The sequence below is a fragment of the Bradyrhizobium sp. AUGA SZCCT0283 genome (assembly GCF_018130385.1).
Taxonomy (GTDB): domain Bacteria; phylum Pseudomonadota; class Alphaproteobacteria; order Rhizobiales; family Xanthobacteraceae; genus Bradyrhizobium.
Window position 1 is genome coordinate 1 of record NZ_JAFCLU010000025.1, and the last position, 102,652, is coordinate 102,652.

At 63.5% G+C, this 102,652-nt stretch carries 88 protein-coding genes and 4 pseudogenes; 35 read left to right on the forward strand and 57 right to left on the reverse strand.

What is annotated here, in order from left to right; all coding sequences use genetic code 11:
- Positions 1–110: 110 nt before the first annotated feature.
- Positions 111–524: a flagellar assembly protein FliX gene (locus JQ624_RS27925; protein WP_212422124.1), complete on the reverse strand. Its 414-nt coding sequence runs from the start codon at positions 522–524 to the stop codon at positions 111–113.
- 266 nt (positions 525–790) lie between these two features.
- Here JQ624_RS27925 and JQ624_RS27930 point away from each other — a divergent pair, with 266 nt between their 5' ends.
- The 4 genes from JQ624_RS27930 (at position 791) to JQ624_RS27945 (ending at position 3,317) form a co-directional block, all read left to right on the forward strand.
- Positions 791–1,915: a flagellar basal body P-ring protein FlgI gene (locus tag JQ624_RS27930; RefSeq protein ID WP_212422125.1), complete on the forward strand. Its 1,125-nt coding sequence runs from the start codon at positions 791–793 to the stop codon at positions 1,913–1,915.
- Positions 1,915–2,241: a flagellar assembly peptidoglycan hydrolase FlgJ gene (gene flgJ / locus JQ624_RS27935; RefSeq protein WP_212422126.1), complete on the forward strand. Its 327-nt coding sequence runs from the start codon at positions 1,915–1,917 to the stop codon at positions 2,239–2,241. The genes JQ624_RS27930 and flgJ overlap by 1 nt, the downstream gene beginning before the upstream one ends.
- Before the next feature lie 19 nt (positions 2,242–2,260).
- Positions 2,261–2,752 carry a hypothetical protein gene (locus JQ624_RS27940; RefSeq protein WP_212422127.1) on the forward strand — a complete coding sequence of 164 codons (492 nt, stop codon included), beginning with the start codon at positions 2,261–2,263 and terminating at the stop codon, positions 2,750–2,752.
- Positions 2,753–2,951: 199 nt separating this feature from the next.
- Complete coding sequence (locus JQ624_RS27945; RefSeq protein ID WP_212422128.1) at positions 2,952–3,317, forward strand: hypothetical protein; 366 nt, start codon at positions 2,952–2,954, stop codon at positions 3,315–3,317.
- Between the two features lie 11 nt (positions 3,318–3,328).
- Here JQ624_RS27945 and flaF (JQ624_RS27950) read toward each other — a convergent pair whose 3' ends face one another.
- From flaF (JQ624_RS27950) to JQ624_RS28000, 11 genes are all read right to left on the reverse strand, one after another.
- Positions 3,329–3,694, reverse strand: coding sequence for a flagellar biosynthesis regulator FlaF (gene flaF / locus JQ624_RS27950; protein WP_212422129.1), 366 nt, complete (start codon positions 3,692–3,694; stop codon positions 3,329–3,331).
- Positions 3,695–3,901: 207 nt separating this feature from the next.
- Positions 3,902–4,267, reverse strand: coding sequence for a hypothetical protein (locus tag JQ624_RS27955; protein ID WP_212422130.1), 366 nt, complete (start codon positions 4,265–4,267; stop codon positions 3,902–3,904).
- Positions 4,268–4,300: 33 nt separating this feature from the next.
- Positions 4,301–4,669, reverse strand: coding sequence for a flagellar biosynthesis regulator FlaF (flaF, locus tag JQ624_RS27960; protein WP_212422131.1), 369 nt, complete (start codon positions 4,667–4,669; stop codon positions 4,301–4,303).
- Between the two features lie 3 nt (positions 4,670–4,672).
- The gene (gene flbT / locus JQ624_RS27965; protein WP_212422132.1) at positions 4,673–5,050 is read right to left on the reverse strand and encodes a flagellar biosynthesis repressor FlbT; all 378 of its coding nucleotides are present in this window, start codon (positions 5,048–5,050) and stop codon (positions 4,673–4,675) included.
- 230 nt (positions 5,051–5,280) lie between these two features.
- Positions 5,281–6,540: a flagellin gene (locus JQ624_RS27970; protein WP_212422133.1), complete on the reverse strand. Its 1,260-nt coding sequence runs from the start codon at positions 6,538–6,540 to the stop codon at positions 5,281–5,283.
- 281 nt (positions 6,541–6,821) lie between these two features.
- The gene (locus JQ624_RS27975) at positions 6,822–8,072 is read right to left on the reverse strand and encodes a flagellin (protein WP_212422134.1); all 1,251 of its coding nucleotides are present in this window, start codon (positions 8,070–8,072) and stop codon (positions 6,822–6,824) included.
- 632 nt (positions 8,073–8,704) lie between these two features.
- Complete coding sequence (locus tag JQ624_RS27980; RefSeq protein ID WP_212422135.1) at positions 8,705–10,192, reverse strand: flagellar biosynthesis protein FlgL; 1,488 nt, start codon at positions 10,190–10,192, stop codon at positions 8,705–8,707.
- Positions 10,193–10,231: 39 nt separating this feature from the next.
- Complete coding sequence (flgK, locus tag JQ624_RS27985; protein ID WP_212422136.1) at positions 10,232–12,088, reverse strand: flagellar hook-associated protein FlgK; 1,857 nt, start codon at positions 12,086–12,088, stop codon at positions 10,232–10,234.
- 53 nt (positions 12,089–12,141) lie between these two features.
- The gene (locus JQ624_RS27990; RefSeq protein WP_212422137.1) at positions 12,142–13,947 is read right to left on the reverse strand and encodes a flagellar hook protein FlgE; all 1,806 of its coding nucleotides are present in this window, start codon (positions 13,945–13,947) and stop codon (positions 12,142–12,144) included.
- Between the two features lie 186 nt (positions 13,948–14,133).
- Positions 14,134–14,634 carry a peptide-methionine (R)-S-oxide reductase MsrB gene (gene msrB / locus JQ624_RS27995; RefSeq protein ID WP_212422138.1) on the reverse strand — a complete coding sequence of 167 codons (501 nt, stop codon included), beginning with the start codon at positions 14,632–14,634 and terminating at the stop codon, positions 14,134–14,136.
- Between the two features lie 64 nt (positions 14,635–14,698).
- Positions 14,699–16,186, reverse strand: a complete 1,488-nt coding sequence (locus tag JQ624_RS28000) for an FAD-binding oxidoreductase (protein WP_212422139.1) — start codon at positions 16,184–16,186, stop codon at positions 14,699–14,701.
- A gap of 94 nt (positions 16,187–16,280) precedes the next feature.
- Between JQ624_RS28000 and JQ624_RS28005 the strand changes: the two genes are divergently transcribed.
- A complete protein-coding gene (locus JQ624_RS28005; protein WP_212422140.1) occupies positions 16,281–16,835 on the forward strand; it encodes a histidine phosphatase family protein in 555 nt (184 codons plus the stop codon).
- Between the two features lie 159 nt (positions 16,836–16,994).
- A complete protein-coding gene (locus JQ624_RS28010; protein ID WP_212422141.1) occupies positions 16,995–17,420 on the forward strand; it encodes a universal stress protein in 426 nt (141 codons plus the stop codon).
- 37 nt (positions 17,421–17,457) lie between these two features.
- Here JQ624_RS28010 and JQ624_RS28015 read toward each other — a convergent pair whose 3' ends face one another.
- Positions 17,458–17,694, reverse strand: coding sequence for a DUF1127 domain-containing protein (locus JQ624_RS28015; protein WP_212422142.1), 237 nt, complete (start codon positions 17,692–17,694; stop codon positions 17,458–17,460).
- A 179-nt stretch (positions 17,695–17,873) separates the two neighbouring features.
- Here JQ624_RS28015 and JQ624_RS28020 point away from each other — a divergent pair, with 179 nt between their 5' ends.
- Entirely contained in the window at positions 17,874–19,214 is a 1,341-nt protein-coding gene (locus tag JQ624_RS28020; RefSeq protein ID WP_212422143.1) for a PLP-dependent aminotransferase family protein, read from the forward strand.
- A 2-nt stretch (positions 19,215–19,216) separates the two neighbouring features.
- Here JQ624_RS28020 and JQ624_RS28025 read toward each other — a convergent pair.
- Both JQ624_RS28025 and JQ624_RS28030 read right to left on the reverse strand, forming a co-directional pair.
- A pseudogene (locus JQ624_RS28025) lies at positions 19,217–19,824 on the reverse strand (YdcF family protein).
- Between the two features lie 94 nt (positions 19,825–19,918).
- Positions 19,919–20,524 carry a hypothetical protein gene (locus tag JQ624_RS28030; RefSeq protein WP_212422144.1) on the reverse strand — a complete coding sequence of 202 codons (606 nt, stop codon included), beginning with the start codon at positions 20,522–20,524 and terminating at the stop codon, positions 19,919–19,921.
- Positions 20,525–20,594: 70 nt separating this feature from the next.
- On the opposite strand from JQ624_RS28030, the gene JQ624_RS28035 reads away from it, so the two are divergent.
- Positions 20,595–21,029: a hypothetical protein gene (locus JQ624_RS28035; RefSeq protein WP_025588929.1), complete on the forward strand. Its 435-nt coding sequence runs from the start codon at positions 20,595–20,597 to the stop codon at positions 21,027–21,029.
- 257 nt (positions 21,030–21,286) lie between these two features.
- Here JQ624_RS28035 and JQ624_RS28045 read toward each other — a convergent pair whose 3' ends face one another.
- Entirely contained in the window at positions 21,287–21,793 is a 507-nt protein-coding gene (locus JQ624_RS28045) for a ferritin-like domain-containing protein (RefSeq protein ID WP_212422146.1), read from the reverse strand.
- Positions 21,794–22,176: 383 nt separating this feature from the next.
- Here JQ624_RS28045 and JQ624_RS28050 point away from each other — a divergent pair, with 383 nt between their 5' ends.
- Positions 22,177–23,232 carry a YbhN family protein gene (locus JQ624_RS28050; RefSeq protein WP_212422147.1) on the forward strand — a complete coding sequence of 352 codons (1,056 nt, stop codon included), beginning with the start codon at positions 22,177–22,179 and terminating at the stop codon, positions 23,230–23,232.
- Positions 23,233–23,329: 97 nt separating this feature from the next.
- Positions 23,330–25,318, forward strand: coding sequence for a hypothetical protein (locus JQ624_RS28055; protein WP_212422148.1), 1,989 nt, complete (start codon positions 23,330–23,332; stop codon positions 25,316–25,318).
- A gap of 143 nt (positions 25,319–25,461) precedes the next feature.
- Here JQ624_RS28055 and JQ624_RS28060 read toward each other — a convergent pair whose 3' ends face one another.
- Complete coding sequence (locus JQ624_RS28060; RefSeq protein WP_212422206.1) at positions 25,462–26,070, reverse strand: DUF2147 domain-containing protein; 609 nt, start codon at positions 26,068–26,070, stop codon at positions 25,462–25,464.
- Between the two features lie 125 nt (positions 26,071–26,195).
- Positions 26,196–27,224, reverse strand: coding sequence for an NAD(P)/FAD-dependent oxidoreductase (locus JQ624_RS28065; protein ID WP_212422149.1), 1,029 nt, complete (start codon positions 27,222–27,224; stop codon positions 26,196–26,198).
- Between the two features lie 159 nt (positions 27,225–27,383).
- On the opposite strand from JQ624_RS28065, the gene JQ624_RS28070 reads away from it, so the two are divergent.
- Both JQ624_RS28070 and JQ624_RS28075 read left to right on the forward strand, forming a co-directional pair.
- A complete protein-coding gene (locus JQ624_RS28070) occupies positions 27,384–27,839 on the forward strand; it encodes a thioesterase family protein (protein ID WP_212422150.1) in 456 nt (151 codons plus the stop codon).
- A complete protein-coding gene (locus JQ624_RS28075; protein ID WP_212422151.1) occupies positions 27,836–28,945 on the forward strand; it encodes a S9 family peptidase in 1,110 nt (369 codons plus the stop codon). Before JQ624_RS28070 ends, JQ624_RS28075 begins: the two co-directional genes overlap by 4 nt.
- Before the next feature lie 15 nt (positions 28,946–28,960).
- Here JQ624_RS28075 and JQ624_RS28080 read toward each other — a convergent pair whose 3' ends face one another.
- Positions 28,961–29,281: a 2Fe-2S iron-sulfur cluster-binding protein gene (locus JQ624_RS28080; protein WP_212422152.1), complete on the reverse strand. Its 321-nt coding sequence runs from the start codon at positions 29,279–29,281 to the stop codon at positions 28,961–28,963.
- A 139-nt stretch (positions 29,282–29,420) separates the two neighbouring features.
- Positions 29,421–29,798: an Hpt domain-containing protein gene (locus JQ624_RS28085; RefSeq protein WP_212422153.1), complete on the reverse strand. Its 378-nt coding sequence runs from the start codon at positions 29,796–29,798 to the stop codon at positions 29,421–29,423.
- A gap of 391 nt (positions 29,799–30,189) precedes the next feature.
- On the opposite strand from JQ624_RS28085, the gene JQ624_RS28090 reads away from it, so the two are divergent.
- On the forward strand, positions 30,190–35,430 hold the full coding sequence (locus JQ624_RS28090; protein ID WP_212422154.1) for a negative regulator of septation ring formation: 5,241 nt from the start codon (positions 30,190–30,192) through the stop codon (positions 35,428–35,430).
- 110 nt (positions 35,431–35,540) lie between these two features.
- On the opposite strand, the gene JQ624_RS28095 is transcribed toward JQ624_RS28090, so the two are convergent.
- The 4 genes from JQ624_RS28095 to JQ624_RS28110 all read right to left on the reverse strand — a co-directional run bounded on the left by JQ624_RS28095 (position 35,541) and on the right by JQ624_RS28110 (position 39,124).
- The gene (locus JQ624_RS28095) at positions 35,541–36,125 is read right to left on the reverse strand and encodes a HEAT repeat domain-containing protein (RefSeq protein WP_212422155.1); all 585 of its coding nucleotides are present in this window, start codon (positions 36,123–36,125) and stop codon (positions 35,541–35,543) included.
- A 71-nt stretch (positions 36,126–36,196) separates the two neighbouring features.
- A complete protein-coding gene (locus JQ624_RS28100) occupies positions 36,197–37,102 on the reverse strand; it encodes an MlaD family protein (protein WP_212422156.1) in 906 nt (301 codons plus the stop codon).
- Positions 37,103–37,217: 115 nt separating this feature from the next.
- Positions 37,218–37,988 carry an ABC transporter ATP-binding protein gene (locus JQ624_RS28105; protein WP_212422157.1) on the reverse strand — a complete coding sequence of 257 codons (771 nt, stop codon included), beginning with the start codon at positions 37,986–37,988 and terminating at the stop codon, positions 37,218–37,220.
- Positions 37,989–37,990: 2 nt separating this feature from the next.
- Positions 37,991–39,124, reverse strand: coding sequence for an MlaE family lipid ABC transporter permease subunit (locus tag JQ624_RS28110; protein WP_212422207.1), 1,134 nt, complete (start codon positions 39,122–39,124; stop codon positions 37,991–37,993).
- Positions 39,125–39,262: 138 nt separating this feature from the next.
- Here JQ624_RS28110 and dgcA point away from each other — a divergent pair, with 138 nt between their 5' ends.
- Positions 39,263–40,258 carry an N-acetyl-D-Glu racemase DgcA gene (gene dgcA, locus JQ624_RS28115; protein WP_212422158.1) on the forward strand — a complete coding sequence of 332 codons (996 nt, stop codon included), beginning with the start codon at positions 39,263–39,265 and terminating at the stop codon, positions 40,256–40,258.
- Here dgcA and JQ624_RS28120 read toward each other — a convergent pair.
- Positions 40,228–41,427 (reverse strand): MFS transporter, encoded by a 1,200-nt coding sequence (locus tag JQ624_RS28120; RefSeq protein WP_212422159.1) that lies wholly within the window; start codon positions 41,425–41,427, stop codon positions 40,228–40,230. The genes dgcA and JQ624_RS28120 overlap by 31 nt on opposite strands.
- Before the next feature lie 76 nt (positions 41,428–41,503).
- On the opposite strand from JQ624_RS28120, the gene JQ624_RS28125 reads away from it, so the two are divergent.
- Both JQ624_RS28125 and JQ624_RS28130 read left to right on the forward strand, forming a co-directional pair.
- Positions 41,504–42,757: a hypothetical protein gene (locus JQ624_RS28125; RefSeq protein ID WP_212422160.1), complete on the forward strand. Its 1,254-nt coding sequence runs from the start codon at positions 41,504–41,506 to the stop codon at positions 42,755–42,757.
- A gap of 140 nt (positions 42,758–42,897) precedes the next feature.
- The gene (locus tag JQ624_RS28130) at positions 42,898–43,836 is read left to right on the forward strand and encodes a diacylglycerol kinase family protein (protein WP_212422161.1); all 939 of its coding nucleotides are present in this window, start codon (positions 42,898–42,900) and stop codon (positions 43,834–43,836) included.
- A 28-nt stretch (positions 43,837–43,864) separates the two neighbouring features.
- Here JQ624_RS28130 and JQ624_RS28135 read toward each other — a convergent pair.
- The 4 genes and pseudogenes from JQ624_RS28135 to glsA all read right to left on the reverse strand — a co-directional run bounded on the left by JQ624_RS28135 (position 43,865) and on the right by glsA (position 49,096).
- Positions 43,865–45,276, reverse strand: a pseudogene (locus JQ624_RS28135) (amidohydrolase family protein).
- Positions 45,277–45,405: 129 nt separating this feature from the next.
- Positions 45,406–45,978 (reverse strand): HdeD family acid-resistance protein, encoded by a 573-nt coding sequence (locus tag JQ624_RS28140; RefSeq protein WP_212422162.1) that lies wholly within the window; start codon positions 45,976–45,978, stop codon positions 45,406–45,408.
- Between the two features lie 393 nt (positions 45,979–46,371).
- The gene (locus JQ624_RS28145) at positions 46,372–48,024 is read right to left on the reverse strand and encodes an MFS transporter (RefSeq protein WP_249130135.1); all 1,653 of its coding nucleotides are present in this window, start codon (positions 48,022–48,024) and stop codon (positions 46,372–46,374) included.
- Between the two features lie 73 nt (positions 48,025–48,097).
- The gene (gene glsA, locus JQ624_RS28150) at positions 48,098–49,096 is read right to left on the reverse strand and encodes a glutaminase A (RefSeq protein WP_212422163.1); all 999 of its coding nucleotides are present in this window, start codon (positions 49,094–49,096) and stop codon (positions 48,098–48,100) included.
- Between the two features lie 534 nt (positions 49,097–49,630).
- Here glsA and JQ624_RS28155 point away from each other — a divergent pair.
- The 4 genes from JQ624_RS28155 to JQ624_RS28170 all read left to right on the forward strand — a co-directional run bounded on the left by JQ624_RS28155 (position 49,631) and on the right by JQ624_RS28170 (position 54,973).
- A complete protein-coding gene (locus tag JQ624_RS28155; RefSeq protein WP_212422164.1) occupies positions 49,631–50,152 on the forward strand; it encodes a DUF1269 domain-containing protein in 522 nt (173 codons plus the stop codon).
- Positions 50,153–50,242: 90 nt separating this feature from the next.
- Positions 50,243–51,805 carry an AbgT family transporter gene (locus tag JQ624_RS28160; protein ID WP_212422165.1) on the forward strand — a complete coding sequence of 521 codons (1,563 nt, stop codon included), beginning with the start codon at positions 50,243–50,245 and terminating at the stop codon, positions 51,803–51,805.
- Between the two features lie 38 nt (positions 51,806–51,843).
- Entirely contained in the window at positions 51,844–53,622 is a 1,779-nt protein-coding gene (locus tag JQ624_RS28165) for a metallophosphoesterase (RefSeq protein WP_249130136.1), read from the forward strand.
- A 220-nt stretch (positions 53,623–53,842) separates the two neighbouring features.
- A complete protein-coding gene (locus tag JQ624_RS28170) occupies positions 53,843–54,973 on the forward strand; it encodes an OpgC domain-containing protein (protein WP_212422166.1) in 1,131 nt (376 codons plus the stop codon).
- A 211-nt stretch (positions 54,974–55,184) separates the two neighbouring features.
- Here the strand turns inward: JQ624_RS28170 and JQ624_RS28175 are convergent, their stop codons facing one another.
- Entirely contained in the window at positions 55,185–56,219 is a 1,035-nt protein-coding gene (locus JQ624_RS28175) for an AI-2E family transporter (protein WP_212422167.1), read from the reverse strand.
- 172 nt (positions 56,220–56,391) lie between these two features.
- On the opposite strand from JQ624_RS28175, the gene JQ624_RS28180 reads away from it, so the two are divergent.
- Positions 56,392–57,966, forward strand: coding sequence for a caspase family protein (locus JQ624_RS28180; protein ID WP_212422168.1), 1,575 nt, complete (start codon positions 56,392–56,394; stop codon positions 57,964–57,966).
- A gap of 65 nt (positions 57,967–58,031) precedes the next feature.
- Here JQ624_RS28180 and JQ624_RS28185 read toward each other — a convergent pair whose 3' ends face one another.
- The 5 genes from JQ624_RS28185 to thiD all read right to left on the reverse strand — a co-directional run bounded on the left by JQ624_RS28185 (position 58,032) and on the right by thiD (position 63,511).
- Complete coding sequence (locus JQ624_RS28185) at positions 58,032–59,258, reverse strand: hypothetical protein (protein ID WP_212422169.1); 1,227 nt, start codon at positions 59,256–59,258, stop codon at positions 58,032–58,034.
- A 176-nt stretch (positions 59,259–59,434) separates the two neighbouring features.
- On the reverse strand, positions 59,435–60,424 hold the full coding sequence (locus tag JQ624_RS28190; protein ID WP_212422170.1) for a threonine/serine dehydratase: 990 nt from the start codon (positions 60,422–60,424) through the stop codon (positions 59,435–59,437).
- A gap of 153 nt (positions 60,425–60,577) precedes the next feature.
- Positions 60,578–61,636, reverse strand: a complete 1,059-nt coding sequence (locus tag JQ624_RS28195; protein ID WP_212422171.1) for a glycosyltransferase family 1 protein — start codon at positions 61,634–61,636, stop codon at positions 60,578–60,580.
- Entirely contained in the window at positions 61,633–62,445 is an 813-nt protein-coding gene (locus JQ624_RS28200; RefSeq protein ID WP_212422172.1) for a UDP-2,3-diacylglucosamine diphosphatase, read from the reverse strand. Before JQ624_RS28200 ends, JQ624_RS28195 begins: the two co-directional genes overlap by 4 nt.
- A 265-nt stretch (positions 62,446–62,710) precedes the next feature.
- Positions 62,711–63,511, reverse strand: coding sequence for a bifunctional hydroxymethylpyrimidine kinase/phosphomethylpyrimidine kinase (gene thiD, locus JQ624_RS28205; protein WP_212422173.1), 801 nt, complete (start codon positions 63,509–63,511; stop codon positions 62,711–62,713).
- A 132-nt stretch (positions 63,512–63,643) separates the two neighbouring features.
- Here thiD and JQ624_RS28210 point away from each other — a divergent pair, with 132 nt between their 5' ends.
- Positions 63,644–63,889: an Lrp/AsnC ligand binding domain-containing protein gene (locus JQ624_RS28210; RefSeq protein WP_029583462.1), complete on the forward strand. Its 246-nt coding sequence runs from the start codon at positions 63,644–63,646 to the stop codon at positions 63,887–63,889.
- Between the two features lie 110 nt (positions 63,890–63,999).
- Positions 64,000–65,037: an Ldh family oxidoreductase gene (locus JQ624_RS28215; RefSeq protein ID WP_283816970.1), complete on the forward strand. Its 1,038-nt coding sequence runs from the start codon at positions 64,000–64,002 to the stop codon at positions 65,035–65,037.
- A 100-nt stretch (positions 65,038–65,137) separates the two neighbouring features.
- On the opposite strand, the gene JQ624_RS28220 is transcribed toward JQ624_RS28215, so the two are convergent.
- Together JQ624_RS28220 and JQ624_RS28225 are read right to left on the reverse strand one after the other, a co-directional pair.
- Entirely contained in the window at positions 65,138–65,500 is a 363-nt protein-coding gene (locus JQ624_RS28220; protein ID WP_212422174.1) for a DUF6665 family protein, read from the reverse strand.
- A gap of 107 nt (positions 65,501–65,607) precedes the next feature.
- Positions 65,608–66,801 carry a LanC-like protein gene (locus JQ624_RS28225; protein ID WP_212422175.1) on the reverse strand — a complete coding sequence of 398 codons (1,194 nt, stop codon included), beginning with the start codon at positions 66,799–66,801 and terminating at the stop codon, positions 65,608–65,610.
- Positions 66,802–66,975: 174 nt separating this feature from the next.
- Between JQ624_RS28225 and JQ624_RS28230 the strand changes: the two are divergent.
- Together JQ624_RS28230 and JQ624_RS28235 are read left to right on the forward strand one after the other, a co-directional pair.
- Positions 66,976–67,632 (forward strand): annotated as a pseudogene (locus JQ624_RS28230) (ABC transporter substrate-binding protein); the annotation flags it as partial.
- 216 nt (positions 67,633–67,848) lie between these two features.
- Complete coding sequence (locus JQ624_RS28235; protein ID WP_212422176.1) at positions 67,849–68,649, forward strand: J domain-containing protein; 801 nt, start codon at positions 67,849–67,851, stop codon at positions 68,647–68,649.
- A gap of 24 nt (positions 68,650–68,673) precedes the next feature.
- Here the strand turns inward: JQ624_RS28235 and JQ624_RS28240 are convergent, their stop codons facing one another.
- Entirely contained in the window at positions 68,674–69,606 is a 933-nt protein-coding gene (locus tag JQ624_RS28240; protein ID WP_212422177.1) for a cytochrome c, read from the reverse strand.
- A 166-nt stretch (positions 69,607–69,772) separates the two neighbouring features.
- Between JQ624_RS28240 and JQ624_RS28245 the strand changes: the two genes are divergently transcribed.
- On the forward strand, positions 69,773–70,189 hold the full coding sequence (locus tag JQ624_RS28245; RefSeq protein ID WP_212422178.1) for a CHRD domain-containing protein: 417 nt from the start codon (positions 69,773–69,775) through the stop codon (positions 70,187–70,189).
- 73 nt (positions 70,190–70,262) lie between these two features.
- Here JQ624_RS28245 and JQ624_RS28250 read toward each other — a convergent pair whose 3' ends face one another.
- From JQ624_RS28250 to JQ624_RS28290, 9 genes are all read right to left on the reverse strand, one after another.
- The gene (locus tag JQ624_RS28250) at positions 70,263–70,712 is read right to left on the reverse strand and encodes a cytochrome c (RefSeq protein WP_212422179.1); all 450 of its coding nucleotides are present in this window, start codon (positions 70,710–70,712) and stop codon (positions 70,263–70,265) included.
- A gap of 222 nt (positions 70,713–70,934) precedes the next feature.
- Positions 70,935–71,381 carry a cytochrome c gene (locus JQ624_RS28255; RefSeq protein WP_212422180.1) on the reverse strand — a complete coding sequence of 149 codons (447 nt, stop codon included), beginning with the start codon at positions 71,379–71,381 and terminating at the stop codon, positions 70,935–70,937.
- 107 nt (positions 71,382–71,488) lie between these two features.
- A complete protein-coding gene (locus tag JQ624_RS28260) occupies positions 71,489–73,798 on the reverse strand; it encodes a xanthine dehydrogenase family protein molybdopterin-binding subunit (protein WP_212422181.1) in 2,310 nt (769 codons plus the stop codon).
- A gap of 296 nt (positions 73,799–74,094) precedes the next feature.
- Entirely contained in the window at positions 74,095–74,961 is an 867-nt protein-coding gene (locus JQ624_RS28265) for an outer membrane protein (RefSeq protein WP_212422182.1), read from the reverse strand.
- Positions 74,962–75,133: 172 nt separating this feature from the next.
- The gene (murJ, locus tag JQ624_RS28270; protein ID WP_212422183.1) at positions 75,134–76,669 is read right to left on the reverse strand and encodes a murein biosynthesis integral membrane protein MurJ; all 1,536 of its coding nucleotides are present in this window, start codon (positions 76,667–76,669) and stop codon (positions 75,134–75,136) included.
- A 116-nt stretch (positions 76,670–76,785) separates the two neighbouring features.
- Entirely contained in the window at positions 76,786–77,937 is a 1,152-nt protein-coding gene (locus JQ624_RS28275) for a DegT/DnrJ/EryC1/StrS aminotransferase family protein (RefSeq protein WP_212422184.1), read from the reverse strand.
- A gap of 29 nt (positions 77,938–77,966) precedes the next feature.
- Complete coding sequence (locus tag JQ624_RS28280) at positions 77,967–78,983, reverse strand: Gfo/Idh/MocA family protein (RefSeq protein ID WP_212422185.1); 1,017 nt, start codon at positions 78,981–78,983, stop codon at positions 77,967–77,969.
- Positions 78,984–79,134: 151 nt separating this feature from the next.
- Positions 79,135–80,547 (reverse strand): mannose-1-phosphate guanylyltransferase/mannose-6-phosphate isomerase, encoded by a 1,413-nt coding sequence (locus JQ624_RS28285; protein ID WP_212422186.1) that lies wholly within the window; start codon positions 80,545–80,547, stop codon positions 79,135–79,137.
- A gap of 7 nt (positions 80,548–80,554) precedes the next feature.
- Positions 80,555–81,544 carry an NAD-dependent epimerase gene (locus JQ624_RS28290; RefSeq protein ID WP_212422187.1) on the reverse strand — a complete coding sequence of 330 codons (990 nt, stop codon included), beginning with the start codon at positions 81,542–81,544 and terminating at the stop codon, positions 80,555–80,557.
- A 178-nt stretch (positions 81,545–81,722) separates the two neighbouring features.
- Here JQ624_RS28290 and JQ624_RS28295 point away from each other — a divergent pair, with 178 nt between their 5' ends.
- Both JQ624_RS28295 and JQ624_RS28300 read left to right on the forward strand, forming a co-directional pair.
- On the forward strand, positions 81,723–82,682 hold the full coding sequence (locus JQ624_RS28295) for a lysylphosphatidylglycerol synthase transmembrane domain-containing protein (protein ID WP_212422188.1): 960 nt from the start codon (positions 81,723–81,725) through the stop codon (positions 82,680–82,682).
- A 28-nt stretch (positions 82,683–82,710) separates the two neighbouring features.
- Complete coding sequence (locus tag JQ624_RS28300; RefSeq protein ID WP_212422189.1) at positions 82,711–83,733, forward strand: glycosyltransferase family 4 protein; 1,023 nt, start codon at positions 82,711–82,713, stop codon at positions 83,731–83,733.
- On the opposite strand, the gene JQ624_RS28305 is transcribed toward JQ624_RS28300, so the two are convergent.
- From JQ624_RS28305 to rfaD, 6 genes are all read right to left on the reverse strand, one after another.
- Positions 83,730–84,932 carry a glycosyltransferase family 4 protein gene (locus tag JQ624_RS28305; RefSeq protein WP_212422190.1) on the reverse strand — a complete coding sequence of 401 codons (1,203 nt, stop codon included), beginning with the start codon at positions 84,930–84,932 and terminating at the stop codon, positions 83,730–83,732. The two genes, JQ624_RS28300 and JQ624_RS28305, sit on opposite strands and share 4 nt — an antisense overlap.
- Positions 84,933–84,979: 47 nt before the next feature.
- Complete coding sequence (locus JQ624_RS28310) at positions 84,980–86,896, reverse strand: SDR family NAD(P)-dependent oxidoreductase (protein WP_212422191.1); 1,917 nt, start codon at positions 86,894–86,896, stop codon at positions 84,980–84,982.
- Between the two features lie 88 nt (positions 86,897–86,984).
- Positions 86,985–88,271, reverse strand: a complete 1,287-nt coding sequence (locus JQ624_RS28315) for an O-antigen ligase family protein (protein ID WP_212422212.1) — start codon at positions 88,269–88,271, stop codon at positions 86,985–86,987.
- A 26-nt stretch (positions 88,272–88,297) separates the two neighbouring features.
- Positions 88,298–89,587 carry an O-antigen ligase family protein gene (locus JQ624_RS28320; RefSeq protein WP_212422192.1) on the reverse strand — a complete coding sequence of 430 codons (1,290 nt, stop codon included), beginning with the start codon at positions 89,585–89,587 and terminating at the stop codon, positions 88,298–88,300.
- Positions 89,584–91,056 carry a D-glycero-beta-D-manno-heptose-7-phosphate kinase gene (gene rfaE1 / locus JQ624_RS28325; protein ID WP_212422193.1) on the reverse strand — a complete coding sequence of 491 codons (1,473 nt, stop codon included), beginning with the start codon at positions 91,054–91,056 and terminating at the stop codon, positions 89,584–89,586. The genes JQ624_RS28320 and rfaE1 overlap by 4 nt, the downstream gene beginning before the upstream one ends.
- 18 nt (positions 91,057–91,074) lie before the next feature.
- Positions 91,075–92,052, reverse strand: coding sequence for an ADP-glyceromanno-heptose 6-epimerase (gene rfaD / locus JQ624_RS28330; RefSeq protein ID WP_212422194.1), 978 nt, complete (start codon positions 92,050–92,052; stop codon positions 91,075–91,077).
- A 259-nt stretch (positions 92,053–92,311) separates the two neighbouring features.
- Between rfaD and waaF the strand changes: the two genes are divergently transcribed.
- Positions 92,312–93,376: a lipopolysaccharide heptosyltransferase II gene (gene waaF / locus JQ624_RS28335; RefSeq protein ID WP_212422195.1), complete on the forward strand. Its 1,065-nt coding sequence runs from the start codon at positions 92,312–92,314 to the stop codon at positions 93,374–93,376.
- An 88-nt stretch (positions 93,377–93,464) separates the two neighbouring features.
- Here waaF and JQ624_RS28340 read toward each other — a convergent pair whose 3' ends face one another.
- Positions 93,465–94,508, reverse strand: a complete 1,044-nt coding sequence (locus JQ624_RS28340; RefSeq protein WP_212422196.1) for a glycosyltransferase family 4 protein — start codon at positions 94,506–94,508, stop codon at positions 93,465–93,467.
- A gap of 183 nt (positions 94,509–94,691) precedes the next feature.
- Between JQ624_RS28340 and galE the strand changes: the two genes are divergently transcribed.
- The 3 genes from galE (at position 94,692) to JQ624_RS28355 (ending at position 98,376) form a co-directional block, all read left to right on the forward strand.
- The gene (gene galE / locus JQ624_RS28345; protein WP_212422197.1) at positions 94,692–95,705 is read left to right on the forward strand and encodes a UDP-glucose 4-epimerase GalE; all 1,014 of its coding nucleotides are present in this window, start codon (positions 94,692–94,694) and stop codon (positions 95,703–95,705) included.
- Positions 95,706–95,808: 103 nt separating this feature from the next.
- A complete protein-coding gene (locus JQ624_RS28350; RefSeq protein ID WP_212422198.1) occupies positions 95,809–97,629 on the forward strand; it encodes an ABC transporter ATP-binding protein in 1,821 nt (606 codons plus the stop codon).
- 45 nt (positions 97,630–97,674) lie between these two features.
- On the forward strand, positions 97,675–98,376 hold the full coding sequence (locus JQ624_RS28355; protein WP_212422199.1) for a fumarylacetoacetate hydrolase family protein: 702 nt from the start codon (positions 97,675–97,677) through the stop codon (positions 98,374–98,376).
- Positions 98,377–98,563: 187 nt separating this feature from the next.
- Here the strand turns inward: JQ624_RS28355 and JQ624_RS28360 are convergent, their stop codons facing one another.
- Together JQ624_RS28360 and JQ624_RS38795 are read right to left on the reverse strand one after the other, a co-directional pair.
- Positions 98,564–98,965 (reverse strand): hypothetical protein, encoded by a 402-nt coding sequence (locus tag JQ624_RS28360; RefSeq protein ID WP_212422200.1) that lies wholly within the window; start codon positions 98,963–98,965, stop codon positions 98,564–98,566.
- Positions 98,966–99,179: 214 nt separating this feature from the next.
- A pseudogene (locus tag JQ624_RS38795) lies at positions 99,180–99,336 on the reverse strand (LysR family transcriptional regulator); the annotation flags it as partial.
- 52 nt (positions 99,337–99,388) lie between these two features.
- Here JQ624_RS38795 and JQ624_RS28370 point away from each other — a divergent pair.
- The 3 genes from JQ624_RS28370 (at position 99,389) to JQ624_RS28380 (ending at position 100,790) form a co-directional block, all read left to right on the forward strand.
- On the forward strand, positions 99,389–99,676 hold the full coding sequence (locus JQ624_RS28370; RefSeq protein ID WP_212422202.1) for a hypothetical protein: 288 nt from the start codon (positions 99,389–99,391) through the stop codon (positions 99,674–99,676).
- A gap of 250 nt (positions 99,677–99,926) precedes the next feature.
- Positions 99,927–100,241 carry an EthD family reductase gene (locus JQ624_RS28375; protein ID WP_212422203.1) on the forward strand — a complete coding sequence of 105 codons (315 nt, stop codon included), beginning with the start codon at positions 99,927–99,929 and terminating at the stop codon, positions 100,239–100,241.
- Between the two features lie 147 nt (positions 100,242–100,388).
- Positions 100,389–100,790 (forward strand): ACT domain-containing protein, encoded by a 402-nt coding sequence (locus JQ624_RS28380; RefSeq protein WP_212422204.1) that lies wholly within the window; start codon positions 100,389–100,391, stop codon positions 100,788–100,790.
- A 115-nt stretch (positions 100,791–100,905) separates the two neighbouring features.
- On the opposite strand, the gene JQ624_RS28385 is transcribed toward JQ624_RS28380, so the two are convergent.
- Positions 100,906–101,835, reverse strand: a complete 930-nt coding sequence (locus JQ624_RS28385) for an aspartyl/asparaginyl beta-hydroxylase domain-containing protein (RefSeq protein ID WP_212422205.1) — start codon at positions 101,833–101,835, stop codon at positions 100,906–100,908.
- Positions 101,836–102,652 lie beyond the last annotated feature (817 nt).

Sequence of the window (102,652 nt, forward strand, 5' to 3'; positions counted from 1 at the left end):
CCGAATCTTGTCCGTATCCATTCATCGCAACCTCCTTGGCTGAAGTGTTGCGACGACCGGTTGAATCCGCCCTGGGTTGCCCGGTCAAGCCGGGCAACGACATACAGAAGCTAGAACCGGCCGGCCTTTGCCAGCTCGACTTCAACCCGCAGCTCGATCTCGGACAATACCGCGTCGAGGCCTGGATCGCCGGAGGAGGACTTCAGATTGGCCGCGGCATCGCGCAGCCGGTTCATCGTGGAAGCATCGAGATTGCCGGAGAGCAGTCCGAGCTTGAGCTCGTCGAGCACGTCGAGCGCGCCCCTGCCCCGTGCTACCGAACGCTTGCGGCGCTCGGTCGGATCCTCGACGCCCTGCAGCGCGAGCAGCGCATCGATGTTGCCGGCGGCCCTGGGTGCAGCAGCCGAGCGCGGCTCCTCGGGAGTCGACGGCGCTTCCGGCAGCGAGAAGCCGGTCGAACTGGTTCGCCGCGTGTTGTTCGCGGGCGCTCCAAGCGTGGTGCCGTTCGGTCCGTAGATGCGCATCGTGGTGATCTCGGCGTGAGAATAGCGCGACCTTCGCCTCCTTATGGTTAATGATGCGTAAATGGCTCGGCAAAATCTGCCGACGTGCGGCAGTTTCGCCCATCGTGGTGAAGCCGCCGTGGCATCATGCCTCCGGCGAACATTCAGCAATATCAAGCCATTGCCTCAGAAGCGCGACATGGCATGACCCTCGCATAGTTAATGCCGGACCGCCGTCATGGGAGTGGCGCCAGCGGTCCGGTGGAAGACCTCGAGGGGAGCACAGGATGCCCGGCATCCGTTCGGCAAGACTGATTTGGGTAGCCTGCGCCGCGCTGCTGGCGCTGGCGCTATCGCCCTCGTCCGGGGGCGCGACCTCGCGGATCAAGGATCTCGCCAACATCGAAGGCGTTCGGCAGAACCAGTTGATCGGCTATGGCCTCGTGGTCGGCCTCAACGGCACCGGCGACACGCTGAACAACATCCCCTTCACCAAGCAATCGCTGCAGGCGATGCTCGAGCGCATGGGCGTCAACATCCGCGGCGCCACCATCCGCACCGGCAACGTCGCCGCCGTCATGGTCACCGGCAACCTGCCGGCGTTCGGCACCCAGGGCACGCGAATGGACGTCACGGTGTCCGCGCTCGGCGACGCCAAGAACCTGCAGGGCGGCACCCTGCTCGTCACCCCCCTGCTCGGCGCCGACGGCAACGTCTATGCGGTCGCCCAGGGTTCGCTCGCGATCTCCGGCTTCCAGGCCGAAGGCGAGGCCGCCAAGATCACCCGCGGCGTGCCGACCGTCGGCCGTATCGCCAACGGCGCCATCATCGAGCGCGAGATCGAGTTCGCGCTCAATCGCCTGCCCAATGTCCGGCTGGCGCTGCGCAACGCCGACTTCACCACCGCCAAGCGCATCGCGGCGGCCGTCAACGATTTCCTCGGCGTCAAGACCGCCGAGCCGATCGATCCCTCCACGGTGCAGCTGGCGATCCCCGCCGAATTCAAGGGCAACGTCGTCGCCTTCCTGACCGAGATCGAGCAATTGCAGGTCGAGCCGGATCTCGCCGCCAAGATCGTCATCGACGAACGCTCCGGCATCATCGTGATGGGCCGCGACGTCCGCGTCGCCACCGTGGCGGTGGCGCAAGGCAACCTCACCGTGACGATTTCCGAAAGCCCGCAAGTCAGCCAGCCCAATCCGCTGTCGCGCGGCCGCACCGTGGTGACGCCGCGGACGGGGGTCAGCGTCAGCGAGGACGGCAAGAAATTCGCGGTCGTCAAGGACGGCGTCTCGCTGCAGCAGCTCGTCGACGGCCTCAACGGGCTTGGCATCGGCCCGCGCGACCTGATCGGCATCCTGCAGGCGATCAAGGCCGCCGGCGCGATTCAGGCCGACATCGAGGTGATGTGATGAATGGAATCGACAAGGCCTCGCTGATCAACGGCCGCAAGGATCTGCAGCTCGCCGACGCGTTGACCAAGGTTTCGCCTGAGGCGCAGAAGAAGACGCGCGCCAAGGCCCAGGAGTTCGAGGCGATGTTCCTCAATTCGATGTTTTCGCAGATGACCACCGGCGTCAAAGGCGAAGGGCCGTTCGGCGACACGACCGGCACCGGCGTCTGGCGCTCGATGCTGACGGACGAATATTCGAAATCCTTCGCCAAGTCCGGCGGCATCGGCATTTCAAACGACGTCTTCCGCACCTTGATCCTGCAGCAAGCCAACCGCGCCGCCTGATCCAAAAGGAAAACCCGACATGAATCAGCGTCCTCAGGCCAGCCCCGCGCCGGCACCAGCAAGAGCGATCTCCACGCCGGCCGAGGCGCGCAAGCTCGCGGAAGATCTGATGGACGTGATGAGCGGCCTGCTCGGGATCATCGAACGCGAGACCGAACTGGTTCGCGCCGGCGATGTGCGCGAGGCGATGCGGCTGGAAGATCAGAAGGGCGAGCTGTCGCGACGCTACATGGTCGCGGTCGAGAATCTGAAGAATGCGCAAAAATATCTGGCGCAGGTATCGCCGGAATTGCTGACCACGCTGCGCCGCCATCACGACACCTTCCGCGCGATGCTGCAGATCAACCTCACCGTCCTTGCGACCGCGCACGCGGTGTCCGAAGGCATCGTGCGCGGCGTCAACGCCGAGATCCAGCGCAAGAATATTCCGAACACCTATACCGCTTCGGGACAACGCGCCATGCCGGGACCGCGCAACATCACCCCGCTCACGGTCAGCCGCTCGCTGTAACCTCTAAAGCGCGGATGACCTCGACGCCAAACCGCTTGCACCCTGGCGGGTCATGCGGTCGTTACATTTTTCGCTAAATTGCCGCGCCGGCGTCAGCGCGGGGTTTAGCGTATTCCCTAACATCCCATTGAGAGGTGTGGAGCTATATTGCGATCCGAGAGGGGTTGGGATTTGACTCGAGGGAAGCCAGGAGGCTGCCATGAGTACGGATTTCAGCATCAAGCCGGTGGGGGCCCCGGTTGCAATGCCGATCGCACCGCCCGTGAGCGAAGCGGTGCATAAGGCGGTCACGACAGAACTGCCGGCGGCGCAAACCGTCACGGCGGCGGATGCGAGCGCACGTGCGCGGTCGGAGTCAGATGCGGTCAATGTTTCCAGATCGCGTCAGGTGGTTTTCGATCGCGCCGCAGCCTCGATCGTCTATCAGGTCGTCGATGTCAGGACCAGCGTGGTGGTGCAGCAGTTTCCCGATGAAGCGGTGCTGCGCCGTCGCGCCTATTTCCACGCCCTCGACCTGACCAAGGGCGCGCCCACGCGTGCTCTCGCCACCGACCGCAAGGCTTGACGCGCGAACCGTCAGGCCTTGCCTGACAGGCCCGCGGCGAGGTTGCAATTGATGTCGATCAGAGACTTCAGTTTCGCCGGATCCGGATTCAGCTGCATGTCGATCGTCTGCTTCATCACGAACACGCCGATATTGGCGATGTTCTGACGGATTTCCAGCGGCTGCGGATTGTCGTTGGTCTCCACCGCGCTCATGAAGATCGACCACAGCCGGCGATTGAAGAGCAGCGCATGGTGCATGTTCTTGTCGGGGCCCGCCCAGCTGGCCTGGACATCCAGAAGCTGTCTCGCAGCCTTCAGCAGCGCCTGCGCCTCGATTTCACGGGGGGATGCCGTTGTATGTAACGCACGCGAGTAGGCTTGGGCTGCATTGGACATTCACCACCTCGATGGGAGCGGTTCGCAGGACCGCAGGGGGACTTCAAAACTGCCCAACTTTCATACAGTTCGCGCCTTTAAATATGGTTAGCAACGGTTACCAAATGTGACGGAGTCCGGGCATTCACCGGCGACCGCGCCGATCGTCGATGAGCTGCATCGTTGGTGGTCGTGAGGTCGATCGCGGGGAAGCGAGGTTCAGGACAATCAGACCCGATCGACCGGCGCCGAGTTCAGGGTCGACTGCCCGGTGGCGGGATTGGTGACCACGGTCTTGATCGTGCCGTGGCCGACCTTCGACATCAAGAATTTGGAGTCGCCCATCCTGAAGGCGTTGTCCTTGATCAGGACGTCCTGGAATTTGATCGGACCGTTGCCGCTCTGATATCTCACCTTCGCGCGAAATCCCTCCACGTTGGACACCGTGAAGGAAAACTTCTCGCCCGTCGAATAGGTCCCCTTCCAGGTCCCTTCCCACTGCGTGGCATCGACCGGGACATAGGTCGTATGCGACGGAGGCGTCGGGGGTTTGGACGTGTAGCCCGCCGCAAGAACGCTGAAGATGTCACCCATAGCTCAACATTCCTGCTTGATGCCCGTTGCTATTCAGGCGCGGCCGCTGAGGCCGGCCGCGAGATTGCGGTTGATCTCGATCAGCGGCTTGATGTGCTCGACCTGCGGGCTGATCTGCAGCGCCATGGTCTGGCTCAGAACGAAGATGCCGAGGTTGGCGATGTTCTGTCGCACTTCCAACGGCTGCTGGTTTTCATCGCGCAAGACGTCGCTGAGAAAGATGGCCCATAGCTTGCGGTTGAACATCAGCGCTTCGGAGATCTGCTCGCTCGTCGCATGTTCATTGGTGACGATAGCCTGCAACTTGTTCGCCGCCTTCAGCAGGGCCTGGGCTTCGATATCACGGGGCGAGGAGGTAGTGGTCGCAACACGCGCGTAAGCCTTGGCGGCAGCACTAGACATTCGTCACCTCAGCAACTCCTCTTCCAGTTTGATAAGCTTGCGGATTTCCTTTAACGAATTGTAGAGCTGGCCGCTTAAAATTAGCTTACTTGCGGCCTCGATCTGCGGCCTGAAGCTTGGCACCGCCGCCAGCAAATCCTTGACGAAGCCCATATAAAGTTCCTGGTACTTCGGGATGTCCTTCTCCAGATACATCATCTGCGCGCAGAGATAGAGCCGCTTCACCGGGGAATTGGCCGTCTCCGCCGTCAGGATGTCCTTCTCGCGCAGGATCGGCGCTGCGCCATCGATCAAAAAGTGGGCTCGCGTCTCCGAATTGGTGATCACGCTTTCGCCGATGATGATCCGCTCGAACGGCTTCAATTCAACCTTCAGCGCCATCGCCTTATCCCTTGCAAACCGCCGCGTCGCGGCGCGTGTGTCCGGAAACAGTTTCCACGAATCACCATGAACAATACCCGAACATTCGAATGCAAAACTGCATCAAAAAAAAGGCTTTTGCTTCATCAACCGAGCAAGTTTCAGGCGTTGTCCGTCGGCCCCATCGCGGCTTCAATGAAAAACGGCGGGGCCCTGCCCCGCCGTTTTGATGGCTCGAACGTTGCTCCGGCTTACTGCAGGAGCTTGAGCACGCTCTGCTGCGACTGGTTGGCAAGCGCGAGCGCCGAGACCGCGATCGACTGGCGGGTCGACAGCGCCTGGCTGTTGGCCGCCTCCTCGTTGGAGTCGGCCAAGGTCAGGTTGGCCGACCCGGTCTGCAGCACATTGATGATGTTCTTCGCGAAATCCTGGCGGATCTGCACGATCGAGAGGTTGGCACCGAACGCCGAGGCCTGCGAGCGCAGCGTGCTGCTGGCGTTGTTGAGCGCCGTCAGCACCTTGCCGGTCAACACGTTGTCGATGAAATCGGTGCCGGCGGCGAGCGGTGCGAGGCCGAGGCCATTCGGGTCGAAGCTGACCCCTGCGATCGTCAACGTCGACTTGCCGGTTTCGTTGAAGATCAGCTTCAGCGAGTTGCCGTCCAGCAGGTTGATGCCGTTGAACGATGCATCCTGCGCCGTGGTCTTGATCTGCTCAATGACCTGGTTGTACTGGCTGACCAGGGTGGCGCGCGCGGTTTGCGACACCGCATCGGGAACCGCTGCAACGACTGCACCACCGGCGCCGCCACCGAGCGCGTTGGCGCTAATGTTGATCGCGTCGAGCGCTGTCGGCGCAGTAGGGGCCGCGGTGCCGGTGATCACCTGGCCTGCACCATCGTTTGTCGACGTGAAGGTCAGATCATCCGGGCCGGTGATCGAACCCGACAGGTTGACGCCCGCCACTGCCAGCGCCGTGTTGAGCTGGTCGAGAGTCTTGACAGTCGCCGTCTTGGTCGTGGGATTGAAGGCCGAGGCAGCCGTGCCGATCGTGATGGTCACAGCGGTGCCTGCCGAATTGGTGAACGTGTAAACACCACCGTTGAGCTTGCTGGTCGTGAGGTCGGCGGCAGTCGCCGGACCTGCGGGGGGGACCCCGGCGCCCGTGCCGGTGAATGCAATGCTGGACTTGGTGCTGTAGCCCGTCGGCTGCTGCAGGGCCTGGTTGGCGATCGACTTGGCGGTATCGACCAGCTTCTGCAGCGAGGTGATGCCGGTGTTGGCGGCCTGCAGCACCTGCACGCCGTTGCCGATGCTGTCGAGCAGATTGCTGATGTCGCCGGCGCGGGCATCGAGGCCGGCCGCGGTGAAGTAGTTGGTCGGGTTGTCGAGCGCGCTGTTGACCTTCTTGCCGGTGGCGAGGCGGGTCTGCGTGGTCGAGAGCAGTTCGGCGGTGCCCTGCAGCGAGAGCAGGTTCTGGCGGACTGCCGCCGTCAGGACAATATCGGACATATTCAACGCCTTCCTCAAGTGTGCGTCGCCAGCGACTTCTCCCGCGCCGACGGGCTACATGACTTCACCCGAGTACGTTATGAACAAAAGCTTTTAAAATGTGGTTAACCGCACCTTATCAAGCATGGTTAAAATACCCGATACGCCGCTCGCGCCCGTTTCAGGCGCTGTTTTCGAGCGATCTGATCCTCTTGTCGCGACGGCGGCTGCCGGATCCCAGACACAAAAAAACGGCGGGGCCGAAGCCCCGCCGCCGTGATGGATCGAAAAGTTCGCCGAAATCAACGCAGGAGCTGGAGAACGCTCTGGTTCGACTGGTTGGCGAGCGCCAGCGCGGAGACCGCGATCGACTGGCGGGTCGACAGCGCCTGGCTGTTGGCCGCTTCCTCGTTGGCATCGGCCAGGGTCAGGTTGGACGACCCGGTCTGCAGCACGTTGATCAGGTTCTTCGAGAAGTCCTGACGGATCTGCACGATCGAGAGGTTGGCACCGAAGGCCGAGGCCTGCGAACGCAGCGTGGTGCTGGCGGTGTTGAGCGCCGTCAGAACCTTGTTGGTGGCAGCGTTGTCGATGAAGTCAGTGCCCACGACGGCGGAGCCCAGGCCGAGACCATTCGGATCGAAGGTCACGCCTACGATCGTCGACGTCGACTTGCCGGTTTCGTTGAACACCAGCTTCAGCGTGTCGCCGTTCAGCAGGTTGACGCCGTTGAAGGACGCGTCCTGCGCCGTCGTCGTGATCTGCTGGATGATCTGGTTATACTGAGCGACCAGACCCGCACGGGTGTTCTGCGAGTTGATGTCGGCGACGGCCGCGGTAACCGCCGCGGTGGTGCCAACCGTGCCGGAGATATCCACCGAGGTCGACGAACCGGCGCCCGGCGCAGCGTAGGTGCCGGTCTTGGTGATCGTCTGCGAAGCCGCATCGTTGGAAGACGTGAAGGTAATCGCACCTGCAGAGTCGACGCTTGCGGTCAGCTGGACGCCAGCCGTCGAAAGCGCCGTGTTGATCGCGTCGATCGAGTTGACATTGCCGGCACCGGCCACATTGCTGATGGTCAGCGTGGTCGTAGCGGTCGCTGAGGTCTTGAAGATCAGCGTCTTGCCCTGCAGCGAGTTCGTGCCGGCGTTGGTCAGATCGGTCGCTGTACCTGCGACGCCGAGCGCACCGGCGCCGGTCGGTCCGTCCGTTTTGAGGCTGGCTTTGGTGCTGTAGCCGCCGGGCTGCTGCAGTGCCTGGTTCGCAATCGACTTGGCGGTATCGACCAGCTTTGACAGCGAGGTGATGCCGGTGTTGGCAGCCTGCAGAACCTGCACGCCGTTGCCGATGCTGTCGAGCAAGTTACCGATGTCGCTGGCGCGGGCGTCGAGGCCGGCGGCGGTGAAGAAGTTGGTCGGGTTGTCGAGCGCGCTGTTGACCTTCTTGCCGGTGGCGAGGCGGGTCTGCGTGGTCGAGAGCAGGTTCGCGGTGTCCTGCAGCGAGAGCAGGTTCTGACGAACCGAAGACGAGAGCGTGATGTTGGAGAGAGACATGGACACAACCTTTCTGGTGTTACGCAACAGCCCGGCCTTCTTGGCCGAACCCGGGGACCCTGAAAGCAAATGATCAATGAAAAATGAATCCGACCGGCAGATGCGGTGCTACCGCGCCGGTTTCAAAATCATGGTTAAAAAGGGATGAACAGGATGGGAGGATCTGAAGCGATCCGGGCGGGCGAGCCGGCCCAGGTCTTAAGCAAAGCTGGCCATTGCGCGTGGGCGCCGTTCCTGAGGCGCCCATCGCTCGCATTTCGGCGCCGGCTGGAAACGTGTCATGCTTTTCCAATGCGCGGGAAAGCGCGGGACGATCTTATTCTTCGTCATCACCGGGCTCGACGGCCAAGCCGGATTTGCCCGACTAAGACTTGGGTCTCTTAAGAAGAACGCAATTCGGCGCTTGTCATCGAAATGCGGAAAGAGCTGGATGCACGGGTCAGCGCGCCGACACCCAACGACCAGCCCGGCGCGTTGAACAAATTTGAACCGCGCAGCGCGCCCTAGAGCATGATCCGGAAAAGTGGGTACCGGTTTTCCCCCGCGACAAACGCGAAACGCGTTTGCGCGGAGATCATGCTCAAATCAAAGAGATAGAGCGGGATGACGATTCGAAGAAAAGTCATCGCGCTCTAGAGGAATTTCAGCAGCGAGGTTTGATACAGCATCGCCGTCGTCTGGTACGACGCGTTGAGGCTGTTCTGCACGGCGAGGAGTTTCGCCGTGACCTCCGCGTCGGTGACGCCTTCGATCGATTGCAGCATAGTCTCCGCGGTGTTCTTGGTCTGGGTTTGGCGATCGGCTGCCGACTTCATCGCGATCTGCGCGCCGGCGAAATCCGCCGTAATGTCCTGCACGCTCTGCTGGCCGGTCTGCGCCAGAAGTTTTGTCGCCACCCGCTGGTAGAGCGCGCCGATCTGGGCGCTGGCGTTCGGGTCGCCGGTCGTGGTGGTCATGGCGGCCATGGCCGCGATGGTCTGCAATTGCGCCGTCAGTGCCGGCTCGTTGGCGCGGGCGCCATATTGCACGGTGATGCCGTTGTCGACGCGTGCCACCGCGGTGCCGCGCGCGGGATCGGTGCCGGTTTCGCCATTGTACCAGGAGAGCGTATTCGCAGCCGTGCCGGGCACCTGCGCCGTCGCGGAGGCGAACGGCGGACCGCTGACGCGCGGCACCGGGCTGCCGCTGAAGAATTCGCTGGACGCCTTCAGCGCGGACGCCGCGACCAGGGCGCCGTTGGCGAGGCCGCCGACGGCGGTGGTCAATGCGGCGTTGATGTTGGCGGCGGTCGCGGTCGAGTTGGCGCCGATCAGGAACTGGCCGGCCTGCGGCGGCGTCGTGGTGGTCGCGGTCAACTGCACGTTTTCGCTGGTGCCATCCGGCAGATTGAACGCCAGCGTGATGGTGTCGCCGGTGTTCAGGTTGGTCGCGCCGAGATCGAACGACCCGGTGGCCGGCGAGCCGGTCGGCCCGGTGGTGGTGACGCTTGCGGCCGACGAGGTGATCGATGCGAGCTTCAGGCCAAACGGACCTGTGTCCTCGGTCAATGAAATCGACGTCGCCGTCGGCGTCGCCTGTGTCAGCCGGCCGGTGCCAGAGCCGACGTCGGCTTGCTTGCGCTCCGCGATCAGCTGCTTCAGGCCCGCCTGCGCGCCGACGCCGTTGAGAATGTCGTCGGTCGCCGCCGTCGCCGCCGTGTCGGTGGCGCGTCCGGAAAACAGATAGCGATCGCCCGACTGGCTGTTCAGCAGGCTCAGCATCTCGTCGAGCGAACTGCGCGCCGTGCCCTGGGCAATGGTCTGGCCGTTGCTGGTGATCTGGGTCGAGGACGTCACCGCCGCGCCCTGCACCGTGGTTCCGATCGCGACAATCCGCGTCAGTGCCGCGTTGGCGACGTTGATGCGCGTGGTGACGTTGGTCATCGTATCCGCGAACGCGTCGATGCTGCTGATCTGCGCGCGCAGCGCGACGGCAAAGCCGCGGTTGGTGCCCATGCCGGCATAGGTGTTCGATTTCTTGCCGGTGGCAAGCTGGGTCTGCAGACTGTCGAACTGGCTTTGCAGATCCAGGATTCGCGATGCCAGAATCGATGTCCTGATGCCTACGCCGCTAACTGTCATGATGACCTACTCCAAAACCGTCGCGCTAACCCGATTACGTCAGATCTGTAGCAACGCGTCGAACATCTGCTTGACGGTCGACATCACCCGCGCGTTCGCCGCATATGCATTCTGCAGCGACAGCAACTGCGCCATCTCGTCGTCGATGTTGACGCCGGACTGGCTGTTGAACTTCTGCTGCAGCGTGCTCAGCACCACGTCCTGACCGTCGGCGATCTGCTTGGCGGTGTTCGCCGCCTGGCCCTGGGCGCTGGCAATCTGCTGCGAGAAATTCGACAGCGTCGCCTGGAACGGCAACGTCGAAGTACCGAAGCCGGTCGACGGCGAATACAGCGACTTGCCGGCGGTGAGCTGCTGGTAAAGGAAATCCGGTCGCTTGGTGTCGCCGGACGGCGTCGTTGCGTTGTACTGCACCAGCTTCGCCGGATCACCGACGATCTGGCTGTTCACCCGGATGCGCGCCGCGAGGCCCACCGACTGCTGGCCTGCCGCGGTGATCGCGCCGGTATAAAGGCTGTTGCCATCGGTGAACAACGGCACCTCTCCGCTGCCGCCCAGCAGCGATGATGCGGTCGACGTCACGGAGGCGGCGTTCACGGTCGCGGTCCCGACGCCGTCGTCGAGCACCCGCAGCGTCGAGCCGGTGTTGGAGAACTGCAAGCCGGCTGAGCCGAGCGCCGCATTGAGCTGGCTCGTCACCGAAGCCATGCCGGCGGAGAAATCGATGCCGATCACCTGATCGTTGGGATCGGTGGTGGCGTTGTTGGACAAGGGCAGCACCGACGGATCGTCGACCCGCACCAGCGACAGCTGATGCTGGACGTTGCCGACATCCGTATAGGTGAGATGGATTATATTGCCGTTCTGCAGGCCGGACAGATCGAGATCGAAGCCATTCGACGCCCCCGAACTCACCGCAGTTCCCGCCGTGGTCTTGTCGGACAGCAGGCTCGACATGTTGGCGGCAAACTGATCAAGCTGGGTTTGCGCCTGCACCAGCGTTTTGTCGCGCAGCTCGAGATAGCCGGCGATGGTGCCGGAGCGGATCGAATTGGTCTGAATCAGGTTGAGCGAACCGCCGTTCGGGAAGTGGACCGTGAGGGTGCCGAGGTTGCTCTTGGTCGGGTCGGCGTCCCACTGGGTGTTCGGCGTCACCGTGCCTTGCGGATTAAACGACAGCGTCGAGGCCTCGGCACCGACCAGTTGCACGCCCGAATTGGTGAAGACCTGGATTTGATTGTTGCCGTTGTCGATGACGCGAATGTCCATCAGTTGCGACAACTGATCGACATACTGGTCGCGCTGGTCCTTCAGGGCTGCGGCCGCAGCATCGGTGGTATCGCCGCTAGCAAGCTGGGTGTTGAGATTGACGATCTGCTGCATCGCCGTATTGGCGGTGTTGACCGCCGAATTGAGCCCGGATTCCGCCTGGCTGCGCAGCGACTGGATGCCGCCCGACATGCTGTTGAGCTGCTGCGTCAGCGACTGCGCGGCATTGAGCACGCCAATCCGCGCCGACTGGCTGTCGGAGCTGGTCGATAGCCCCTGCACCGCGGTGACCAGATTATTGAACGCGGTTTCCAGCGTTCCGGTGCCGCCGGGGGTGCCGTAGATCGACTGCAGGCTGCTCAGGATCGAGGAGCGCAGGTCGGCGTACGACGCGCCGGACTGCTCGGTGCGGATCTGCTGCTGCAGATACAGGTCGAGTTCGCGATTGACGCCGGTGATGCTGACGCCGGCGCCGATCGAACCGGAGGACGTCTGGACCTGGTTGACGGTCTTGCGGATGTAGCCCGGCGTGTCGGAATTGGCGACGTTCGACGAGGTCAGCGACAGCGCGAGCTGGTTGGCGCGCAGCCCCGACATGGCAATCGAGAGGGCTTGACTGAGACTCATGACAAACGGCTCGTTTCAATTCCCTGTCGGATCAGACCGTCCATGTGCGCGACCTATCGCAGCACGTTCAGCAGATCCTGAACCATCGAGTTGGATGTGGTGATCACCTTCGTGTTGGCCGAATAGGCCTGCTGGGTGACGATCAGCTTGGTGAACTCGTCGGCGATGTCGGTGTTGGAGCTTTCCAGCGACGAGCCGACGATCGTCCCGCCGCTGCCGAACAGCGCCTGGCCGGACTGGTCCGTCGCCTCGAACGCGCCGCCGTCGATGCGTTTGAGGAAATTGGTGCCGTTGAATGTTGCGACCGAAATCTGCGCAAGGTCGATGTTGCGGCCGTTGGAATAGTTGCCGACCACCCGGCCGTTCTGGCCGATCGACACGGTCTGCAGCGATCCGGCCGGAAAGCCGTCCTGCTGGATCTGGTTGACCTTCACGTTGCCGTTGGCATCGGCGAACTGGGTGACGCCGCCGGCGCCGAAGTTGATCGAGATATTGCCGAGCGGCACCCCGCCGATGGTCGGCGCCGTCAGGGTGATGCCGCCGATCGCCGGCGTCATCTGGCCGTTCGGCGAGAAGGTGAAATCGGTATTGACGTTCTGCCAGGCAAGGTCGGTGCCGGTGGCGCTGGAGTTGACCTGGTAGAACATGTTCCAGGTATCGGTGTGGCCGGCGCCGAGCGATGAACTGTCGACCTTGGCCCAGCGCAGTTGCAGGCTGACCGGCGAGCCGGAGATGTCGTAGGCCGTCACCGCTCCGCCGCTGATGGATTCGTTGACGAAGGCCTGCAGATCGCTGCCGAGCACCTGTCCGGTGCCGGCAGTGCCGCCGCCGGTGCGCGGCACGTTCACGGGCGCGGTCAGGCCGAGGGCCCCAAATGCAGTAGTATTGGTGGTAGTGATCGTGAGGTTGTTGGCGGTGCCGCTATGCAGCGTGATCGCACCGCCGCTGATCGTCGGTGCCACGCCGGTGATCGCACCGATATTTGTCAACAGATCCTGGATGCTGCCGGTGGTGATATTGATTTCGTTGGTGGCCAGATTGGTTGGAGTATTGACGATGGTAATCACGGTGCCGTCCACCGTAATCGTATCTCCGAGGACGAAATTGGTCGTGAGCGAATCCGTGTTTGCGCCGCCGTTCAACAGAGTTGATCCCGTGATGGGGGTCGGCGTGGTCAGCTTGTTGTTCTTGGCGGCGCCCGTGATCGTTGCGTCGCCATAAGGGGTGGCAGGCGTGCCGAGCGTGCGCGGATTGCCGGACGCGAAATCCACCGGCTGCAGCAGTTCCGACCCCGGAATCGAATTGTCGTGCTTGGTGGTCAGCGGATAGCTCGCCAGGTTGGCGCGATAGCTCACCACCGATGTCGGCACAGCCGGCAGGAAGTCGTTGGCGAATTTCAGCACCTGCGGCACGCTGCCGGTCATGTTGCCGGTCGCCGGATCGATCGGAACGCCCTCGACATAATAGCCCGCACCGTTGACCAGGTAGCCGTTCTTGTCGAGCGCAAAGTCGCCGCGGCGGGTGTAATTGTCGACGCCCGAAAACACCGGTTGGTTGTCGCTGAAGCTGCCCGGCTTCTGTACCACGAAGAAGCCGTTGCCGTTGATCGCCATGTAGGTGGAGACCGACGCGCTCTGCACGTCGCCCTGCACGGTGTTGGTCTCACGCGATGCGGTGGTGACGCTGCCGGCGAGCTGATTGTTGACGCCGGTGTCCGGGATCAGATCGAGGAAGCTGGTGTCGATCCGCTTGAAGGCGGTGGTCTGCGAGTTGGCGATGTTGCCGGAGATGTTTTCCAGCGCATAGGACTGCGCGCGCAAGCCCGCGACGGAGGTTGTGAGAGCGCCGAAGATACCCATGACATTTTCTCCAATTCGATCCGGGCGGCTCGCCGTTTTGGGGAAACCGAGGCCGCGTCGGGAGAAGATGTCGCAAGCGTCGTGCCAAACTATAAAATCAATAAAAATCAAAGGCTTAATAAAAAATCCCCGGTCCGAAGACCGGGGCACATTTGCCGGGCGGGCAACAATTGCCGGGCAGCGCCCTTATGACGCCTGTGGGCCGGCCGGGTGAAACACCAGCCCAAACCCGTCGATGCAATAGCGCAAGCCGGTCGGTTTCGGCCCGTCGTCGAAGACGTGACCCATATGTCCACCGCAGCGGCGGCAGTGGACTTCCGTCCGCGTCATGCCGAACGTCGTGTCCTTGGTTTCGCCAATGGCATTGTCGAGCGGCTTCCAGAAACTCGGCCAGCCGGTGCCGCTCTCGTATTTGGTGTCCGAGGAGAACAGCGGCAGATCGCAACCGGCGCAGGCAAAGATCCCCTTGCGTTTTTCCTTCAGGAGCGGGCTCGAACCCGGCCGCTCGGTGCCGTGCTTGCGCAGGATTTCATACTGCTGCGGCGTGAGCTGGGCGCGCCATTCGGCGTCGGTCTTTTCCACCTCGAATTTCTCGGCGGCTTGCGCCGGCGTGGTGCGCAGCCAGCGGAACGCGGCAAGGCCAAACAGGCTGGCGACAGATGCGAGCAGGATACGGCGGTCGATCATGGAAAATCTCCGTGCGAGGCGGGCGTAACGGTTCGCCATCAAGTACGGCCCACGAGCGCCGACGTTACACGGATCCGTCCCGGATTTTCTCACTTTCCTGCGAGGTAGCGGCTGATATCCCGCCGTCCTGCGCCGCTACCGGCCGCGGAGGCGGTGGGCGCACCGGGCGCGGCCCAGCCGGCGGACCGCGCGGCGGCCTGGTTCCGGCCTGCCGGTTGGCCTCCGCCAATCGCGCCTCGCGCACGCGTTCCCGGGCACGGGCGCCTTCGCGGTAACGGGCCAGCGCGCCGGCTGCGGCGGAATGGCCCCGCCCCCACAGGCCGATCAGATGGCCGGCGACACGGCCGGTGGCGCCGCCTGCCCAGACCAGTTCGAACGGCGAGAACAGTTTCCAGCGTTCCTCGCCCCACAGAATGCTGCGCGCGATGACCTGCCCCGCCATCGCCGAGGTATTCAGCCCCTGGCGGCCGAAGCCGCTGGCGACCCACAGTCCTTTGCGCAGCTGGCCGATCTGCGGCATGCCGTGCACGGTCACCCCGACCGCACCGCCGAACACGTCAGCGATCGGCACCTTGCCGAGCTGGGGAAAGATGGTGGCGATACGGCGCTGAATGACGGGTGCAAAGCGGCGTGGCCGCGCCTCCCAGGTGGTTTCCGGGCTGGCCCACATCAGCCGGTCGCCGTCGACGATCCGGAATTGATCGATGCCGTCACTGTCGGCCACCGACCCCTTGAAGGCGATCACCTCGCCCAGCCGCTCGCCGAGCGGCTCCGTTACCGCGGCATAGCGCCAGACCGGCAGCAGCGTCTCCGAGAGGCGGCGCAACGGGGCGCCGAGGTGAACGTTGCCGGCCAGCACGATGTGCGAGGCGCGCAGCCGCGCCGACGGCGTCACGATGCGCTTGCGAATCCCCGACGGGTCGATGCTGACGACAGGCGTATCCTCGAAGATGCGCGCGCCCGCCCGCCTCGCCTGCGCGGCAAGACCATGAATGTATTTGCGGCCGTCGATCTGGAACGCGCGCGGATAATAGATGCCGTGGAAATAGCGTGCCGTCCCGAGCTGATCGCGAACGCGATCGACCTGCCATCCCTCGACCTCGGTCTCGAAATCCTCGCTCAGCGTCTGTAGCCGGCTGATCAGCGTTTCGCCGGCGTCGACATTGGAGACCTCCAGCGCGCCCTCGGTCAGTGCAATTCCCGGCATCGCCTCTTCGGTGGCGGCGGCGCGAACGTAATCGGCGCCCTCCTTCGACAGCGCCCACAGCTCGCGCGCGTCCTCGAGGCCAACGCGCTCGATCAGGTCACCGATCGGAAGACTGTAGCCCGGCATGACCGTGCCGAGCTGATGGCCGGACGCATTCCAGCCGACATGCCGGCCTTCGAGCACAGCCACGCTGGCGCCGAGGCGCGCGGCCTCCAGCGCCACCGTGAGGCCGGCAAGTCCGGCTCCGACCACGCAAATGTCAACATCCAGGTCGAATGACAGGCGCGAGCGAAAAGGCGCGTCGTCGTCGGGGCCGTTGGTCGCACTTGTGAAAGTCTCGGGCATGGCGTTTCTTACGGACCGCTGCAGCGCTTGTCACCTTGTCCCCGACATGAGCTTGTAGATTAGTCCAGACTAAGACCGAATCGAGATCGCGCCCATGCGCCGTTTGATGCTGCTGCGTCACGCCAAGACCGAACACGACGCGCCTTCGGGCCATGACCAGGACCGCCGTCTCGACGAGCGCGGCCGGAGGGATGCCGCCGCCATCGGAACCTGGATCGGCCGGCATCCACCCTTTCCCGATTCCGTTCTGGTTTCGACCGCGGTGCGGGCGCGGCAGACCTGGGAGATCGCGCGCGATGCGATGAAGGATGCCGTGCGGGAGCGGTCGCCGCAGCCCCAGGTCGAATTGCTCGACGAACTCTACGGCGCCGAGCCGGCGCAGCTCCTGCGGATCATCCGCATGGCCGAGGTCACCGATCCCGCGCGCTTGATGCTGATTGGCCACAATCCGGGCATGCATGAACTGGCCTTGATGCTCGCCGGCAGCGGCGACGCGGCGGCGAAGAAGTCACTTGAGGACAATCTGCCAACCGCTGGCCTTGCCATCCTGGATTTTGCGATCGACGACTGGAGCGAAGTGGCGTTCCGCCGCGGCAAACTCGTGCGCTTCACCAGCCCGAAATTGCTGAAGCAGGCGCTGGACGATTGAAGCAGGCGGACATCGCTGCCCCGCCATGCTAAGCTTTTCACGACCCGGATTTCGAGCGAATTGAGAACAAGTTCGCGTAAAAGAAAACACGTCAAAACAAAAGGCTAGAGCCCGATCCTGATAAATCAGGATCGAACGGGCTCAAGGCAGGAGGCGCAGATGTTCAAGTCGATTCTCGTGCCGCTCGATCTCGCCGACACTGACCTCGCCAAGCCCGCAATCGCGACCGCCGCGACGCTGTCGCGGACCTGGAACGGCTCGGTGCGCCTGCTCAACGTATTGCCAATGACGCCGGCGATGCTGGCGGAATATGTGCCGGCCGATTTCGACGCCCAGCAGCGCGCCACCTCGGAAGAAGCGCTCGCCATCGTAGCGAAGGAATCCGGCATCGAGGCGTCGCGCATTTCCACCGCAGTGCGACAGGGTGGCATCTATCACGAGATCCTCGAAGAGGCGGCGGCAATCAAGGCCGACCTGATCGTGATGACCTCGCACCGGCCGGCAATGCGGACCTATTTCCTCGGCTCCAACGCCGGCCATGTGGTGCGCTATGCCCCGTGCTCGGTGCTGGTGGTGCGGCACTGAGACGTAACGGCGCCGCTGAGTCGCGACGCCGGACGCTCTACATGATCCGACCAAAATCCGGATCGACGACGCCGCGCACGGCCGATTCAATCCGGCTGCGCTCGATGCCGATATCGCGGAGCGCACGATCGTCCAATTCGCTCAGTGTCTGGATGGCCTGGCGGCGTGCAAGATAGGTGACGATGCCGTTCACCCAGCTTCCGAGGACGCGGAAGAATCCGCCCGCGACGCTTTGGGGAGCAGGCTGGCCTGCCGTCGAATAGATCGTGGTCATCGCACTTCTCCTTGCTTTCACGCGGCAAGCCGCTGCCGCCGGCGCAAACGCTTGCGAAAGCGCCTGCACCCTAATGGACCGATTGTTTGCACCCCTCTCAGTGCAATCTCTGGCTTGATGGTTCCAAAATGATCCGATACACTCCTCGGTGCAAGGAAAACATTGCTCTCGGTGCAATAATGTCAAAGTTCGAGTACCTGAAGCTTGCCGATACCGTCGCCGCCGAGATCGCCAATGGCGCGCTCAAGCCCGGCGACCGCCTGCCGCCGCAGCGCAGCTTTGCCTATGAACGCAAGATCGCCGTCTCGACCGCGAGCCGCGTCTACACCGAGCTGTTGCGCCGCGGCCTCGTGGTCGGCGAAGTCGGGCGCGGCACGTTCGTGTCGGGCGAGACGCGCCGCGGTATCGCCATGCCGACTGAGCCGCGCGGTGCGCGCATCGATCTGGAAGTGAACTATCCGATCCTGCCGACGCAATCGGCGATGATCGCAAGAAGCCTTGCGGGGCTGGAACGCCCCGAAGTGCTCGATCTCGCGCTGCGGCACTCGACCACGGCAGGCACACAGGCGGCACGGACCATTTCCGCCGAGTTTCTCTCCCGCGAGGACTGGTCCCCGGCCGCCGATCAACTCGTCTTCACCGCAAACGGCAGGCAATGCATCGCCGCGGCGCTGGCGGCGATGGTGCCGAGCGGCGGCCGCTGCGGCGTCGAGGCGCTGACCTATCCCTTCATCAAGGACATTGCCGCCAGACTCGGCGTCACGCTGGTGCCGCTTGCGATGGACGAGAACGGCCTTCGCCCGGACGCGGTGCAGAAGGCGCACCGCGAAGCGCATTTGTCGGCGCTGTACGTTCAGCCGACGATTCAAAATCCGCTCGGCATGACCATGCCGCAGGCGCGCCGGGCCGACCTGCTTCGCGTCGTCGAGAAGCTCGGGCTCACCGTCATCGAAGACACGGTCTATGGCTTTCTCGACGAAGAAACGCCGATGGCCGCGCTGGCGCCGGATAGCTGCATCACGCTCGACAGCCTGTCGAAGAAGGTGGCGCCCGGCCTTGCGCTCGGTTTCATCGTCTCGCCGCCGCGCCTGCGCGAGCGCATCATGGCTGCGGTTCGCTCGGGCGGCTGGACGGCTTCAGGATTTGCCTTTGCCGCCGGACAGCGGCTGATGGCGGATGGCACGGTGGCCGAGCTGTCACGCCTGAAACGGATCGACGCGGCGCGGCGCCAGCAGATGGCGGCCAGATACCTCGCCGGCTTCGAAATCCAGGCCAACGTCAAATCCTACCATCTCTGGCTCACCCTGCCCCAGCATTGGCGCTCGCAGACATTCGTCGCGGCCGCGGCCCGGCGCGACATCGCGCTGACGCCTTCGACCACCTTCGCCGTGATCCCCGGCCATGCCCCCAACGCCGTCCGCCTGGCGCTCGGCGCCCCCAGCACCGAACAGCTCGATCTGGCGCTGCGAACGCTTTCGGGAATGCTGACGGCGAAAGAAGACGTCGATACGACCGAGTAGATCTACCGGTCGCGCGTTTCGCATGCCGGCCACTCCGCGATAAAGCCCCTCGCCTTGTACGTCTCGATCTTGTCCCATTCATTGAGCATGCGGCGCGAGAATTCGGCGTCGGTGTGCCAAAGCGCCCGCGGCGTCCTGAAACTGTCGACCATGACCAGCATCTTCTCCACTTCCGGCCAGTGCCGGTGCAGCGTCATCGGATAGCGGCGCGCCGTCCAGGTATTGCCGAGACAGATCACGCGGCGGATGTTGGCGAGCCCGAGCGCGGCATCGATGATCGGCAGCGAGAAGATCACGTTCTCGCCGGTGTTCATCGCACGGTCCTCTCTCAGGATGATGGCAGCCGGAACGCCGCGCGCGACCATTCACCGGCAATGATCTCGCATTCCGACAGATCGGATCCCTCCGTCACGCCGCCGCTCACGATCGCCCAGCGAAAATACCCCCTCCGCCACAGCCGGCAGGCTTCATCGACGCGCTCGTCGACGTCCGCGCGCGTGCCGAACACGAACAGCAGGTCGGCCGGCCGTAACGGTGTCTTGATCAGATGCCGCGCATTGATCGCGGCAATCTCGGCCTCCGTCGGCGATCGCGTCGTTGGGGTTGTCACGGCAACTCGCCTGTTATCAGGAACGCCGCACAGAGTGCCGCGCCCTGCGGCGCTTCGCGAAATCACATTTCGTGTCGCTTGATTGCGAACAAGGCTACGGCAGCAATGTCTCGGGAAGCCCGTCGAACGAATATCTGCGCGGCCGGTTGCGCTTGATGAAGCCGCCGATGGTCCAGGCAAACCAAACCGCGATGCCCACCAGAAACAACGCGCCGGTGAATTCGGAAGTGGCAAGCGCCCGGACGAAAAGTCCGATCATGGCGATGGCCAGCAACACCAGCATCGCAACCGCCATGGCATAGGTCACCGTCCCGATGCCGCCGATCAGGGAAGCCTTGCTGCCTGCCTCCTTCATCCTTCGATGCAGTTCGGTGACAAAGGCGCGGTAGTCCTGATCCTGCGGCGTCATCAACGAGACAGTCTGCCAGGTCGTCGAAAGGATGGCGATCCGTTCGCCGCCGGCCCTCTCGATATCGGCGCGAAAGCGACGGGATTGCATCGACATCGGCCGATACGACAGACGGATCGAAGCGATATCGGCATAGGGCCACACGCCGGACCGGCGGCCCATCTGCCACGACAATCCGGCGTCCGTCAGTTCGAATTGATACGCCGACGAGATCAGTGACGCCTTGTAGGCGTAGCTGATCGTGCGCGCCCCCTCGCCTTCCCTGGCCTGGTTCGGTAGTGATGTCGGCAATTCAAGATATCCCGCGTCGTTTGAAGCCGCCTGCTTGCGCGGCGAGCCGGCTTTACCTTACAAGCGGGCCATGGCCGAGACGACTTATTTTCCGCGCCGCCTGATCCTGGCCGGCGCGATTGTTTCCGGTGTGCTGCTGGCGCTGGCCGTGCACATGCTTGGCGCGCGTTACGGACTCGATCTCGGCGGCCTGTGGCGGTCCGATACCAGCGAATTCATGCCCGCGGGCGCGGCGATCGCCTGGTGGCTGATCGCAACCGTGGGCTTTTCCGGCGGCTATTTCACCGCCAACCTGATGCACAGCGCGGCCTCGGGCCAAATTCCGCAGCGGATGCGCCAGTTCCTGATCGCCGTCGGCGTGCTGATCCTCGCCGGCGCGGGACAGGCCGCCTCGGCGCCGAGCCCGGTCCCGACCATTTCGGGCGTGCTGGCGGGCCTTGCAGCGTTATGCCTCGGCGCGGCAATGGCGTTCTGCGGCGCGCACTTCGCTTTGCGCAAAGCTTGAAGAAACGGGGCTTGAAGAAACGGGGCTTGAGGAATCCCAGGCGACGACCCGCGCCCGTGCTTTCGACAGCATCGTTTCCACCTCGGCTACGGGATGCGGCGGGCTGAACAAATAGCCTTGCGCCTGTGTGCAGCCTTGCTGGCGCAAGAGGTCGAACTGCGTATCGGTCTCGACGCCTTCGGCCATGGCGGCGACCCGGCATGGAAATGCCGCGCGAGGTGCCCCGCGCGGCTTTTTGCCTCATTCAACAGCAGAAATCAGCTTGCGGCCTTGAGGTTGACCTTGCCTTCCGCCAGCGAGGTCAGCTTCTGGTCGGTGATCTTTTCCTCGTCCAGCGTCTTTTGCAGGATGCTGGCGCAGTCATTGCGTCCAAGCTGCCGCGCCCACGCGATCAGGCTGCCGTAGCGGGTGATCTCATAGTGTTCGGCGGCCTGCGCGGCGTCGATCAGGGCTGCGTCAAGCACAGCCTTGTCAGCGACCTCGCCCGCAACTTCGTCGGCTTCCTCGATGATGCCGTCGATCGCCGGGCAATCGACCGCCTTCACCTCGGCGCCGTGCATGCGGAATACCTCCTCAAGGCGCTGCACATGCGTCCTGGTTTCATCGAGATGTGTCAAAAAGCCCTGTTTAAGCTGCTTGTCAGTCGCTTTTTCCGCCATCTTCGGCAGGGCCTTCACGAGTTGTTTCTCCGCGTAATAGATGTCCTGCAATTGATGCATGAACAGGTCGTTCATGGTCTTGATGTCTTTGGTGAAGAGTCCCATTGCGATCATCCTTCGTTTGGGGAACATGCCGGCACAGGCCTTTTTTCCGGCCAGACGCGCGCGCTTCATGTTCGATGCTGATGGGAAGCTAACCGGCGCGCGAAAAGGATGTTCCTAAGGCCTCGAAAACGCCGTGATGGAACGGACAGAACGGCAAAATGAGCGCGCGGAACGGACCTCGTTGCGACTCAAAATCGTTAACGCGGCGACATATGTAGGGCGTATGACAGAGACGGCGAACGGAGCCAAAAGGCATGCTTGTCAAGGGCTGCACAACGGCCCTGTTTTGGCTTATGGATTTCGCGCACGGTGCCTCTGACCGTCGACTGTCACCCTTCGTGACAGGTCCCATCTTTACGTATTGCCCCTCGCCGGGAGGATGAATGCATCGGCTGCTGACCGCGCTCGGGCGTGGTTTCAAGGAGAAGATCGGCTGGAAACGGCTAGGGATCGCTGCGAGTCTCCTCATCGTCATCTTTGCGGTCACCACGCTGGTTCGCACCCTGAAAGGGGTGGACAGCGGAATTATCCTGACCGCGCTGACGGAGATTGCTCCGCATCGCATCGCGCTGGCCGCGCTGTGCGTGGTGGGGGCGTTTTGCACGCTGACCTTCTATGATTTCTTCGCATTGCGAACCATTGGCAAGACGCACGTGCCCTATCGCATCGCCGCGATGTCGAGCTTCACCAGTTACACCATCGGCCACAACATCGGAGCCACCGTCTTTACCGGCGGCGCGATCCGGTTCCGGATCTATTCCGACTACGGCCTGACCGCGATCGATGTCGCAAAAATCTGCTTCCTCTCGGGCCTCACTTTCTGGCTCGGCAATCTGTTCGTGCTCGGCATGGGCATGGCCTGGCATCCCGAGGCGGCGTCGACGATGGACCTGTTGCCGCCGGCGATGAACCGGCTGATCGCGATCGGCTGCCTTGCCGGCATCTCCGCCTATTTCGTCTGGCTGCTGATGGGCGAGGGTCGCCGCGAACTCGGTCAGAACGGCTGGAAGGTCGTGTTGCCCTCCGCCCGGCTGACGCTGCTGCAGGTTCTGATCGGCGTCGTCGATCTCGGCTTCTGCGCGCTGGCGATATACCTGTTGATGCCGATGGAGCCGCATATCGATTTCGTTTCACTGGCGGTGGTGTTCATCCTGGCGACGCTGCTCGGCTTCGCCAGCCACGCGCCCGGCAGCATCGGCGTGTTCGACGCCGCGATGCTGGTGGCGCTGCCGCAGTTCGGCAGGGAAGAGTTGCTGGCGACGCTGGTGGTGTTCCGGATCCTGTACTTCCTGATCCCCTTCGGCATCTCGATCTGGATCATGGGCACACGCGAACTCTGGCTCAGCGTGCTGCAACCCTGGCTGGAACGGCGCCGGCTCGGTGAAGCCTGCACGGCCAAGGCCCGGGTACGGCCACCGATCAAGGGCCGGCAATCCTGAGGCTGGTAACGGCGTCGTTATCTGCGCCGTCTGGTCTTTTGACGCAGAGCTGCCTCATTCTCTTATTTCTGCCTTACCGCTAACGTCAAACGACGCCATGGCTGGAATCCTCCTACGTTCAATGCTGTCGGTCGCGCTGGTTGTCAGCGCGTTGGCCGGCATATCAACGTCCGCTGTGCAAGCCCAGACCGCCGGCGGCTACGGGGCGCTGCAGATTTCCTGGGAGGTGCGCAACCGCTTCCGCCTGTTCCGCGAGGAGCGGGATTTCCTGCTGCACGCCGAAAGCGGCCGCGGCCGCAGCGTGCTGGCTTCGGAACAGGCGCTCGAGCTGCAAAGTGACGGGCGCGGCTGGGCGCGCAACACCGTGAACCGGCTCTGCATCGACCTTGCCGGCCGTGTCAGCGAGCCGTGCACCCGAGATAACGTCAAGGAAAGCTATTTGACGCCGATCGATCATCCGGTCGTGGTGCAACTGACCGGGCCCGTTCCGGTCGGCGCCACCTGCGCCTGGACATTCGACGATGGCGACGGCCCGCAAAACTCCACCTTCGACTGTGCCGAGCCGATCAATCTCAGGGTCCGCTATGGCCGCACCACGGTGGCCACCGTCGACATGTCCAGTTCGGAGGGCAGTCAGCGCGTTTTCACCGAGATCGCAGTGCGCGACATCTTCATCGCCGGCCTCGGCGACAGTGTCGCTTCCGGCGAGGGAAATCCGGACCGGCCGATTGCGCTGGCCGATGAAGGCTTTTGCTTCCGCTCCTATCTCGGAACGGCAGCCGCGCAATATTATCGGCCGAGCCGCGCGGGCTACAAGGGCGGACGCGCCTGCGAGGCGCCCGATACGCTGGCGGTCTGGCAGCGGCAGAGCGCGCTCTGGTTCAATCCTGCCTGCCACCGTTCGCTCTACAGCTATCAGACCCGGACCGCGCTGGCGCTCGCCGTGCAATATCCGCACATCGCGGTGACCTATTTGCCGCTGGCCTGCACCGGCGCCACCATCGCCGACGGGCTGTTCGGCTCGCAGCGCGCCCGCGACTGCCTGCCGTCGAAATCGGGCAGTGCGTGCCAGGGCACGGTCAACGGGCAACTGGCCGAACTGCGCGAAGCCGTCACCGCCGCGAAACGCCGGCAGCCGGAACGCAAGCTCGACCTGGTGCTGCTGTCGGTCGGGGCCAACGACATCTATTTCTCCGGCCTCGTCGCCGACGTGATCGTGGATACGGCGACCGAACGCGTCCTGTTTCGGCGCAGCGGCGTGATGGCCTCCGTGGACGACGCACGCAGTGCGATGACGCGCGACCTGCCGCAGGGATTTGCAAAACTGCGCGAGGCGCTGAAGCCGCTGGTCGGTGGCGACCTGTCGCGGGTGGTCTACACCTCCTACGCCAATCCGACGCTGGCGAATGGCGGCGCGCCCTGCCCCGGCGGACGCGCCGGCTTCGACATTCATCCCTCCTTCAACGCCCAGCCGCAGCGGCTCGCGGCCGTGTCGAACTTCGTCGAAAGCGAATTCCTGCCGCAGTTGAGAGGACTGGCGCTCTGCGAGGGCGGCATCCTGTGCCGCAATCCGCGCACCGACCGCATGACCTTCGTCGATGGTCATCAGGCGAGCTTTGCCGGCCACGGCTTCTGCGCGCGCGCCGAAAGCGACCCTGAATTCGACCGGCAGTGCTTCTCGGCGACCGGCGACAGCTTCGATGCCGATATCGTCACGGCCGCCAGCCAGCCGATGCTGTGCGGCCGCAGCGCCGGCGAATATCGCGCCTATCTGCCGCGTGCGCGCTGGATCCGCGATGCCAATGACAGCTACTTCGCGGCGATGACCTACCCGCAAGGCCTGCCGACATCGCAGCAGCCGGCCGACATCCATGACGCAACCTGGGGCGTGCTGTCGGCGGTCTATGGCGGCGCGGTGCATCCGAGCGCCGAAGGCCACGCCGCGATGGCGGATGCCGCCGTGCCGGCCGCAGCCGCCGTGCTGCAGCTCGATGCGGCGGTGCCTGAAGTCACGTCGCAGCCGGTGCCGCCGATACCGGCTTCGCCGGACGTGCCGCGGCCACCGGGCAGAACCGGATTGAACTAGCGCAGGATCAAGCTGGGCCGTGACGACGGACCATCTCGTGCCCGGACGCAAGCGGCGTAAGGGCTACGAGCCCGAAGCCCATGCTACTTTGCATGGGGTTGTTTTCGCGATTTTGTGTCTGGGCCTTGGACTCCAACCCATCCCTAGCGCGCAGGTGCGGGAACTGGTGCCGGCGCAGTGGTCTTCTTGGCCGCTGCGGGGGCCTTTGCCGGACCGGCGGGCGGCTTCATCGTTGCGGCCTGCGCCGGCAGATATTTCGCGATGATCGCGGGATCGACCTGCGCCAACTCCGTATCCGGCAGACGGGTCCAGACCTCATCCTTGCCAAATAGCGAGATGCCGAGATAGCCGCGCATCGTCAGCGTCTGCCCATCCGGGCTCAGCGTCATCTTGGCCTTGTAGATCTTGCCGTCGCGCGGATCGAGCACGTTGCCGTTCTCGTATTTCAATCCGTCGCGCTTCATGTCCCGGATGAACGAGAGCCCAAGCCAGGGCGCGTCCTTCCGATCGTCGGTGCATTTCGAGCAGACTGGATTGGGAGGATCGCCGGGCTCGGAAAACAGCTTGGCGAACGCGCCTTCGAAGAGGCCGTTGCGATCGACCACCAGAAACCATCCGACCGGCTTGCCCTTCTCGACCTTCTGCCACAGGCCGGCCGCAGACGGTTCCGCCGGCTGCGCGGCGAGCTCACCGGCAAACGCGAGCCCCATCACGATCGGGAGTACCAGTTGGAATCCGGCCAGCTTGCGCATCGTCATCACCTGATCAATCCACTAAATGAATGGCCGCAGACTAAGGCCATTTCGCGGACGGTTCCAGTGACGATCGCCGCGCGCGCCCGGTAAAGCACCGCGAGCCCAACTGCATTTTTTGGGAATCAGTTGACCCCGAGCTTCTTCTGCAGGCTCGACGACGAGGTGGTGTACTGGAACACCAGCCGCTTGTCCGGATAGACGTAGCGGTGCGCCTTCTGCGCCATCAGCGCGCCTTCGTGGAATCCGGACAGGATCAACTTGAGCTTGCCGGGATAGGTGTTGATGTCGCCGATCGCGAAGATGCCGGGAATATTGGTCTCGAACGCCGCGGTGTCGACCGGAACCAGATTGTTCTCGAGTGCGACGCCCCAGTTCGCCACCGGGCCGAGCTTCATGGTCAGCCCGAAGAAAGGCAGCATCGTATCGCACTCGACCTTCGAGACCGCGTTGTCGTTGCCTTTCATCATCGCCGCGGAAAGCTTGCCGCCTTCGCCTTCCAGCGAAGTGACCTGACCGATCTTCAGATCCATTTTTCCGCCAGCCACCAGCGCGCGCATCTGCTCGACGCTGTGCGGCGCGGCGCGGAAATCGTCACGCCGGTGCAGCAGCGTCACGCGCTTCGCAATCGGATGAAGGTTGAGCGTCCAGTCGAGCGCGGAATCGCCGCCGCCGACGATCAGGATGTTCTTGTCGCGGAACTGCTCCATCTTGCGCACGGCGTAGAACACCGAGGTGCCTTCATAGGCCTCGATGCCCGGCACCGGCGGGCGCTTCGGCTGGAACGAACCGCCGCCCGCGGATATCACCACCACCTTGCACTCGAACACCTGCCCCGCATCGGTCGTCACGCGAAAGCCGGGATCGCCGATCTTCTCGATCGTCTCCACCATCTCGTTGAGATGGAAGGTCGGATGAAACGGCTTGATCTGTTCAAGCAGCGCGTCCGTCAGGCCCTGGCCGGTGACGAAGGGAATGCCGGGAATGTCGTAGATCGGTTTTTCCGGATAGAGTTCGGCGCACTGGCCGCCGATCTTGTCGAGGATGTCGACCACATGCGCCTTCATGTCCAGCAGGCCCAGTTCGAAGACGGCAAACAGGCCGCACGGACCCGCGCCAATAATCAGCACATCGGTTTTGATCGCTTCGCTCATATCAGCTTCTTTTCGGTTGAACCTGGCGGGAAGGCCGCATCTGTCTAGCTAACCCGGGGCTAACAGGAAAGCCATAATATGGCGTTCGTGACGGTGGCAACCCCTTGCCGTCATTCGACAAGTGGGCTGTAAGGGAACGAGATTTTCGGAGATGGCCCCGTGAACGCCCCCTTGCGTCCCGACGCGACCCCGCGCCTGGAGGATTTTCCCTATCGCTTGTCGGACAATGTGAGATTTGCCGACCTCGATCCCAATCAGCACGTCAACAACGCGGTTTACGCCACCTATTTCGAAACCGGCCGCGTCACGCTGATGAAGAACCGCAGCTACGGGCTGATGCCGGACGGCGTCACCTGGATCATGGTCCGGCTCGACATGCATTTCCGCGCCGAATTGCGCTGGCCTGGTACGATCGAAATGGGACTTGGCGTCGTCAAGTTCGGCCGGACTTCCGTCACCTTTGATCAGGTGGTGTTCTCCGAGGGCAAATGCGTAGCTTCAGCGCAATCGGTGTCGGTGCTGCTCGACGAAGCCACACGGAAGCCGACGCCATTGACGCCGGATATCCTGGCGAATTTTCAGCGCTGGATTCGCCGCGGAACAAGGCCGGCATGACGCGCGCGGCGATGCTGGCGGCACTAATCGTCTGCATCGCGATGCAGCCTGCCGCGGCCGAGCCGTTCTATCGCGAGGACCTGCGTATTCCGATGGAGGCCGCGGGCCCGCGCGGACTTGAAGCGATGCTGTTGCGGCCGTCAGGCACGCGCCGCTACCCACTCGCCTTGATCAGCCACGGCACCCCGCGCGAAGGGTCGGCGCGGGCGCCGATGTCGCCGTATGGATCCTACCGGCAAGCCCTCGAATTCGCCCGGCGCGGCTTTGCGGCACTGGTGTTCATGCGCAGAGGCTACGGCGATTCCGGCGGCCAATATGCCGAGAGCAGCGGCCCGTGCGGCAGGCGCGAATATTTGCCTGCGGCATGGCAGTCGGCCAGCGATCTGCGTGCGGCGATCGAAGCCATGCGTAGCCGGATCGACGTTTCGACCAATGGCATGATCGCGGTCGGCGTCTCCGCCGGTGGCTTCGCGACGTTGGCGCTGACCGCCAATGCGCCGCCGGGGCTCGCCGCAGCGATCAACTTCGCCGGTGGCCGCGGTTCGCGCGCCGACAATGACGTCTGCGACGAGGACGCGCTGGTTCGCGCCTACGCCACGCTCGGCAGGACGTCGCGGATTCCGACGTTGTGGATCTATGCGCAGAACGACAAGTTCTTCGGGCCCGAACTGGTGCGCCGAATGCACACAGCCTTTACCGGCGCCGGCGGGCTAGCCCAATTCGTCGATTTCCCACCCCATGGCGAGGACGGCCATTTGCTGTTTTCGCGCGCAATACCGCTCTGGACGCCCGCGGTGGATGGCTTCCTGCGCGATCAAAATCTGGGAACGCGCGATATCGCCGCGATGCCGGCGCCATCACCGATGTCGCCACCGCCGCAATTGCGCAACAAGGGGCGCGCGGGATTTGCCGATTATCTCTCCGCGAGCCCGCACCGGGCCTTTGCCGTCTCGCCAAAGGGCGCTTTCGCTTTCCGCGGCGGGCGCCGGTCGACGCGTGAAGCAGCGGAGGCTGCGCTCGCCGCCTGCGCGGAGTACGCCCCCGATTGCGCGCTATATGCGGTCGACGACCATCTCGCCGACACGGCCAACGCCGGATCGCGCTGACTGTTTTTCCGAACTTCAGGCCTGCCGTTCCGGCGTCGACACCACGAGGCCGTCGAGCTCGTCGCTCACCTTGATCTGGCACGACAGGCGCGAGTTCGGCCGCACGTCGAAACCGAAATCCAGCATGTCTTCTTCCATCGGGGTCGGAGCGCCGACCTTCTCGCGCCAGGCTTCGTCGACATAGACGTGGCAGGTCGCGCAGGCGCAGGCGCCGCCGCATTCGGCTTCGATGCCGGGAATGGCGTTGCGGATCGCGGCTTCCATCACGGTCGCGCCGTTCTCGACTTCAATGGTTCGTTTTTCGCCGGTATGGTCGACAAAGTGGATTTTGGCCATGATCGCTCGTGCTGCCGGAATAGGTGAGGAAGGTCCCGGCAGTCCTATAACGGGTCGATCCGCACAGCGCCAGCGGTCGGGACGAAAACCTTGAGGCCGCAATCTACCGGGATTTTGGCCGATACGGACCGCTTTCCGCTCAGGAACGGCGCAGAACCGCCACGATCGCCGCCCGCGCCTGCGCAACCGCCTCGCCGAGTTCGGCGAGCGCAGCGGACGCATCGAAGCCTCTGGCGATGGCCGCCTCCAGCCGGTCTGCGGCATCAGCGACGGCAAAGGCGCCGATCGCGCGGGCCGAGCCCTTGAGCGTGTGCGCCAGCGCGCTGGAATCTGCAGGTATGGTAGCGAGCGCGTGCACGAGGCTTGCCGACTGGGCCAAGAACATCGTCAACACCTCCTGCTCGATCGCGGCATCGCCGAGCGTCATGCGTTGGAGGTGCTCGAAATCGATCGGCCCGTCGCCGGGAGCCAGCGGTGGCGATGGCATCCATTCTATCCGTTCGAGATGAAGCGGCATGGCCTAAGTCCGGGATCGCCCGACCGCACTGATTCTTCCTGGAGGGGCTTGTTCGCCAGCCAATCACGACAGCAGTTAACGGAACGTTCTCAGAATTCGCCGCAACTTCGCCTTGTTTTTGCCGATAATCCGCCCCGATCGACGATCCGGTTCCAGAAATTTGTGTATCCTTAAGGCCTTAAGGAACAAAGCTGTTAACGATGATTAAGAATGTCTTAATCGCGGCCATTTCATTCGTATCGCTCAACCAATAGGATGTTTGCGGACGTATGCGGACCAGCTGCCGGCGGGCACGCTTGCGGTCCGCGGGGGGTTTATGAATCCGGCTTCGAGCTTGCGGGTTTTTGCAAGAACGGCGGGACGCGTAAAGTTAAGAGGGCTCGGACTGAACATGGCGAACAATCCCAAGAAGGTCAAAGATCCCACTGAAGTCGCGCTCTCCGCCATTCAGGAAGCGCTCAACATCAGCGATACGGCCGTCGACACCAACCGAAATTCGCTCGGCAACGAACTCGCCCCTCCGACCGGTCCGTCGGCCCCGCCACCCTATTCCGATATGTCTTTTGACACGCGCGGAAGCGCCGAGCGGCCGGCGTTCGATCCGATCGAGGAGCCGCGCAGCCCGCGTCGCGCCGCCAATGACGATCGCGAAACCATCGGACAGATTCTGCAGGCGATCCAGAAGGGCAGCCCTGCGCGCAGCGTCTACACGCTTGCCTCCGTGTTTGGCGGCGTCTGGGTGATCGGTTGCGGCCTGCTGACCGTCAGCTTCCTGCCCGCGCTGCAGGCGGCGATCGGACAAAGCGGCGGCGTGCTGGTGCTCGCCGGCCTTGCGGCACTGTTCTTCGCGCCGGTGCTGTTGTTCTATTTCCTCGCCAGCCTCGCCTGGCGCGGCCAGGAAATGCGGATGATCGCGCAGTCGATGGCGCAGGTCGCGATCCGCTTCTCCGAGCCCGAGGGCGCCGCCGCCGATTCGATGGTGACCGTAGGGCAAGCGATTCGCCGCGAAGTCGCCGCGATGGGCGACGGCGTCGAGCGCGCGATCGCGCGTGCCGGCGAACTGGAAACGCTCGTCGCCAATGAAGTCGCAGCACTCGAGCGCGCTTATTCCGACAACGAGGTGCGGATTCGCGCGCTGCTGCAGGACATCGCCCATCAGCGCGACAATCTGGTCGGCCAGGCCGAGCAGGTTCGCAGCGCCATTTCCGGCGTCCAGATCGATCTGCGCCACGACATCGCGCTGATCTCGGACGCGATCGCCTCGCGCGTCGACGAGGTCGCCAAAAGCATCACCGGCGCGCTGGAAGAGCGCGGCCAGCACATCACCAGCGCCCTGAGCCATGCCGGCGACAACATGATCCTCGCGCTCGGCGAGCGCGGCGGCGACCTGCTCGACCGCCTGGAAGAAGCCAGCGCCGAGACCACGCGCGCCGTGCTTGACGCCTCCGAGCGGCTGACCACCAGCCTCAACTTCAAGACCGGCCACGTCCACGACGAGTTCGTCGACCTCGCCGATCGCGTCCACGAGATGCTGAACGAACGTATCGACCGCATCACCGGCGAATTCGAGCAGCGTTCCTCGACCATCGTCGACGGCATCTCCGACCGCACCGAGCAGGTCCACGACTCCCTGAAGAATTCCTCGGACTCGCTGTTGCTCGAACTCGAGCTGCGCTCGGGCGATCTCGTCAACAAGATCGACGAAGCCGGCAACCGCCTCGCTAGCCGTATCCTCACCTCCGGCGACAAGGCCAGCGACGCACTGGACGTGACCGTGAATACGCTGGTCGCCAAGGTGATCAGCCAGACCGAAAACGCACACGACAGTCTCGCGCTGCAGATGAGCGCCTTCGATGAACTGGTGAAGAACCAGGGCGGCGAGCTTGCGGAAAAGTTCGCCCGCGACAGCGGCACGCTTGGCGCGCTGATCACACGCCACATCTCGGAGTTCGATCGCACCGTCAAGACCTTCGGCGGCGAGATCGTCGAGCGAATGGGCCAGCGCACCCAGGAGATCAGCGACAGCCTGAAGAATTATGTCGACACTTTCGACACCCGCCTGGTCGCGAACAGCGGCGAGATCACCGCTTCGCTCGATCAGCGCCTGCTGCAGTTCGAAACCACGCTCGGCACCCGCGTCAGCCACCTCGACACCTCGCTCGACAGCAAGATCAAGTCGTTCGACGAAACCATCGACGGCCGGTTGAAATCGCTGGAAACGACCTTCGATACCCGCGCCAAATCGGTCACCGAAACCATCGATGGCCGCCTCGGCACGCTGGCGGGCTCGCTGACTGACGGCGCAGCGCAGGCGATCCAGTCGATCGACCAGCGACTCACCCTCCTCACGTCCTCGCTGACCGAGGGCACCGCGCAGGCGATCGCGGCGGTCGACCATCGTATTACCAACGTCACCGAAACCATCGACGGCCGCAGCGCCCATTTGACCGACACCATCCAGGCGCGGTTCCAGGAAATTCACCAGGGCATCGAGACCCGGGTCGGCTCCATCGCCAGCGATATCGACACCCGCGTGGCGCAATTCGAGGATCTGCTCGGTTCGCGCATCGAGGCGGTGGCAGGCCGGATCGAAAGCAGCGGCCGCCAGGCCAGCGAAGACCTGATGTCGCGCGCCGAGATGCTGTCCTCCGGCATCAAGTCTCATGTCGAGGACGCCGAGCGTTCGCTGACCAATCTCGTCGTCAACACCGCAGAGACCATCCAGACCGGCGCGCGCACCGCGCAGCAGGCGCTGCTGACGGTTTCCTCCGACGTCGGCGCACAGCTCAAACTGACCTCGGCCGAGGTCGAAGCCGCCCTCGCCGCGGTCGGCACCGGCGCGGCAAACTCGATCGTGACCAGCGCGCAGGAAGCCCAGACCACGCTGGTGTCGGCCTCCTCCGAGGCAGCCTCGCAGATCAAATCTCTGGCCGCCGACGTCGAGCGCACGCTCTCGGCCGCAGGCGACGCCACGGCTGCCTCCGTCCTGTCAGGGGCGCGCGAGGCCCAGACCACGCTGGTGACCGCATCCGCAGACGCGGCAAACCACGTCAAGTCGCTTGCCGCCGATGTCGAGCGTTCGCTGTCGATCGCCGGCACTGCAACCGCCGAGGCGGTCACCGCGGGTGCCCGCGAAGCACAGAGCACGCTGGTCGCCGCCTCCAGCGAGGCCGCCACCCAGGTCAAGTCGCTCGCCGCCGACGTGCAGCGTTCGCTCTCGATCGCCGGAACGGCGACCGCCGAGGCGATCACGGCAGGCGCCCGCGAGGCCCAGAGCACCCTCATGAACGCGTCCGCCGACGCATCGAGCCAGGTCAAGTCGCTCGCCGCCGACGTGCAGCGTTCGCTCTCGATGGCCGGCAATGCCACCGCCGAGTCGATCACGACGGGCGCGCGCGAAGCGCAGAACACGCTGATCACGGCATCGACCGAAGCCGCCAACCACGTCAAGTCGCTGGCGATCGATGTCGAACGCACGCTGACCGCGGTCGGCGCCGACACCGCCGCCTCCATCCTCGGCACCGCGCGCGAAGCCCAGAGCTCGCTGTCCGCAACCTCCGCCGACGCCGCGAACCAGATCAAGGCAATCGCCGCCGACATGGAGCGTTCGCTCGGCGTCGTCACCGCCAGCACGACCGACACTATCCAGACCACCGCGCAGAACGCGCAGAGCGCGCTGGTCGCCGCCACCAACGAGGTCAGCACCAAGGTCAAATCGACCTCGGCCGATATCGAGCGCTCGGTGCTCGCCGCGAGCAGCAATTTCGGCTCGACGATGACCGGCAAGACCGACGAAATCGTCACCTACGTTCAGCAGCAGACCGACCGCCTGGCGCAGATCGTCGACAGCCGCCGCGGTTCGCTGGTCGAGGCGCTCAGCACCAGGACCACGCAACTGACGACCGACATCGACCGCGTCACCGCCGACGCCCTGAAGTCGATCGAGACCCGCGGCCAGGCCTTCTCGCAATCGATGTCGACCCACGGCTCGGAAGTCGCGCGCACGATCACGTCCGCAGGCGACCTTGCCACCGGCGCGGTGGCCAAGTCGCTGAAGGACCTCGAACAGGCGTCGCGTTCGGCCATCGACCAGTCGCGTCAGGTCTCGATCGCCGCCGTCACCGAAATGCAGGAGACCAGCAAGATCCTGCGCACCGATACGGTGGCGCTGTTCGAACGGCTGCGTGAAGGCAACATCCTGCTGCAGGAAGTGCTGACCGGCGCCCACGACAATCTCAACTCGCTGGAGCGCGCGCTGGTGACCCGCGTGGCCGACTTCGTGTCCGCCATGAACGACGTCACCGCCCGCAACGGGGTCGCCACGCAGACCCTGGAAGACCAGCTCACCGTCTTCAACAGCAAGACCTCGAAGGCGCTGGAGGATCTCGGCGCACTGTCGAGCGAGTTCGAGAAGCACGGCAAGGAGCTGGTCGAGGCAGCCGGCGTGGTCGAACAGGCCAACCGTTCCACCACGACCTCGGTCGCCGACCGCAAGTCGCAGCTTGAATCGCTGGTAACCACCATCGACCTGCGCACCACCGACCTCGATCAGCGCCTGTCGCGCTTCACCGGCCTGCTCGACGAATCGCTCGCCGCGGCCGAAGAGCGCGCCCGCGATATCGCGCGCGTGGTGGCGGAAACCGCGGGCGCCGGATCGGCCGCGATCAGCCGCCAGTTCGAAGCGGTGCGCGCTGCGGCCGAAAACGAGCGGCAGCAGACCCTCGATGCGATGAGTGACCTGTACCAGCAGAGCACCCATGAGACGGATGCGATGTTCAAGCAGTCGACCGAGAAGTTCGGTGCGATGGTGCAGGCCATGAAGCAGATGGCCGCCGAGATGCATAACGAGCTCGAGGCGACCCGCAACGAGCTGCGCCGCGGCGTGCTCGAAATGCCGCAGGAGGCCGCCGACAACACCGCGCAGATGCGCAAGGTGATCGTCGACCAGATCGAGGCGCTCGCCGAGCTCAACCGGATCGTCGCCCATCATGGCCGCGGCCTCGATGTCGTGACCTCCGGTCGTGCCAGCGTGCAGCGCCAGGAAGAACCCGTGATGGCAGCCGCCGCCGGGGGCCGCAACGAGGTGCGCCTGCGCGACGCCGGCAGCGCATCGACGCTGCCGCCGCCCGACCTCGGCATGCCGGCCGCACGCCGCGCCGAAGCCCCGCCGGTCTCGCCGGCAAGCCAGGACGCTGGACGCGGCGACGGATGGCTGTCGGACCTGCTCCACCGCACCGATAACGGCGGCGGTGGCGGACGCGAAGCCCCCCGTGGCCGTGCGCCGCAGACCCCCGCCAATCCGCTGGAGTCGCTGTCGCTCGACATCGGCCGGCTGATGGATCGCAACCTCGCCGCCGAAATGTGGGACCGCTATCAGCGCGGCGAGAGCAAGGCGTTCACCAAACGGCTCTACACGCCCGCCGGCCAGAAGGCGTTCGACGAAGTCGCGCGCAAATACCGCGCTGACCGCGGCTTCAAGCAGACCGTCGACCGCTATATCGCCGAGTTCGAACGGCTCCTGGACGAAGTCGCGCGCGAGGATCGCGGACCGCAGGCGCTGCGCGGCCACCTCACCTCGGAGACGGGGCTGGTCTACACCCTGCTCGCGCATGCCGCGGGACGGCTGGGATAAGGCCGCGAATAGCGAGCGGTGAATGGCGAATGAAAAACGGAGGCCTCGCGGCCTCCGTTTTGTTTTGAGCCGGATTGTCAGCGCCAGGACCTTGGGCCAAGGCCCTCTCGTCATCGGCTGGCAATAACCTTGGTCGCACGCCCCGCCGCTTTTCGGACGTGACCGTCCGGGTCCGAGCAAAGACGTGACAGCAGCGGCAAGATCTCCGGACCCGAAAAATTCTCGGCAAACTCACAGGCCCACAGCCGGTGTCGAGCAAGCTCGTCTGCAGAAAATGCATCAAAGAGGGTTCGCGAGCAGGCCGCAGTAACGTGCTGCCGCAAAACCCAGGCGGCTTCTCGGCGAACGTCGGTTGAGAAATCCTCTTCATAAATCCTGAAGACCAGAGGAAAGTCAGCATCCACCCATATAGCGCCCAGAGCCCGGATCGCGCTTTGTCGTGTAGCTGCGTCCACATTCGCCAACAGCGGCAGCAGGAGGTTGTGCGCCTCCAATAGCCGCCATTGTTCGACGACTTCGCAAGCCGTTCGCACCACGTATTCTGATGGATCACCAAGCGCGCTCAAGACGACGGCGCTTAATTCGCGCCCGTGTCGGTGGCGTCTGATGACGTCCAATGCGGTCCGCCGTAGGAATTGGTCATCAACTCCGGCTACACTTGCAAGAATCTCAAGCGTCGCGGCATCTTCACGCACCCCGAGTTCACGTATGGCCTCGTGCGTCGTCGGCAGTCGGCCACCAACGACTGGCATTGTCCGCGCGAGCCCTACTGCCGCTTCTGCCCGCTCGGCGGCTTCGGCGGAGCTGCAGCGGTTGGCGCCGGCCTCGGCGGGGCTGCAGCGGTTGCCTCCGCCGGCGCTGGATTGTTGCTTCCACCGAATATCACGCGGCTCGGGTTGCGGTCGAAATTGTTCACGGCGCGGCTGATGTCGGAAAGGGTGCGTCGGCCATCGGCGATCAGCGCGCCCGACCGCTTGTCGAAATCCTCGGCGAGATCGCGGATCGACTTCACCATCAAATTCAATTCGCCACCGGCGGCGCCGCCCGCGATCGTGTTCAGCCCGAGCATGAGGCTGTCGGCCTTGCCCATCACGCCGTCGACCCGGAGCATGACGTTGTCGATCTTCTCGGAATTGCGCGCGAGCGCGGCCGTGAAGGTCTCGAGATTCCGCAGCGAGTTCTTCACGGATTCCTGGTTGTCGGCGACGATCCGGTTGACGTTCTGCAGCGTGGCGCGAATGGACTCCGTCACGTCCTGCAGCGCGCTCGGATCGGCGGTCAGCATCGGCACGCCGTCCTCGTCGAGCGGCACGGCAGCTGCATTCTCCTCGCCGCCCTTCAGCGAGATCGCCGCGACGCCGGTCAGTCCCTGAAATTCGAGGCCGACAAGCGTGTCCTTGCGGATCGGGGCGTTGTTCTCAACCATCGCGAGTGCGACCACCCGCCGCGGATTGTCGAGCTTGACCGAGACAACCTCCCCTATCCGGATACCGTTAAAATTGACACTGCCGCCATTGCGCAGGCCGGACGCCGGGCCTTCGAACACGATGCGGATCGGGCTGCGCTGCTTGGTGGTGTGCAGGCTCTGAAACCACAGCACGAAGCCGAACGCAGCGGCGATCACCGCCAGCGTGAAGGCCCCGATCAGGACGTAATTCGCCCGCGTTTCCATAACTCAAGGTACTCCGAAACCTGGGTCTGTTCAGCTTCGCCGATCAAACCCGTCATTTATCGCTTGTTTGAGCATGATCTCATCAAAAACCGGTGCCCGCTTCGTGATCACGCTTCTAGCCCATGACCGCGCGGGCGCGCTTGCCGTGGAAATATTGCCTCAGCCAGGGATGCTGCGAGGCCTGCATGTCGGCAATCGATCCTGCTGCAATGATCTTACCGTTCCCTAAAACCGCGATGCGGTCGCAGGCCGTATAAAGGCTGTCGAGATCGTGGGTTACCATGAAAACGGTCAGGCCCAAAGTGCGCTGCAGGGTGCGCACCAGCTCGTCGAAGTCCCCGGCGCCGATCGGATCGAGCCCCGAGGTCGGCTCGTCCAGGAACACCAGTTCGGGATCGAGCGCGAGCGCGCGCGCCAGCGCCACGCGCTTGATCATGCCGCCGGAGAGTTCGGACGGATAGCGGTCGGCGACTTCGGGCCGCAGGCCCACCATGCCGAGCTTGGCCACCATGATCTCGTCGAGCAGCCGCTGCGAGACGTTGAGATATTCGCGCACCGGAAACTGGATGTTCTGGCGCACGGTGAGCGAGGAGAACAGCGCGCCCTGCTGAAACAGGATGCCCCAGCGCCGCTCGACACCGCGGCGCTCGGCGGCGCTTGCCGCATCGAGATCGACGCCGAACACCTCGATGCGTCCACTGAGCTTGGGCACGAGACCGATGATGGTGCGCGTCAGCACCGATTTTCCGGCGCCCGACGGGCCGACAAACCCGAGAATCTCGCCGCGCTTGACGTCGAGATTGAGCCCGTCCAGCACCCGCATCTTGCCGAACTGCACGGTGATGTCGCGGACCCGGATGATGGCGTCGGAAATTTCGCCCGCCATGGTCACATTCCGATCGATGCGAAGAAGATGGCGAACACGCCGTCCATCACGATCACGAAGAAGATTCCCTTCACCACCGAGGATGTCGTGTGTTGCCCGAGCGACTCGGCGCTGCCCTGCACGGCCAGCCCCTCGACGCAGGCGACGATGCCGATGACGGCGGCCATGACCGGCGCCTTGATGATGCCGACGATGAAGTGGTCGATCGATATGGCGTCGCGCAGCCGCAGCAGGAAGGCTTCGGGATCGACGCCGCCATAGAGCCACGCTACCAGCCCGCCGCCGTAAAGTGCCGCCATCGCGCCCAGAAACTCCAGAATCGGCAGCGCCAGCACCAGCGCGAGCATCCGCGGCAGGATCAGAACCTCGATCGGATCGAAGCCCATGGTGCGCAGCGCGTCGATCTCCTCGCGCATCTTCATCGAGCCGAGTTCGGCGGTGTAAGCCGAGCCCGAGCGGCCCGCCACCATGATCGCCACCAGCAGCACGCCGATCTCGCGGAGCACCAGCACGCCCAGCATGTCGACCACAAAAATGTCGGCGCCGAACTTGCGGAAATGGAAAATGCCCTGCTGCGAGATGATGCAGCCGATCAGGAACGTGATCAGCACCACGATCGGCACCGCGCGCCAGCACACCTGCTCCAGATGATGGATGGTCGAGGTCAGGCGGAAGCCGCGGGGGCGGATGAGGACGTGGCCGGCCGCGGCGAGCACTGCGCCCAGCATCTCGATCAATCCGACCAACGTGCCGCCGACGCCGGCCACGCTGCGGCCGATCTGTTCCAGCATGCCCGTGATCGTCACCCGATCGGTTTCGACGATCGGCTCGGCCTTCACCCGGCGCACCTCGTCGACCAGGCTGGAATAATTGGCCGAAAGCCCGGCGATCTGCGCCTCGACGCCGCCCTGGGTCAGGCTTCGCCGCAGCCGCTCGATCAGCCAGGCGCCGAATGTGTCGAGCTTCGACACCCGGGAGACGTCGATGAAGATGTTGGGCCGGGTGCCGCCGAGCTTCTCGGCGTCGGCCACCATTCGTTCCAGCACCGGCGCAAAGCGGGCCGTCCACGCGCCGGTCGCGCACAGCGCCAGCGCGTTGCCTCTGGCGATCCGCTCCAATGTCGGGTTGCCGCTCACCATGCCCATCCCTTGGCCGATATGCCCCCTGAAAAACGTCAGGTTCCGCACGCCGCTCGTCTTGTAGAATCTGTCCCTAACCAGCCATAGTTGGTAGCGGCGAGCAAGCTTGCGGTTCAGAAAATTGCAGATTTTAAAATGACTTCCAGCCTTTCCCGAAAGCTTGCCGTCAGCATCGAACGCTGGCCGATTGCAGGCGCCTTCACCATCAGCCGGGGCGCCAAGACCGAGGCCATCACGGTTGTCGCCACCGTCAGCCAGGACGGCCGGACCGGCCGTGGCGAATGCGTGCCCTACCCGCGTTACGGCGAGACCCCGGAAGCGACGCTGGAAGCCCTTAACGCCATGCATGAACCACTTGCGAGGGGACTGGACCGAACGGCCCTGCAGGCGGCGATGCCCGCAGGCGCCGCCCGCAACGCACTGGATTGCGCATTGTTGGATCTCGAGGCCAAGAGCGCCGGGCAGCGGGTCTGGACCCTGCTTGGCCGGCCGGCGCCGCGCCCCTGCACCACCGCTTTCACGATCTCGCTGGCGACGCCGGAAGCGATGGCGGCAGCCACCGCGAAGGCCGCGCGCCGGCCGCTGCTGAAGATCAAGCTCGGCGGCGACGGCGATGCCGAGCGGATTGCCGCGGTACGCAAGGTGGCCCCGGAATCCGAACTGATCGCGGATGCCAACGAAGCCTGGACCCCGGATAATCTCGAACACAACCTGGCCGCGTGCGCCAACGCCGGCGTAACGCTGGTCGAACAGCCGCTGCCGGCCGGCCGCGATGAGGCGCTGGCGCGCATCAAGCGAAGGGTCGCGGTCTGCGCCGACGAAAGCGTGCATGACCGTACCTCTCTCGACGGCCTTCGCGCGCGCTACGACGCCGTCAACATCAAGCTCGACAAGACCGGCGGGCTGACGGAGGCGCTCGCCATGGCCGATGCCGCGCACGCGCTCGGCTTTGAAATCATGATCGGCTGCATGGTCGCGACCTCGCTGGCGATGGCGCCGGCCATGCTGCTGGCGCCACAGGCCAGATTCGTGGATCTCGACGGCCCCCTGCTGCTGGCGCGCGACCGCGATGGCGGGCTGCCCTACGACGGCAGTCTGGTTTATCCGCCGGAAGCCGCCTTGTGGGGCTGATGCGAGAGCCGATCCCGCGCCAGCCAGACGACCAGCCCGCCCAGAGCAGCCATCACGGCCATTACGTAATAGATGCCCTGGCCCCAGTTCTCGTAGATCGTGCCTGACGCGACCGACGCGAGGCCGGCGACGATGCCGCCGCAGGCGGTCAGATAGCCTTGCGCCCGCGCCATCACATGGCCGGGCACGTGATGCAGCATCAATCCCATGATTCCGACCTGCGTCAGCCCGAAACTCAGCGCATGCGCGAGCTGGACGATCGCGAGAACAGCCAGAGGCGGGTCCTGCGCCGTTATCGCCCAGCGCGCGGCCGCGCTCAGGGCCGCGATCACCACCAGCATCGACGGCTGCAGGGTGAATCGCGGCGACAGCGCGAACAGCACGATCTCGGCAATCACGCCCAGGACCCACAGAACTGCAATCGTCAGTCCGTCGAACCCCGCTTGCTGCCAGGCGATCGACGCGAAAATGTAATAGGCGGCATGGCTGGCCTGAATCAGCGCCGACGCCACGATAACAGCGAGAAAGCCGCCGTCGCGCAGCAAGGCGCTGGCGCTGCCGGTGCCCGGGCGGGCCGTCCTGGTGTCGTCCAGCGGCTGCAGCGCGAGGCTGGCCAGCGCCCCGATCGCCGCGGAACCTGCGATGATCCAGATCAGATTTCGGGCGGCGATGAGGTCGAACAGCACCCCGCAGACCAGCGCGCCGAGGACGAAGGCGGCCGAGCCCCACAGCCGCAACGGTCCGTAGTTGAGGCCATAGCGTTTCACGCCCCGCAACGCATAGGCATCCGTCAGCGGCACCATGGGCGTCCACAGGCAGCAGGTCAGGGCGTAGATCAGGAACACCAGCACCGGCAAATGCTGGGTGCCCAGGACGAAAAAGCCCAGGGCGGTGGCAAAGGCGGTCACGATGATGCCGCCGCGCAAGGCCTGATGCCGTTCCGCAAAGCCCGTCACCAGCGGCAGCACCGTAAACCGGGTCACCGGGGGTACGGCCGTGATCAGCCCTATCCAGAACGGATCAATCCCGACCGCCTTCAACCAGACCGTGAAAAACGGCAGATGGGCGCCGGTCATGCCGAACAGCGTGCCGTAGAACAGCGCCACCCGCGTCGCGAACCGCTTCGATGCGCCTTGAGAAGCGATGGGGATTTGTGATTCGTTCTGCATCAATTCAATTGCGATTCGGGCAATATCGTGTTGTTTCGTTATCGCAATGCGCGCTGATTTGCGCGAAGAGTTTGACATGGCCGACGAAGCATTCGCCCTTTCGCCGATCTCAGCACGCGCCGCGCTGCCGGGCGAGGAGGACTATGCGGCGATCGCCGAAGCCTTCATGGAGACTTCGCGGGGCCGCTGGTTCCTGACCGAATACGCCAAGCGCAACCGCAATGCCGACACCCGCATGGTGCTGGATGCGGTGGCGCGGATCGAGCAAAGCCTCACCGACCAGCGGGAAGAAGACCTTCAGCGGCAAGAAAACCTCCAACGGGAGGAAGGCCTTTCGGCACAGCAGGCCGCGGAAGCCGTCGCCGCGGCGGCCGCGGCGCAGGAGCGCCTGACCGAGGCGCTCGCCGCCATCCGCAGTTCGGTCGAGGCGGCCGAGGAATCGGCGGTGGAAGCGCTCGACAGCCTCGCGCTGGAGCAGCGGCTGGCGCCGGTCCGCAAAGGGGCGCGGGTGCTGCGGGAAATCGCCTGGCGGTTGCGGGAAATCGGCAATGACGGGCGGATCTGCGACCTGATCGATTCGCAGGTCACCGTCATCGAAAAGGGCACCGAACAATTCTCCTCCGAAGAGGCGAGAGCGGCGCTGCGTGCGGCCTTTGCCGCCCTCCAGGGCCGGCTTGTGGAATTCGGCGACGACGACCGCCCGTTAGCGCCGGCTGCCGAGACCGAAGCAGCGGCGCCCTTCCCGGCCGCGCCGGAAATGGCTCCGGCGGCGGAGACGGCCGAAGCAGCTTTGGCACAGCAGGCTGCCGAGGCACCGTCCGCTTCGCTGGCCATGCCCGCCGAGGGGGCGGCGGAAGCCGTGCTGACCCAAACGCCGCCGGCCGCCGCGGCCCAGGAAGCCGCTGTCCAGGAAGTCGTGGTCCAGGAAGCTGCTGTCGAGATCGCCACCCAAGACGCCGACGCCCAGGACGAGGCGGTCCTCGACATGATCGCGATGGAGATGGGCGCGCCGGATCCGATCAGCGACGACGAGATCGCCGAAGCGGTAGCCGAGCAAGTCCGCTTATTGGAACCTGCGCCGATCGCCCCCGTGATCGTCGCCAATGCGCCCGAACCGGTCGCCGCGCCGGCGCCGCCGGTTCAACAGGCGGTTCAACCGCCACCCCCGCCGCCCGCCGCCGCACCGGCGCCCGTGCCCGCGATGGAAGTGTCGCTCGGTTCGACCCTCATCGCGAGCGGCATGCTGCGAAAGCCGGTCACCGCGGCCAACGACCCGCTGGCGCCGATCCGGCGCATGAGCCAGGCCGAGAAGATCGCGTTCTTTTCGTAAAAACCCTCTGCGTCGAAGCTCTCCGGCTTCCATGACGCTCCTGCAGCATTTTGTTGCATCTGCGAATAGTTCGCTTTCCGGTTGCTTCACGCCGCCGCCGACGTCAAGCTGGCGCGATTGTCTTCGCAGCGGAGATAGCCGTGAAAACCAGGATCATCGTCAATCCGATGGCGAACAAGGGCAGTTGCGGCAAGCGCTGGCCGCAGATTCGCGCCGAACTCGAAAAGCATCTCGGCCCGATCGATGACGACGATATTGCGATGACCCGCGCGCGCAATCACGCGACGAAGCTGGCGCGGGAAGCCGTCGATGCCGGTTACCAGCGTCTGGTCTCCGTCGGCGGCGACGGCACCTTCAGCGAGATGATGAATGGCGTGATCTCGGACGATCGGCCAATCGCTCCCGACCTCGTGCTGGCGCAACTGCCGGGCGGCACGTCGAACGAACTCTCCCGCTCCTTCGGCCAGCTCTCGCTTGGCGAGGCCAGCAAGGCCATCGCCATGGGCCACACCCGCGACATCGATGTATTCCGCGCCGATGCCAGGGGCTATGCGGGCAACCAGGTGACGCGCTACGGCTTCGTGCTCGCAATCGTCGGCGCCGCCGCCACGATTTCCTGGCGCGCGCAACGCGTGCCGCTCCTGAAGCGGCTCGGCCCGATCAGCTACGTCCTGATGACGGCGTTCACGTCGCTGACCTACAGTCCGCGCGCCTACCGTATCAGGATCGATGACGAGGCCGAACAGAACCTGCCGATGTGGTCGCTGATGCTGTGCAGTTTCGACGGCGCGGGCGAAGGCTTGATGCTCGCACCGGGCGCCGACCCCGGCGACCGCAAGCTCGACCTGATCCTGGTCGGCGACATGGGCCGCTGGGAAAGCCTGACGAAGATCGTCCCCAACCTCGGCGACGGCAGTTATCTGGCGCACCCAAAAGTCTCGCGGCGTCACGCGACGCGGATCACCATCGACAGCGATCGGATGGTCCGCGCCGACGTCGACGGCGAAAGCATCGGACAATTGCCGATGTCGGTGACGATGCTGCCGTTCCACCTCAAGGTGGCGGTCAATCGGGTTTAGCCCGAAGTCGTCCCCTCCGGCATAGCGGTCACCGAGACGTCCGTTCTGGAGGACCAGCAGCCTTGGCCTTGTCGCTCGCGACGAGGTTTTTGTGAATCTTGCCGTCCTTCATGATGACGAGAAAGTTCTGGCCGGATCCTCGATCAGCTTGATGTTGTCGATTGGATTGCCGTCCACCAGCAACAGGTCGGCCAGCGCGCCCTCTTCGACCACACCGAGCTTGCCCGGGTAGGGATTACGAAGCCCGGAGAGGGCTAGCAGCTCTGCGTTAACCGCTGTCGCCATCTTCAGCACCTCGGCAGCGCTGTACCAGCGCGTCAATTTTGCCAATTGAGCGCCCTGGCGCCTCGCCAGTTTCTGCGAAAACAGGATGTCGGTGCCGAAGGCCGTCTTGAGGCGGTATTTCTTGGCCAGCGCATAGACGGTGTCGGTACCGGCAATGACCTGCAATTGCTTCGCCCGCTCCTCCGAGCCTGGCGGCAGCGGGCTGGCGTCCTCGTCATCGAAGAACGGCTGCGTGCTCAGCCAAATCCCCTTCTCAGCCATCAGTTTCGCGGTCGCCTCATCCATCAGATGGCCGTGCTCGATGCATTTGACGCCAGCCGCGATCGATCGCTGGATCGCAACCGGCGTATAGGCGTGCGTGGCAACGTAAGTGCCCCAGTTTTCGGCGGCTTCGACGGCTGTGCGCAACTCCGCCTCGGTAAAGGTGGATACGTCGAGCGGGCTGAATGGCGACGCGACGCCACCGCCCGCCGTGAGCTTGATCTGCGAGGCGCCTTGCATGAGTTGCTCGCGCACGCGTACGCGAACCTCATCCGGACTGTCCGCAACCATGCTGCCGCCGATCAGTTCCATGCGGCTGAGCAGCCCTCCGATGGTGCGCGGCAGGTCGGATAGCTGGCGGAAGTCGCCATGGCCACTGGTGACGGTGATTACGGCACCGGAGGGATAGATGCGCGGACCGGCCACCAGTCCGTCATCGATGGCGCGCTTGAGTCCGAACGCCGGTCCGCCGAGATCGCGAATGGTGGTGAAGCCTCGCATCAGTGTATCGGCGGCTTCGTCGGCGGCCACGATATTGTTGTAACCGACGTCTCCGAGGGCGGCGGCTGGTGTCAACCGTGCCATCATCGCGTGCCAATGCATGTCGATAAGACCCGGCATCAGCACGCGCCCTCCACCGTCAATGACGACCGTTTGCGCGGCGTCTGCCGTGATCGCTGCGGGAGATATTTTTTCGATCTTGTTGTCCCTGACCAGGACATTGGACGACGCTGAAAGCGTGTCGCTCCTGCCGTCGAGGATGCGTACGTCTTGAAACAGGACAGCCGCGCCCTGCTGACCTTGCGCTGGACGTAAACCCGCCGTGAGGCTCAATGCCGTCGATGCAACGACTGCCAGGATTTGGACGACTCCGGACCATTCTCTTAAGGGCATAAAAACCTCCCTCCCGAGCTCGCACGGTTCAGCACGAAGCAAAAACATCCACTGCAATGCTGCAGCCCGCTGCGCCACAAATCACATCGGGCCAGGCAGACCTGCCAACCCTCCGGAATCCGAAATCCGCTACGTGCTGCTGGCTGTCCTGGCCGTCGGCAGCCACGCGTAAGCCAGCCATCCGATCCCATGAGAAATCAGGTCGACGCCGAGGAGGAATCCAAGGACCCACAATCCCGTCATTGGAAATCCCGTCAGGATCACGAGACCGGCCAATACGCCGAAAACGCCTGATAGCAGCATGATCCAGCCCGCTTCTCGCCAGTGGCTGATGCCGAGCAAGATGCGAACGAAACCGGAAATCAGCAATACCAGGCCGAGGACGTAGGTGAGGATCAGCGCGCTGGCGACCGGCTGCCCCACCAGCACGACGCCAAAGGCGATGTACAGGATGCCGAGAAGCACCTGCCAGACAAATCCACCCCATCCCTTGGTCCAGAACGCGTGGACGATCTCGAAGGCGCCCGCAATGATGGAGACCCATCCGATGAAGATGGTGCTGATCACGGTGACGAGCATGACGTCCCCGAGCACCAGGAATCCCGCCACGATCATGACGAGCCCGAGCAGAACGCAAACCCAGAAGGGTGGCGCAGGCAGGTTAGTGACGCCCATCGGCGAACTATTGTCAATTGTGGCCATGGAATCCTCCTGGATTTCGGATCGTCCCGTCTGACTGCACTCGAACGCTCACCGCCAGCCGCATACGCGACGGCCACGATGCCACCAGCAGACCCAACGGCGGCGCCGACGGTGCCAATGCTGATGGCGACGCGGATGGCGAATGGGCCGCGGCGGCGGTCGGGTAGCCACGGCTTGAGCTTCTTGGTTGAAATCACCGGCCTTGTTTCCGAGATTTTTTTCCATGGCGAGCGGCATCGCTTCGGCCGGGCCTGGTACCAAGCCCACACCCAGTCCTGTGGCTACAACGCCGCAAAGAAGGCTCCGCAACGCACCGCGGCGATCGATTGCATCCATCGTTGTTCTCCTTGCCGGGATGTCCCTCTCCTCGCCTCTTCGTATGCTCGTATTCGATCAGCCCGGTCTCAGCCGGCTGCCTGTCGGCGCGTCGCTCGGAATCTCGCCCGGCAGGTAGTTCGGCAGCCGGCCCGCCGGGATGATCGCCAGCAGCGCAAGGCCGGCCATGATCAAGAGCCCGATCTTCAGGGCACGCAGCCGCGCTTCCGCATTGACGCGCACGGCTTCCGTGACCTGTTGCGGCGTTGCCGTGGTGCCTTCCATCACGCTGCGCAGCCGGTCGTTGCTGACGAAGGTAATGTTGTCGAGATCGACCTGGCTCTGAATCTCCTTCGGCAACACGGGATTCGCTGCGATATTGCTCAAGGCAATCGTGCTCAACAGGCCGACCAGAAGCGCGCCCGCCAGCGCCGTGCCGACCGCGGCGGCAAGATTTTGCGTCGTGCCCCGCAGCGAGCCGACGTCGCCTGCCAGTTCCTTGGGCGAGGCGGTGACCAGCACGTTGAACAAGAGCGTCACCAGCGAACCCTGGCCGATGCCGAACAGGACCAGGCCAAGCAGCACCGGAACCTCGCTCCAGTCGTTGCGCACGACAAACGCGAGCCACACCAGGCCGATCGTGCACAGCATGAAGCCATAGCGGCCGATCTGTCGCGGCGTCAGCCGGTCATAGAGGTTGACGATCAGCATCGCCGTGAAGAATACCGTCAGGTTGAACGGCATCATCGCAATGGCGGTTGCAAGCGGCGAGCGGCCCTGGACGATCTGGATGTAGAGCGGCACCGAGAAATTGAGTGCCGATTCCAGCGCGACTACCGCAAACAACGCGTAGACCGCGCAGCGCTCCTCCGGCGAGTCGATCACCTCGAGCGCCAATAGCGGCGTCTTTCCGGCCGCCTGGCGCCGGTGCGTCCAGGTCAGAAATGCCTGCCCGAGCACAACGCCGAGAATGATCATGACCGGCGCCGGCGAAAGGCCGAGCAGATCGAATGGCGCATTGGCCGTGGCGAGCACAACACCCCATCCGTTCAGATTGTTGAAGCCGAAGCTGATCAGAATGATCGCTGACGCCGCCAGAACGACGCCGAAGATGTCGATCTGCACATCCGGACGGCCATAGTCGCGCTTGAGACGGAAGCTCAACAGGAACACGATGGCCGAAACCGCAATCAAAATTCCGAATGCCGGGCGCCAGCCGATATAGGTGCCGAGCACGCCGCCGATGATGAACGCCAGCACGCCGGCGGCCGCACGCGCGGAGCCGAGCGCGCCCACGGCCGTTGCCTGCTGCCGCCCCGAGTAGTTTTCGGCGATCAGCGCCACCAGCGACGGCACAATGACCGCACCGGCCGCGCCGCACAGCGCCTGTGCCGTGATCATCAACGTTGCCGTGGGGCTGAACGTCATCAATATCTGCGATGCGCAGAACAGGACCACGGCGAAGCGGAACACCTGCAGCGCGCCGAACCGCTGCGCGAGCTTGGCGCCCAGCATGACGAAACCGGCCACCAGCATGGAATAGGCCACGATGCCGGTGGCGACCGTCGTCGGCGGCACCGCAAAACTCTTGATCATCCCGCCGAGCGCGACCGGCAGCGAGGCGACGTTGAAGGACATGATCATCTGGCCGAGCGCGATCGCGATCATCGGCACCCATGACTCCCGCGCTTGTTCCCGGATTGCTCCGATCGACATCGAGTGCGTCGCCATGGCGTCCTCCCGAGTTGCTCGGTTCCGGATCGATCGAGCCATCGGCCCGATCTATCCGCTCTTTGCATCTGCGTCAGTTTTCCGGTTGCGATACGAACAAATCCATTCCCAGCCGCTGCGACAGGAATTTTGCCGCCAGCTGTCCCTTCACGCTGTTGCCGGCCGCGTCGAGCGGCGGCGCGAAAGTGCCGAAGCCGCCCTTGCCCGGAGAAACCGCGACGATGCCGCCGCCGATCCCGCTCTTGCCCGGCAGACCGATGTCGTAAAGCCAGTCGCCCGAGGTCTCGTACAATCCCGCCGTTATCATTACGGTGAGCGCGTAGTGGCAGACCGCCGCGTCGACCACGCGCTGTTTGGTGACGGGATTGACGCCACCATCGGCCAACGTTGCGCCCATCACCGCCAGATCCCTGGCACTCACATTCAGCGAGCACTGCCTGGTGTAGAGATCGGTCGCCTGCTTGGCGTCGCAGTAGATGCGGTCGTAGCTCTGCAGCAGCCGGGCGATGCTACGGTTGCGGTAGTTCGTCTGCGACGCCGAGCTATAGACCTCTTCGTTGAGCGAGAGCTTGCGGCCCGCAAAACGCGACAGCCCGTCATGAATGAATTGCCATTGGCCTTCCGCGGTCAGCCCCGGCACGAGGCTTGTGGTCGCGATCGCGCCCGCATTCACCATCGGATTGGTCCTGCCGCCACCCTGCTCGACGGCCGCGAGCGAGTTGAACGGCAAGCCGGTGGCGTTCGCGCCAAGTCTTGCACGCGCGTCCTCCGGACCGATCGTCTCGCACACCAGCGCGAACACGAACGGCTTCGACACGCTCATGATCGAGAATTTATATTCGGTGTCGCCGGCCTCGTAGACGCGCCCGCTGGTGCCGACGACGCAGACCCCGAACAGCTCGCGCGGAACGCGGGCCAGCGCCGGATAGACTTGTGAATTGTGTCCCTCGCCGTTCGACTTGAACCGTCGGTGAGCTTCGGACACCAGTCTTTGCACCATCTCAGGCTCAGGCAGATGTCCCGTCGAGATGTATGGCCGGTCTGTTTGTTCTGCGATCGAAGGAAAGTCCATTGGACTCCTCCACCCGGCTTGAACAATCCTGATTGTGGATGATCGCGCCGTTCGGCAACACAGTTGCGCGCTGATAAACGATCCGAATCGACCGCTTCAGCCTTGTTCTGACTTGTGCCGGAACGTAACGCTCGAGAGTGTATGGAGTCAATCACACAACCTTAAAGTAGGTTTGCATGGAGTGTGTTCCGCTACAAAACTTTGTGACAAATCGCGGGGTGCGCCTGATGACGCATCGACAAACCTCGGCGAATTAGAAACCAATTTGATCGAGCGCTGTGACGGTTTGATGAGAGCAATCAGCGAAGCGTGAACCGTTCGCTCGCAGGTTGTGATACCATGCAATTGAGCCGCACGGCCCCCGAGCGACCCGGCCGCTAGCCGCTGATATCGACGGCCCTGCCGGATCGTCCTCGCCGCCGACGGATTTGCCGGCAACGACGTCGCGCGTTGCGCGGCAGAAGGAGTATTGATCCGTCAGATGCGCCCCATGCGGCCTACATCATGTCCATCATCGAGTTGGAGGATACGGAGATGTCAGATCTAGTCGCGATCATCTATCCATCCGAGGCAAAGGCCGAAGAAGTGCGGCAGCGCCTGTTCAAGCTGCAGAAGGAATATCTGATCACGATCAGCGATGCCGTGATTGCAGTGAAGACGGAGGCCGGCCCGGTCAAGCTGAACCAGCTCGTCAATACGACAGCCATAGGCGCCGTGTCGGGCAGCTTCTGGGGGCTGCTGATCGGCGTGATTTTCCTCAATCCCATCCTTGGTGTAGCGCTCGGCGCAGCTTCGGGCGCGCTCGGCGGCGCGCTGTCGGATTACGGCATCGACGACGCCTTCATGAAGGATTTGTCGACAAGCATGCAGCCGGGCAACGCTGCGCTGTTCGTGCTCATCAAGAACATGACCCCTGACAAGGTGCTGCGCGAGATTAAGGACGCGGGGGGCACCGTGCTCAAGACATCACTTGACGATACCAAGGAACAGCAACTTCGCGACGCACTGGCGAAGGCCAGCACCGAGCCGGCCACGCCCAAGACAAACGCCGCCTAGGTCGCGGCGATCAGCTGAGGGATCAGCCGGTTTTCGGCATGGCGCCGTGGCCGGCTGTCCGCTGAAGCACGCTCAGTAAGGACGGCCGACATGCGCGCGGCGAGCGAAGCAAATACCGAAACAGCGAAAGCACCCACGCGGACGGTTCTCGATACCATCGAGCGGATCGGAAATAGCGTCCCCCATCCCGTCGTGATCTTCCTGATACTGATCGCAATCGCCGTGATCGTATCGCACCTGCTGTATCTGCTCGACGCGTCAGTTTCCTATCAGGTCATCAACCCGGCGACGCACGGCGCCGAGACCGTGACAACCCGCGCCAACAGTCTGCTGACGGCGGCGGGTATCAGGCACATCTATACGCAGCTGGTGCCGAATTTCATGGGCTTCAGCGCGGTCGGACTGCTGATCATCGCCATGATCGGCGTCGGAGCGGCCGAAGAGGCAGGCCTCGTCAACGCATGCATTCGAAAACTCGTGACCGTGTCACCGCGCTGGGCGCTGACCTACATTCTCGCCTTCGTTGGCATTATCTCGAGCGTCGCCTCGGACGCGGGCTATCTCGTGCTGATCCCGTTGGCAGGCACTGCGCTTTTGAGCGTCGGCCGGCATCCGCTTGCCGGGCTGGCGCTGGGCTTTGCCGGTGTCGCCAGCGCCTTCAGCGTCAATATGCTCATCAAGCCGCTCGATGCGGTTCTCACTGAATTGACCAACGATGCCATTCACATCGTCAATCCGTCGCTGTCGATCGCGGTAACGGCGAATTTGTGGTTTTCAATCGTGTCGGTCGTCGTCTTGACGATCGTGATTGCTTTGATCACCGAACGGATCATCGAGCCTCGCCTTGGCAAGTATCGGGAAGATCACGCGAGGGAAAGATTGCCCCCGCATGAAGGCGGGCAACTGTCCGTCCAGGAGGCGCTCGGATTGAGGTACGCCGGCGCGGGGCTGCTGGCCGTCATAGCGGCGTTTTGCCTGCTGACACTGCCGTCGGGAGCGCCGCTTCGCGATCCAACGACGGGTGCGCTGGTCGGAAACTCGCCCTTCATGAGCGGGCTGATCGGCCTCGTCATGTTGTTGTTCCTGGTGACCGGCATCGCCTATGGCATCGGAGCAGGAACAATCCGGCGCGCCACCGATGTCGTCGATGCCATGACCAAGGCGGTATCGGGATTGGGCGGCACGATTCTGCTGTTTGTCGTCATCAGCCAGTTTGTCGACTATTTCACTTACAGCAACATGCCGACGCTGCTGGCGGTCAAGATGGCCGATGTTCTGAAGAATGCAAACATCGGCCCATTGTGGCTATTGCTTGGACTTATTCTGGTCGTTGCAATCCTTGATCTGATCTTCACGCCGGCAATCGCGACATGGGCCATCTTTGCACCGCTATTCGTGCCGCTGTTCGTGCAGCTGGCCGTCGATCCGGCGGCGGTGCTGGCCGCATACAGGGTCGGAGACGGACCCATCAACTCAATCACGCCGCTTAACCCCTACTTCGCGCTGGTCGTAGGCTTTGCCCAAAAGTACGACCGCGACGCTGGTGTCGGCACCGTCGTCGCGCTGATGCTGCCCTACGTGGTCTGGATGTTTGCAGTTTGGATAGTTCTTTTCATCGCGTGGTACCTCTTGGGCGTTCCCTGGGGAGTGTAACCGGAACCGCGGTGCTGGCGCGAGATGGGAGCTCGGCGATGACAAGGTCGACTGTGGAGCGCGGCCCAAACGGCATGGAAGACCGCATGCTGATCGATCCGCGCCGCGGCGATATCGAGGACGATGCCGCCAGTCCCGGGCAACGGTCGCTGCTTGCGATCGCCGGCAGCCTGCTGGTCGAAATCAGTTTGCCCAAACTGCTGTTTGCCTGGACGGTGTTGCTGTTGTTGCCGGCAGTGCTTCTGGGTCTGGCGCCGCTGCTGGTCTCCGCCTGGTTTTCAACCTTGTCGGAACAGCTTGCCACGCTGACCGAGATCGGCACGGCCCTCGCCTTGCTTGCGATCGTCGCGGTGGGATGGATCGGATGGCGGCCGTTGTTCCGGATCGCCGAAGTCAATTTCTGGTCGCTCAACGCGCTCGCCGTGCAGCCTGGCTACGCGTTCACCCGCGAAGCGCTGCGCCACCTGACGGAACGGATATCGGGCAGAAAGCTGACCGTCGCCGGCCGGGCGAGGTTACGCAGCGCCAATTCGGTTGGGGCCGGCATCATGCTGTCCGCATGCGCCGTGCTGATGGCGATGCTGGCCTGGCCCGCCTCGCGTTGGACAGGCGGCTGGAACGACCTGGCCTCGCTGCATCGCCTCGCCATGCCTGCGCTGGCAAACGCCATTCTGCTGGTGTCGGCGTATCTGGCGGTCGCATCGCTGGCGTGGGGATTTGCGGATGCCAGCATGCAGCAACCCGTCGACCTCGCCGCGTTCGATACCCCTTCGTCCCGGGGGCGGAGCTGGCGTGTTGCGCATCTATCGGACCTGCACGTGATTGGCGAACAATACGGCTTCCGTATCGAAAGCGGACGGGCGGGCCCGCGCGGCAATGGCCGGCTCGATCGGGTCCTGGCGCATCTCGCCGCCATTCATGCGATCGATCCACTCGACCACGTTCTCATCACCGGCGACATGACCGACGCCGGCCGCGCCGGCGAATGGGCCGCATTCCTCGACGCAATAGCGCGTCATCCGGAACTAGCCGCGCGCATGGTCGTGTTGCCGGGCAATCACGACGTCAACATCGTCGACCGCGCCAATCCGGCCCGGCTCGATCTGCCGTTCAGCCCCGGCAAGCGGTTACGGCAAATCCGCGCCCTGTCGGCGATGGCAGCCGTGCAAGGCAATCGTGTGCGCGTGGTCGACGCCTTGGGACAACCGACCGTGACGCTGAACGAGGCGCTGGCGCCGCACCGTGATGCGATCGTGGCGCTTGCGGAGCATGGCGGCCTGCGCCGTACAGCGGCGCTGCGTAGCCTGTTCGACGACCAGTTTCCGATGATCCTGCCGCCGGAAGCGGAAGACGGCCTCGGAATAGCCATCCTGAACTCCAATGCAGAGACCCATTTTTCCTTCACCAACGCGCTCGGGCTGGTGTCCGTCGAACAGACGCATCGCTTCGAGGCGGCGATCCGCCATCATCCGGCAGCACGCTGGATCGTCGCATTGCACCACCATGTGGTGGAGTATCCCATGCCGGTGAAGGCATTCTCGGAACGCATCGGGACGGCACTGATCAACGGCAGCTGGTTCGTACGCAGGCTGGAAGCGTTGGCCGGTCGCGCCGTGGTGATGCACGGCCACCGCCATATCGACTGGATCGGCGTATGCGGCTCGTTGAAGATCATCTCCGCGCCATCGCCAGTGATGAATGCGACCGATGATGCGACGACGCATTTCTATATTCACACGCTGGCGGCTGGGCCTGATCGACAGCTTGGTCTGCTGCCGCCACAGCGTGTGGAGATTGCCGGCGAGAAAAATTCCTAGGTGTCCGGCATTGCCTCCGAAAGTGGACATCCATCAGAGGCGACATCCACTCCGAGAATCAGACTGCAGGCGAGGCGCACTACACGCGCAACTCAAACGATCAAGTGCAACGCCGACAAAGCTCAACGCTCGCGCGCGCAAAAATAGGCCTTTGAAGGTGAACGAGCTCACACCAGGAGCTTGAGCGGCAGGTCCATTTTGCTGGCTTGGGACGATCCAGATGCAGGACCGAGTTACCATCCCCGAGTTAGCGGTCGGCGAGCTGCCGGAGCTGAAAGGCCATGGCCGCGACCTGCGAATAGACGCCTGCCGAGGCATCGCGCTGTGGTTCATCTTTCTTGACCATGTTCCCAACAACATCGGAAGTTGGCTGACGCTGCGGAACTACGGCTTCAGCGATGCCGCGGAAGTGTTCATGTTCGTCTCGGGCGTAACCTGCGCGCTGGCCTACGGCAGGGCATGGCGCTGCGAGGGCTGGACCGGAGTGTTCAGCCGAACGCTGCGGCGAAGCTGGGACATTTATATCGCATTTCTGCTGCTCACGCTCGCCTGCGCCATCTTGGTTCACCTCGCAGGCCGTCTTGCTGACGAGAGCAATACGCGTATCTTGTTGGACCATCCCGGCGCGACGCTCGCGCGCGCGGCGGTCCTGCAATACCGTCCCGTCAATACCGACGTGTTGGCGGTCTTCGTGCTTTTTCACCTCTTGTTTGCGCCGCTGCTGTGGCTGCTGCTGCGGGTTCCGAACGCGACGCTTGGCGCCTCGCTGGCACTTTATGTGTTGGTGCACGCCTTTGGCTGGACCGTCCCGGCGTGGCCGAACGGCCACTGGGCTTTCAATCCGCTGGCCTGGCAGCTGCTGTTCGTGCTTGGCGCGTGGTGGATGATCAAGAGGCCCCGGCCGTGGGTGACGTCACGCACGACGCTTGTGCTTGCCATCCTGTATCTGCTCTTCAGCTTGGTCATCGCATTGAGCTGGCGCATCAAACCGCTGGAAGCGCTGATCCCGCAGGCGCTGGCGAAACCGCTTTACCCATTGGACAAATCGAATCTCGATCCATTGCGACTGCTGCATTTCTTGGCCATAGCGGTTTTGGCGGCATGGCTCGTGCCTCGCAATTGGCGAGGGCTGACGACGCCGGTAATGCGCGGCGCGATCCGCTGTGGCCAGAACTCGCTGCCAATCTATTGCCTCGGCGTTCTGCTGACGTTCGCCAGCCACGTGGTGCTGCTCGACATTTCAGACGGACTTGCGATGCAGATAGCATTGAGTCTCGCGGGCATCGCAGCGATGATCGCGACCGCAACACTGCTGAACTCGATGAGCATTAAACCCAGGCAGCGATCGTAATATTTGGACACTGCGATCAGCGAGAATGGCTGTGAAAGACGAAGAATGCCGTTCTTGCTGAGATCGCTGCCGGCCGGGGCCCTGCCTCCGACAGCGCTAAATTTGTCCGCTCGCGGCCATACAGCGGTTGGAGGTCCGCTTCACTCCCAACAGCGGATTAATGGCTACGCCGCCAAGGTTGCCCTTCAGTCGGTTCTTATGAGTAAGCGTCCTAGAGCTTGCCCGGCTTCATCTGATCCGGTCCACCGAACAGATCGGCGACCCAGCGGCTTGACGGATGCGCGGCGCAGAAGGTCAGAATTGCCAGCGTGATCGGCACGCCGATGAAGGTGCCGAACAGGCCCCACAGGAACGTCCAGAAGAAGATCGCGAACAGCACGACAACCGGCGAAATCGACAACATCGAGCCGGCCACCCGCGGCTCGATGTAGCTGCCGACCACGAACTGGATGACGTTCAGGCAGACGAAGACGCCGAGGACCGCCGGCCAGCTCTCGAACTGCGTCATCGCCAGCAAGGTCGGAAACAGCGTTGCGACGAAAGGACCGATGAACGGGATATAGTTGAGCACGAAGGCAATCACGCCCCACTCGAATGCGAACGGCAATCCGGCCACCCACGCGAATGCGCCCACCAACAGGCCGGTCACCGCGCTCATCTGCGTCCGCACCAGCAGATACTTTCGGAATTTCGCCGCCGTCGCCGCGCTGCCGTCGAGCAGCACGCGGGCTGCGGCAGGATTATCCAGCCGCTCGATCTTTTGCCTGATGTTCTCGACTTCGAGAAGTCCGAGCATCACGTAAACCAGCGCGATCACCCAGAAGCTGAGCGTGGTATTGACGCGGGTCGTAACCTGCTGCGTCGCGCGCAGCAGCCAGCCAACGTTGAAGTGTTCGGCCCACAGCCCCGCAACCGAGATGCCATGGCCGTCCAGCCACGTCACCGTCGCCGAATAAAGCGCCTGATACCGCGGCAAATCGCCGACCACCGATCGGCCGACACGACCAAATCCCCAGGCCGCGAGCGAAGCAAAGCCGAGACAGATCGCCACCGTCGCAGCGACCGTGATCGCCAGCGCGGCAAGCTTCGGCATCCAGGACTGCAACTGCTTCTGGATCGGCCACACAATCGCGATGATGAACAGGGCGGCCGCAAGCGGCGCGAACACTTTGCTCGCCTGAGCCAGCGCCGCCGTGACCAGGACGCCCGCGATGATTCCTGTGGTGGTCTTTAGCCCGAAGCCCATTTTGGGTTCCTTCGACCTTTCGGCAACCCGAGATTGTCAGCCGTATCGCGCGGCGGCAAGCGTGGAAGCGCCTCCCGCAGCAAGCGTGACCGGCGTCACGTACCGCCATGCTGATGCGGTTTAGCGTCCCCACAGCAAATCTCGCCACGAGGTTCATTTGAGGAATGCTGCCATGTCCCGTTTTAAGTCAACGCTATTGCGCGCCGGTCTCCTGGCAAGCCTGTTGAGCTTCGGCACCGGCGCAGCCTTCGCCGAAGCCCCGAACGCCGACATCCGCACCGGCATGCAAACGCCGCCGCCGGCCGACCAGCGCATCGCGCTGGTGATCGGCAATTCGAATTACCAGACCGCACCGAAGCTCGCCAATCCCGGCAACGACGCGCAATCGATGTCGCAACTTTTGAACTCGGCGGGCTTCGAGGTCACCCAGGCGACCGACCTGACGCGCAGCGACATGGTCAAGGTCGTGCAGGACTTCTCCGCCAGGGTCGCCGAGCGCGGCCCCGGCGCCGTCGCCATGATCTACTATGCCGGTCACGGCGTGCAGGTGGCGGGCGAGAACTATCTGCTTCCGGTCGATGCGAAAATCTCGTCGCCGTCCGATCTCGATGGCAATTCGCTGCGACTGGTCGACCTGATGGGTACTCTGGAATCCATCTCGAGCCGGATGCGCATCGTCGTGCTCGACGCCTGCCGCAACAATCCGTTCCCCGAGGTCAATGACACCGGACGCGGCTTGGCAATCGTCGACGCACCGAACGGCTCGATCGTCGGTTACTCGACCGCACCGGGCATGGAAGCGCAGGATGGCGACGGCAACCACAGCCCGTATACGTCCGCGTTCCTGAATATCGCGCGCGAACCGAACCTGCCGATCGAGCAATTGTTCAAGCGCGTCCGGCTTGAAGTGAACAACGCAACCAAAGGCCGTCAGACGCCGTGGGAAAGTTCGTCGCTGACCTCCGATTTCTATTTCTTCGGCGATACGGCGGTTGCCGCAGGCCGCGCGCCGGATCGCCGCCCGATCATGCAGATGGCGGCGAACCTGCCCTCGCGTTCGGTGCGCCAGGCCTACGACTACGTGCTGTCCGAAGGCTCGCCCGAGTACTATGAGGAGTTCATCCGTCTCTACCCGCATGACCCGCTGTGCGACCACATCCGCGTGCTGCTCGGCAACCTCGTGGTGGCAAAGGCGTGGCACAAGGCGGTGCTCGCGAACTCGCCCTTCGCTTACAAGACGTTCTACGACAATTATTCCAACAGCCCTTACGCCAAGTCTGCGCTGAAGCTCCAGGGTGCGCCGAAGGCCGTGCCGCTGATGCAGTTCACGCATCTGGCAAAGCAGTCGCCGATGTACAAGCCGGGGAACTTCGGCCACACGCCGACGCTGGGTATCTCCAAGGGTAATCTTGGCGCTCAGGCCCACATGCCGATGACGTCCAAAATCGTCACACTGCCGGCCAAGGGCATGAACGCGAACAACCCGGCCCATGGCGGCAACCTCGGCAAGGGGACGACACTGCCCGGCAAGTTCAACGCCAAGCCCATCAACGCCGGCAAGGTCACCGGCTATCCCGGCAAGTTCAACAGCCGTCCGATGCGCGTCAACAGGCCCGTGATCAACGCCGCGCCACGCCGTTTCAACAGTGGTATGGGCGGCGGAGGTTTTGGCCACCGCTTCGCCGCAAGCCCATCCCGCGGTTCGTTCGGCGGCGGCTCGTTCGGCGGCGGTTTCAGGCGGCGCTGATTAGAGAGCTTCGTGCCATGCGAATCCGGGCAGAGCGCACGCTCTGCCCGGTTCCGTTTAGTATGCTACTTGATGTCGACCAGCCCGACCTGGTTCGTCAGGCTGTCCGCGATGACCGGATTTCCGTCCGGCGCGACATCCATATTGCGCACGATATCGCCACCGCCGGGAATCGCCCAGCTCTGGAATTTTTCGGTCACCGGATCAAACCGCACGATCGTGTTCGGCTTGGCGGCGGACCCGCTGTACCACACCGCCTTGTTCGTGAAGACGATGCCGTAAGGTTCCGACTTCGCGCCGCTCGGCGAAGGCCACTCCTTTACATCGCCCGTCGCCAGATCGAGCCGCCCGAGATAGCCGCGCGAAAAATCGGCATACCAGACCATGCCGTCGGGATCGATCGCAAGCCGCCGCGGTCGGGCGGCCGGGTTCGGCAGCGCATATTCCCTGATCGCCATCGTCTGGGGATCGATGGTTGCAATCTTGTTGGTACCGAATTCGACGACAACAGGCACGCCCTGGGCGGTGATCTTGAGACCGTAGGGCCGCGACTTCGGCGTCGGAGAGGTCACGAGCGTGATCGCGCCGGTTGCGGGATCGAGCCGTCCGATCATGTTCGCCTGCTGGACGGTGAACCACAGCATTCCGCTCTGGTCGAAATTGAGCGTGTGCGGATCCTTTGCGCTGGCGTCCGGCAGCGGGTATTCGGTGACGAGTCCGGTGGACGGATCGAGCTTGCCGATCAGCGCGGCGCTGTTGCCAGTGAACCAGATATTGCCGCTCTTGTCCTCGGCCAGGCCGTGCGGCCCGCTGAGCGGCGACTTGAGCGTGTATTCCCGGATCGCACCGGTCTTCGGGTCGAGCCGACCGAGCTTGTTGGCGAGCTGTCCGGTCCACCAGATCGAACTGTCGCGCGCGGCAAGCGGATCGTGCGGGCGCGAGCCAAGGGTTGGAACATCCCACATCCTGATGTCGGCCTTCACCGGGCCGTCGATGATAGACGCCGGTGGCCGCGACCGTTCGGGAAAGTTCTTGATGAGATAATCGATCATGGCGCCCCATTCTTCAGCGGGGACCGGCGCGTTCACGTTCTGCATCATGCGCACGACCGAGAGCCAGCCCTCCGCCGTATAGCCGACACGGATGCGGTTGATGTCGTGGCAGCCATCGCAGGTCGCAGCGAACCTTGCCTTGCTCGGACCTTCCGGCCATTCCTTCGCGGTGTACTGGGCGTGAGCAGCGGGCGCACCGAACACGATCGTGATAGACAAAACAGTCAGCGCGGCCCGCATTTGCGATCCTCCCGGTCGACCTGGTTCGATCCAGATCTTTTCAAGGAACTTCGTTGCGCGCAGCCTCGCTATCGAGGTCGCATCCGTCAAGGTTCTCCCGTTCAATCGTTATTGAACGGCACGCGCGACCGTCCGCTTGCGGCGATGCTGAAATCGTGTGGATGCCTTCGTTCTGGTCAGGCGACCAGCTTGGCAAACAGGTCCGCGTCGACATTGCCGCCGGAGAGCACGATGACGACGTTCTTGCCCCTGGCGTCGATGCGGCCGGCCAGCAAGGCGGCGAGACCGACGGCGCCGCCGGGCTCGACCACCAGCTTCAATTCCCGATAGGCATAGGCGACCGCCGCACCGACTTCCTCGTCGGATGCGATCACGCCATTCGCCAGCAGCTTGCTGTTGATCGAGAAGGTGAGTTCGCCCGGCATCGCCGCCATCAGCGCATCGCAGATGGTGCGGCCGGCGGCGTGGTGGGCCTCGCGGTGGCCTGCGCGCAGCGACAGGCCGTGATCGTCATAGTCCTTGGGCTCGGCGACGATGATCTGCGCTTGCGGAAACTTTGCCTTCACCGCCGTTGCAACACCGGCGATCAGCCCGCCGCCCGATGCCGGCGCCACCACGATATCGGGGACGAGCCCGAGCGCCGCCATGTCCTCGGCGATCTCACGGCCCGCGGTGCCTTGTCCAGCGATCACGAAGGGATCGTCATAGGGGCGCACCAGCGTCGCGCCGCGCTTCGCAGCAATGCCGTTGGCGATGGCTTCGCGGTCTTCCTTGTCGCGGTCGTAGAGCACCACCTCGGCGCCATAGCCCTTGGTGCGCTCGCGCTTGGTGACGGGCGAGTCCGCAGGCATCACGATGGTGGCCTGCATGCTGAGGATCTGCGCCGCCGCCGCCACGCCCTGGGCGTGGTTGCCGGAAGAGAATGCGACTACCCCGCCGCTACGCTTGTCCTGCGGGATCGAGGCGAGCTTGTTGAAGGCGCCGCGGAACTTGAACGATCCGGTCCGCTGCAGCATTTCGGGCTTCAGAAAGACCCTGGTCCCGACCCGTTCATTGAGAACGGGGAACGACAACAGCGGCGTCCGCACCGCAAAGGGCGCGACCACCTTGGCAGCGGCCTCGATATCGGCGGCGCCAATGGGTGGATTTTGGATGGATTCTGGCATCCGCAATTTGTATCGCGGTTGCCGACGGGCGGGCAAGACGCATTCCGGTGATCTCCATAGCGTTTTCGAGCGAAGTGGCCACCGGTTCGCGTCAAGAAAACGCGTCAAATAAGGATGTAGAGCCCGGTTCTGATTCAGTCAGAACCGAAGGATCTAGGCGGCGAAATGCGGGTCTTTCGCCTCAAATTCGGCCACCTCGCCTTCCGGCAGCTCGGAGCGAACATTCAGGGCATGCTCGACAAAAACCCGGGCGGAGGCCTGCCAGGTGTGGGCGACGGCGAATTCGACGCAATCTTCCCGCGAAACCTGCAGCGCCTCCAGGCACGCCGCGCGCAGATCCTCGTCCAGGACGCCGACCGGCGCCGAGCCGATCACGTCGCGTGGACCGGCGACCGGAAAGGCGGCAACCGGCAGGCCGCTGGCCAGCGCCTCCAGCAGCACCAGGCCAAACGTGTCGGTCCTGCTCGGAAATACGAAGATATCGGAGGCCGCGTAGATTTCGGCCAGTTCCTCGCCGTGCCTTGCACCCAGGAACACGGCGTCCGGGTATTTCCGCTCCAGCGCCATCCGGGCCGGCCCGTCGCCGACGACGAGCTTGGTGCCGGGCAGATCGAGGTCGAGGAAGGCCTCGAGATTCTTTTCAACGGCAACCCGCCCGACGCTGAGGAACACCGGCATCGGCAGGCAGAGATCCGCGCTGCGCGGATGAAACAGCGAGGTATCGACACCGCGCGACCACAGCACCACGTTGCGAAAGCCGCGCATGCGCAATTCGGCCGCCAGCGCCGGCGTTGCCGCCATCACCGCCTGGCTCGGCCGGTGGAACCGGCGCAGCGCCCGCCACACCCAGGATTCCGGGATCGGCGAACGCGCCGAAACATATTCGGGAAAACGGGTGTGAAAGCTTGTGGTGAACGGCAACCCCTGTTTGCGGCAATAGCGCCGGACCAATAGCCCGATCGGGCCTTCGGTCGCGATATGAATGCTGTCGGGCTTCGCCGCTGCGATCAGCCGCGCGATTTTTGCTGGATAGGGCAGCGCCAGCCGCAGACCGGGATAGCTCGGCATCGCAACGGTGCGAAACGATTGCGGCGTCAGGAAACTCACCTCGACGCCAAAACCCCTGGCCGCCTCCGCCATCGCGGTCAGCGTTCGCACCACCCCGTTGACCTGGGGGTGCCACGCATCGGTCGCGACCAGGATATGCGTCATGCGGCGCGCGCCGCGACGCGGGGAACGGGGGCTGCCCTTCGCTGCGGATCGGTCCAGGTGATGATCTCGAACCGGCCGTCCTCGTGCTCGGCGAGCGCAGTGCAGCTTTCCACCCAGTCGCCGCAATTCATGTAGCGGATGCCGTGCTCGTCGCGGATCGTGGCGTAGTGGATATGGCCGCAGATCACGCCGTCGGCGCCGTGCCGCCGCGCTTCGCCGGCCAGGGTCTTTTCGAACGCGCCGATATAGTTCACGGCGTTCTTGACCTTCAGCTTCGCCCATTGCGACAGCGACCAATAGGGCACGCCGAACATGCGCCGGAAGAAATTGACGAGGCGATTCATCTGGATGGCGAAGTCATAGGCCTTGTCGCCGAGATGAGCGAGCCAGCGCGCGTTCTGCACCACGAGATCGAAGATGTCGCCGTGGATGATGAGGTAGCGCTTGCCGTCGGCGCCATCATGAATGGTGTTTTCCACCACATCGATGCCGCCGAAATGCGTGCCGTAATAATTGCGCAGGAACTCGTCGTGATTGCCCGGCACGTAGATGACCTTGGCGCCCTTGCGCGCCTTGCGCAGCATCTTCTGCACGAAGTCGTTGTGCGATTGCGGCCAGTACCAGCTCGACTTCAGCGCCCAGCCATCGACGATATCGCCGACGAGGTAGATGGTGTCGGCGTCATGGCTCTTGAGGAAGTCCAGCAAATGGTCGGCTTGCGAGCCGCGGGCGCCGAGATGGACGTCGGAGATAAACAAGGTGCGAAAACGCCGTTCCGGGCTTTCTTCACTCAAGGAGTCACTACCCATACCTGTCCACCTAACAGATTTCTGTGACAGCGCGATGACCGTTCACGCGACCGATAGCCTCACGAGAATCAACGCCGCGCCCCCTGCGCCTGCGGATAGCAGCGCGATGCGACAGAGAAGCGACATGGGCGCGGCAACGTCTTGTCGTCCCTGCGAAAGCAAGGGCCCCATAGCCACCGGCGCCAATTGTTCTGGAAGGTAATCAGCCGCTTGCTTCAATTGATGAGCCGCGGCGTATGGGTTCCTGCGTTCGCAGGAACGACGGCTAGTAAAACTTCTGAAAATGATGGATCGGGCCGTGGCCCTGCCCGACGCTGAAGCGGTCTGCGGCGGCAATCGCCGCGCTGACCCAGGCCTTGGCGTTGCGCACGGCGGTTTCCATGCCCTCGCCCTTCGCCAGTCCCGCGGCAATCGCCGAGGAGAGCGAACAGCCGGTGCCGTGGGTATTTTTTGTGACGATGCGCGGCGCGGCGAGTGCGGTGACACCGGAGGAATCGACCAGATAGTCGATGCTCTCGGCGCCTTCGCCGTGGCCGCCCTTAATCAGCACCGTCTTGCAACCCAGGGCCAGCAAGCGCCTGCCTTGTCTCTCGACGGCGGCTTCGTCCGCCGCCACGCCTTCGTCGAGCAGCGCTGCGGCTTCCGGCAAATTGGGCGTGATCACCGACGCCAGCGGAATGAGTTTTGTGCGCAGTGCATCGACTGCTTCCGCGGCCAGCAGCCGGTCGCCCGAAGTTGCGACCATCACGGGATCGAGCACGACATGCTTCGGCGACCAGCGCTTAAGCCCAGCGACGATGGCATCGATGACCGGCGGATGCGCCACCATGCCAATCTTGACTGCGCCCACCGCGAGATCGGAAAACACCGCGTCGATCTGCGCGGTGACGAACTCGGCCGGCACCTGATGGATGCCGCTGACGCCCTGGGTATTCTGCGCGGTCAGCGCCGTGATCACGGAGGCGCCGTAGACGCCGAGCGCGGCAAACGTCTTCAGGTCGGCCTGGATGCCCGCCCCTCCAGAGGAATCGGAGCCGGCGATGGTGAGCGCGATCGGCGTCGTCATCAAAAGTCTCGCGAAAATGCTGTGTTCAGGGCCATGGCATGTCCTAACGCGCCCTCCCATTGGCGGCAAGCTGGCTTGCCATAGGGCGCGGTTTTTGGCCTATTGGGGCCAACATTTTTGGAGACGACAGCGATGGTTCCCTTCTTCGTCCAGTTCAAATGCAAGCTCGGCCAGTCCTATGCCGTCGCCAATGCGCTCGCGGAAGCCGAGATCGCCTCGGAGATCTATTCCACCGCCGGCGATTACGATCTGCTGGTCAAATTCTACGTCGATAACGACACCGACATCGGCCATTTCGTCAACGAGAAGGTGCAGGTGATTCCGGGCATCCAGGACACCCACACCATCATCACCTTCAAGGCATTCGGCACGGGCTAGCAGCGGCGGCCCCGCCTGCCCGCCATCGCCGTCGACTTCGCCCGCCGCGGCCACGTCTGCTGCCTCAGGGAGCGCCCGTCCTGTCCGAGACATCTGTCACTCTTGGCCGGCTGAAGGCCTTCATTCAGCAAGCGCTCGCAGCAGTCGGCTTGCCTGACGCCGATGCTGCGACGGTCGCGGACCTGATGGCGGCGGCCGACCTGCAGGGGTCGGACGGGCACGGCGTCAGCCGGCTGCCGCAATATGTCCGGCGGATCAAGGCCGGCGGCTTCAACGTCCAGCCGAACATCCATGTCGTGCAGGAGCATGCCAGCACGGCTGTCCTGAACGGCGACAACGGCATGGGCCACCTCGTCATGAAACGCGCGGCCGGGATGGCGATCGAAAAGGCGCGCGCCACCGGCATAGGTTGGGTCAACTCGCAGTTCTCAAACCATGCCGGCCCCGCCTCGCTCTACGCCACCATGCCGCTTGCCCATGACATGATCGGGCTCTACTTCGCGGTCGGCAACGCCAATCACCTTCCGCCCTGGGGCGGCCTCGACATGCTGCTGTCGACCAATCCGATCGCGGCGGCGATCCCGGCCGGCGACGAAAACCCGGTCGTGCTCGACATGGCGACGACGGTCGCCGCCTACGGCAAGGTGAAAACCAAGGCGTTGCGCGGCGAGACCATGCCGGAGGGCTGGATGATCGATCGCGAAGGCAAGCCGCTGACCGACCCGAAACGCGCCGACGAAGGCATGCTGCTGCCGCTTGGTGGCATGGAGGCCGGCTACAAGGGCTACGGCCTTGCGATGATCATCGGCCTGCTCGCCGGCACGCTCGGCGGCGCCGCGATGGGCCGCGACGTGATCGACTTCAATCACGACGACGACAGCGTCACCAACACCGGACAGGCGATCGCCGCGATCCACGTTGCCGCCTTCGGCGACGTCGCCATCTTCAAGCGAAGCGTCGATGCGCTGGTGCGCGATTTCCGCAACAGCCGGCGCATGCCCGGCGTGGACCGCATCTGGGTGCCCGGCGAACGCAGCCATGAAACGCGGCTCAAGCGGACGAGCCTTGGCATTCCCATCGCGCCCGCCCTGCTGCGCGGACTGGACCAGGTCGCCGACGAACTGGGAATACGGAGACTCGTGAATTAGAGCGTGGACTCATTAGCGCGCAGCCAAATTCGGAAGCGGGTTTGACGAACGCGAGATAGTTGGGGAAAGTTTAGCAGCGCCCCGCCGCGAAAGGCGAGTTTCAGAACATTGGCGGCAGCACTGCCTCAGCCCCCATCGCCTTCGTCGGATGCATGCTCGGCCTGGCCAAGGGCCCCATGCGGGCAACCACCTCGTTCGGCACCCCATAGACCTGTATCACGTGGTCGATTTTGTTGAGACCGCAGGCCTCGCGCTGCACGACGAAGAGCCAGAGCGCATATCCCGCCTGTTCGACGAGATTATCGCGGATTTTTCGATCGGAATTGGTCGTCCGTGGGCATGCGGCCAGTGCCGTCAGTGCGGCCTCAAGCCGCCGTCCAAGCCGCCCGAGCGCCGACGCCCGCTCCTCGGCGATCTCGTACTCGAGAGTTACATATCCGGAACGAGGCAAATCCAACGCCATACAGGCGCTCCGAAACGTGGCCTGCCAATAATCCTATTGGTCGGCAGGAGGCTGTTCAAGACAAAACGCCGCGTGTTCGCCAACTCTGACGTGTCGCCGCGTCCGGATCAAAACACGTCGATCGTCGGGAAACGAGGCTCCCCTGTGATGCAGTCCCAAAGGTAAATGGCAAGACCGACGTCGCCGGTCCACAGCGTATACCGTCCGCGGCCAACGACGACCTGAGCGCCGCGATACTGGACGATGGCCGTCATGGCGAACTGGCGTGCGCGGTCGAGCCAGATCGGGTCGTTCGTGCGGCGATAGAGCTTGAGGAATGCGTAGCCATTTCCGCCCGTGCCGTGGCAAAGGCCCGGGCCCTTGGTGAGTGGTCCGGCGGCCCAGCTGAAGCGACCGGCATCCACAAGGAGAGCGTCAAATTCAGGGGTAGCAAAGGGCGCATCCGCAAAGGTCGTCACCATACCGGGCGCGCCGTGACAATGCTGGCAATAGGCCGGCGGCTTCGCGCGCTTGCTTCTCGCGGCCCAATTCGTCCCAATTTCAGACCGCCACGCATTTGCTGCGAGTGTCTCCGGCACAAATTCGGCCACCTGCGCTTGCTGCGTCGGCGTCAACCAATGCCACCCGTGCAGCAACGGGATGGCGTTGCCAGCGAAACCGTGAACCGGCCCCAGCCAACGGTCGTTCTCGCCATAGAGATCTTGTGTCCAAAGCTGACCTTGCGGCGTGTCCTCAAGAGCGCCCAACAGCCGGGCCGCCTGCATTTCAAATAGATCGCGCCATCGCGATTCCCTTGTCATCTCGGCCATGTGGATTGCGGCAATCATGGACCCAGGCATGCCCCACATCAGCTCTCGGATCGGCAGCCCCATATTTGCTTCCGCGCGCGTATGCACAAGATCAGCCAGGCTCGGTGTGGGCGCGAGACGCATGGCGAGAAGCGCCGCACCCATGTCGCCCTTCAGCAGCGAGCCATGCTTCCCGTAATCGGTAGGCGAATTGTTTTCGAAGGCGGCGATTGTCCGCTCCAGAAGCCGAGGCAGAACAGGGCGAAAGTCTTCGGCAAAGCCGGTCGCACCGACTCGATGCAAGTAGTCCAGCGCCCAAATGACACCGGCCGCGCCCGTGTAGAAACTGGGGTTACCGTCTCCCACGCCATCGTCGCTTGGATGACCCGGCCAGAACGTGTCGGGATCGAACTGGGCGATCGCATCGGCTGCAATTTCCTCGATCACCGCCCGGACAGCCAATTCACTCCAGGCATCATGTGTAAGCGGACGATGACGACCGAGGGCGATCATGCCTGAGGCGCTCCTGAGCGCGATCCATCCTGTCTTCAGACGAGGAAAACAAGGATCGCACGATTAAACGCAACGTATCCAAAAGCGCTGCGCGCGGCAACCAACAGCACCATTCGGCGTTACGGCAAGAATTGCACATCGCATCATTTCGACGCGACAGTGAATTTGATTCTTCACTTCACGAATATCGCGATCTCCTACCAGGATGATTCCTTCGGCCGCGACGGCCTGTCGGGCGTCAGGCGCGCGCTGGAGAAGCGCGGCATGGAATTGAGCGCCGAAGGCACGTTCGAGCGCAACACCAAATTCGTCTCTTCGGCGCTGCGGATCATCAAGCGCGCAGAGCCGCAGGCCGTGGTCATGATCGGGACCTACGGGCCGTGCGCCGAGTTCATCAAGCTCGCGCACAAGGCCGGCTTTCATCCGACCTTCGTCAACGTCTCCTTCGTCGGCGCAAACGCGCTGGCAAAGGAGCTCGGAGCCGCGGGCGAAGGCGTCGTCGTTTCCCAGGTAGTGCCGTTTCCGTGGGACACCTCGCTCAAGGTCGTCGCCGACTACCAGGCCGCCCAAGAGGCCCTCGACCCCAGCCTGTCACCGGGCTTCGTTTCGCTGGAGGGATATCTGTCCGGCCGCCTCACGGCCCCCGCTCTGGAACTGGCGGGGCCGCACCCCACCCGTGCCGGCCTGTTGCGGGCCATCAACGAGGTCGGCCGGTTCGAAATCAGCGGAAGCGTCATCACCGTCGGACCGAAGATGCAGGACGCACCACCCAAGGTCTTCCTCACCGTCATTCAGAAGGACGGCTCCTTCAAGGCCGTCGACCGGCTGTAATGGAGGCCGGGGGCTGGCGGGGCCCCCGCGTCCGGCTGCCGCCGCCCATCAAGCGGCCTCACGGCCGACGTCCGTTAACCATCCCTGCGGATTTGCATGCTTTTGCCATAAGAGGATCATTCTACCGCCTTGATATTTTTGATTATCTAAGGCGTCGTCAATCGGAGGCTCCGCGGCGGGGGACATTCCGAGGGGGAAACAGTCGCGAGTACCACCATGGGGACGCTGTACGATTTGCTCGGGGCACTTCCGAGCGATGACGCCGAGGGCTTGCGGACTGCATTTCGCAAGGCCGCGAAGGCTACCCATCCCGATATCAATCCCGACAATCCCGATGCTGCCCTGAGATTCAGGGAGCTTGTGCGCGCCTATGACATCCTGTCCGATGCCGAGCAGCGCACGACCTACGATCAACTGCTCGCCATTGCGCTCCAGCCTCCGGCCACGAAGGCGACCCGCACCTACGAGAACATGCGCAAGGTCGCCTCCAACACGATGGCGGCAACGGTCATTTCGGCGGTGCTGGTGGGCGGCTACACCCTGTTCGGACTGTTTTCAAAACCACCCGGAGCGGCGGAAATGGTGACCGACAGAACCGCCGGCGGCACGCTGGAGGTTGCCGCGCTGCAGCCCGAGGCTCCGGCGCGGGACGAACCGCGCGTCCAGCGCGAGGGAGAGGCTACAACCGGCGCAGCAGTCACGATGGCCGCCGCAGCACCCGCAGCGAAGGAAGCCGGCGCCGCGCCAATCGGCCGTTTCGAGCCTGTCCCCGGCTTCGCCACCTACAATCTGGGGGTCCAGTATTATCCGCGCTTTGCTGCCGCCTATTTCGATCGCGGTGTCGTGCTGTACCGGATAGGCGATTTCGATCGTCCGCTCGCCGACATCGCTTCGGCCAAGCGCCCGACGGATTTGAAGCGGACCAAAACCGCGACGCCTGTGCCGCGCAAGCCCTTGATGATCGTGCCCCCCGTGCCGGAAAGGCGTGAACCGCTCACCGCGGCCTTGACGAACTGATCGCGCGCGAAGTCACGCTGTCCATCAAGACTGACCTTCCTTTGGCTTCTTCGGCCGCGGCGGTCCCTCGACCGGCGGCAACGACTTCACATATTCCGCGATGGCGGCGCGATCCTCCGGCGGCAATTGCGACGTGTTCCTGATCACGCGCACCATCGATCCGCCGGCGGTGTCACCGTCAGGCGTTTGCCCGGTTTCGAGGAAGTAGGCGATGTCCTTCGCGCTCCACTCGGCCAGTCTCTTCTGAGTGATGTTGGGCACCCAGCCCTCGCCCTCCGGATTGGGCCCGCCTGCGAAGCGTTGCGCCTCGACGATGCCGCCGAGGAAGTTGCGCGGGCTGTGGCACTCGGCGCAATGGCCTGGACCGTTGACGAGATAAGCGCCGCGATTCCAAGACGCCGAATGTGAAGCGTCCGCCGTGTAGGGCTTGCCGTCCATGAACAGCCATTTCCAGATGCCGACATTGCGGCGGACATTGAATGGAAACGGCACGTCGTGGTCGCGCGGCTTGCCGGCCACCGGCGCAAGCGTCTTCAGGTAGGCGAAGAGGTCGCGGATGTCCTCGACCGTCGCATGCTGGTAGGACGCATATGGAAAGGCCGGGAAATAATGCACGCCGTCCGGCGAAGTCCCCTTGAGCACCGCCGTCACGAAATCCGCTTCGCTCCACCGGCCAATACCGTAAGTGGGATCGGACGAGATGTTGGGAACGTAAAACGTCCCGAACGGCGACGGCATTGCAAGCCCACCGCCCAGCTTCAGCCGATCGGGCTGGTTGGGAACGGCATGGCAGGAGGAACAGCCGGCGGCATTGAACGTTGTGATGCCGTTGGCGAGGTTCGGCGTGTAAGCGGCAAGCGAAGCCGGGCCCACGACCGCCGGGGCCGTCAGCCACCAGAAGATGCCGGCGCCGGCGGCGCCAGCCAAAATCAAACCAAGGAGAATTCGTCGCAGCATTCACCGATCCGTCGTCACGCGTCTAAATTCAATGACCAGTATGAACGCACTTTGCGCCACAGGCTTCCACGAAATTTCGAGCGTTCGCCGGCGTTTCGGGAATAAATCCGGAAAATCGTTGTTTTGAGGCTGACGCGGCCGTTTGACGTCAACAGGGAGAAACACCATGTCGAACAAGACCATGCTTGCCACGCTTGCTATGGCGGTTGCTTTTGCCGGGCCCGCCTTCGCTGACAAGATGAAGGCGACGCTCGACGGCAAGGCCGAGGTGCCGCCCAACACCAGCGCGGCCAAGGGCACCGCCGACCTCGACTACGATGCCGCCAGCAAGAAGCTGAGTTGGAAATTGAGCTATTCCGGCCTGTCCGGCCCCGCCACCGCCGCGCATTTCCACGGTCCCGCCGAAGCCGGCAAGAATGCCGGCGTCGCGGTCGCCATCCCCAATGCGACGTCGAGCCCGGTCGAGGGCAGCGCGACGTTGACCGATGCGCAGGCCGCGGACCTTGTGGCCGGCAAGTACTACATCAACATTCACACCGCGGCCAATCCGGGCGGCGAAATCCGCGGTCAGGTGACCAAATAGATCCGCCGACTAACGGCCGGCAGAAAGAGGGCGGACGCTTCGCGCGCCCGCCCGCTTTCCTCGACTCGAATGATTAGCCGTTCTTGAGGCGGAACGTCTCGTGGCAGCCGCCGCATTCCTTGCCGATGGCAGGCACGTTAGCCTTCAGCGAATCGAGATCCTTGATCTTCGCCTTGGCTTCGGTCACGACCTTGGCGAAGCTCTCGATCTTGGCAGCGAAGCCTGCCTTGTCTTCCCAGATCTTCGGCGAAGCGCTGTAATCGCCCTCGGGCTTCAGACCCTTGGTGCTTTCCGGAAACATGGTCGGAAGCTTCTTGGCTGTATCGTCGAGAGCCTTGAGCGCCTCATTGACCGCGGCCTGGTCGAAGGGCTTCTCGCCCTTGACCATCGGGGTCAGCACGCCGCCGAGGGCCTTTCCGTTCGCCTTCATATCGGCCTGAGTCTGCTTGACCACATCCTGTTGCGCGATGCCTGCGCCAACGCTCAGCAGCAACGCTCCTACGACCACCAACATTCGCTTCATTCGCTTAGCCCCTTCTTAGCTCAAACGCGCGGGCCCGCGACCACCGCGAAGCCCGCCTGGTTTGCCAACACCGCACGCGGTATCATTCCGCGTGCGACAAAATATCAGAGATTATGCCGTTTCTGCGCCTCGCGGATCGCGATCCAGTTTTGAGGCCAGGGCATGATCCGGAAAAATGTGTAGCGGTTTTCCGAGAAGATCATGCTCAAAGTTAGAATGCGATCAGCCCTTCTTGATCCGGTATGTCTCGTGGCAGCCACCGCATTGCTTGCCGATGACAGCCAGTTCCGCCTTTAGCGTGTCGAGATTCTTGATCTTGCCTCTGGCATCGGCGACGACTTTGGCGAAGCTCTTGATTTGGGACTCGAAGCCGGCCTTGTCTTCCCAGATTTTCGGCGAGGGATCGTAATAACCCTCCAGCTTAAGACCTTTCATGCTCTCGGGGAACAGCGTCGGAAGGTTCTTGGCGGTGTCTTCGAACTGGGCCAGCGCGGCATTGACAGTCGACTGGTCGTAGGGCTTTTCGCCTTTGACCATCGCCGACAACGCGCCGGCATTCTTGCCATTGTCCTTCATCATGGCCTGGGTCCGCTTGACCTGATCCTGCTGTGCAACGACCGCACCGGCACCAAATGCAAGCACAGCTGCGACGACGACGATCCGCTTCATTGGCTAAAATCCCCCTTCAATTCGGGTTTGTACCGGCCCCAAAGGTGGCGCGGACCGGCTGTTTGTAAACACCGCAGGCGGCGCATCATTCCGCATGCGACAAAATATCAGAGATTATGCTGCTTCTGTGCCTCGCGGATCGCGATCCAGACCCGTTCGGCCGTGGCCGGCATGTCGATGTGATCGATCTTGTACTCGCGCCACAGGCCCTCGATGATCGCGTTGACCACCGCGGGACAGGAGCCGATCGCACCCGCCTCGCCCGCCCCCTTGACGCCGAGCGGATTGGTCGTGCACGGCACGTTGTGCGTTTCGAAATGGAATGACGGGCCGTCGGAGGCCCGTGGCAACGCGTAGTCCATGAAGGTGCCGGTGACGAGCTGGCCGTCGGTTGCGCTGTAGACCGCCTGCTCCATCAAGGCCTGGCCGATCCCTTGCATCGCCCCGCCATGCACCTGGCCGGCCAGCAGCAGCGGATTGAGCGTCACGCCGAAATCGTCGACGATGACATAGTTGACGATCTTGATGATGCCGGTGGCGGGATCGATCTCGACTTCGGCGAGATGCGTGCCGTTCGGGTAGGTGCCATCGGCCTGCGCGAAGGTCGCACTCGCATTCAGTTTCGAGGGATCGACACCCGGGCGTTTTGCGAGGTCGGCGAAGCTGATCGAACGGTCGGTGCCGGCGATGCGCACGACGCCATTGCTGATCTCGAGGTCGCCGGCGCTGGTCTCCAGCGCCTCGGCCGCGATCTCCTTCAGCTTGGCCCCGAGAGCGCGGGTCGCGCGCTCGACGCTGACGCCGCCGGTCGGGATCGACGCCGAGCCGCCGGTGCCGAGACCGGTGGCGATCTTGTCGGTGTCGCCCTGCAGGACGTGGACGCGCTCCGGCGGCACACCGAACTGCTCGGCGACGAGTTGCGCGTAAGCCGTCTGGTGGCCCTGCCCGCTCGACTGGGTGCCGATCAGGATAGAGATGTCGCCATTGGGATCGAGCGCGACATTGGCGGTCTCCTCGCCCATCGTGCCGCAGACCTCGACATAGCAGGCCATGCCGATGCCGCGCACCAGGCCTTGCTTCTTCGCCGCCTTGGCGCGTTTGGAAAATTCCTTCCAGTTGGCGACTTCCATCGCGCGCTTCATATGCGCGGTGAAGTCGCCGGAATCGTAGACCTTTCCGGTCGCCGTCTTGTAGGGCATCGCCCTCGGCGGAATGAAATTCTTGCGCCGGATCGCGTCCGGCGTCATGCCGAGCTTACGTGCCGCCGCATCGACCAGACGCTCGACCACATACGCAGCCTCAGGCCGCCCGGCGCCGCGATAGGCATCCACCGGCACGGTGTTGGTGAAGACGGTGCGGACGCGGCAGTGGAAGGCCTGGATGTCGTAGAGCCCGGGCAGCATGCCGGCGCCGCCATGCGGGATATAGGGCCCGAAGGTCGAGAGATAGGCGCCCATGTCGCCCATCAGGTCGACGTCCATGCCTAAGAACTTGCCGTCCTCGGCCAGCGCCATCTTGGCGGTCGTGGCGTTGTCGCGGCCCTGCGCGTCACCCATGAAGTGATCGGAACGGTCAGCGGTCCATTTGATGGTCTTGCGCAGCTTGCGCGCCGCCACCGAAATCAGCGCGTACTCGCGATACGGAAACAGTTTTGTGCCGAAGCCGCCACCGACGTCGGGACAGATGATCCGCATCTTCTCCATCGGCATCTTCAGCACCATGCCGCACAGGATTTCGCGCAGGCGATGGCTGCCCTGGCTGCCGATCGTCAGCGTCAGGTGATCACGCTTGGCGTCGTATTCGGCGACGGCTGCGCGCGTTTCCATGAAGTTGGTGATGACGCGCGGGTTGACGATCGATACTTCGGCGACCGCATGCGCCTTGGCAAAGGCAGCCTCAACCGCCTTCTTGTCGCCGACCGGCACGTCGAACAGCACGTTGCCGGGCTTGTCGGGCCAGACCTGCGGCGCGCCCTGCTTGACGGCGTTGACGACGCCGACCACCGAAGGAAGCGGCGTCCATTTGACGTCGATCGCCTCGATCGCGTCGCGCGCCTGGTCGATGGTATCGGCGACCACGAAGGCCACGGCGTCGCCGACATGGCGCACCTCGTCCCTGGCGAGGATCGGGTATGGCGGGCCGGTGAAGGGATCGGTTTCCAGGTTGAACAGGCAAGGCAGATCGCCGAGATCGCCGACCTCGGCCGCGGTCAGAATCAGCGACACGCCCGGCATCCCGCGGGCCTTGGTGACGTTGATGGTGAATTTCGCGTGCGCATGCGGCGAGCGCAGCATCAGCGCGTGCATCGCGGGCTGTGGCGAATGGTCGTCGGTATAGCGGCCCTTGCCGCGAATGAGCGCGTCGTCTTCCTTGCGGAGAACGCTTTGACCGACGCCGAATTTGATGGGAGCTGCCATCGTATCTCCAATTGTCCTGGAGCACGATGACGCCTCTTCGAACCGTCATCCGCCCCATCTTTTTGTTTGAGCATGGCCCTTTCGGAAAACCGGTACCCACTTTTCCGGGTCATGCTCTAGAAGCGTTCCATATTGCAGCGGTTCGCGCGTCAGCGCAAACCGCTTTCGCCCGAATAGCCACAGCACCGGCGCAACGGACTCGCCGCGCACCACAACCCTTTTCGCGCTTGCACACACAAAACAAGCCCCGGGCGATGCCGGGGCTTTGATTTGACGGGAGGAAGATAACGCCGAAATCAATACTTCGCGATCACCGGGCCGCCGAAGGCGTAGTTGAGGCCGACGCGCAGGACGTGGTCGCGGAAGCGCGTATCCACGTTCGCGCTGATCAGGCTGCCCGGCGCGAGCGTGAAGGTCCCGGCCCGGAAGCTGTCGAATTCCATGTAGAGATATTCGAGCTTGGCGCTCCAGTTGTTGGTGATCTTGCCTTCGACACCGGCGCCAACCGTCCAACCAAAGCGAACGTCGCTGCTTGAACCGACCGAAGCAACCGCAACACCGTTGGGGTTGAAGCCGGCGAGCGCGCCGGTGGTCTTGAACGAGCCATAGGCCAGACCGCCCGTGCCGTAGAACAGAACTCTAGGGGTCGCAAGCACGCCGACGCGGCCGCGCACGGTGCCGAACCATTCGAGGTGCGTATCAACGGCAAGGCTCGTTCCGGTGGCGCCAGGGGGCAGGAACGTCAGGCCGGGAAGGCACGGACCGCCGATGAGCGTCGCGGCGCAGCTAAAGACTCCGCGTCCCTTCTCGTCCGACCACTGCGCGTCAGCCTCCAGACCGAACACCCAGTTGCTGCTCTGCCAATTGTAACCGATCTGACCACCGGCAATGGCGCCGTTCATGTCGTAGCCGGCGCCGAGGATCGAGCCGGCGGGAGGCACGATCGGCACCCCGGTGAGCGTGTTGAAATAGGAAACGTCGGAATTGCCGCGGCCCCAGCTATAGCCGACGTTGCCGCCGATATAGAAGCCGGTCCAGTTCCAGACCTCGACCATGGCGGGCGGCGCTTTGGTGTAGCGCGGAGCCATGTCCGCTGCGGATGCTATCGAAGTCACAGCCACAATAGCCAGTGCCGAAGCCGCGATTGCCTTAAAAGCGCGCATGGGAGCCCCTCTCTGAAAAACCGTTAATTGAATCTGGGATCAACTTAACGCGGAGTCGTCCTCCAATCATGCGCGGATCGGCCGCAAGTGGCGTTTTTTGGGCAGTTGTTGCAAAAATGCCCGAATACAGCCATAAGCCGCAGATTCAAAAACTTCCTTTATTTACAATAACTTATGATTTCCGGTCACGCACCAGCGAGAATATCCACCCCCTGCCAAACAGCAGCAGGATCGCAACCCCGTACACAAAGGCCCCGGCCGCGACCAGCAGCAGCAACGCGGTCTCGTCCCGGAAGGTGTGCATTTGCGCGAAATAGACGCTGGCGAATCGCGCGGTGGCCCAAAGTGCGGCGGCGAGCAGGACACCGGCCGCCGTGAACTTGGCGAGCGACGTGATCCAGGCGCGGTCGAGTTCGAGGTAACCTGCCCGCACCGCGAAGAAGAGCACTAGCAACAGGTTGACCCAGGCCCCGACGGCAGTGGCGAGCGCCAGGCCGATTTGCGCCAGCGCACCCATTAACGCGACCTTCAGCGCCACGTTGACTGCAACGCCGGTCAGCGCCGCCTTGACCGGCGTCGCGGTGTCCTGACGGGCGTAGAAGGTCGCCACCGCGCTGCGGATGGTCACGAACGGAATGAGTCCGATCGCGTAAGCCGCCAGCGTGGCGCCCGCGGCAACGGCATCCGCCTTCGAGAACGCGCCGCGCGCAAACATCGCGCGCATGATGACGTCAGGCACGGTCAGGAAGGCCGCGACGAACGGCACCGAAAACAACAGCGAGAATTCGAACGCCCGCCGCTGCGCGGCCGATGCACCGGTGACATCGTTCGCGGTGAGGCGCCGCGACATTTCCGGCAACAGCACGGTGCCGATCGCGATCCCGATCACGCCGATCGGCAACTGGTTGAGACGGTCGGCGTAATACAGCGCCGAAAGCGCGCCTGCCGGCAGAAAGGTCGCGATGATGGTGTCGGCGAACAACGCGATCTGCGTTCCCATCGAGCCGATGGTCGCGGGGCCCAGCGCCCGAAAGAACGCGCGCACGTCTTCGTCGAACTTGACGGAAGCGAATTTCGGCAGGATGCCGGACTTTGCCGCGTCACCCGCCAGCAGCAGGAATTCAAGGATGCCGGCGAGCAGAACGCCCCACGCGGCGGCGTAGCCCGCGCCCGGAAAGAACGCGGCGAGCGCCAGCGTCGCCATCATCGACAAATTGAGAAAGATCGGCGCGGCGGCAGCACTTGCGAAGCGATGCATCACGTTGAGCATGCCGCCGTACAGCGTCACCAGCGTGATCAGCAGCAAATACGGAAACGTGATCCGCGTCAGTGAAATCGCCAACTCGCCGCGCGCCGGGTCGTCCTTGAACCCCGGCGCAAGGACGGCGATCACCTCCGGCATGAACACCCAGGCCACGACGAGCAGAATCACCTGGGCGGCAAACAGCAGCGTGAAGATGCGGTCGGCGAACACCCGTGCGGATGCTTCGCCCTTGCCGTGCAGATGCGCATAGGCCGGCACGAAGGCGGCGTTGAAGGCGCCCTCGGCGAAGATCGCGCGAAAATGATTGGGCAGCCGCAGCGCCACGAAGAACGCATCCGCCACAGGTCCCGCGCCGAGAATGGCGGCGAGCATGATGTCGCGCGCGAATCCGGTCAGCCGCGAGAGCAGCGTGTAACCGCCGACGGTAAAAATGCGTCCGAGCATGCGCCGCTTCTAGCGCATATTCGCGAGACGGGGAAATCAGGCAGTCAGCGGTTTAGGCATGATCTTGTCCGAAAACCGAAGGCCATTTTGCGCTAACCCGGCCCTTCGGGTCGAGATCATGCAGAAAGCGCGCCGCGCACCGCCTCGATGACGCGATCCTGCACCGGCTCGTCAAGATAGGCGTGAATCGGCAGGCTGATGACATCGTCCGAGAGCTTTTCGCTCACCGGCAGCCCGCCATCCGCCACCGGGAAACCCTTGTACGCGGTCTGCTGATGCATCGATTTCGCATAATAGACCATCGTCGGAATACCCTGCGCCTTCAGCGCTGCGGCGAAACCGTCGCGGGCGACCCCCTTGGGCAGTCGGATGGTGTACTGCGCCCAGACCGAGGTGCATCCGGAAGCCAATTGCGGCACCGTCACGACGTTGCCGAGGCCGCGCCCATAGCGCTCCGCAACGCGGTTGCGGGCCGCGATCTCGTCCTCGAAAATCTTCAACTTCTCGATCAGGACCGCCGCCTGCATGGTATCGAGGCGTCCGGTCAGGCCAAGGCGCACATTGTCGTATTTGTCGGAGCCCTGGCCGTGAACGCGGATGCTGCGCAGCGTCTCGGCAAGCTTGTCATCATCGGTAAAGATGGCGCCACCATCGCCGAAGCAGCCGAGCGGCTTGGTGGGGAAGAAGCTGGTCGCGGTCGCCAGTCCCAAAGAGCCGATCCGGCGGCCCTTGTAGCTCGCGCCAAAACCCTGGGCTGCGTCATCGAGCACGAACAGGCCCTCGGCCTGCGCGACCTCGGCGATCGCATCGTGGTCGGCGCTCTGGCCGAACAGGTCGACCGGGATCACGGCCCGGGGCTTCAGGCCGCGCTGCTTCGCCGTCGCGATGCCGCGCCGGAGCGAACCGGCATCCATGTTGAAGGTTGCTGCATCGACATCGACGAATACCGGCGTCGCGCCCGTCAGCGCCACGGCTTCGCCGGTCGCGCAGAACGTGAACGATGGACACAGGACGGCGTCCCCCGGGCCGACTTCCCTGGCCATCAACACCATCAGGAGCGCGTCGGTGCCGCTCGCGCAGCTCACGACATACTTGGCGCCGCAGAAATCCGCCAACGCCTTCTCCAGCACGGCGACTTCCGGACCATTGATGAAGAGGCAATGGCTCATCACACGCGCGATCGCCTCATCAATCGATGTGCCGAGCCGCCGGCGCTGCGAGCCGAGGTCATAGAAGGGAACGGGTTCTGGACGCATGTGCTGGTTCATGGAGCCTTGCTAGGATCGGAATTGAGAGTTCAGCCGGCGACGCGGCGCGGTCCCTTGCGCGCGGCGGAGGCCGCGGGCTTGGCGGGCTGCTCGAGGCAGCGGATCGCGATTTCGAGACTGGCGACGCCCTCGTCGCCGGAAACCGCCGGCACATTGCCGGTGCGGACGGCATCGAGGAATGCGATCAGTTCGGCGCGCAGCGGTTCGTCATGGCCGACCGGCAGATGCCGCATCGAATAGCTGCCGTCGGGCTTGAAGCCGAAGCATTCGGTCACCTGGCGCGTCAGGAGATCGCCCATCACATATTTGCCGCGGGTCGCGACCGTGACGCTGCGCGCCTTGAACGGCGTCAGCCAGTTGGTGTTGATGTGGGCGAGCACGCCCGAGGCGGTGCGGAACTGCAGCAGCGCGATATCTTCGCGCTCGGCGACCGCGCTGGAAAGCTGCGGCTGCACCTCGACGATATCGGATTCGGTGAACCAGCGGATCAGGTCGATATCATGCACGGCCAGATCGATCACCACGCCGACATTGGACATCCGCGGCGGAAACGGCCCGACGCGGGTGATGCCGATCGAAAGAATATCCTCGCCCGAGATCGCCTGCTTGATCGCGGCGACCGCCGGATTGAAGCGCTCGACATGGCCGACCATCAGCGTCACGCCGGCGCTGCGCGCCGCGTTGACGATGTCCTGCCCCTCCTCGACCGTCGTGGCGACCGGTTTCTCGACCAGGATGTGGATGTTGCGCGTGATGCAGGCGAGCGCAATCTCGTGATGGAGATGGGTCGGCGCCGCGATGGTGATGGCGTCGACGCCTTCGTCGAACAGCTCCTCAAGATCGGCGAACGCGCGGCAGCCGGCGAGCGCGGTGGCGCGCGCGCGGTGTTCCGGCAACGGATCGACGATGCCGATCAGCGTCACCCCGGGCAGACCGGCCAGCACGCGGGCATGGTTGCTGCCCATCACGCCCGCGCCGACCACGCCGACGCGCAAGCCGCGTTTTGCATCGGTCTTCGCGTCAGATGCGGACCCTTTGGTACTCATGATTTGTCGACCCCAAGCAGATTCTGCGCCGGTAACTTCCCCGGCGGTTCTCTAGCACGCCGTCACAGATGTGGCGAACTCGATCGACCGTTTTTGGACACGTTTTGATTCAAAGAATTACAGCCGCCGGCCCGGTGAAACCACCGCTCGTTCAACTGCGCTGGTAGTCGTCCTCGATGCGGATGATGTCGTCCTCGCCGAAATAGCTGCCGGTCTGGACTTCGATCAGTTCGAGCTGGATCTTGCCGGGATTCTCCAGCCGGTGCACCGCCCCGATCGGGATGTAGACCGATTCGTTCTCGTGCACGGTCTTGACCAGTTCGTTGACGGTCACCTGCGCTGTTCCGCGCACCACGATCCAGTGCTCGGCGCGGTGGTGGTGCTTCTGCAGCGAGAGCCGCCCGCCCGGCTTGACGATGATGCGCTTGACCTGGTGACGGTCGCCATTGTCGACCGACTGATAGGATCCCCAGGGCCGGTGCACCCTGATGTGATCCTCGGTCACCTGCGGCGCCACCGCCTTCAGCTTCGCGACCAGCCGCTTCAGCCCGTTGGCGTCCTGTTGCCTGGAGACCAGCACGGCGTCCTGGGTCGCGACCACCACGAGGTCGTCGACGCCTTCGAGCGCAACCAGCGCGCGGTCGGTCGATACGTTGCAATTGCGGGAATCCTCGAACACCGCCGCACCCCGCGCCGCGTTGCCGTCGCCATCCTTGCTGGACAATTCCCACACCGCATGCCAGGAGCCGACATCGGACCAGCCGCATGCGACCGGCACGACCGCGGCGCGCGCGGTCTTTTCCATGACAGCATAATCGATCGAGATCGACTTCGCCGATCCGAACGCGGCCTCGTCGAGCTTGACGAATCCGAGGTCGGTGCCCGCCTTCGTCACCGCATCGGTCACGGCCCGGACGCTGTCCGCATCGACCTTGCGATATTCGTCCGTCAGTACGGCGGCGCGGAACATGAAGTTGCCGCTGTTCCAGAGATAGCCGGCCTCGACATAACCCGCGGCCGTTACCGGATCCGGCTTTTCGACAAACTTCGCGACCGCGCGGACCTTGCCGGAAATAACCTCGCCGGGATTGATGTAGCCATATTCTGTGGCGGCGCGTTCGGGCTGCACGCCGAAGGTCACGATGTGCCCGGCTTCGGCCGCGGTCAGTCCCTCGCGGCAGGCGGCGAGGAAGGCGGGCGTGTCGCGAACCACGTGGTCGGCGGCGAGCGCCAGCACGATCGCATCCTTGTCGCGCGCCTCTGCGAAGGCGGCGCCGGCCGCGATCGCGGGCCCCGAATCGCGCCGCATCGGCTCGAGCAGCACGTCGGCCTCCAGCCCGATTTCGGCCAGTTGCTCGAGCACCATGAAGCGATAGGCATTGTTGGTGATGATGACGGGCCGTTCGAACAGTGTCGCATCGGAAACCCGCAGCAGCGTGTCCTGGAACGTCGAGCGCGCCCCGAACAGGGACAGGAACTGCTTGGGGTGAACCTCGCGCGAGGCCGGCCACAGCCGCGTTCCCGCACCGCCGCACATGATCAGGGGGATAATTCGTCGGTTCATCGGCATCTCAAATCCTGTAGTGGTCACGATACCAGGCGACAAAATCGGCAAGCCCGTCCTCGATCGAGGTCTGCGGCTTGAAGCCGGTGTCGCGCATCAATTCGGCGACATCGGCAAAGGTTTCGGTCACGTCTCCGGGCTGCATCGGCAGCATCTCCTTGACCGCCGCGCGGCCCAATTCCCGCTCCAGAACCGCTACCACATGGGTCAGTTCTTCCGGATGATTATTGCCGACATTGTAAATTCGTGCCGGCGCCCCGGCGCCCTCGCCGCCGTCGCGCGGAGCCCGGTCGACCAGCTGCAGCACGACGCGCGTCACATCGTCGATATGGGTAAAGTCGCGCCGCATCCTGCCATGGTTAAAGAGTCGGATCGGAGTCCCTTCCACGATCGCTTTGGTAAACAGGAAAATCGCCATATCGGGCCGTCCCCACGGCCCATAGATGGTAAAGAACCGCAAGCCCGTCACCGGAAGCCGGTAGAGATGGCTGTAGGAATGCGCGATCAGCTCATTGGCCTTCTTTGTGGCGGCGTAGAGGCTGACCGGATGATCGGTTTTGTCGTCCACCGAAAACGGTAGTTTCGTATTGGCGCCATAGACCGACGACGAGGATGCATAGACCAGATGGCCGCATCCGTGATGCCGGCAACCTTCCAGCACATTGACGAAGCCTTCGAGATTGGCGTCGACATAGGCGTGCGGGTGATCGATCGAATGACGCACGCCGGCCTGTGCCGCGAGATGCACCACCTTGGCAAAGCGGTGTCCGGCGAACAGGCGTTCCATTGACGCGCGGTCGGCGAGATCGATCTGCTCGAACGCAAAGCCCTGCTCCCCGCGCAGGATGTCCAGCCGCGCCGCCTTCAGCGCCGGATCGTAATAATCGTTGAGATTGTCGAGACCGACCACGGCGCGGCCTTCGGCGAGCAGTCGGCGAGCGACATGGAAGCCGATGAAACCCGCAGCTCCGGTGACCAATATGGGTTGATCCGGCATCGTATCCCTGGAAGGCACCGCTCACGGCTGAAATCTCTGTCCGGACCTCTTTACCTGCGTTGCCGAGGCCGCCGCAACACCTAGCAGGCCCGCTATTGCCAGATCGGCCCGAAAACCATACCAAGGCGCCGAATTGCATCGCTTTTTGCACCCCCTTCTCAAACCCGGCACGGGCGAGATGCGCCGAATCCTGCTTTCGACGTTGAAGATACTGGTCTCGGCGGCGCTCCTCTATTTCTCGCTGCGCAAGGTCGACCTTGCCGAATTGGTCGCCCGCATCGACGTTTCCAGCCTGGGCTGGATCGGCGCGGCGATTGCCGTGACGTTCCTGCAGATATTCATCGGCGTCCTGCGATGGCGCGAGATCAGCGCGGAGTGCGGCGCGCCGCTGCCGACCAGGCAGGCGATGCGCTTCAACGTGATCGGAACCTTCTTCAACCAGACGCTGCCCTCCTCGATCGGCGGCGACGCGGTGCGGCTGTGGCTGGTCGCGCGCAGCGGCCACGGCTGGCGGGCCGCGACCTATTCCATCTTCGTCGACCGCGCCATCGGCCTGATCGCGCTCGCGGTGGTCATCGTCGCGAGCCTGCCCTGGAGCTACCGCCTGATCACCGATCCGCACGGCAGGTCGGCGCTGCTGTTCGTCGATTTCGCAGCCCTTGCCGGCGGCCTCGGATTTCTTCTGCTCGGCCGGCTGCCGTGGCCGTGGCTGAAGCACTGGTGGGGCACCCATCACATCCACGCCTGTTCGGTGATCGCAAATCGCGTGCTGTTCGGCCGCGTTCACGGCCCGAAAGTCGCGGTGCTGTCGTTGCTGGTGCATGTGCTTGCGGTCGTCATCGCCTGGTGCGTGGTGCAATCGATCGCAGCCCCCGTGCTGTTCGGCCAGATCTTCCAGCTCGTTCCGCCCGTCATGCTGATCACCATGCTGCCGATCTCGATTGCCGGTTGGGGCGTCCGCGAGGCCACCATGGGGCTGGCGTTCGGTTATGCCGGCCTGATGGCCAACGAGGGCGTCAACATCTCGCTGCTCTATGGCGCGGTATCCTTCATGGTCGGCGCGGTCGGCGGGCTGGTCTGGATATTGAGCGCCGAGAAAGCCGCGCAGGGCACAGTGCCCATCGAGGTTCGCAAATAATCTTCGAGCAACTTTCCGCGCAGGTGTAATGGCCAGTTCACAACTACTGCTGTCGTTGGCCGCCGCAGTGCCGGCGGCGCTGTTGTCAGGCGTCCTGACATGGGCGGTCCGGCCGCTGCTGATGCGAATAGCGCTGGCAAGGCCGAATGCGCGCTCTTCCCATCGGGTTCCGACGCCGCAGGGCGCGGGCATCGCGGTGATCGCAGCCACGCTGATCGCGGCTGTCACGGTCACCGCATTTGCCGGCGCGGCGGAGATGAAAATTCCCGTCGCGGTATTCGGCGCGACGCTGTTCATCGCGGCCGTAGGCTTTGCCGATGACATCCATTCCATCCCGGTGGTGCCGCGGCTGCTGCTGCAGGGGCTCGCCGTCGCCGCGGCGATCCTTGCCACGCCCGAAAACTTGCGGATCGTTCCGGCCTGCCCGCTCTGGATCGAGCGCGGCTTGCTGTTCCTCGCAGGCCTGTGGTTTGTGAACCTCGTCAACTTCATGGACGGGCTGGACCTGATGACGGTCGCCGAGATCGTGCCCGTCACCGGCGCGCTCGTTCTGCTCGGCTGGCTCGCCGAACTTCCGGCGCCCGCGACGATCGCCGCCGCGGCGCTGTTCGGGGCCATGCTCGGCTTCGCTCCTTTCAACCGGCCGGTGGCGAAAATCTTTCTCGGCGACGTCGGCAGCCTACCGATTGGTCTGCTCGTTGGCTGGTGCCTGCTGCAGCTCGCCTGGCATCAGCACTTCGCAGCCGCCCTGCTGTTGCCGCTTTATTATCTGGCCGATGCAACTGTCACGCTGTTTCGGCGGATGGCAAGGCGCGAGCCGTTCTGGGCGGCGCATCGCACCCATTTCTACCAGCGCGCCACCGATAACGGCTTTCCGGTATGGCGCGTGGTGAGCGAGGTGTTCGCGCTCAACATCCTGCTCGCCGCATTGGCAATCGGCGCGGCCATGACCTCGTCGGCGGCCATCGCAATCCTGCTTTTCGTCATCGGCAGCATCGCCACCGCGCTCCTGATGCGCCGCTTCTCCTGCCGGCAATCATCGTCAGGCTAATCCGGCTTCTGTTGCGAAAGCTCGCGGATCAGGCTGCAATAGCCGGTCATGGCGGTCTCAAAATCGAATCGCCCTGCGATTTCGGCCGCGCGCTCGGCCCGCTGCGGGTCCTTGGCGCCGGCGGCGCGACTGACCGTTTTCGCCAGTTCGGCGGCGTTGCCGGGTTCGACGACCCAGCCGACATCGTGTTCGGTCACCGTCAACGCCGCCTCGGCGTCCGCTTCGGAAACCAAAATCACCGGGCGGCCGATCGCCAGCAGATTGTAGAACCGGCTGGGCACCGATACCCCGGCGACGTTCCTGCGGTAGGGAATGATCCAGACATCCGCGGCCGAAAGAAACGCCTCCAATTGATCGTCCTCGACGCGATCGACCAGGGTGACGTTCGGAAGCTTTGCCTCGGCCTGCATTTGCCGTAACTGGTCGAAACCGACACCCCAGCCCGACAGCACAAAGTGAATATCCCGGTCGTCCCGCAGCAGGCGCGCGGCCTCGAATACGATGACGGGATCGTGGGTAAAGCCGAGATTGCCGGACAGTCCGACGACGAAGCGGGCGGAAAGCGAACGGCGATACGGATTGTCAGGAGCAATCGCGCGAACGCCGGGCGCAAGCGTCGCCCAGTTCGGAATGAAGCGGATCTTGTCGCGGGTCACTCCGCCATAGCGCAACAACAGCTTTTCCGTGTCGCGGCCGATGATGACGACGGCGTCCAGCGCGCGAAACATCGGCGCGTTCAAGGCGCGCATCGCTTTCGCCACGATCGACCGCGGCTTCAACAGGCCAGCCATGACGAGAACATCGGGATAGAGATCGTGCATGATCAGCACCGGCTTCGCACCCTTCAGTTTCGCCGCGGCGGCGAACGCATAAGGCAGCATGAAGGGTGCGGGCACGGTGAGCGCGACGTCGCCGCGCCGCAGCTTCGCCAGCAGCGCCACGAACATCCGGATCGTGAACAGCAGTTCGGCCAAAGCGCGCTTGAGCAATGCGGCCTTGCCGGGCATCCAATTCCCTACTTCGACGATTTGGGGCTTGCTGCCGGCCGCTTTGGCGGCGGAGCCTGCCGTTCCCGACAGCACCAGGACTTCGGCTTCCTGCGCCACGCGTTCCGAAATCGCCGCCATGATAGCCGCCGTCGTACTCGGATCCGGCGGATAATGCTGGCTGACGACGACGACTTTTCCGGACTTCTGCATCATGGCTTTCGAGGCGGCCCGCACGGCCGGCGGACACCGAAAAAAGTTCAGGCGGCGTTCGATCCGAATTCGGGCACGGCATCCTTGAGCACCGCACGGATGGTGGAACGGTCATCCCGCGCAATCGCCTCCTCCAGCGCCGCGAGCCATTTGCGCAACGTCTGCATCGGCGGCTCGTTCGGCTTGGCCGCCATGATGCCGGCGACCCCGATCTCCACCGACGGCTCCTCGCTGGCGAACAGAATCTCGTTCAGCCGCTCGCCCGGCCGCATGCCGGTGAACACCACCTCGATATCGATGCCGGGTTCGAGGCCCGACAGGCGGATCATCCGCTCGGCAAGCTCCACGATCTTGACCGGCTGTCCCATGTTAAGGACGTAGACGGATACATCGGGCCGCGCCGGCGTCAGCGCGTGCGTGGCCGCAGTCAGCACGAGGTCGCAGGCTTCGCGGATGGTCATGAAGTACCGGACCATATCCGGATGCGTCACCGTGACCGGGCCGCCGGCCTCGATCTGCGCCTTGAATTTCGGCACCACCGATCCGTTGGAGGCCAGCACGTTGCCGAACCGCACCGAGATCAACCGCATGTGCGGCTTGCCTTCCGATTGCGTCATCAGGTCATGGTCGAGCGCCTGGCAATACATTTCGGCAAAGCGCTTGGTCAGGCCCAGCATGGAGACCGGCTCGATCGCCTTGTCGGTCGAGATCATCACCATCGCGGCTGCGCCCGCCGCCCGCGCGGCGTCGGCGACATTGACGGAACCGAAGATGTTGGTCTTGACGCCCTCGCTCCAGTCGCGCTCGAGGATCGGCACGTGCTTCAGGGCGGCGGCATGGAACACGATATCGGGCTGGAACTCCTTCATCAGGCTCATGATCCGGTCCCGATCGCGGATATCGGCGATTCGGCCCTCGATCGCCGCATTGGCCGCGCGCGCCGTCAGCGCCTCCGTCACCGCGTAGAGCGCCGGTTCCGAATGTTCGATCACCAGCAACCGCGCGGCGCCGAAAGTCGCGACGCGGTCGCAAATCTCCGAGCCGATCGAACCGCCGCCGCCGGTGACGATCACCGCCTTGCCCTTCACCAGCGCCTCGAGCCGCGCGTAATCGATCTTCTCGCTCGGCCGCAGCAGCAGGTCTTCGACAGCGACATTGGTCAGCCTCGGCACGTCGCCGCTTTCGAGCGACGGCAGGCGGCTGACGAACAGGCCAAGCCGCTTGGCCCGCATCAAGACCGCTTCGGGATGCGCCTCGGGTTCGAACGCCGACGGGGTCATGACGACCCGCGAAATCGGCTTTCCGCGTCCGGCATAGTCGCGCACCACGTCCTCGACATCGTCGATCCCGCCGAGCACGGGCACGTTGCGGATCGACTGGCCGCGGTCCGCGGCCGACGGCGACAGCACGCCGACCGGCCAGAGCTGCTTGACTGCGCCGCTCTCGATCGCGCGCAACAACACCTCCGCGTCGGCGGCGCGGCCGATCAGCAGGGTCGACGACGCCCCTTCGGTCCGGGCATGGCGGAGAACGCGCGAATAGCGGAAATAGCGATAGCCGAAACGGAGCGCGCTCAGCGCGAACACCTGAAGAAACCAGTAGAGCACGATGGTGATACGGCCGAACAGCACCGGCGCCCTGCCGCTCGATGCTCCGAAAATGAAGGCATAGTCCAGCACGATGAGCGCGACCGTCAGAATGGACGCCACGCGCATGATGTTCAGCGCATCCGGCAATGAAATGAAACGCCATTTTGTCGTCGTCAGGTTGAAGACGTAGCAGATCACGACGCTGAAGACGACGAAGAGGGGCAGAATGCGCAGCAATAGCGGCAGGCGGGCATAGAAGGCCTCGCCTCCCTCGAAGCGCAGATAGAAGCTTGCGAGCAGCGCAAACGCGGTCGCCAGCGCATCATGCGCTGCGATCAGGTAATTGCGACGGGTCAGTTGCGAAACAGGCGTCATTCCAAAGGGCCGGCTGCGGAAACGATGGGGATTCGCAAGGCGCGTCCCTGGCCCGCTGATATCTTATCTCTGGCGTGCATGCCAGCGATCATGGCCGGGCTGTTCCGGAAGATTCCGCAGCCCCTGACCTGGCACGCAGCACCATGCCGCCAGCAACACCGACGCCCAGCACATACATCCAGCCTTCGTGAAAGTCGAACAGGTGCGAGTTGAACAGCGAACTGAACATGTTCTGCAGCACCACCATCAGCCCGATCCAGGCCGCCAGCCCCTCGCCGCGAAACAGCGAGAAATGCGAAAACCACATGGCGTACAGGATCACGACCCCGATCGTGCCCCACTGGACCGCGACATTGAGGGTCTGGTTATGCGGGTTCCCGATCACCTGCGCCTGCGCCAGCACCGCAGGCCCGGTCGCCGCCGCCTCGAACAGCCCCCGCGTCGATCCCGTACCGTGGCCGATGACGGGCGCCTCGGCAAAGAACCGCAACGACTTCTCCCAGAATTCGAGCCGCAGCCCGATCGATGTCGGCTGATTGAATTCCTTGTAGATCCGGTAATCCCGCGTGAATTTATCCGTCGTTGCCTGCAGTTGAGGCGATACCGTCCAGGCCAACGCGCCGAATGCCGCGGCGGCAACGAACAGCATGACGTTGGTTCGCCATTTCAGGTGCGCCATCGCGAACACGGCGAGCATCACCGGCAGCGTCACCAGTGCCGTGCGCGACACGACGACGAACACCATGTTGACGACAAAATTCGCCGCGACGAGCGTCAGCAACAGCGCTTGCCGGACTTTCCCTTCTCGCAGCAGCGTGATGATGGGGAAGGCAAGCACGACCGTGCACAACAAAAATTCCTGGCTCTGGTCGATATAATTCTTGACGAAGATGCCGTGCCCCGTCGACCCGTCGGGAGCCTTCAGTGAGAGGCTGGGATCAATCGCAACCATCCAGGACGCGACCGTCAGCAGCGTGCAGGACGCCAGGAACGCGATGAATATCCACATGCCGCGCGTCGAACGCTCGAAATGATGGAACAGGAACGGCAATACGAGCAGCTTCGTCACGGGACTCAAGGCATAAGTGCGCGCGTTCCAAGGTGCGTCCGACCATAGGGTTCCCATTGCGGCCAGTGCCACGAGTGCAATCGGAAGCACACAGATCGGCCGCTTCAACGAATGCAGGAACGGCCGCAATTCCAGCGTGGCGGCAAGGGCGGCAAGCCAGAGCACCATGCCGATGCTGACGCCGCTGGTCGACCACGGCAACAGGACCGCAACCAGGACGGCGATGAGATCGACGTTCCGTATCCGCGCCACCGGATCGTGCCGGGCGGAGAGCACCGACGAAACCATCGAGCCGAGCACGCCCATCGTGTTGCGCAGGCGGTCCGCCGCCATCATCGCGGTATCACCGGAGCCGCAGGCAGCCCGCGTTGCCTGGCCGCGAGCGTCATGCCGCCGGCAACCCCAACGCCCAGCACGTACATCCACCCCTCATGAAAATCGAACAGGTGCGAGTTGAACAGCGAGGTGAACATGTTCTGCACCACGACAAGCAATCCGATCCAGGCGACGAGACCCTCGCCGCGAAACAGCAGCAGATGCACCAGCCACATCGCGTACAACAGGACGACCCCGACGATACCCCATTGCACCGCAATGTTCAACGTCTGGTTGTGTGGATTACTGATAATATCGCCCTTGGAATTCTCGGCGTACCCGTTCGCTGCCCGCTCGAAGAGCCCGCGCAGAGAGCCCGTCCCGTGGCCGATGACCGGCGCCTCCGAAATGAACCGCAGGGATTTTTGCCAGAACTCGAGCCGAAGCCCGATCGATGTCACGGAATTTTCTGTCTTGTAGAGCTGATAATCTCTGACAATTCTCTTGGGCCCCCAGCGCAGGTCGGTCGTGGTGAACCAAAGTACGCCCACGAGGGCGATCATCACGCCAATAATGATCAGGCTGGTGCGCCGCCTCAGGTGCAGCAGCGCAAACACCGCCAGCATGATAGGCATCGTAACGATGGCGGTCCGGGAGACGACGATGAACACCATGTTTGCGATGAACCAGAGCGAGACTGCACCCAGCACCAATGCCTGCCGCACCTTGTTCGCCCGCAGCAGACTGATGATCGGATAGATCAGCGCGATCGCACAGAGCGCAAACTCCTGACTCTGATCGATGTAATTTTTGACAAAGATGCCGCGATACGCATCTTCACCCGGTTTGAGCGAGAGGCTGGGATCAATCGCGACCAACCAGGACACGAGATTGAGCAGCGCGCAGGACACCAGGAATGCGACGAAGACCCACATCCCGCGCGACGACCGTTGAAAATGATAGAACAGCCCCGGCAGCACCAGCAGCTTGAGGGTGGGACCAATGGCGTGAAGCCGCGCGCTCCACGCCGCGTCCGACCAGAGCGTGCCGATAAGAGCCAGGCCGACCAGCGCGAATGGCAAATAGCAGATCGGCTGTGTCAGCAATCGCCCGTAGGCCCGCCAGTCCATCACCCACGCCACGGCGCCGAGCCAGCACGGCACGAAGACCGCCACCAGTGACGTCGACCAGGGCAGCGCGAGCGCGGCCAGAATTGCAAAGACGTCCGAAATCGTGGTCCACAGCGCCCGGTCTCGCCAGTACCGCCGCACCAGGGACATCGGCGGAAGAGCCGTCACAGCGGTCACACTTTTCCTCCCCGCGCGCGGCCGACCAGCGACGTCGTGCTGTGGCCCGGCAGAATGTCCACAAGCAGGACCTCGCCGCCGGCAGCCTCGACGATCTCATGGCCAACGACCTGTTCGCGGGTGTAGTCGCCGCCCTTGACCAGCACGCTCGGCCTCACTTTCGCGATCAGGTCGATCGGCGTGTCCTCCTCGAAGATCGCGACGAGATCGACCGCCTCCAGCGCCGCCAGCACTTCGGCGCGCGCGCTTTCGTCCTGAACCGGGCGTCCCTCGCCCTTCAACCGCTTCACCGAGGCGTCACTGTTGAGACCGACGATCAGCCGGTCACAGGCGCGGCGCGCGGCCGTCAGCACCTTGACGTGGCCGGGATGCAGGAAGTCGAAGCAGCCATTGGTGAAGCCGATGCGCAGCCCCTGCCGGCGCCAGTCCGAAAGATGCGCATCGAGATCGCCGCCAGCAGGCACGATCTTCTCTTCGGCCGCCAGCGACGCATGCGGCAGAATCTTCCGCCGCAGCTCGGCCGGCGTCACGGTAGCGGTGCCCTTCTTGCCGACCGCGACTGCGGCTGCCGCATTCGCCATCCGCAGCGCCGTCTCCCAGTCGGCCCCGGCCGCCAGCGTCAGCGCCAGCACGGCGGCGACCGTGTCGCCCGCGCCAGAGACGTCGCGCACCTTGACCGGCAACGCCGGCACGTGGATCGCCTCGGCGCCGCGCGCCACCAGCGTCATGCCGTATTCGCTCTGCGTCACCAGCATCGCCTCGCAATCGGCGAGAACCATCGCGTCCTGCGCCGCGGCGGCAATGTTCAGGTCGGTATCGGCGCGGCTGCGGGTGGCTTCGGCAAATTCCTTGCGGTTGGGCGTCAGCAGCGTGGCGCCGCGATAGATCGCGAAACTGGCGCTCTTGGGATCGACGATGACGCGCTTGCCGAGCTTCTTGGCGGCGTCGATGATGTTGCGGATGACGCGCGCCGTCAGCACGCCCTTGGCATAGTCGGACAGCAGCACGATATCGGCGCGCGGCACGAGCGGCAGGATCGCATCGATCAGCTTTTGCTCGATCTCGGCCGAGGCCGGCACGGCCTGCTCCCAATCCGCGCGCAGCATGTGGGTGGAGAAATGCTCGGAGACGAAGCGCACCTTGCGCGTCGTCGGGCGGGAGGAATCCGAGACCAGTACCGCCTCGATCAGGTTCTCCCGCGCCAGATCGGCCTTCAGCTTCGCGCCCGCCTCGTCCTCGCCGACCAGGCCTGCAAAGATGCAGCGCGCGCCGAGAGCGGCGATGTTGCGCGCGACGTTGCCGGCGCCGCCGACATTGGTCTCGCTGCGCTGGACCGCGATGACGGGAGCCGGCGCTTCCGGCGAAATGCGCGACACCTCGCCATAGACGAATTCGTCGAGCATGAGGTCGCCGACGCAGAGCACGGTCTGCCGTGGGATCGCCTGGCTCAGGGCTTCAAAATCGAACATCTGTCTACCTGGTGCCCATCAGCGAAAGCGATCGGTGCGATCGAGAAAACCCTTCACGTAACGCTCGACCGCGTCTTCCAGCGCGGTGAAGCCGCCATTATATCCGGCGCGCAACAGCCGATCGACTTCGCTCTGGGTGAAGTATTGATAGCTGCCGCGGATCGCTTCGGGCATGTCGATATACTGGATGTTCGGCGTGGCGCCGAGCGCCGCATAGGCCGACAGCATCAGGTCGCGAAAGCTGCGCGCGGTGCCGGTGCCGACGTTGAAGATGCCGCTGACGCCGGGCGCCGAGAGCAGCCACATCATCACGCGCACAACATCGTCGACATAGATGAAGTCGCGCCGCTGGTCACCGTCGGCGATGCCTTCCCGATGGGACTTGAATAATTGCACGGGGCGCCCGGCCTTGACGTCGTCGAAGCGCCGCGCCAGCACGCTCATCATCGTGCCCTTGTGATATTCGTTGGGGCCGAACACGTTGAAGAACTTCAGCCCCGCCCATTGCGGCGGCAGCCGTTCACCGCGCGCGGCGCGTTCGGCCACCGCCATGTCGAACAGATGCTTGCTCCAACCGTAGAGGTTCATCGGCCGCAGCTTCTTCAAGGCGTCCATGGATTGGTCGTCGGCAAAGCCGGCGCTGCCGTCGCCATAGGTCGCGGCCGAGGACGCGTAGATCAGCGGCGTGGCGTTCGCCGTGCACCAGTCCAGGAGCCGCATCGACAACCGGAAATTGGTCTCGATCACCAGATCGCCGTCGGTCGCCGTGGTCTCGGAAATGGCGCCGAGATGAATGACGGCCTCCAGCCGGCGGCCCTTCAGCCAGTCCATCAGTTCCGAAGGCGGCACAAAGTCAGCGAGCCGGCGCTTGGCCAGATTGCGCCATTTGCCGTCGTGGCCGAGCACGTCGCACACGGCCACGTCCCGGCCGGCGTCATTCAACGCAGCCACGACGTTCGACCCGATAAAACCGGCGCCCCCGGTCACCAGCAACATGCCATCCCCTGCCATGATTGTTCGGCAAAGCTTTGCCCCACTCCCGCGCGGCAGGCAACTCAAAGCGTTTTCAAGCGAAGTGTCGTCCGGTTTGCGTTAGGAAAACACGTCAAACCAAAAGGATAGGCCTCGGTTCTGATTCATCGGAACCGAGGTCGAGCTTGTTTGGCGCGGTGAAGGCGGATCGCTCGACTTTACCTGCCGTTGCAGAGCGGTTACCTCCGGAGCCGGAATCACCCCGAGGCGTCGCACATAAGATATGAATATGAATTCACCCATTGGGATCGAGATGGAGGATGCCGCCGACACGCGGCCGATCCTGATCGTACCCTATATGTGGATCGGCGATTTCGTGCGCGGCCACACGGTCGTGCGTGTCCTCAAGCAGCGTTGGCCGAACCGGCCCGTCGATTTGCTGGTGACCTCGCTATGTGCACCCCTGGTCGATTACATGCCGGGTGTCCGCGCCGGGATCGTCTGGGATCTGCCCCGCAGCCGGCTTGCGGTGGCAAAACAGTGGGGTCTCGCATCCGAACTGCGCGCCAAGGGTTATGGAACCGCCCTCGTCCTGCCCCGCACCTGGAAGGCCGCGATTGCCCCCGCGCTGGCCGGCATCCCCGAGCGGGTCGGCTTTTTCGGCGAGGCCCGATTCGGGCTGATCAACCGGATGCGCTGGGGCGAGAAGGCCCTGCCCCGCTTCATCGACAAGAATGCCGCACTGGCGCTGCCTGCCGGCGCGCCGCTGCCGCCGGAATGGCCGGTGCCGCAGCTCGTGGTGCCGCCGGATGAAATCGCGCGCTGGCGGCAGGCCAACGACCTCGGTACTGGCCCCGCGGTGGCGCTGGCACCCGGGTCCGTCGGCGCCTCCAAGCGCTGGACCTATTACCCCGGCGCCGCCCGGCTCCTGGTCGAGCGCGGGCTCGACGTCTGGGTGGTCGGCGGCCCCGGCGAGAAGGCGCTGGCGCAGGAGATCGTTGCCGCCGGCCGCGGCAAGGTCCGCGACCTCACCGGCACTGACCTGCGCAACGGCATCCTGGCGATGGCGGCGGCCGACGTCGCCATCTCGAACGATTCCGGCCTGATGCATATCGCGGCGGCGATCGGCACGCCGACCATGGGCATTTTCGGCCCCACCAGTCCCTATCTGTGGGCGCCGCTGAACGGCCTCGCGGCCACGGTTCTTCAGACCAAGGCCGTGCTGCCCTGCCAGCCCTGCCAACGCACCGTCTGCACCATGAACGACCACCGCTGCATGCGCGACATCGATCCCGCCTACGTGGTCGATGTCGCGCATCGCCTGCTGGTCACTCAGCCCAGAGCCTGATCGGTTCTGATTACATCAGAACCGGGCTCTGTTCTTTGTTTTGACGCGTTTTCCTTGCGCGAACCGGCATCCACTTCGCTCGAAAACGCTATAGCGTACGATAGACCGCGGCGATCGCATTCGCTTCCGCCTCAAGGCTGAACTTTTGCAGCACGCGCACGCGCGCCCGCTCACCCATCGCACTTGCCGATGCCGGATCGCGCATCAACGGCTCCAGCGCGGCGACCAGCGCCTCCACATCGCCCGGCGGCGTCAGCACGCCGGTTACGCCGTCCTCGACCACGAATTCGGCCGCGCCCGCGCGCGACGCCACCAGCGCCGCACCTGAGGACATCGCCTCGATCAGCGTCAGGCCAAAGCCTTCATTGCGCGAGGTGAAGGCGTAGATCGTCAGCCGCTGGTACCAGCGCTGCACCTCCTCGATATCAAGCTCGCCCGTGATGACGATGCGCGATTGCAGGCCGGCCGCTTCGATCTGCTGCTTCAAACCGTTGGCAAAGCCCTGCTGCTCCGGCACCACCGCGCCGACGATGATTGCGGTGAAATCGGGATAACGCGGCAGCAGCCGGCACATCGCCTCGACGAAGACGTCCGTGCCCTTTTGCGCGCGCACCCGGCCGAAACAGCCGATCGCGTAACGTCCCGGCAGTTTGGCTTCCGCAAACGCCGCCGCGCGATCGGCCGGCGGTGCATAGCGCTCGGTATCGACGCCATGCATCACCACCGTCGCCTCGCGCTTGAGAAACGACGCCGAAAGTTCGGAAGTGGCGATCACCGCATCCATCTGCCGGATCAGCCAGCGCGTCAGCCGCTTGTGATGCCGCTGCGCGGCCGAAGTGAAGACGAGCTTCAGCGGCCAGCCGAGCGCGCGCAGCAACAGCCCAGCGATCATCTCGTCATTGCGGCGCGCATGCCAGATCAGGGAGTTGCGGCGGCGCCAGAGCTTCAAAAGATCAGCAAAACCCATCCGTGCGATGCCGTCGGGCGCATGCGACCCGAGCCATGCCGCGCGGTACATTGTGGCAAGCTTCGGCGCCGCCATCCGGTTGGTCGCCGTGACGCCCGAATAGCGCCTGTGCAGATTCGGCACGATCAGTTGCAGATCACTGGCCAAATTGTTCTCGATCGGCACGTCCGGCTCCGTTTAGGCCAGTTCCTATACGCAACATTAAGCATAGTGGCCAGTTCGCTGCCGCCGAAACCCACTCTTCACCGCGCCCCCGTTAGCATCGCCGCCAATAGAGCGCGACCAGCATAAAGTGGAAACCGGTTTTGCGTCCGGGCGCGCTGCAAATTCAAGAGCGAGAGGTGGCCCATGACCGTGCTCGTCACCGGTGGCGCCGGCTATATCGGAAGTCACATGGTTCATGCGCTGGCGGACGCCGGCGAAAGCGTCGTCGTGATCGACAATCTGTCCACCGGATTCACCGCCTTCCTGCCTGAGGGCGTGCCGCTGTTCATCGGCGACGCCGGCGATGAAAACCTCGTCGCAGGCGTGATCGCCCAGCACAAGATCGAGAGCATCATCCATTTCGCCGGCTCCATCGTCGTGCCGGATTCGGTGCGCGATCCGCTCGGCTATTACCGCAACAACACCATGACGACCCGCAGCCTGCTGCATGCCGCGGTCAAGGGCGGCGTCAACCGCTTCATCTTTTCATCGACGGCTGCCGTCTACGGCAATCCGGACCAGGTGCCGGTGCCCGAACACGCGCCGACGCGGCCGGCGTCGCCCTACGGCTCCTCCAAGCTGATGACGGAAATCATGCTGCACGATGTGGCTTCCGCCCACGGCATGAACTATGTCGTGCTGCGCTACTTCAACGTCGCCGGCGCCGACCCGAAAGGCCGCTGCGGCCTCGCCACCGTCGGCGCAACGCATCTGCTCAAGATCGCGGTCGAAGCCGCCACCGGCCAGCGCGCCAAGATCGACGTGTACGGCACCGACTACCCGACGCCGGATGGAAGCTGCATCCGCGACTTCATCCATGTCAGCGATCTGGCGCAGGCCCATCGCGCCGCGCTGGCCTATTTGCGCGGGGCGAGAGGCTCGATCACACTGAACTGCGGTTACGGCCGCGGCTATTCGGTGCTCGAGACCATCGAGGCCGTCCGCCGAGTCTCGATGCGCAATTTCGCGGTTTCATATGCACCGCGCCGCCCCGGCGACATCATGACCATGGTCGCAGATACCAGCCGCATCCATGCGACGCTGGACTGGACGCCGCAATACGACAATCTGGAAACCATCGCCACCCACGCGCTGGCCTGGGAACAGAAGCTGTTCCGCGACCGCGGCGGCCTTCCGCAGCATGCGGAATCGGCCTGAAATCAAGCGCTTATTTGGCTTGAAAAAGCCCCGACAAGCAGGCAAGGACTAACCGCAGCAGCCCTGACGCGCCCGGCTACCAGGCGCCGTCAATGGAACGCGGATGACCGAACTTCCAAGCAAACCGACCAGAAAAATCACCGACGATCCGTACGGCGCGGCGGTCCTGATTCGCCGCCTCGTCATGGAACAGGGCTTCGTCTATTGGCGGCGCTATCTGACCGCGTTCGCGCTAATGGGCGTGTCCGCCGGCGCCACCGCGGGCTCCGCCTATATCCTGGGCCAGGTGATCAATCAGGCCTATATCGACAAGAACGTCACAGGCATCGCCATTCTCTCCGGCGTCACGGTGGTGCTGCTGTTCATCAAGGGTCTGGCGACCTACGGCCACACCGTGATCCTGTCGAAGATCAGCAACGCCATTCTCGCCAATAACCAGCGGCGGCTGTTTGCCAAGCTGATGAGCGAAAGCATCGCTTTCTATTCCGCGCGGCATTCCTCCGAATTTTTGGCGCGGCTGACATCGGGCGCAAAATCCATCACCGACGTCCTGACGCTGTTGATCAACGCCGTCGGACGCGACGTGCTACTGCTGGTCAGCCTGATATTCGTGATGGTGACGCAGGATCCGGTACTGTCGTTTATCGGCCTCGTCGTGGTGCCGCCGGCGATGCTGATCCTGCGCAAGCTGGTGAAGCGCATCAAGGGCCTCGCCCACAATCAGTTCACCGGCAGCGCCGACATCATGGAGACCATGCAGGAATCGCTGCAGGGCATCCGCACGGTGAAGGCGTTCACGCTGGAACAGACCATGCAGCGGCGGATCGACGAGAACATTGCGGTCGTCGAGCGCAACGCCAACAAGATGGCGCGGGTCTCCAATCGCTCCAACCCGCTGATGGAAATGCTCGGCGGCTTCGCGGTCGCCGGCTGCCTGCTCTATGGCGGCTACAGCGTGGTCGCGCTCGGCGCCACGCCCGGACAGTTTTTCTCCTTCATGACCGCGTTCCTGCTGGCGACCGAGCCGGCCAAACGTCTGGCGCGGCTCAACATCGACCTCAACAGCCAGTTGGTCGGCGCGCGCATGCTGCTCGAGATCGTCGACAGCCCGGCGAGCGAGCCTGCCGACAACGACAAGCCGGCGCTGAAACTCTCGAACGCGCGGGTCGAGTTCCGCGATGTCAATTTCTCCTACCGACCGGACGAACCGGTGCTGAAGGCCATGAGCTTCGTCGCCGAACCCGGCAAGACCACCGCTTTGGTCGGCCCCTCCGGCGGCGGCAAATCCACGGTGCTCGCACTCCTGCTGCGGCTTTACGAAGTGAACGACGGCGAAATCCTGATCGACGGCCAGAACATATCCGGCGTATCGCGGCATTCGCTGCGCACCCAAACCGGCTATGTCGGGCAGGACGTCTATCTGTTCCGCGACACGATCGGCGCCAACATCGCCTTCGGCAAGGAAGGCGCCACCCAGGACGAGATCGTGGCGGCGGCGAAAGCGGCCTGCGCGCACGATTTCATCATGGGCTTTCCGCTTGGCTATGACACGCCCGTCGGCGAACACGGCACGCAGCTTTCCGGTGGCCAGCGCCAACGCATCGCAGTCGCTCGGGCACTGATCAAGAACGCGCCGATCATCCTGCTCGATGAAGCGACCGCTGCGCTGGATTCGGAATCCGAAAAAGCGGTGCAGGAGGCGATCGACCATCTCTGCCAGAACCGCACCACCATCGTGATCGCCCACCGCCTGCACACCATCATGCATGCCGACGCCATTTTGGTGGTCGAGGGCGGCGAGATCGTCGAGCGCGGCCTGCATGACGATTTGCTGCGCCGCGGCGGTCGCTATGCCTCGTTCTTCCGCCTGCAGCAGCGCGATGCCGGTCACCCCAGTCTGGCGCCGGTCAGCGCAACCGCGTAAAAGCGACCCGCCGGATTTCCACCTGTAACCTGCCGAGACCTTTTCATGAACGCAGCCTCTTACGTCATTCCCGCAGCCCCGCAGCCCGCGCTTCCCGTCGTCGGCGAGACAGGTTCCTATCCGGTCCGCCGCATCTGGTGCGTCGGGCGCAACTATCTCGAGCACATCCGCGAGATGGGCAATGACGAGCGCGCGCCGCCGTTCTTCTTTGCCAAGCACGCCGACATGCTGGTGCCCGACGGCGCCACCATCCCCTATCCGCCGCTGACCAAGGATCTGCATCACGAGGTCGAGCTGATCGTGGCCATGAAGAGCGGCGGCCTCAACATCCCAGCCAACAAGGCGCTCGATCACGTCTACGGCTATGCCGTCGGCATCGACCTGACCCGCCGCGACCTGCAGCTTGCCTCGCGCAAGAAGGAGCGGCCGTGGGAAGTCGGAAAGTCCTTCGACCATTCCGCGCCCTGCTCCGCGATCCAGCCGGCTGCCAAGATCGGTCACCCCGCCAAGGGCAAGATCTGGCTGACGGTCAACGGCAAGGAAACCCAGAAGGGCGATCTCACCGAACTGATCTGGAGCGTGCCCGAGATCATCTGGCAGCTCTCGCAGCAGGTAAAACTCGCCGCCGGCGACATCATCATGACGGGAACGCCCGCCGGTGTCTCCCAGCTCAACCCCGGCGACAAGATCGAGTGCGGCGTCGACGGCGTCGGCACGCTGAAGGTTGCGATCGGCAAGCCGGAATAGGCGGCGCGAAAACGCGCACGAGACACAAAGCCCCGGATCTGATCCGGGGCTTTTTTCATTGGTGCGTAGAACCGGAGGGTGGATTAACGAAGCGTAATTCGCCGATCCAGCGTGACCTCGACGATGGCGGATTACGCTTCGCTAATCCGCCGCGCCTCTCGACCCCGGGGCAGGAAGTCCTGCGATGCTACCGTTTCTGACTGGCCTGCTGGGCGGCAAACAATGTGGCTGCCGTTGCCGAAGCAGCCTGTGTCCGGGTGTCCTGGATGTATTCGACATGTCCGCCATACAGCTTGAGGAGCTGCTCAATGCGCTTGTTCGCCAGCGCGAGTCCTTCTCCATCCATCGTCAGATCATTGGGTAGCCCATATCCGTTGCCAGCTTCCACGAAACCACTCTTGTAGACGGTGTCGATGGTCTTGCCGTCCTTCTGTATCGTCGCGTAGCGGTACGATGGATCGAAGACGGCGGAACTAGAGAACGCATCCGCGTTCTCTATCGGCTGCAGGGATCCCCCTGTCTCTGTTGACACCAGCAACTTGGATGGATCGAGAATGTTCAGGTGGTTTGCGGCAGGGGTTACGTTCATGAGCTCCTCCAAATGGTGTGGTCCGAAGATGCTTCTCTCGGTGCAATCGCCCTCCATGTAGACCTTTAGTTGTTGCAATGGTTTGCTTGGATGTTTTGTATTTCAGTGCGGTAGTTCGTGCCGAACTATGGAAAAGAATGCCGATCAGCGATTTGCAGGAGGGCGATTAGCGAAGCGTAATCCGCCGATCCAGCGCGACCTCCATGGTGGCGGATTACGTTTCATGGCTGTGCAGCCTCGGCACCGCAAAATCCATGAAGGCACGCACCTTCGGCACACGTGAGCCGGCCTTGCGGCACGATCACATGCACCGGCAGCGCGGCGGGCTTATGGCCCGCGAGCACGATTTCCAGTTCGCCGTTCCGCACTCGTAATTTCTGCTACCTTCGGGCGATTCGAGGCGGCATTGCAGGCGGTGATGCGATGGGTTGGCTGTTCCTGATCGGAATTTCGATGCTGGTTGTGACGCCCATCTACCGATTCGTGATGCGGCAATTCTCAGGCATTCAGAAAGTATACGTTTTTGTCGGCGTTGCGGTTCTAGCCTCCGCTCTTTGTTTTATGTTGCTGAAGGAAGACCCGCGCGGAGTCGGTGGCCCTGGCTACCTGGTCATTTTCCTGTTCGGCCCGTTTGCCCTCGGCTGGATGAGCTGGGGGTTCATTAGTCTGATTGCGTGGGCTGCCGGGAGACTGATTCAAGCTAAGCAATAAGAGTGCCCGTTCCGGGTCAGGAGCAGATCCGACGGAGCGCCAATCTGTTGTTCGCAAGTCCCTCAACAGCTTCTTGTCGATCCGGTCGTGGTGTTGCTTCGTACCATCCTCAAGCTCGTGCACCGCAACAAGATCACCGTATTCGATCACCGGACATCACCGCCCTCCGGTTGCAAGATCCGCAAAACTGACACAGACTCCGAATATTGCCGGAAACTAACGGCGAAACGTCAGATCGGAGGACACGTCGATGATCAAGGTAAGCGTAATGTATCCCAATACGCCTGGGGCGCGCTTCGACCACGATTACTATCGCGACAAGCATATGCCGCTTGTAAAGGCGCGCATGGGCGATGCGTGCAAGTCCTACACGGTCGACAAGGGCATGGCCGGCGGGGCACCCGGCGCACCCGCAACCTATGTCGGGATGTGCCACATCTTCTGCGACTCGGTCGAAGCCTTCCAGGCCAGCTTTGGGCCTCATGCCAAGGAGATCATGGCCGACATCGCGAACTATACCGACCAGTCCCCGGTCATCCAGATCAGCGAAGTCGTCGTCGGCTGACAACCCAGCCGCCGTGGCCCGGATGAGGTGTAGCCCGGATCCGCGAGGCGACGTCCGGGAAACCGGTTTGCGCGTCGTCCCGCATGTCGCTGCGCTCATGCGGGCTACGATTGCTCGCCTGGAGGCTTCTTTTTTGGGCATACGGCCATGCCGGGCGAACGCAATCTGAAGACGCTGCTAAAAAATATGAAGCCCGAGATGCACGAAGGGGTTTTCGTTTTTTGCAGCATTTCGGAGGACAAGGAAATCCTAGCCGCACTCAGGCCGCTGCACATCTTCCGTGAACGCGAAGGAACGGCTTTCATCGTGCGGCGGGAGGAAGCCGAAACTGCGGGACTCCCCTATCAATTTGCGTCGCGACTGATCACGCTGACTGTTCATTCCTCGCTTGAAGCGGTCGGCCTTTTGGCGGCAGTCACCGGTCGATTAGCGGAAGCGGGCATAAGCGTGAATCCCGTGTCGGCCTTCTATCACGATCATTTGTTTGTGCCGGAGCACAGAGCCAACGAAGCTCTGCATCATCTGCTAACCATGTCGAAGCAAGCGTAGCTGGCGTAGGACTCTGATTTGCGTGTCGTCCCGCATATCGCTGCGCTCATGCGGGCTATGCTGATCGTGGCCGTCCAAGATGGCGGATTACGCATTCGCTAATCCGCCCTACTCATCATCTCAGTGCGGACATGACGATGAGGCCGACGATCCCGATCATCACGCTGTATTTCAGCGCGTAGTAGACCTTGCGGTTCCACTCCTTGACCTTGCGGCTGGCGAGGTGAACTTCGTAGAGCTTGCCGAACACCTTGTTGAGCACACCGACATGCTCGCCTTCGATGTTCTGGGTCGCGGAGGCCTTGACGATGTGATGGCTGACCCAGCGGTTGATCGCGGTCATAAAGCCGAACTTCATGGGGCGTTCGACATCGCAGAACAGGATGATGCGGTTGACGTCGGTCGCATTCTCCGCGCTGTGAATAAAAGTCTCGTCGAACATGAAGGCCGCGCCGTCGCGCCAGACGCATTGCTGGCCGTCGACCAGGATGCGGCATTTGTCCGAATTGGGGGTGACGAGGCCCAAGTGATAGCGTAGCGAGCCGGCAAAGGGATCGCGGTGCGCGCCGAGCTTGCCGCCGGGCGGCAGCATCGCGAACATCGCGCCGTGCACGGTCGGAATCGAATTCAGGAGTTCGACCGTCTTCGGGCACAGCGTGCGCGCGGAGGGAAGAAAGTCGTCGTACCATTTCAGGTAAAACCGCTTCCAGCCGCTCTTGAAGAACGAATAAAAGCCCCAGTCGTTGTTCGTGGCGGCGGCGCGGATAAAGCCCTCGTCGAACAGCCGCACCGCCTCCTCGCGGATCGTCTCCCAGTTCTCGCTGAGCTTTGCCAGTTCTGGAAAGCGCTCGACCGGTATCACCGGCTGGTTCGGAATCGCCGAGCCCGCATACATCAGCACGTTGTAGGGCGCGAGGTAGGTCGAGTGATCGCCGAGCTGGCGCGCGATCCGAAGCCGCTCGCGGCCACGAAAGTGCACGTAGAGCGTCGATGCGACGAGGATGTAGAGAACGACGAGCTGTGGCGCGAAAAGCTGCTGTAGCATTTTCCGGTTCCTGTACCCGTGATGCGCGGAAAGATCCGCGGCCCAGGAAATTCGGGGTTGGTTCTGGTTCGGTTTGGTTACATTTCGGCCTTATTTCATCACGCTCGCGCTGCGGTAGCAAGGGTCCGAAAGCGGGTTCAGGTGTTGCAGGAAGTCATCAGCGCGAAGGACGTAGCCGCTGTCTTGCGCCCGACAAGCACTCCAACCGTCATTGCGGGCGAAGCGACTTGCCCGCCTTCGCTCGTTGAGCTTCGGTGGACAAGTCGCTTTGCCGACCCTCGGACTGCGAGCTGATTTGCTTTGCTCACAAGCGCAACTTCATGCATCGGCCCGCGACAAATTGGCACGACGGGCAAATCACCAAAAGTCTGTCCAGCCCCTTTTGCAAAAATATTCCGCTTAACTTCGAGAGCAAATCATCGGCATAACTCCGCGCGTCTCACGGCAGATGAGGGGCGTTGGCCATCGTCACGAACGTGCGGTGAGATGCGATGGACGCGAGAGCTGCGACTGACGTGTGTGGCTCGAGCGTACGGCGAAGTCGTGTGGTCCTGACGCCGCGGTGCTGGCGTCAAGTTCTTGAGAAGCAAGCTTCTTGAGGACGACGGTGGCAAGAAAGCCGTTCACCGGGGAGAGCACGAAGTAAGCCGTAAAGCCATTGCGCAGGGAAGGCCGGAGTGTTTCCGCTGGACCTGTATGCTCGTGTGCGCGTTCCTTGTGCGCAATTGCACACGAGACCGCGGGTGCAGCGTGCACCCGGTCTTCCCTGCGCCCTCTGATAACGAGGGCGGGAAGTTCTCCAGCAAACCTCGGGCGC

Coding starts and splice junctions, on each gene's coding strand:
- JQ624_RS28075 (WP_212422151.1), top strand. CDS start 27,836: ATGACGCGCGCGGCGATGCTGGCGGCACTAATCGTCTGCATCGCGATG.
- JQ624_RS28210 (WP_029583462.1), top strand. CDS start 63,644: ATGGTTCCCTTCTTCGTCCAGTTCAAATGCAAGCTCGGCCAGTCCTAT.
- JQ624_RS28200 (WP_212422172.1), bottom strand. CDS start 62,445: ATGGGTAGTGACTCCTTGAGTGAAGAAAGCCCGGAACGGCGTTTTCGC.
- JQ624_RS28105 (WP_212422157.1), bottom strand. CDS start 37,988: ATGGCGGGCGAAATTTCCGACGCCATCATCCGGGTCCGCGACATCACC.
- JQ624_RS28290 (WP_212422187.1), bottom strand. CDS start 81,544: ATGCCGGATCAACCCATATTGGTCACCGGAGCTGCGGGTTTCATCGGC.
- JQ624_RS28235 (WP_212422176.1), top strand. CDS start 67,849: ATGGGGACGCTGTACGATTTGCTCGGGGCACTTCCGAGCGATGACGCC.
- JQ624_RS27970 (WP_212422133.1), bottom strand. CDS start 6,540: ATGTCCGATATTGTCCTGACGGCGGCAGTCCGCCAGAACCTGCTCTCG.
- JQ624_RS28185 (WP_212422169.1), bottom strand. CDS start 59,258: ATGCGGGCCGCGCTGACTGTTTTGTCTATCACGATCGTGTTCGGTGCG.
- flgK (WP_212422136.1), bottom strand. CDS start 12,088: ATGAGTCTCAGTCAAGCCCTCTCGATTGCCATGTCGGGGCTGCGCGCC.
- JQ624_RS28305 (WP_212422190.1), bottom strand. CDS start 84,932: ATGCAGAAGTCCGGAAAAGTCGTCGTCGTCAGCCAGCATTATCCGCCG.
- JQ624_RS28060 (WP_212422206.1), bottom strand. CDS start 26,070: ATGCGCAAGCTGGCCGGATTCCAACTGGTACTCCCGATCGTGATGGGG.
- JQ624_RS28170 (WP_212422166.1), top strand. CDS start 53,843: ATGCAGGACCGAGTTACCATCCCCGAGTTAGCGGTCGGCGAGCTGCCG.
- JQ624_RS27975 (WP_212422134.1), bottom strand. CDS start 8,072: ATGTCTCTCTCCAACATCACGCTCTCGTCTTCGGTTCGTCAGAACCTG.
- JQ624_RS28315 (WP_212422212.1), bottom strand. CDS start 88,271: ATGGGCGTGCTCGGCTCGATGGTTTCGTCGGTGCTCTCCGCCCGGCAC.
- JQ624_RS28120 (WP_212422159.1), bottom strand. CDS start 41,427: ATGCAGAACGAATCACAAATCCCCATCGCTTCTCAAGGCGCATCGAAG.
- JQ624_RS27980 (WP_212422135.1), bottom strand. CDS start 10,192: ATGACAGTTAGCGGCGTAGGCATCAGGACATCGATTCTGGCATCGCGA.
- JQ624_RS28050 (WP_212422147.1), top strand. CDS start 22,177: ATGCATCGGCTGCTGACCGCGCTCGGGCGTGGTTTCAAGGAGAAGATC.
- JQ624_RS28045 (WP_212422146.1), bottom strand. CDS start 21,793: ATGGGACTCTTCACCAAAGACATCAAGACCATGAACGACCTGTTCATG.
- waaF (WP_212422195.1), top strand. CDS start 92,312: ATGAATATGAATTCACCCATTGGGATCGAGATGGAGGATGCCGCCGAC.
- JQ624_RS28310 (WP_212422191.1), bottom strand. CDS start 86,896: ATGACGCCTGTTTCGCAACTGACCCGTCGCAATTACCTGATCGCAGCG.
- JQ624_RS27940 (WP_212422127.1), top strand. CDS start 2,261: ATGAATCAGCGTCCTCAGGCCAGCCCCGCGCCGGCACCAGCAAGAGCG.
- JQ624_RS28360 (WP_212422200.1), bottom strand. CDS start 98,965: ATGAACGTAACCCCTGCCGCAAACCACCTGAACATTCTCGATCCATCC.
- JQ624_RS28160 (WP_212422165.1), top strand. CDS start 50,243: ATGCGCGCGGCGAGCGAAGCAAATACCGAAACAGCGAAAGCACCCACG.
- JQ624_RS28280 (WP_212422185.1), bottom strand. CDS start 78,983: ATGAGTACCAAAGGGTCCGCATCTGACGCGAAGACCGATGCAAAACGC.
- JQ624_RS28265 (WP_212422182.1), bottom strand. CDS start 74,961: ATGCGCGCTTTTAAGGCAATCGCGGCTTCGGCACTGGCTATTGTGGCT.
- JQ624_RS28370 (WP_212422202.1), top strand. CDS start 99,389: ATGGGTTGGCTGTTCCTGATCGGAATTTCGATGCTGGTTGTGACGCCC.
- JQ624_RS28260 (WP_212422181.1), bottom strand. CDS start 73,798: ATGGCAGCTCCCATCAAATTCGGCGTCGGTCAAAGCGTTCTCCGCAAG.
- JQ624_RS28375 (WP_212422203.1), top strand. CDS start 99,927: ATGATCAAGGTAAGCGTAATGTATCCCAATACGCCTGGGGCGCGCTTC.
- JQ624_RS28155 (WP_212422164.1), top strand. CDS start 49,631: ATGTCAGATCTAGTCGCGATCATCTATCCATCCGAGGCAAAGGCCGAA.
- JQ624_RS28015 (WP_212422142.1), bottom strand. CDS start 17,694: ATGACCACGATCTATTCGACGGCAGGCCAGCCTGCTCCCCAAAGCGTC.
- JQ624_RS28225 (WP_212422175.1), bottom strand. CDS start 66,801: ATGATCGCCCTCGGTCGTCATCGTCCGCTTACACATGATGCCTGGAGT.
- dgcA (WP_212422158.1), top strand. CDS start 39,263: ATGACTTCCAGCCTTTCCCGAAAGCTTGCCGTCAGCATCGAACGCTGG.
- JQ624_RS28090 (WP_212422154.1), top strand. CDS start 30,190: ATGGCGAACAATCCCAAGAAGGTCAAAGATCCCACTGAAGTCGCGCTC.
- JQ624_RS28035 (WP_025588929.1), top strand. CDS start 20,595: ATGGCCGAGACGACTTATTTTCCGCGCCGCCTGATCCTGGCCGGCGCG.
- JQ624_RS28000 (WP_212422139.1), bottom strand. CDS start 16,186: ATGCCCGAGACTTTCACAAGTGCGACCAACGGCCCCGACGACGACGCG.
- JQ624_RS28350 (WP_212422198.1), top strand. CDS start 95,809: ATGACCGAACTTCCAAGCAAACCGACCAGAAAAATCACCGACGATCCG.
- JQ624_RS28180 (WP_212422168.1), top strand. CDS start 56,392: ATGTCCCGTTTTAAGTCAACGCTATTGCGCGCCGGTCTCCTGGCAAGC.
- JQ624_RS28195 (WP_212422171.1), bottom strand. CDS start 61,636: ATGACGCATATCCTGGTCGCGACCGATGCGTGGCACCCCCAGGTCAAC.
- JQ624_RS27945 (WP_212422128.1), top strand. CDS start 2,952: ATGAGTACGGATTTCAGCATCAAGCCGGTGGGGGCCCCGGTTGCAATG.
- thiD (WP_212422173.1), bottom strand. CDS start 63,511: ATGACGACGCCGATCGCGCTCACCATCGCCGGCTCCGATTCCTCTGGA.
- JQ624_RS28005 (WP_212422140.1), top strand. CDS start 16,281: ATGCGCCGTTTGATGCTGCTGCGTCACGCCAAGACCGAACACGACGCG.
- rfaE1 (WP_212422193.1), bottom strand. CDS start 91,056: ATGTTCGATTTTGAAGCCCTGAGCCAGGCGATCCCACGGCAGACCGTG.
- JQ624_RS28010 (WP_212422141.1), top strand. CDS start 16,995: ATGTTCAAGTCGATTCTCGTGCCGCTCGATCTCGCCGACACTGACCTC.
- JQ624_RS28085 (WP_212422153.1), bottom strand. CDS start 29,798: ATGCCGCTTCATCTCGAACGGATAGAATGGATGCCATCGCCACCGCTG.
- JQ624_RS28145 (WP_249130135.1), bottom strand. CDS start 48,024: ATGGCGACGCACTCGATGTCGATCGGAGCAATCCGGGAACAAGCGCGG.
- flaF (WP_212422129.1), bottom strand. CDS start 3,694: ATGTCCAATGCAGCCCAAGCCTACTCGCGTGCGTTACATACAACGGCA.
- JQ624_RS28245 (WP_212422178.1), top strand. CDS start 69,773: ATGTCGAACAAGACCATGCTTGCCACGCTTGCTATGGCGGTTGCTTTT.
- JQ624_RS27955 (WP_212422130.1), bottom strand. CDS start 4,267: ATGGGTGACATCTTCAGCGTTCTTGCGGCGGGCTACACGTCCAAACCC.
- JQ624_RS28285 (WP_212422186.1), bottom strand. CDS start 80,547: ATGAACCGACGAATTATCCCCCTGATCATGTGCGGCGGTGCGGGAACG.
- JQ624_RS28100 (WP_212422156.1), bottom strand. CDS start 37,102: ATGGAAACGCGGGCGAATTACGTCCTGATCGGGGCCTTCACGCTGGCG.
- JQ624_RS28240 (WP_212422177.1), bottom strand. CDS start 69,606: ATGCTGCGACGAATTCTCCTTGGTTTGATTTTGGCTGGCGCCGCCGGC.
- JQ624_RS28055 (WP_212422148.1), top strand. CDS start 23,330: ATGGCTGGAATCCTCCTACGTTCAATGCTGTCGGTCGCGCTGGTTGTC.
- rfaD (WP_212422194.1), bottom strand. CDS start 92,052: ATGTTGCTGGTGACCGGGGGCGCCGGTTTTATCGGGTCGAACGTCGTG.
- msrB (WP_212422138.1), bottom strand. CDS start 14,634: ATGATCGACCGCCGTATCCTGCTCGCATCTGTCGCCAGCCTGTTTGGC.
- JQ624_RS28385 (WP_212422205.1), bottom strand. CDS start 101,835: ATGCTACAGCAGCTTTTCGCGCCACAGCTCGTCGTTCTCTACATCCTC.
- JQ624_RS28300 (WP_212422189.1), top strand. CDS start 82,711: ATGGCCAGTTCACAACTACTGCTGTCGTTGGCCGCCGCAGTGCCGGCG.
- JQ624_RS28250 (WP_212422179.1), bottom strand. CDS start 70,712: ATGAAGCGAATGTTGGTGGTCGTAGGAGCGTTGCTGCTGAGCGTTGGC.
- JQ624_RS27990 (WP_212422137.1), bottom strand. CDS start 13,947: ATGGGTATCTTCGGCGCTCTCACAACCTCCGTCGCGGGCTTGCGCGCG.
- flbT (WP_212422132.1), bottom strand. CDS start 5,050: ATGGCGCTGAAGGTTGAATTGAAGCCGTTCGAGCGGATCATCATCGGC.
- JQ624_RS28220 (WP_212422174.1), bottom strand. CDS start 65,500: ATGGCGTTGGATTTGCCTCGTTCCGGATATGTAACTCTCGAGTACGAG.
- murJ (WP_212422183.1), bottom strand. CDS start 76,669: ATGCTCGGACGCATTTTTACCGTCGGCGGTTACACGCTGCTCTCGCGG.
- JQ624_RS28065 (WP_212422149.1), bottom strand. CDS start 27,224: ATGAGCGAAGCGATCAAAACCGATGTGCTGATTATTGGCGCGGGTCCG.
- flaF (WP_212422131.1), bottom strand. CDS start 4,669: ATGTCTAGTGCTGCCGCCAAGGCTTACGCGCGTGTTGCGACCACTACC.
- flgJ (WP_212422126.1), top strand. CDS start 1,915: ATGAATGGAATCGACAAGGCCTCGCTGATCAACGGCCGCAAGGATCTG.
- JQ624_RS28165 (WP_249130136.1), top strand. CDS start 51,844: ATGACAAGGTCGACTGTGGAGCGCGGCCCAAACGGCATGGAAGACCGC.
- JQ624_RS28255 (WP_212422180.1), bottom strand. CDS start 71,381: ATGAAGCGGATCGTCGTCGTCGCAGCTGTGCTTGCATTTGGTGCCGGT.
- JQ624_RS28295 (WP_212422188.1), top strand. CDS start 81,723: ATGCGCCGAATCCTGCTTTCGACGTTGAAGATACTGGTCTCGGCGGCG.
- JQ624_RS28175 (WP_212422167.1), bottom strand. CDS start 56,219: ATGGGCTTCGGGCTAAAGACCACCACAGGAATCATCGCGGGCGTCCTG.
- JQ624_RS28080 (WP_212422152.1), bottom strand. CDS start 29,281: ATGGCCAAAATCCACTTTGTCGACCATACCGGCGAAAAACGAACCATT.
- JQ624_RS28020 (WP_212422143.1), top strand. CDS start 17,874: ATGTCAAAGTTCGAGTACCTGAAGCTTGCCGATACCGTCGCCGCCGAG.
- JQ624_RS28355 (WP_212422199.1), top strand. CDS start 97,675: ATGAACGCAGCCTCTTACGTCATTCCCGCAGCCCCGCAGCCCGCGCTT.
- JQ624_RS28190 (WP_212422170.1), bottom strand. CDS start 60,424: ATGCCAGAATCCATCCAAAATCCACCCATTGGCGCCGCCGATATCGAG.
- JQ624_RS28125 (WP_212422160.1), top strand. CDS start 41,504: ATGGCCGACGAAGCATTCGCCCTTTCGCCGATCTCAGCACGCGCCGCG.
- JQ624_RS27925 (WP_212422124.1), bottom strand. CDS start 524: ATGCGCATCTACGGACCGAACGGCACCACGCTTGGAGCGCCCGCGAAC.
- galE (WP_212422197.1), top strand. CDS start 94,692: ATGACCGTGCTCGTCACCGGTGGCGCCGGCTATATCGGAAGTCACATG.
- JQ624_RS28380 (WP_212422204.1), top strand. CDS start 100,389: ATGCCGGGCGAACGCAATCTGAAGACGCTGCTAAAAAATATGAAGCCC.
- JQ624_RS28140 (WP_212422162.1), bottom strand. CDS start 45,978: ATGGCCACAATTGACAATAGTTCGCCGATGGGCGTCACTAACCTGCCT.
- JQ624_RS28275 (WP_212422184.1), bottom strand. CDS start 77,937: ATGAACCAGCACATGCGTCCAGAACCCGTTCCCTTCTATGACCTCGGC.
- glsA (WP_212422163.1), bottom strand. CDS start 49,096: ATGGACTTTCCTTCGATCGCAGAACAAACAGACCGGCCATACATCTCG.
- JQ624_RS27930 (WP_212422125.1), top strand. CDS start 791: ATGCCCGGCATCCGTTCGGCAAGACTGATTTGGGTAGCCTGCGCCGCG.